The sequence below is a fragment of the Paenibacillus sp. JT22N7 genome (assembly GCF_059383875.1).
The window spans coordinates 346,030-461,372 of sequence record NZ_JBXENY010000006.1 but is presented as its reverse complement, the minus strand read 5'-3'; the positions used below and the strand labels follow the sequence as shown (position 1 = coordinate 461,372).

The 115,343-nt window shown below is 45.6% G+C and carries 78 protein-coding genes and 1 pseudogene (2 of these 79 only partly in view); 66 read left to right on the top strand and 13 right to left on the bottom strand.

Annotation, left to right across the window (positions count from 1 at the left end; all coding sequences use genetic code 11):
• Positions 1–1,564, top strand: the 3' portion of a protein-coding gene (locus AC50Y5_RS18860; protein ID WP_494862863.1) for an ABC transporter substrate-binding protein. 80 nt of this gene lie to the left of the window's left edge; the window shows 1,564 of its 1,644 coding nt (coding positions 81–1,644); its start codon lies off the left edge, out of view; it ends in the stop codon at positions 1,562–1,564.
• Between the two features lie 125 nt (positions 1,565–1,689).
• Here AC50Y5_RS18860 and AC50Y5_RS18855 read toward each other — a convergent pair whose 3' ends face one another.
• Complete coding sequence (locus AC50Y5_RS18855) at positions 1,690–2,022, bottom strand: hypothetical protein (protein ID WP_056033147.1); 333 nt, start codon at positions 2,020–2,022, stop codon at positions 1,690–1,692.
• A 344-nt stretch (positions 2,023–2,366) separates the two neighbouring features.
• Between AC50Y5_RS18855 and ppc the strand changes: the two genes are divergently transcribed.
• The 10 genes from ppc to AC50Y5_RS18805 all read left to right on the top strand — a co-directional run bounded on the left by ppc (position 2,367) and on the right by AC50Y5_RS18805 (position 17,373).
• Positions 2,367–5,171 carry a phosphoenolpyruvate carboxylase gene (gene ppc / locus AC50Y5_RS18850; protein ID WP_056033150.1) on the top strand — a complete coding sequence of 935 codons (2,805 nt, stop codon included), beginning with the start codon at positions 2,367–2,369 and terminating at the stop codon, positions 5,169–5,171.
• A 351-nt stretch (positions 5,172–5,522) separates the two neighbouring features.
• Positions 5,523–6,962 carry a S1C family serine protease gene (locus tag AC50Y5_RS18845; protein WP_494862855.1) on the top strand — a complete coding sequence of 480 codons (1,440 nt, stop codon included), beginning with the start codon at positions 5,523–5,525 and terminating at the stop codon, positions 6,960–6,962.
• Between the two features lie 327 nt (positions 6,963–7,289).
• A complete protein-coding gene (sigW, locus tag AC50Y5_RS18840; RefSeq protein WP_056033156.1) occupies positions 7,290–7,856 on the top strand; it encodes an RNA polymerase sigma factor SigW in 567 nt (188 codons plus the stop codon).
• Between the two features lie 110 nt (positions 7,857–7,966).
• Positions 7,967–8,605, top strand: coding sequence for a zf-HC2 domain-containing protein (locus AC50Y5_RS18835; RefSeq protein WP_056033159.1), 639 nt, complete (start codon positions 7,967–7,969; stop codon positions 8,603–8,605).
• A gap of 522 nt (positions 8,606–9,127) precedes the next feature.
• Positions 9,128–9,967: a diadenylate cyclase CdaA gene (cdaA, locus tag AC50Y5_RS18830; protein ID WP_056033166.1), complete on the top strand. Its 840-nt coding sequence runs from the start codon at positions 9,128–9,130 to the stop codon at positions 9,965–9,967.
• Positions 9,960–11,405 carry a CdaR family protein gene (locus tag AC50Y5_RS18825; protein WP_494862852.1) on the top strand — a complete coding sequence of 482 codons (1,446 nt, stop codon included), beginning with the start codon at positions 9,960–9,962 and terminating at the stop codon, positions 11,403–11,405. Before cdaA ends, AC50Y5_RS18825 begins: the two co-directional genes overlap by 8 nt.
• A gap of 76 nt (positions 11,406–11,481) precedes the next feature.
• Entirely contained in the window at positions 11,482–12,822 is a 1,341-nt protein-coding gene (glmM, locus tag AC50Y5_RS18820; protein WP_494862850.1) for a phosphoglucosamine mutase, read from the top strand.
• An 895-nt stretch (positions 12,823–13,717) separates the two neighbouring features.
• Positions 13,718–15,550 carry a glutamine--fructose-6-phosphate transaminase (isomerizing) gene (glmS, locus tag AC50Y5_RS18815; protein WP_056033178.1) on the top strand — a complete coding sequence of 611 codons (1,833 nt, stop codon included), beginning with the start codon at positions 13,718–13,720 and terminating at the stop codon, positions 15,548–15,550.
• 181 nt (positions 15,551–15,731) lie between these two features.
• Complete coding sequence (locus AC50Y5_RS18810; RefSeq protein WP_494862848.1) at positions 15,732–16,079, top strand: helix-turn-helix domain-containing protein; 348 nt, start codon at positions 15,732–15,734, stop codon at positions 16,077–16,079.
• A gap of 985 nt (positions 16,080–17,064) precedes the next feature.
• On the top strand, positions 17,065–17,373 hold the full coding sequence (locus tag AC50Y5_RS18805; protein ID WP_494862846.1) for a hypothetical protein: 309 nt from the start codon (positions 17,065–17,067) through the stop codon (positions 17,371–17,373).
• Here AC50Y5_RS18805 and AC50Y5_RS18800 read toward each other — a convergent pair.
• Positions 17,365–17,859, bottom strand: a complete 495-nt coding sequence (locus AC50Y5_RS18800; protein ID WP_494862844.1) for a helix-turn-helix domain-containing protein — start codon at positions 17,857–17,859, stop codon at positions 17,365–17,367. The genes AC50Y5_RS18805 and AC50Y5_RS18800 overlap by 9 nt on opposite strands.
• A gap of 224 nt (positions 17,860–18,083) precedes the next feature.
• Here AC50Y5_RS18800 and AC50Y5_RS18795 point away from each other — a divergent pair, with 224 nt between their 5' ends.
• From AC50Y5_RS18795 to AC50Y5_RS18775, 5 genes are all read left to right on the top strand, one after another.
• Complete coding sequence (locus AC50Y5_RS18795) at positions 18,084–18,920, top strand: TnsA endonuclease C-terminal domain-containing protein (RefSeq protein ID WP_494862842.1); 837 nt, start codon at positions 18,084–18,086, stop codon at positions 18,918–18,920.
• Positions 18,917–21,082, top strand: coding sequence for a TnsB C-terminal domain-containing protein (locus AC50Y5_RS18790; RefSeq protein WP_494862840.1), 2,166 nt, complete (start codon positions 18,917–18,919; stop codon positions 21,080–21,082). Before AC50Y5_RS18795 ends, AC50Y5_RS18790 begins: the two co-directional genes overlap by 4 nt.
• The gene (locus tag AC50Y5_RS18785; protein ID WP_494862838.1) at positions 21,075–22,826 is read left to right on the top strand and encodes an ATP-binding protein; all 1,752 of its coding nucleotides are present in this window, start codon (positions 21,075–21,077) and stop codon (positions 22,824–22,826) included. The genes AC50Y5_RS18790 and AC50Y5_RS18785 overlap by 8 nt, the downstream gene beginning before the upstream one ends.
• A gap of 63 nt (positions 22,827–22,889) precedes the next feature.
• The gene (locus AC50Y5_RS18780) at positions 22,890–24,617 is read left to right on the top strand and encodes a TnsD family Tn7-like transposition protein (protein ID WP_494862836.1); all 1,728 of its coding nucleotides are present in this window, start codon (positions 22,890–22,892) and stop codon (positions 24,615–24,617) included.
• Positions 24,618–24,752: 135 nt separating this feature from the next.
• Positions 24,753–26,561 carry a TnsD family Tn7-like transposition protein gene (locus tag AC50Y5_RS18775; RefSeq protein ID WP_494862834.1) on the top strand — a complete coding sequence of 603 codons (1,809 nt, stop codon included), beginning with the start codon at positions 24,753–24,755 and terminating at the stop codon, positions 26,559–26,561.
• A gap of 588 nt (positions 26,562–27,149) precedes the next feature.
• Here the strand turns inward: AC50Y5_RS18775 and AC50Y5_RS18770 are convergent.
• On the bottom strand, positions 27,150–28,421 hold the full coding sequence (locus tag AC50Y5_RS18770; protein ID WP_494862832.1) for an IS110 family RNA-guided transposase: 1,272 nt from the start codon (positions 28,419–28,421) through the stop codon (positions 27,150–27,152).
• Between the two features lie 617 nt (positions 28,422–29,038).
• Here AC50Y5_RS18770 and AC50Y5_RS18765 point away from each other — a divergent pair.
• From AC50Y5_RS18765 to AC50Y5_RS18755, 3 genes are all read left to right on the top strand, one after another.
• The gene (locus tag AC50Y5_RS18765) at positions 29,039–34,024 is read left to right on the top strand and encodes an S-layer homology domain-containing protein (protein WP_494862830.1); all 4,986 of its coding nucleotides are present in this window, start codon (positions 29,039–29,041) and stop codon (positions 34,022–34,024) included.
• A 288-nt stretch (positions 34,025–34,312) separates the two neighbouring features.
• Positions 34,313–34,720, top strand: a complete 408-nt coding sequence (locus AC50Y5_RS18760; protein WP_494862828.1) for a GNAT family N-acetyltransferase — start codon at positions 34,313–34,315, stop codon at positions 34,718–34,720.
• Between the two features lie 13 nt (positions 34,721–34,733).
• Entirely contained in the window at positions 34,734–34,952 is a 219-nt protein-coding gene (locus AC50Y5_RS18755) for a DUF1572 family protein (RefSeq protein WP_494862826.1), read from the top strand.
• 527 nt (positions 34,953–35,479) lie between these two features.
• Here AC50Y5_RS18755 and AC50Y5_RS18750 read toward each other — a convergent pair.
• The gene (locus AC50Y5_RS18750; protein WP_494862824.1) at positions 35,480–35,758 is read right to left on the bottom strand and encodes a hypothetical protein; all 279 of its coding nucleotides are present in this window, start codon (positions 35,756–35,758) and stop codon (positions 35,480–35,482) included.
• A gap of 475 nt (positions 35,759–36,233) precedes the next feature.
• Here AC50Y5_RS18750 and AC50Y5_RS18745 point away from each other — a divergent pair, with 475 nt between their 5' ends.
• Together AC50Y5_RS18745 and AC50Y5_RS18740 are read left to right on the top strand one after the other, a co-directional pair.
• Entirely contained in the window at positions 36,234–40,586 is a 4,353-nt protein-coding gene (locus tag AC50Y5_RS18745; RefSeq protein WP_494862822.1) for an InlB B-repeat-containing protein, read from the top strand.
• Positions 40,587–40,703: 117 nt separating this feature from the next.
• Entirely contained in the window at positions 40,704–43,253 is a 2,550-nt protein-coding gene (locus AC50Y5_RS18740; RefSeq protein ID WP_494862820.1) for a winged helix-turn-helix domain-containing protein, read from the top strand.
• Positions 43,254–44,869: 1,616 nt separating this feature from the next.
• Here AC50Y5_RS18740 and AC50Y5_RS18735 read toward each other — a convergent pair.
• Positions 44,870–45,532, bottom strand: coding sequence for a TetR/AcrR family transcriptional regulator (locus AC50Y5_RS18735; RefSeq protein ID WP_056033181.1), 663 nt, complete (start codon positions 45,530–45,532; stop codon positions 44,870–44,872).
• 243 nt (positions 45,533–45,775) lie between these two features.
• On the opposite strand from AC50Y5_RS18735, the gene AC50Y5_RS18730 reads away from it, so the two are divergent.
• The 10 genes from AC50Y5_RS18730 (at position 45,776) to AC50Y5_RS18685 (ending at position 65,649) form a co-directional block, all read left to right on the top strand.
• A complete protein-coding gene (locus AC50Y5_RS18730; protein ID WP_494862818.1) occupies positions 45,776–46,765 on the top strand; it encodes an aldo/keto reductase in 990 nt (329 codons plus the stop codon).
• A 1,118-nt stretch (positions 46,766–47,883) separates the two neighbouring features.
• Positions 47,884–48,393 carry a MepB family protein gene (locus AC50Y5_RS18725; RefSeq protein ID WP_339208877.1) on the top strand — a complete coding sequence of 170 codons (510 nt, stop codon included), beginning with the start codon at positions 47,884–47,886 and terminating at the stop codon, positions 48,391–48,393.
• A 340-nt stretch (positions 48,394–48,733) separates the two neighbouring features.
• Entirely contained in the window at positions 48,734–49,702 is a 969-nt protein-coding gene (locus AC50Y5_RS18720; RefSeq protein WP_056033190.1) for a LacI family DNA-binding transcriptional regulator, read from the top strand.
• Positions 49,703–49,963: 261 nt separating this feature from the next.
• Positions 49,964–50,881: an ABC transporter permease gene (locus tag AC50Y5_RS18715; RefSeq protein ID WP_200931605.1), complete on the top strand. Its 918-nt coding sequence runs from the start codon at positions 49,964–49,966 to the stop codon at positions 50,879–50,881.
• A gap of 13 nt (positions 50,882–50,894) precedes the next feature.
• Positions 50,895–51,791 carry a carbohydrate ABC transporter permease gene (locus AC50Y5_RS18710; protein WP_056033197.1) on the top strand — a complete coding sequence of 299 codons (897 nt, stop codon included), beginning with the start codon at positions 50,895–50,897 and terminating at the stop codon, positions 51,789–51,791.
• A gap of 107 nt (positions 51,792–51,898) precedes the next feature.
• Positions 51,899–53,530 (top strand): ABC transporter substrate-binding protein, encoded by a 1,632-nt coding sequence (locus AC50Y5_RS18705; protein WP_056033200.1) that lies wholly within the window; start codon positions 51,899–51,901, stop codon positions 53,528–53,530.
• Between the two features lie 20 nt (positions 53,531–53,550).
• A complete protein-coding gene (locus tag AC50Y5_RS18700) occupies positions 53,551–56,019 on the top strand; it encodes a PfkB family carbohydrate kinase (RefSeq protein WP_494862814.1) in 2,469 nt (822 codons plus the stop codon).
• Positions 56,016–58,301, top strand: a complete 2,286-nt coding sequence (locus tag AC50Y5_RS18695; protein ID WP_494862812.1) for a GH32 C-terminal domain-containing protein — start codon at positions 56,016–56,018, stop codon at positions 58,299–58,301. The genes AC50Y5_RS18700 and AC50Y5_RS18695 overlap by 4 nt, the downstream gene beginning before the upstream one ends.
• Before the next feature lie 108 nt (positions 58,302–58,409).
• Positions 58,410–64,052 (top strand): S-layer homology domain-containing protein, encoded by a 5,643-nt coding sequence (locus AC50Y5_RS18690; RefSeq protein WP_494862811.1) that lies wholly within the window; start codon positions 58,410–58,412, stop codon positions 64,050–64,052.
• A 142-nt stretch (positions 64,053–64,194) separates the two neighbouring features.
• Positions 64,195–65,649: a GH32 C-terminal domain-containing protein gene (locus AC50Y5_RS18685; RefSeq protein WP_494862809.1), complete on the top strand. Its 1,455-nt coding sequence runs from the start codon at positions 64,195–64,197 to the stop codon at positions 65,647–65,649.
• 94 nt (positions 65,650–65,743) lie between these two features.
• On the opposite strand, the gene AC50Y5_RS18680 is transcribed toward AC50Y5_RS18685, so the two are convergent.
• Positions 65,744–66,625: an ROK family protein gene (locus AC50Y5_RS18680; RefSeq protein WP_494862807.1), complete on the bottom strand. Its 882-nt coding sequence runs from the start codon at positions 66,623–66,625 to the stop codon at positions 65,744–65,746.
• Between the two features lie 192 nt (positions 66,626–66,817).
• On the opposite strand from AC50Y5_RS18680, the gene AC50Y5_RS18675 reads away from it, so the two are divergent.
• The 6 genes from AC50Y5_RS18675 to AC50Y5_RS18650 all read left to right on the top strand — a co-directional run bounded on the left by AC50Y5_RS18675 (position 66,818) and on the right by AC50Y5_RS18650 (position 73,631).
• Complete coding sequence (locus AC50Y5_RS18675) at positions 66,818–68,281, top strand: GH32 C-terminal domain-containing protein (RefSeq protein ID WP_494862805.1); 1,464 nt, start codon at positions 66,818–66,820, stop codon at positions 68,279–68,281.
• Positions 68,282–68,337: 56 nt separating this feature from the next.
• Positions 68,338–69,672 (top strand): ABC transporter substrate-binding protein, encoded by a 1,335-nt coding sequence (locus AC50Y5_RS18670; RefSeq protein WP_056033218.1) that lies wholly within the window; start codon positions 68,338–68,340, stop codon positions 69,670–69,672.
• A gap of 104 nt (positions 69,673–69,776) precedes the next feature.
• Positions 69,777–70,652, top strand: coding sequence for a carbohydrate ABC transporter permease (locus tag AC50Y5_RS18665; RefSeq protein ID WP_494862802.1), 876 nt, complete (start codon positions 69,777–69,779; stop codon positions 70,650–70,652).
• Between the two features lies 1 nt (position 70,653).
• The gene (locus tag AC50Y5_RS18660; RefSeq protein WP_494862800.1) at positions 70,654–71,487 is read left to right on the top strand and encodes a carbohydrate ABC transporter permease; all 834 of its coding nucleotides are present in this window, start codon (positions 70,654–70,656) and stop codon (positions 71,485–71,487) included.
• A 14-nt stretch (positions 71,488–71,501) separates the two neighbouring features.
• Positions 71,502–72,590, top strand: coding sequence for a glycoside hydrolase family 172 protein (locus AC50Y5_RS18655; protein ID WP_056033227.1), 1,089 nt, complete (start codon positions 71,502–71,504; stop codon positions 72,588–72,590).
• 48 nt (positions 72,591–72,638) lie between these two features.
• Positions 72,639–73,631 carry a LacI family DNA-binding transcriptional regulator gene (locus AC50Y5_RS18650; protein ID WP_056033230.1) on the top strand — a complete coding sequence of 331 codons (993 nt, stop codon included), beginning with the start codon at positions 72,639–72,641 and terminating at the stop codon, positions 73,629–73,631.
• Between the two features lie 439 nt (positions 73,632–74,070).
• Here the strand turns inward: AC50Y5_RS18650 and AC50Y5_RS18645 are convergent, their stop codons facing one another.
• Complete coding sequence (locus AC50Y5_RS18645) at positions 74,071–74,424, bottom strand: winged helix-turn-helix transcriptional regulator (RefSeq protein ID WP_081418719.1); 354 nt, start codon at positions 74,422–74,424, stop codon at positions 74,071–74,073.
• Positions 74,425–74,615: 191 nt separating this feature from the next.
• Here AC50Y5_RS18645 and AC50Y5_RS18640 point away from each other — a divergent pair, with 191 nt between their 5' ends.
• From AC50Y5_RS18640 to AC50Y5_RS18620, 5 genes are all read left to right on the top strand, one after another.
• The gene (locus tag AC50Y5_RS18640) at positions 74,616–75,650 is read left to right on the top strand and encodes an LLM class flavin-dependent oxidoreductase (protein WP_046232312.1); all 1,035 of its coding nucleotides are present in this window, start codon (positions 74,616–74,618) and stop codon (positions 75,648–75,650) included.
• A gap of 26 nt (positions 75,651–75,676) precedes the next feature.
• The gene (locus tag AC50Y5_RS18635; RefSeq protein ID WP_494862785.1) at positions 75,677–76,801 is read left to right on the top strand and encodes an NtaA/DmoA family FMN-dependent monooxygenase; all 1,125 of its coding nucleotides are present in this window, start codon (positions 75,677–75,679) and stop codon (positions 76,799–76,801) included.
• Positions 76,802–76,923: 122 nt separating this feature from the next.
• Positions 76,924–77,067, top strand: coding sequence for an SDR family oxidoreductase (locus AC50Y5_RS18630; RefSeq protein WP_235533108.1), 144 nt, complete (start codon positions 76,924–76,926; stop codon positions 77,065–77,067).
• Between the two features lie 235 nt (positions 77,068–77,302).
• Positions 77,303–77,728, top strand: a complete 426-nt coding sequence (locus AC50Y5_RS18625; RefSeq protein ID WP_046232314.1) for a MarR family winged helix-turn-helix transcriptional regulator — start codon at positions 77,303–77,305, stop codon at positions 77,726–77,728.
• 367 nt (positions 77,729–78,095) lie between these two features.
• Positions 78,096–79,199 carry a Gfo/Idh/MocA family protein gene (locus AC50Y5_RS18620; RefSeq protein WP_494862782.1) on the top strand — a complete coding sequence of 368 codons (1,104 nt, stop codon included), beginning with the start codon at positions 78,096–78,098 and terminating at the stop codon, positions 79,197–79,199.
• A 21-nt stretch (positions 79,200–79,220) separates the two neighbouring features.
• Here the strand turns inward: AC50Y5_RS18620 and AC50Y5_RS18615 are convergent, their stop codons facing one another.
• Positions 79,221–79,766, bottom strand: a complete 546-nt coding sequence (locus tag AC50Y5_RS18615) for a TetR/AcrR family transcriptional regulator (protein ID WP_056033243.1) — start codon at positions 79,764–79,766, stop codon at positions 79,221–79,223.
• Between the two features lie 236 nt (positions 79,767–80,002).
• Between AC50Y5_RS18615 and AC50Y5_RS18610 the strand changes: the two genes are divergently transcribed.
• The 16 genes and pseudogenes from AC50Y5_RS18610 (at position 80,003) to AC50Y5_RS18535 (ending at position 100,883) form a co-directional block, all read left to right on the top strand.
• Positions 80,003–80,764 carry an SDR family oxidoreductase gene (locus AC50Y5_RS18610; RefSeq protein ID WP_494862780.1) on the top strand — a complete coding sequence of 254 codons (762 nt, stop codon included), beginning with the start codon at positions 80,003–80,005 and terminating at the stop codon, positions 80,762–80,764.
• Between the two features lie 698 nt (positions 80,765–81,462).
• Positions 81,463–81,840, top strand: a complete 378-nt coding sequence (locus tag AC50Y5_RS18605; RefSeq protein WP_494862905.1) for a Gfo/Idh/MocA family oxidoreductase — start codon at positions 81,463–81,465, stop codon at positions 81,838–81,840.
• Between the two features lie 273 nt (positions 81,841–82,113).
• Positions 82,114–83,460, top strand: a complete 1,347-nt coding sequence (locus AC50Y5_RS18600) for an NtaA/DmoA family FMN-dependent monooxygenase (RefSeq protein WP_494862778.1) — start codon at positions 82,114–82,116, stop codon at positions 83,458–83,460.
• A gap of 14 nt (positions 83,461–83,474) precedes the next feature.
• A complete protein-coding gene (gene nfsA / locus AC50Y5_RS18595) occupies positions 83,475–84,215 on the top strand; it encodes an oxygen-insensitive NADPH nitroreductase (RefSeq protein WP_494862776.1) in 741 nt (246 codons plus the stop codon).
• A 135-nt stretch (positions 84,216–84,350) separates the two neighbouring features.
• Positions 84,351–84,776 (top strand): MarR family winged helix-turn-helix transcriptional regulator, encoded by a 426-nt coding sequence (locus AC50Y5_RS18590; RefSeq protein ID WP_494862774.1) that lies wholly within the window; start codon positions 84,351–84,353, stop codon positions 84,774–84,776.
• A gap of 106 nt (positions 84,777–84,882) precedes the next feature.
• Entirely contained in the window at positions 84,883–85,119 is a 237-nt protein-coding gene (locus AC50Y5_RS18585; RefSeq protein WP_056033260.1) for a DUF896 domain-containing protein, read from the top strand.
• A 316-nt stretch (positions 85,120–85,435) separates the two neighbouring features.
• Complete coding sequence (locus tag AC50Y5_RS18580; protein WP_494862772.1) at positions 85,436–85,834, top strand: MarR family winged helix-turn-helix transcriptional regulator; 399 nt, start codon at positions 85,436–85,438, stop codon at positions 85,832–85,834.
• Between the two features lie 46 nt (positions 85,835–85,880).
• The gene (locus AC50Y5_RS18575) at positions 85,881–87,224 is read left to right on the top strand and encodes an SCP2 sterol-binding domain-containing protein (protein WP_494862770.1); all 1,344 of its coding nucleotides are present in this window, start codon (positions 85,881–85,883) and stop codon (positions 87,222–87,224) included.
• Between the two features lie 338 nt (positions 87,225–87,562).
• Positions 87,563–88,345 (top strand): SDR family oxidoreductase, encoded by a 783-nt coding sequence (locus tag AC50Y5_RS18570; protein WP_494862768.1) that lies wholly within the window; start codon positions 87,563–87,565, stop codon positions 88,343–88,345.
• A 488-nt stretch (positions 88,346–88,833) separates the two neighbouring features.
• Complete coding sequence (locus AC50Y5_RS18565) at positions 88,834–90,078, top strand: glutamate-5-semialdehyde dehydrogenase (RefSeq protein WP_494862766.1); 1,245 nt, start codon at positions 88,834–88,836, stop codon at positions 90,076–90,078.
• 461 nt (positions 90,079–90,539) lie between these two features.
• Positions 90,540–93,038: a GH39 family glycosyl hydrolase gene (locus AC50Y5_RS18560; protein WP_494862764.1), complete on the top strand. Its 2,499-nt coding sequence runs from the start codon at positions 90,540–90,542 to the stop codon at positions 93,036–93,038.
• A gap of 218 nt (positions 93,039–93,256) precedes the next feature.
• On the top strand, positions 93,257–94,495 hold the full coding sequence (locus tag AC50Y5_RS18555) for a PTS sugar transporter subunit IIC (protein ID WP_494862903.1): 1,239 nt from the start codon (positions 93,257–93,259) through the stop codon (positions 94,493–94,495).
• A 41-nt stretch (positions 94,496–94,536) separates the two neighbouring features.
• Positions 94,537–96,810, top strand: a complete 2,274-nt coding sequence (locus AC50Y5_RS18550; RefSeq protein ID WP_494862762.1) for a beta-glucosidase family protein — start codon at positions 94,537–94,539, stop codon at positions 96,808–96,810.
• Between the two features lie 458 nt (positions 96,811–97,268).
• Positions 97,269–98,168, top strand: a pseudogene (locus AC50Y5_RS18545) (NAD(P)-dependent oxidoreductase); the annotation flags it as partial.
• A 716-nt stretch (positions 98,169–98,884) separates the two neighbouring features.
• Positions 98,885–99,493, top strand: coding sequence for a TetR/AcrR family transcriptional regulator (locus tag AC50Y5_RS18540; RefSeq protein WP_494862760.1), 609 nt, complete (start codon positions 98,885–98,887; stop codon positions 99,491–99,493).
• Positions 99,494–99,572: 79 nt separating this feature from the next.
• Complete coding sequence (locus AC50Y5_RS18535) at positions 99,573–100,883, top strand: alpha/beta hydrolase (protein ID WP_494862758.1); 1,311 nt, start codon at positions 99,573–99,575, stop codon at positions 100,881–100,883.
• A gap of 156 nt (positions 100,884–101,039) precedes the next feature.
• Here the strand turns inward: AC50Y5_RS18535 and AC50Y5_RS18530 are convergent, their stop codons facing one another.
• The 4 genes from AC50Y5_RS18530 to AC50Y5_RS18515 all read right to left on the bottom strand — a co-directional run bounded on the left by AC50Y5_RS18530 (position 101,040) and on the right by AC50Y5_RS18515 (position 104,640).
• Entirely contained in the window at positions 101,040–102,266 is a 1,227-nt protein-coding gene (locus tag AC50Y5_RS18530) for an epoxide hydrolase family protein (RefSeq protein WP_056033289.1), read from the bottom strand.
• Positions 102,267–102,335: 69 nt separating this feature from the next.
• The gene (locus AC50Y5_RS18525) at positions 102,336–102,755 is read right to left on the bottom strand and encodes a MarR family winged helix-turn-helix transcriptional regulator (protein WP_235533113.1); all 420 of its coding nucleotides are present in this window, start codon (positions 102,753–102,755) and stop codon (positions 102,336–102,338) included.
• Between the two features lie 170 nt (positions 102,756–102,925).
• The gene (locus tag AC50Y5_RS18520; RefSeq protein ID WP_494862755.1) at positions 102,926–104,011 is read right to left on the bottom strand and encodes a DUF3626 domain-containing protein; all 1,086 of its coding nucleotides are present in this window, start codon (positions 104,009–104,011) and stop codon (positions 102,926–102,928) included.
• A 146-nt stretch (positions 104,012–104,157) separates the two neighbouring features.
• Positions 104,158–104,640, bottom strand: a complete 483-nt coding sequence (locus AC50Y5_RS18515; protein WP_235533114.1) for a TetR/AcrR family transcriptional regulator — start codon at positions 104,638–104,640, stop codon at positions 104,158–104,160.
• 693 nt (positions 104,641–105,333) lie between these two features.
• Between AC50Y5_RS18515 and cyoE the strand changes: the two genes are divergently transcribed.
• The 3 genes from cyoE to AC50Y5_RS18500 all read left to right on the top strand — a co-directional run bounded on the left by cyoE (position 105,334) and on the right by AC50Y5_RS18500 (position 108,094).
• Positions 105,334–106,254 carry a heme o synthase gene (gene cyoE, locus AC50Y5_RS18510; RefSeq protein ID WP_155972994.1) on the top strand — a complete coding sequence of 307 codons (921 nt, stop codon included), beginning with the start codon at positions 105,334–105,336 and terminating at the stop codon, positions 106,252–106,254.
• A 196-nt stretch (positions 106,255–106,450) separates the two neighbouring features.
• Entirely contained in the window at positions 106,451–107,122 is a 672-nt protein-coding gene (gene catA, locus AC50Y5_RS18505) for a type A chloramphenicol O-acetyltransferase (protein ID WP_056033301.1), read from the top strand.
• A 294-nt stretch (positions 107,123–107,416) separates the two neighbouring features.
• The gene (locus AC50Y5_RS18500; protein ID WP_056033303.1) at positions 107,417–108,094 is read left to right on the top strand and encodes a DUF6273 domain-containing protein; all 678 of its coding nucleotides are present in this window, start codon (positions 107,417–107,419) and stop codon (positions 108,092–108,094) included.
• Between the two features lie 163 nt (positions 108,095–108,257).
• On the opposite strand, the gene AC50Y5_RS18495 is transcribed toward AC50Y5_RS18500, so the two are convergent.
• Entirely contained in the window at positions 108,258–108,908 is a 651-nt protein-coding gene (locus AC50Y5_RS18495) for a nitroreductase family protein (protein WP_056033306.1), read from the bottom strand.
• Positions 108,909–109,024: 116 nt separating this feature from the next.
• On the opposite strand from AC50Y5_RS18495, the gene AC50Y5_RS18490 reads away from it, so the two are divergent.
• The 5 genes from AC50Y5_RS18490 to AC50Y5_RS18470 form a co-directional block, all read left to right on the top strand.
• Positions 109,025–109,390, top strand: coding sequence for a helix-turn-helix domain-containing protein (locus AC50Y5_RS18490; RefSeq protein WP_056033506.1), 366 nt, complete (start codon positions 109,025–109,027; stop codon positions 109,388–109,390).
• A 206-nt stretch (positions 109,391–109,596) separates the two neighbouring features.
• A complete protein-coding gene (locus tag AC50Y5_RS18485) occupies positions 109,597–111,333 on the top strand; it encodes a cache domain-containing sensor histidine kinase (RefSeq protein WP_056033309.1) in 1,737 nt (578 codons plus the stop codon).
• A gap of 18 nt (positions 111,334–111,351) precedes the next feature.
• Entirely contained in the window at positions 111,352–112,953 is a 1,602-nt protein-coding gene (locus tag AC50Y5_RS18480) for a response regulator transcription factor (protein WP_056033311.1), read from the top strand.
• Between the two features lie 29 nt (positions 112,954–112,982).
• The gene (locus AC50Y5_RS18475; RefSeq protein ID WP_056033314.1) at positions 112,983–114,698 is read left to right on the top strand and encodes a type 2 periplasmic-binding domain-containing protein; all 1,716 of its coding nucleotides are present in this window, start codon (positions 112,983–112,985) and stop codon (positions 114,696–114,698) included.
• A 276-nt stretch (positions 114,699–114,974) separates the two neighbouring features.
• Positions 114,975–115,343, top strand: partial view of a glycoside hydrolase family 9 protein gene (locus tag AC50Y5_RS18470; RefSeq protein ID WP_494862750.1) — the beginning only. The gene runs 2,979 nt beyond the window's last position; 369 of the gene's 3,348 nt are visible here — the first part of the coding sequence; its start codon is at positions 114,975–114,977; the stop codon falls past the right edge of the window.

Genomic DNA, 115,343 nt, shown 5'->3' with positions numbered 1-115,343 from the left:
CAGCGGTCCAGCTACAGCCGGAGAAAGCGGCGGCAGCGAAGCGAAGCCAGCGGGGGAAAGTAAGGTCGTAAACATTGGGATTACGAATGCGCCGCTTATGTTTAATCCCATTGACCAGACGGATAATACGTCGATTATTGTGACGTCGATTTTGTTCCAGCCGCTCATGGAGCTGGATGAAAATTTGAAGTTCGTTCCGATGCTGGCCGACAGCATTGAAACCGAAGATAATCAGGTTTACACCGTAAAGCTGAATGAAAAGGCCAAATGGAGCGACGGTGAGTCCGTCACAGCGGATGATGTCGTATTTACGGTGAAGCTGATTGGCGATCCGAAGTCGATTGTATCGCTGTCCACTCGTTATGCACTGCTGGAAGGCTTCGATGAGCTAGGCAAGCTGCCGGAAGGGGCAAGCGATGTAGCGGGCGTGAAAAAAATCGACGACCACACCGTCGAATTCCGCACGAAGCAGCCAGTGGACCCTAACCTGTTCATGGAAAGCTTCGGCAAAAACCTTAAGCCGCTGCCGGAGCATGTATTGAAAGACGCGAGTCCAGAGACGCTGGCGCAAAATCCATTTTTCCAAAAGCCGACCGTCGTCAATGGACCATTCACCTTCGTTACTTACGCCAAGGATCAATATATTGAGCTGCAAGCCAACAAAGATTTTTTCAAAGGCGCGCCCAAGCTGGACAAGCTGAATTTTAAAATTATGCCTTCGAGCAATTTGGTTGCCCAGCTGCAAAGCGGCGAGATTGATATGAACTTCCCGGGTATCGGCACGATTTCGGTACAGGATTTTGAGAAAGTGAAAAACATGTCCAACGTTAATGCGGTGTCCGGCAAGCCGTTCAACTACCAAAATCTTTATTTCAATAATGAGACGATAACCGACGCTCGCGTGCGCCACGCTATCGCTTATGCGATTAATCGCGAGATGATGATCGACAATCTGCTTAAAGGCGAAGGCGAGAGCATGGATGTGCAATATACGCCGATTCACCCGTACTATAACAAAAACCTGACGCCTATTACGTATAATCCGGAAAAAGCGAAGGATCTGCTCAAGGAAGCAGGCTGGGATTCGAGCAAGACGCTGAGGCTGGTCGTGCCTTCGGGCAATAAGACGAGGGAGCAGGCTGCCGACATTATTGTCGAAAATTTGAAGGCGGTAGGCATCAACGCCCAAGTGCAAAAGTTTGATCTTGCCACGTCGGTGCAGAAGCTGATCAAAGGCGAATACGATTTGGATATTTTGGGCCTCATCTTTATTCTTGATCCCGATTTGACGACCGTATTTGGTACGGGAAGCAAAACAAACTATGCCCGCTATTCCAGTATAGAAATGGACAAGCTGCTGCTGGAAGGCACGAAGGAGACGGATTCGGACAAACGCCGCGTCATCTATGACAAGGTGCAGGAGCTAATCATGGAGGATCTGCCGCAAATTGCTTTGTTCGCCGACTACCGCCTGCTGGCAACGAACAAACGCGTGCTGGTCGGTGGGCCGAAGGATTTGGGCGCGTTCATCAATGTGTATGAGTGGGATGTGGAGTCGAAATAAGCGGCTTGAAAAGTAGCAAGCAGATTTAGTAATTCTTTAGCCAAATAAAAGCCAACCAACTAGCGAGCGCTGTTTGGTTGGCTTTTGTTATTTTCTATAAATTTCGGTTTTCGGAAAATTTTCCATTAATATATTTTCAGAAGGACGGACACGATTCCCGAAGCGCAAGCAGCAGCAAGAGAGAGGTAGGCCCAACTATTTTTTCTGAAATAGGTGAGGAAAATTGCGAGCAGGGACAAGGCGGTGGACAGCAGCGAGGATGCCAATGCGCCGCCCCTAAACGTAACATTCTGGTAAGGGATAAATGACTGCACGAGCATAAGCAGCAAGCTGAAGGCGATAACGGCGATTTGATAAGGGGCAAGCATCTGGTAGCTGCCCTTTTTGTCTGTAAGTTTAACTGTCACATAAACAATAGCTGCGATAAACAAAAGCAATGGCAAGTATAGCTGGAGCATAGAAGTTCCCTCCTTTTCACCTTAAATTCCTTTTTATACCATACCTGATGGTTTACGAGAATCGCAACTACTCTTTTTTCTGGATAAGAAAACGATTACATTTATTCAAAAATAGTGATTTAGATAGAAATGAAGCAGATAGGGGTAATGTAGGGAGTTGGCGGAAATGCAGAAGATCATCGCCTTATTTTATGAGAAATACCCCCTTTTTAGTTGCGAGCATGATAGACATCCTCCCATACATCTTGGTAAATGGCGGGGCTTCAACCATGAAGGATTTTGTAGTATGATGTATGATAGTTAAAATGAGTCCGTTATAGGGCACGCTACAGGAGGATTTCAGTATGTCGGAACAAGCTGCAACGAATTTATCGGCAAGCCGCCAGCAAGCGAACAATTTGCTGCGTAGGGATGTTCGGTTTCTAGGCAACATACTCGGCGAAGTGCTCGTCCACCAGGGCGGCAAGGAATTGCTTGAAATTGTGGAGCAAATCCGCGAAACAAGCAAATCGTTGCGAGCGGAATATATTCCGGAGCTATTCGCGCAATTCAAGACGACCGTGTCGTCATTGAGCCCGGAAATTAGGCACCAGGTCATTCGTGCCTTCGCGATTTATTTTCAACTGGTTAACATTGCTGAACAAAATCACCGTATTCGCCGCAAGCGCGATTATGAGCGTTCTACTGGGGAAGGCGTTCAACGCGGCTCCATTGAGAGCGCTGTAGCGGATCTGAAGGAACGTCAAATCGCAGTGGAAGATGTACAGCAAATGCTGAGCGGTATTTCGCTGGAGCTTGTCATGACCGCACATCCTACGGAAGCGACACGCAGAGCGGTACTGGATATCCACAAGCGGATTGCCGAAGATGTGATGGAGCTTGATAATCCGACGCTGACTTACCGTGAGCGCGAGAAGCTTCGCGAGAAGCTATTGAATGAAGTGCTTATTTTGTGGCAAAGCGATGAGCTTCGCGACCGTAAGCCTACGGTTATCGACGAAGTTCGCAACGGCTTGTATTATTTTGATGAAACGTTATTCGAGGTGCTGCCTGCTGTTTACGAGGAGCTAGAGCGCTGCCTTGAAAAATATTATCCAGGTGAAAAATGGCATGCGCCAGACTTTCTCCGTTTTGGCTCGTGGATCGGCGGCGACCGTGACGGCAACCCTTCCGTAACCGCGAAGGTGACGTGGGAAGCGCTGACGATGCACCGCCTGCTGGCGATTCGCAAGTATGAAGAAACGCTGAATGAGCTGATGGGCCAACTGAGCTTCAGCACGAACATTGTGGAAGTTTCGGATGAATTGATTGAATCGATTCGCCGCGACCGCGAGCAGGTTGAGCTGAAATGCGTAGAGCTGTGGCGCAATACGAAGGAGCCTTACCGCATCAAGCTTGGCTTTATGCTGGAGAAGCTCGCCAATACGCGCAATGAGGCGCTTAAAGGCTCCGCTATGCGCTATAACAACCCGGAAGAGCTGCTGGAGGATTTGAAAATTATTGACCGCAGCCTGCGCAATCACTTCGCGGATTATGTCGCAGATACGCATATCGGCAAGCTGGTACGCCAGGTTGAGCTGTTCGGCTTCCACCTGATGACGCTCGATATTCGCCAGCACAGCAAAGAGCATGAAAATGCGATGACGGAAATTTTGGCGAAAATGAACATTACGCCGAATTATGCGGCTTTGAATGAGGATGAAAAGGTTGAGCTGCTGCATCGCCTGCTGAATGACCCGCGTCCGTTGACGTCGAGCCATTTGGACTATACAGATGCAACGCGTGAATGCCTCGATGTCTACCATACGGCTTACCGTGCGAAGCAAGAGTTTGGCCCGAACTGCATTTCGAGCTACCTGATCAGTATGACGCAGGGCGCCAGCGACATGCTGGAAGTCATGGTCTTCTCGAAGGAAGTCGGCTTGTTCCGCCAAGATCGCGACGGTACCGTTCACTGCTCCGTTCAATCGGTGCCGCTGTTCGAGACGATCGACGACCTTCATGCGGCTCCAGCTATTATGAAGCAGCTGTTCGAGCTGCCGATTTACCGTCAAGCCATTGCGGCTCGCGGCGATCTGCATGAAATCATGCTGGGCTACTCCGACAGCAATAAAGATGGCGGAGCGGTTACAGCTAACTGGGAGCTGCGTGTAGCGCTTAAGGAAATTACAGCAGCGGCGAACGAATACGACGTTAAGCTGAAGTTTTTCCACGGACGCGGCGGCGCGCTCGGTCGCGGCGGCATGCCGCTGAACCGCAGCATTTTGGCACAGCCTCCGCATACAGTAGGCGGCGGCATCAAAATTACCGAGCAAGGCGAAGTGCTTTCCTCGCGTTATTCGATGCAGGGTATCGCATACCGCAGCTTGGAGCAGGCCACTTGGGCGCTGATTACAGCTGCGCGCTTGGCCAAATATCCGGAGCAAGGCCAGACAGCCGAGCCGGAGTGGGAAGAGATTGCCCGTTCGATTTCCGAGACGGCGCTGGAGAAATATCAGGATTTGATTTTCCGCGATCCGGATTTCCTCACATACTTCAAGGAGTCGACACCGCTGCCTGAGGTTGGCGAGCTGAACATTGGCTCCCGTCCGTCCAAACGGAAAAACAGCGACCGCTTTGAAGATTTGCGTGCCATTCCATGGGTATTCGCATGGACGCAAAGCCGTTATTTGCTGCCAGCCTGGTATGCAGCCGGCACAGCGCTCCAACAATATGTGGATGGAAGCGAAGAGCGTCTGCAAACGTTGAAAACGATGTATGAGCAATTCCCATTTTTCCGCTCTTTGATCGACAATTTGCAGATGGCACTGGCGAAAGCCGATCTTATTATTGCGAAGGAATACGCGGGCATGATTTCCGACGAGGCGATCCGCAACCGTATTTTCCAGCAAATCGAGTCGGAATACGCGCTGACGTCGCAAATGATTTTAAGCATTACGGGCCAAACGGAAATTTTGGATAACGTACCGGTTATTCAAGAGTCGATTCGCCTCCGTAATCCATACGTCGATCCGCTCAGCTATATGCAGGTACAGCTTCTGACTGAGCTCCGCGGACTGCGGGCGAAGGACGAGGATGATCCAGAGCTGCTTCGTGAAGTATTGCTTACGATTAACGGAATTGCCGCCGGCCTGAGAAACACGGGCTAATAAGGCGCTTGAACAAATAAATAAACGCCAGAAAACGCTGGCGTAAACAGGAAAGCCAAGCAGGGCAGCCATTGCCCAGCTTGGCTTTTTTTTGCGTTGAAAAGGTGGGTTGAGCGGCAGCGAGGGGACTTGTTATGCGCTTGTACAGCTTTTTAGTACGCAAATAGGGCTGCCCCGAAAGGTTTTATGTTGCTTTAAATATCGCTTAAGTTTGGTTTAAGGTGCATCCTGCATGATGTATACATAGAAGGCAAACGAAATGACCGAATACACACTGACTAATTCTTATTATCTCGATACTTAGCTTACGTGATGAAATATACTCGGTAAAACTTGAAGGAGGCAATCAAGATGAGCGAGGACAACCAATATAGAGGAACAAATAACAGCTTGAATGGACAGGGAGATGAGCGTATGGCGGATCAAGTAAATGGTGGCGAACAAGCGAAAGAACAGGCGGAGATGAACGCCGCAGGGGCAAGCGATAGCAAAATCGAGCAATCGAGTACAGTTGGCAAGCCGGAGGGCAAGCCAAAGGGCGAGCAAGTTTTCAAAACCGTTTATGGTTATGAAGATGCGGCTGAACCGGGGCATGAGGCTTCGGCGTCAGCGGATCCGGATAGCAGCCAGACAACGCCGGAGCAAGCAGATCCATCCGCAGCGCAGCAGGAAACAGCTGCAGGGCAAGAGGCATCAAAACAGTCGGCCCCGATTGTTGCTACCTACATCTACGAGTCGGAGCGTTCTCCCTCGAACTTGCGCCATTCGTATGAGAAGCAGCTTAGTGAGCTGCGGACGATGACGGATAGAGGACAGAGCGGCGCAGACAGAGGCGACGATGGGGCTTCACAGAAGCCAGCGAAGCGTACGCCGTTGAAGTCCATTTTCGCAGCATTTTTAGCAGGGGCTGTCGTCATTGGCGGCTTTATGTATACGGCGGATCGCAGCAATTTGTTCACTGGCGGCGTGGCTACGGTGAATACGACCAATGGCAGTGTAGTTAGCAATGGCAGTGAGAACAGCGCGGGCGTGACAACAGCGGCGAATTCGGTGGACAGCCAAATTTCCAACATTTATGCCGCAGCTTCCCCGGCGGTCGTCAAAATTGAAAATTACGGTCAGGCGACACGCGCAAGCGGACGCGGTTCGGACTACTGGCAGTTTTTCGGGCAGCTGGCGCCACAGAGCGGCCAGCAGCAGCCGAGTGCAGGCTCTAATGACCAGAGTGGAACAGACGATTCCAATTTGCAGCTTACAGGCTCGGGAACGGGATTTATATTTCAGTCCGATGGCTACATTTTAACGAATGAGCATGTCATTAGCGGGGCTTCTCAAGTGAAGGTAACCGTAGAAGGTTATGATGAGCCGTTTGTGGCTAAGGTGGTGGGCTCCAGCGCCGATCTGGATTTGGCGGTTCTGAAAATTACCGGTACGACGGCGTTCCCGACGCTGTCGCTTGGCGACTCGGACAGCACAGCAATCGGCGACTGGGTTATTGCAATCGGCAATCCGTATGGCTTTGACCACACGATGACAGTGGGCGTGCTAAGCGCGAAAGAACGTCCGATTTCCGTCCAAGACGAAGCTGGCGGCACGAAGGATTACAAGCATTTGCTGCAAACGGATGCCTCCATTAACCCGGGCAACTCGGGCGGTCCGCTGCTCAATACGAGCGGTCAGGTCATTGGCATTAATACGGCGGTAAGCGCCGAGGCGCAGGGCATTGGTTTTGCCATTCCATCAAGCGAAATTCAAAGCGTGCTTCAAAAACTGATGACCAATTCCTTATAATATCTTTCATAAAAAAGGCTGGGAAAGAAGTGCGGTACGCAGCGCATCCGTAAAAGGCCCGGCAAGAGCAGCATCAAGCGATAAGCTTGAGAGCTGCTTTTTTGCCATAAAGAGTGGAAAACGTATATAATAGTTCAAATAAGGTAGCAGTAGCCGTTTCATCTTACGCAATTATCTTGCTTTTTAAGTCCATGTGGATTACGATTTTCTATAGAGTTTAAGGGCAGAGGACGCGGCAGGAGTTATATTTGTTTTAGTAGGCATTGCTGATTCATAATAGCACTCGCGGCAACAATCCGTTCAAACGGAAAGTTTGGAGGAGTAGAAGTGAATGTATTGGAAGCCCGCCTTGCAAAATTATCGTTAAAAGGCGACCAGCGGGCATTTGCTGAGCTCGTAGGGCTCTATCAGGACAAGCTTTTTCACATGGCGTACCGCATGCTGAGCAACCGTCAAGAGGCGGAAGATGTCGTGCAGGAAGCGTTCATGCGAGTGTATAGAAATTTAGAGCGTTACGATGAAACCTTGAAATTTTCCACCTGGATTTATCGGATCGCGACGAATCTTTGCATCGACAAGCTGCGCAAGCGCAAGCCTGTATATTCGCTAGATGCGGAATCGACGGATCATGAAGGTTTGGATGGTTATTCGATGATTCCAAGCGACAATCGAACGCCGGAGTCGGAGACGCTGCTGTCTGAGACACAGCGGATTATTCATCAGGCGATTGCCTCGCTTCCGCCGAAATACAAGACGGTAATGATGCTGCGCTATATTGAGGATTTGTCTCTTCAAGAAATTAGCGAGGTCATGGATATCCCTGTCACGACGATTAAGACGAGGGTACACCGGGGACGGGAGTTTCTGCGCAAGAAGCTGGAATACAAGCTGTAAAATTGGCCGAAAGCTTGTCGCGAAATTTTGAAACACTTTCGGATTTGATACGTATCCTATAGTTGTAGTAGGGCGTTAACGTAAGCAAAAGAAAGAAAGGACTGGCTGCTATGGAATGCAAAGTCGCCATCGGAATGATGCACGACTATTTTGACGGTGATCTGACCAGACAAGGTACGATGGATTTGAAGGGGCATATGAGTACTTGTCCCGCTTGCCTCGCTCGGTTCGAACAGCTGGAGAAGACGGAAGCGATGACTTTTTCCGCCTTAGAGCATGCCGCAGTGGTCCCGCATTACGATATACAGGCTTCCGAGAAGCTGACGCAGCTTATTTTGGACCAAATACCGAAACCGCAGGCGAAGACTCGTCCGCAGTATTTGCGTTTGCTCTACAAGTACCCAGGCGTAACGGTCGCAGCGATTTTTGTACTCGTTATGCTGGGCAGCTTTGTCTCCATGTGGGGACACGATACGAAGCTGGTGGTGTCGGGCGAGGATCTGCATCAGGTCGTTATTGACGGCAACACGGTTACAATTCCAGAAGGTGTGCATATTAAAGGAAATTTGATCGTTGAAAATGGCATGGCCGACGTTAGAGGCGAAATCGATGGCAATGTAACGGTCATTGACGGTTCCCTCAATTTGGCCTCGACCGGTTTTATTGCCGGGCAAAGCCGGACCATTGATCAGGCACTGGATTGGTTCTGGTATAAGGTAACGACAACTTTCAGCGGATTGGCTTCTTAGGTGAGCTGCCTTCCTGACGGGAAGGCAGCTTTTTTTTCGAAAATATAGGGAAGGATATGATTGTTCCATCCTTTCTCTATATTTCTCGGAATGAAACGCGCTGCACCGCCAAAGGACGGCGACAGCCGTTTCACCTTGAAATATAGGAAAGGATATGATGTGTCCATCCTTTCTCTATATTTCTCGGAATGAAACGTGCTGCACCGCCAAAGGATGGCGACAGCTGTTTCACCTTGAAATATAGGAAAGGATATGATGCTTCCATCCTTTCTCTATATTTCTCAGAATGAAACGCGCTGCACCGCCAAAGGACGGCGACAGCCGTTTCACCTTGAAATATAGGAAAGGATATGATGCTTCCATCCTTTCTCTATATTTCTCGGAATGAAACGTGCTGCACCGCCAAAGGAAGGCGACAGCTGTTTCACCTTGAATAAAGGAGTTTCCGCACCGAATATAGAAAATAATAAGTTGAAATTCAAAATACATGCGATACGTGCTCGGTTGTTTGGGGGTTCATACATGAGTTACTTTGCAGATTTGACTTGGCAGAACGGCATCAAGGACGTCATTGATATCGGGATCGTCAGCTATATTATTTACAAAATCATTTTGCTTGTACAAGGAACCAGAGCGGTTCAGCTCTTGAAGGGAATCCTTGTGCTTATTGCTGTATGGGCGATTAGCACATGGTTTAATTTATATACGCTCAAATGGGTAATGAACCAAATGTTCACCTTTGGCGTCGTGTCTGTCCTCATCATTTTTCAGCCGGAGCTGAGGCGGGTGCTGGAGCAGGTGGGACGAGGAAAGCTGTTCGTCAGCTCCTCCTTCATGGATAAGGATGTCGTCAATGAGCAGATTGATGAAGTGATGAAGGCTGTTCAGTTTATGGCGAAAAGAAAAATTGGCGCGCTAATTGTATTTGAACGGACAACCGGCGTCAATGAACTGATTGAATCAGGTGTACAGATGGAGTCGCGGATTACCTCCGAGCTGCTGAACAATATTTTCACGCCAAATACGCCGCTGCATGATGGAGCGGTCATTATTCGGGGTAATCAAATTATGGCGGCGGGCTGTTATTTGCCGCTGTCTGAAAATCCTTTTATAAGCAAGGAGCTTGGGACGCGCCATCGTGCGGCCATCGGCGTCAGCGAGGTTAGTGACGCGGTGTCGGTCGTCGTATCGGAAGAAACGGGACAAGTTTCCTTGGCGCTCAACGGCATGATCGTTCGTGATATTAAAGAAGAATCGCTAATCTCGAAGCTGTTCGAGGAGCTGACTCCGAAGACGAATGGACGCACGAAGGAACGTCAGTCGTTCGCGTTCTGGAAGCGGAAAGGAGGCCAGGATGGATAAATGGCTTAGTCATCCGACAGCGATCAAAATTATTTCTATCGTCATTGCGCTGCTGCTGTGGGCAGTCGTGCATTTCGATCCGGAATCGACTCCTGCTGCGGTGACCTCCAATACAGATAAAAAAATTATCGAGGCCGCGCAAATTATTCCAACCGGGCTGGATGAAGCTAAATATTCGCTCGTGCAGATGGAGCCGACCGTTGTCAGGATTATGGTAGAAGGCCGCCGCTCCAAGCTGCTCACTGCCAAAGACGAGGATTATATTATTACAGCTGATTTAACCGGACTTGGGGAAGGCGAGCATGTTGTGCCGTTAACGTATACGATGCCGAGCGGCGTCAACCTGCTGGAAATTTCACAGCGTACGATAAAGGTAGATATCGAAGAAATTCAGACGAAGTCCTTTGATTTGGGGCTGAAGACGTCTGGTACGCCTTCAAGCGGCTATATTGTTGGAACGCCATCACTGGTCGGCAAGGAAACAGCTCCGTCCGTTAAAGTGACGCTTCCGAAGGATGAAATGGAATATGTCGGTTCGGTAAGCGCGACCGTTAGTGTGGAAGGCGCGAAATCGACAGTTGAGGATAAAAAAGCGGGTGTTGTCGTTTATGATACGGAAGGCAAAGTGATGGAGCATGCCATTACCGATCCGAAGATCGTCGATGTGGAGGTTCCCGTCACTCCTCCAATCAAGATGGTTCCGCTCCAGATCAGCTATACGGGCAGCTTGCCGGAAGGTTTAAGCATCGCTTCGATTAAACCGGAAATCGACAAAGTTGCCGTTTATGCGGATCAAAAAACGCTTGATGCTCTCGAAGTATATAATGGGGTGACGATTGATCTCGGAGCTGTCGAGCAGTCGGGCACGGTGAAGGCGAAGGTCACGAAGCTGGATGGCATAGTGATGGTTGAGCCTGCTGAAATTAATGTTGAGGTGAATGTCGTTTCATGGGAAGCGCTGACCTTGACGAGAGCGATTCAATTAACAAATGTTGGCGAAGGGCTTTTTGCTGAAATCAGCAAGCCGCAGAGCGGCGAGGCGAGCCTCACCATTCATGGCGCACCAGATGTGCTATCGGCAATTAGCGACAAGGATTTGCAGCTGACAGCTGATTTGCAGGGACTGAAGGCTGGAACGCATACGATTAAGCTGTCGACAACGGTGCCGCGTTTCGTGAACTTGACGAACGAAGAAGCGGCATTAACCGCTACGGTAGTTATTGGCGAGAAGTCTGATCCGGTGACGGCAGATCCGGAAGAAAGCGGCGGTACGACCAAGCCGGAGTCGACTCCAACGCCTGAGCCATCGGCAACGCCGGATGAGGAAGAAAGTACGCCTAGTCCTGGCTCGGGAAACGATGGCGGCAATGATGGCAATGGTGCTACGAATGCGGGCGGCGAGCCTAGCAATGGCAGCTCCGCAAACGCAAATGGTTAGTTGATTAATGAGCAGCAGCATAGGATTGGCTGGTTTTTCAGTCAATATCGATATAATAAAAGGGGCTAGAACGACAATGGGGAAATATTTTGGTACAGATGGCGTGCGCGGTGTCGCGAATCAGGAATTGACGCCAGAGCTTGCTTATAAAATTGGCCGCTGCGGCGGATTTGTATTAACGGGAGAGGCAGATAAGCCGGTAGTTGTTATTGGACGGGATACGCGTATCTCCGGTCCAATGCTGGAATCAGCGCTTATCGCTGGCTTGCTGTCTATCGGCGCAAGCGTAGTGCGCCTAGGTGTCGTGTCGACGCCGGCAGTCGCTTATATTACACGCGAGCTGAAGGCGGATGCGGGCGTTATGATTTCCGCTTCGCATAATCCGGTTGAGGATAATGGCATTAAGTTTTTCGCTGGCGACGGCTTCAAGCTGTCGGATGAGACGGAAATTCGCATTGAGCAGCTGATTGATGCGGAGCAGGATGAATTGCCGCGCCCTGTAGGCGGCGATATTGGCACTGTAACCGATGACGATTCCGCGAAGAAGCGTTATCTGGACTTTTTGAAAACGACGATTAGAGGCGGGTTCAGCGGCCTTAAAATCGTGCTCGACTGCGCGAACGGCTCTGCTTATGAGCTGGCGCCAGCTGTATTCCGCGAGCTTGGTGCGGAAATTATTACGGTAGGAGCGGAGCCGGATGGCCGCAACATCAATGCGGGCGTCGGATCGACGCATCCGGAATATTTGCGTGAGCAGGTGCTGGCGCATAAAGCGGATTTGGGACTATCCTTTGACGGCGACGCCGATCGTCTGATTGCGATTGATGACCAGGGCGAAGAGGTCGATGGCGATTATATTTTGTGCATCATTGGCGACGCTATGAAACAGGCTGGAAAGCTGAAGCATGACACCGTCGTTACGACGGTTATGGCGAACATTGGTTTCTTCAAGGCGGCGGGGCAGCTTGGCCTGCAAACCGCGCAAACGGCTGTTGGCGACCGCTACGTGATGGAAGAAATGCGTCGCGGCGGCTTCAACTTGGGCGGCGAGCAGTCCGGCCATGTTATTTTTCTAGATTATATTACGACGGGTGACGGCATTCTGACCGCTTTGCAGCTGGTCGATACGATTAAAGCTTCCGGCCGCAAGCTCAGCGAGCTGAAAACCATTATGCGCAAGTTCCCGCAAGTGCTTGTTAACGTGCGCGTAGAAGACAAGAGCAAATACCTGGGCAACCAGGCGATTGAAGCAGCAGCGGAAGAAGTGTCTCGTGAGCTTGGCGACAACGGCCGCGTGCTCGTTCGTCCTTCCGGTACGGAATCGCTCATTCGCGTCATGGCAGAAGGGCCAGACAAGGCTCAGGTTGAAGCATACGTGGCAAAAATCGTTGATGTGGTGAAAAAAGAACTCGGTTAAAGATTAATGGGCTGAGTTTTCAGCGGCGATAATCGTTAACGATAGGAAACTTCAACCATAATCTTCAATGTCCGTAAGGGTTGGCGCCTATATACTTTAATGGCAGTAATATTATACGTGACTTATTTTTAATGGGAGCAATAGTAAACGATAGTAATGTTAAGCGGCATAAATGACAATAATCAGTGCCTTTAATGATTAAGGCCGCTTGCCTCCGGTGATTGAACCGAAGCATATGCGTTGAAGCTTGAGCGCATGCTAAGGTGATTTGCGGGAGGCAGGCGGCTAGGCACCGATAATTTGTTGAGACATAGAATGAATGAGGCAATGGAGACAATCGGTGGGTATAGCTGCTTATGAATGGGCACGAGCCCGATGCTGTTGCATATTTGCCTGATAATGAATACAATAGAGAGTAATGATTTCATTCCAGAAGGAAAGCGAGGATCGAGGTTACACTGCAATATAAGCGCCAGAGCTTGCGTGATGATTCGTTTTGATGCTCGACGTAACCGATATGGACTGCATGATGGATGTGCGGACAGTGGTTATGGGGAAGCACTCGGGGCGATCATACGGGAAGCTGACGAGGTGGAGGTGTTCGAAATGTTCGGCGGGGGCCTCCCGGTTATAGCATGCCAACCGAAAGCTGAGACGCAAAATGATTGGGCGACCATTCATACAAACGTTCAGCAGGCATCAACAGACGAAATAATTGAACTTTTATTCCCGTATGTCTATGGTGCCGCCTGTGGGGCTGGTATGGGCAGAGGGTTACACAACTTCTTTGGACAAAAGCAGAACTGAATTTGTGACAACCGAATAGCGCCTGTGCCGCATATAGGCAGGCATCCGTCATAAGGGCATTATACCTAAAACGGAGGTCTATTAAATTATGTGTGGAATTGTAGGATATATTGGTAAACGTGACTCGCAGGCGATTTTGATCGAAGGGCTGAAAAAGCTGGAATACCGCGGCTATGACTCGGCAGGTATTGCTGTATTCACAGACAACGGTCTTGAAGTTTCGAAAGCTAAAGGACGCCTTGCTAATCTTGAAGGCAAGCTGCAAGGTGAGCCATTGCATGGTTCCGTCGGCATTGGGCATACGCGCTGGGCAACACACGGCAAGCCATCCGATGTGAACTCTCATCCGCATACGGACAATTCCGCTAAATTTTCGGTAGTTCACAATGGTATCATTGAGAACTATCTGGATCTGAAAGATGAATTGACTGCGAAAGGCCATGTATTTGTATCGGAGACGGATACAGAAGTGATCTCGCATCTCGTAGCTGATGAGTATGACGGCAACATCATTGAAGCGGTGCAGCGTGCCGTTAAACGTATGCGCGGAGCATTCGCTCTGGGCGTTTTGACAGAGTTTGAACCGGAGAAGCTGGTTGCAGTTCGTTTTGCAAGCCCTCTCGTCATCGGCGTAGGCAAAGGCGAAAACTTCATCGGATCGGATATTCCGGCGATTTTGGAGCATACGCGTGACGTTTATATTTTGGACGACGGCGAAATGGCTATTTTGACACGTGATAGTGTCGAATTGATGACGACAGAAGGCGCAGCTATTTCCAAGGAAATATTCCATGTCGATTGGGATCTGGTAACCGCAGAAAAAGCCGGATTTGATCATTTTATGCTGAAAGAAATTTATGAGCAGCCGAAAGCATACCGCGACACGATGCTGGGCCGCGTTGCTGACGACGGCAAATCGGTACAGCTGTCTGAACTGGCGATGACGAAGGATTATATTAAATCGATTCGTAAAGTGCATATCGTAGCTTGCGGAACAGCATATCATGCTGGCCTTGTTGGTAAAACGGTTATTGAGTCCATTGCCCGCATTCCGGTTGAAACGGATGTCGCTTCGGAATATCGTTACCGCTCGCCGATCATTACGCCAGACACGCTCGTAATTGTAGTCAGCCAATCCGGTGAAACAGCGGATACGCTTGCTGCACTTCGTGAAGCGAAGCGCAATGGCGCTCGCGTATTGGCGATTACGAACGTAGTGGGCAGCTCGATTGCCCGCGAAGCGGATGATGTGCTGGTAACGTTGGCAGGACCGGAAATTGCGGTTGCTTCGACGAAAGCTTATACGTCGCAGCTCGTAGTATTCTACCTGCTCAGCTTGTATTTCGCGGATACGCTGGGAACGAAAAATACAGCGGAGGTAAGCGAAATTCTTGCTGCGATGCAAGAGCTTCCTGAGCAAGTGGAAAGCATTTTGGAGCAAGCGCCGGTATTGCGCGATATTGCTGAATCGATCTCCTCGCATCCGAGCCTATTCTTTATTGGCCGCGGCATTGACTATCCAGTAGCGCTGGAAGGCTCGCTGAAGCTGAAAGAAATTTCGTATATTCACTCGGAAGCTTACCCAGCTGGCGAGCTGAAGCATGGCACGCTGGCGCTGATCGAAGAAGGCGTTCCGGTTATCGCTTTGGTCACGCAGGAAGAGTTGTATGAGAAAACATTGAGCAATATTAAAGAAGTAAAAGCGCGCGGCGCGAATGTGCTCGGTATTGGTAATGTTGGCTATGAAGAGGAAGCGAACAAGTCGGTTGATACACTGTTCTCGATCCCTCGCACACTGCCGATCCTGACGCCAGCACTGTCCGTTGTACCACTGCAATTGATCTCCTACTATGCTTCGCTTGCGCTCGGGCATGATGTTGATAAACCGAGAAATTTGGCGAAGAGTGTTACGGTGGAGTAGGGGAGAGTAATAAATTCCCCCCTGTTGTCCAGTGATAAAAAAGTGTGGAACCAGTAAAAAAAGTCTGGAACCTATGTTAAAAGTGTGGAACCAGTGACAAAAGTGTGGAACCGCTAGAACAGTCCCGATGATGCTTTGTTTAGATCATCGGGATATTTTTATTTAGAAGGGATTGTAGCTAATGCTTGGGGAACGAGTTCGTATAATTAGAAAAAAAAATCAGATGAATCAAATGGAGTTTTCGAACCGAGTTGGTGTGTCTCAAGGAACTTTAAGTGAACTGGAGCAGAGCAAATACAATCCGTCACTGGAGACAATATTGGCAATTATAAAGGAGTTTAACGTAAACCCCACATGGCTTTTGTTCGGAGATATGGCAAGTGAGGATGAACTTAAGGAAGTGGTAGGGGAGCTTAATCATGTGGAGAACAGCCTAATCATCAGCTTCAGGAAGTTGTCTGCTCGAGACCAGAGGGAGATTGTAGACATTGTTGAATTAAAGAATGATCGAAGGATAGAAAAACTTTAAAATTTCTGATCCATTAAAGGAAATTGTTTAGTCGCATTCCACAACTCACCACTTAAAGTTAACACCTCATCATTTTATATTTATTGCTGAGTCGACGAATTTCAGGTATCCATTTTTGATTTTAGTTTGGCAGCTGCTCAATCATTGTTTGGGCTAATTAGCAAAATAATTGACGATATTAGCTGAACTTTTCATTGTGGACACGAAACTTTTGTTGGGCAAAAAAGTAGACAAGGAGAACCTATAAGCGGATAAAATAGACCCATCCAAATTCGATGTTGAAAAATTAAAAAAAACCAAGATCAAGAGTTTAAATGCGTTAGAAAGTAAATCCGAGAGTTTTAGAGGAAACGTTATTAGGTTGAATTTAAATAAAGAGGTATCAAAATGTACGTCGATCTCTGTCTTTTAAAGGGATTCGACCATTCCTTAACGCTGTGAAATGCTGATAGAGCATAAAGAAACGAATTTCTCAATTGCTAGAAAAGACTGCCTATATCAGACCATTATGGAGCATTGAGCTCCGGCACGGCCATTCCGTTAAATCAACTATGACGTACTTTATTCGTCGTCTGTTTGGAATGTGAGTGTGACATTTAATCAGTTTTCTTGCGCATATGTAACAATGAACCTTTACAATAATCGAGCCAAAACCAGATGGTATATATTTTTAAAAAAATTTTGCTAATATCTTTCGGTTTTACTATCGTGAACTAATCCCTCGTCTTCTATACTTACTCTCCTCTTTGATACCGCGAATGTTATAGTCATCAACGTAATCACCCAGTTTCATTAAACGTTCTATCATGTAATAAGCCAAGTTCTATTCTCAAAGCTCCAGTTTGAAAACTTAAATTTTAAACGGACAGTTAAAGGTAGCAATATTATTGTTGTAGTCTGTTAAGCGGTTGAGCCAAGACTTGAAATGTTTAAAATATCGATAAACGGATAATAATTATAGTAAAACGGTTATTGGAGTGATTGAATGCAACAATATCATAAAAGATACGCAAAAGTAACAGGACAGGGGATTAGGGTTAATGAAAAACTATATTCGTGCTCTTTAGCTATTAGAAATGGGTGGTTTGAAAGGGCAATGATGGAAGGGGAATGGAGAGTAGTAGCCTTCCAATACCCGTTGTGTAGTGAATATTTTTTTATCCAACATGAAAATGAAATGATTACCTGCCGTCCTATTGAAATTAAGTCGGTTAATAGCGAAGATCTTGAAGCATATTACGAAATTATTCGAGCATTAAAAGAGTATCGAAGGCATCATGGGAAACTAAAATAATGAGTTGTCCGAGGTAGGCTCATCCGAAATTTGTGCATTAAGCAATGTTTTCGTTCTTTCCTCGGTTTCTCTAGTGACCTCTTGAAGTCTATTGAAGATTGATGAAATTATTTCATTAAGAAGGCGTTTATCATGACTATTAATCACCTTGTTGTCTACAATCAATACTATTCCAGAATCAATGAGTTTTAACAGATCCCATGAAGCTTCCTTGACAAATGAGTAATCGACTTGAGGTAATAAGCTCAATTGACCAAACGAACCCTGATAATACGGAGCTGCTACTTCTATAATTCCGAGTAAATAATCAGCGGACACATTTAGGGAGTTGCATAAAAGAACAATTTGTTTGTGATCTGGACTTGCTATCCCTCGTTCCCAGTTAGATATTACGTATTTTGAAGTGCCGATCTTTTGAGCGAGAAAATCTTGTGTCCACTCCAGCTTTATTCTCAAATCCCTAATTCTTTCTCCGATTTCAGACATACACACAACCTCCAACTTTTCTATTCATATGAAGAGATCATAGAATTATTATGAAAACTATTCAGAAAACTGAATAGTTACGATCCCATATTGGGATCGTAACACAGTAGAATATAAATTTACAACAGCTATTGACAAGTTGAATATTATTCGTTTATTATTTTTGTTAATTAAAAATTAACAAAATTTAAATTTAGTAAAATAATAATTTACAAGGAGGCGCAATGGCTAAAACTAGAACAAGAACTACTAAAGCATCGATAGCAAGAAGACTAAGGGAGGGACGAGGATCGGGACACTTCGCTGATTATAAGCCATGGCTCACGATTCATGATGTCCCGTCAACAGGTATTGTAACAAGAATAATGGGATGGAAGAGTGGGCGACTTCATCATTATTTGTCAGAGCATTTTGAACTAGCGCATCATTATCAGATGGAATGGTCGGAAGCAATTATTGATATAAGGGAACAATTCCCATTATTACCATTAGAAAAGACCTTGTTTATTGCAGAGAAACTAGGCATACGTCATCCAATTGATCCTAAAACTAAGTACCCTATCGTAATGACAACAGATATGTTACTTACAGTCAGAAAAGAAGAGGATATAGGTTTTATTGCACACTCGATCAAGCCAATCAATAAATTGAACAGACGAACACTTGAAAAATTGCAAATAGAGAAACATTTCTTTAAGGACGTGGGGATTGAATGGTCATTAATCACTGAGCAACAAATTAATTATGATTTGGTCAAAAATGTCGAATGGCTTCATACCGCTAAGTCACTTAGTTGTTTAGGTCATATTAACAGAGATATGGTGAATAAAATGCAATCAGTTCTTTATCAAGCGCTCAAACAGAGTGATGTCCCTCTGGCCAAAGTAACCTTGGCTTTTGATGCGCAGTACGCTCTGCCCAAGGGAACTTGTATTCAAATTGTGAAGCACCTAATTGCAAATCGTTTTTGGATCATTGATATGAAGCAGCGGGTAAAAGCAACCTTGGAACCTTTAATAATCAAAGAAAATAATTTTATGATTCGAGGTGGGCTTGATTGAGTTTATTTGTTAATAACATTCTGAAAAGAGAATCTCTAGATGGGAAGTTACAGGATTGTGAGAGAATCCTTTGGATGGATAATAAACAAGATGCTGTTATCACGATTTCCATTATTGACAAGAACGGACTTCCCAAATGGGGTTATCTTTCAGAACTCCAAAATGAACTCGATGCAGGCAAGATTATGAAGTTATCCTATGATCCCTATGCTAAGTTCATGATACCGGAGGAGAAATTAACCCCCAAAGAAATCGAAGTTAGGGAGCACGCCTGGTCTTGTATTAATGACATCGTAGAACGAGAGCCAAATATCTTTGATAAGAGTGAACGTTTTCAAATGATTAAGGATGTTTGTGAACGAAAAAATAAAGGGAAAAAGTTTATTTATAAGTACCTACGATATTACTGGATGGGAGGAAAAAAGATAAATGCTCTGCTTCCCCGCTTTAGAAATTGTGGCGGACCCAATAAGAAAAAAAATCCTACCCAAAAGATGGGGCGGAAGAGGATTACAACTATTATTGCGCCAGAGTTAAATGGTGTTTTAGTAAATGAGGAAACAAGAAAGAATTTCGACAAATACATTAGAACAATCTACTTAAAAGTGAATAGAAGGGATTCCGTTAAGCATACGTACATTGAAATGTTAAAAGGATGCTACGGCATAGAAACCAAAATAGAGCATGGCGTGGAGGTTCCCATTATTCCGCCTGATCATAAGATGCCTAGCATTGCTCAATTACGCTACCATATTCGTACTAGATATACCCGGGAAAAGAGATTAGTTGCTCGAGAGGGGAAAGTTAATTTTGATCGCGATTTTAGACCCTTATTAGGATCGGAGACTCTCAAAGCAACGGGACCGGGGCAAATATTCGAGATCGATGCTACAGTTGCAGATGTGTATTTAGTCAGCAGTGATGATTCGAATCAAATTATTGGCAGACCTGTAGTCTATATTGTTGTCGACGTTTGGACGCACATAGTTGCAGGGATGTATGTTGGTTTAGAAGGTCCATCTTGGCAGGGTATTATGATGGCTATTGAGAACACGTGCATGAACAAGGTAGAGTTCTGTGCACAGTATGATCTTGAAATAACAGAAGACGAATGGCCTTGCCACCATATGCCACAGCATTTTTTTTCAGACAGAGGGGAGATGGAGAGCAAAAATGCTGATTCATTAGGCAAGGCTTTGGGGATTAAGCTGAAAAATGCACCGCCATATCGGGCAGATCTTAAGGGTATTGTAGAGCAACAGTTCAGAACATTAAATTTAACGTTGCAACCATGGATGCCTGGTGCCGTGAAAAAGGAGTACATGAAGCGTGGAGGGCCAGACTATGTGTTGGATGCCAAATTAACGCTAAAAGACTTTACAAAGATGATGATTGAATTAATATTGCATCGAAACAATTTTCACTATATGAAGCACTATCCATTAGATAAAGCACTATCGAAAGATAAAATTAGGCCGATTCCCAGAGAATTGTGGAACTGGGGCATCGCGCATGATCATTTCCTTCAGGAGGTACCTCTTGATATTGTACGGCTGAATGTTTTGCCCGAAGCCGAGGTGACAGCAAGTTCTGAAGGCATCTATTTTAAGGGGATGTTTTTCGGTTGTGAAGAACTCAGTAGACAAGGCTGGTTCGTACAAGGGAAATCGATAAAAACAGTAATAGCCTACGACAGGCGGTGTATGGACTATGTCTATGTGAAGGTTCAGGATGGACGTAGCTTTATAAAGTGTCATTTGTTAGATAAGTCTTCTCGTTTCGCTGATTTGAGTTTGGAGGAGATTGAAATGAAAAGTTTTGAGGAAAAGTTACAGAAAAATTTATATAACTCTACCTTACTTCAACAAGAAGTCAGTTTAAGCGCAAGGCTGGAAAATATCAAAGCTCAAGCGGAAAAAAGGGCAGAAAATCAACGTGATAATTCATTGACTAAAACGGAGAAGAAAGCGAATATTCAGCCTGGAAGGAAAATAGAGCGGGATAAGTTGAGAAAAGAGCAGAGCTTTGAACTAGATAGATCCGTAGGGGCTGAGATGGAAGAAAATGAAGCAAATACAAATAATCAACTGTTAGAGACTTACAGACCCAAGTCCAAATTGGATATTTTATCTACTGCAAGGAGGAAGAAAGAAAATGACTAAGAAAGTAAATGCGGAGTTTATGTATCACTACACTCCGAGTTTAATCGGTAAACATGAAGAAGCTAATTATAAACCACAAGTAATCGGCAGCTACAAGAATAATCCATTTATTGAAGCATTGCCTCCCATTTTTGAGGAGGAGCACGTTGCAATTCATGTTGGTAAATACCCTGATTATAATGAAGAGCAAAGAAAGTTAGGAAATCAAACAAGACTCCATCTAGTTCAGCAAATCTGTGATTACGTAGAGCCATTGCCTACGCATTTATTAGTAGAGCAACGTCTTTCTAGATTAATGCGACATGGCTATAAAGCAAGGAATCCTTTTTTGCCTGAAACAATGAGGCAGTTCCATATTGGTTTCAAGGAAATATTGAATGCGGGAGTTGGAATTGATGGTGCAAATATAGCGGGAGTACGTTCTACAGCAACTGGATTTGCCATTTTAGGAGTAAGCGGTCAAGGGAAAACTACGGCTATTGAAAGCTCTTTGTTGTTATACCCTCAGGTGATTCATCACTCCGTCTATAATGGGCAGCCCTTTATTCGTAAGCAATTAGTTTGGTTAAAATTGAATTGCCCATTTGATGGCTCATTAAAAGGATTATGTTTAAATTTTTTTCAAGCGGTTGATTCTCACCTAGCTACGGATTATTTTCGGAAGTTTGCTTCTAAAGGCTCATCCGTGGATATATTGATTCCAATCATGGCCCATATTTCAACCTTACATGGGCTCGGCGTGTTGGTCATCGACGAAATACAAAATCTAAGCTTTATGAAGAGTGGCGGAGCCGAGCGAATGTTAAACTATTTTACCCAATTAATTAATACGATAGGTGTTCCAGTAATTCTTATTGGCACTTTTAAAGCAATGAAGCTGCTATCAGGTTCTTTCAGCCAAGCACGCAGAAGTACTGGCCAAGGTGACTTGATTATGGATCGATTAACAGATGGAGAGGAGTGGGAGTACTTCATTGAGCGGCTTTGGCGCTTTCAATGGACATCAAATCCGACAAAGCTTAGTGAGCCGCTTAAGAAGACAATGTATGAACTATCACAGGGTATTGTGGATATTGCAGTGAAATTGTATATGCTCTCTCAATGGGAAGTTATTATGTACGGAGATGAAAAGGAACGAATTTCAGTAAGCGTTCTTAAGGATGTTGCAAATCGGCATATGCGGCTCATTCAACCATTGTTAAAGGTACTGAAGCGGAATGATCCATCAGCAATGATGCTTATAGATGATCTGCGGCCTACATGGGATACACTAGATGAATTTCTTCAAAAGGCAACAGAGAAGGTGTGTCTACAAGGTGAAATACGTACGTTGGAAAAACGAAACGATAAAACAGCGATTAATCAAGAAATTTTCTTGGAACTGGTTAAAACAGCAATTGATTTTGGTGCCACTGCAGATGTCTCGGAAGTGATCTCTGAGCGTGTGCTACAACGAAATGAGTCTGAAAAGAATATTGTTGTTTTGAGGAAAGAGCTTCTTAAGGAATTGGAGCTCCAAGAAACAGCATCTGACATAGTCAATCCAGACGTAACAATGAAAACGAGCAGCGGTACAGGTACTAAGAGCAGGAAATCTAGAAAGAAGGAACAGCCTGTTCTAGAAGTGGATGATCTCAGGAATGCAACAAAGAGTACTAACATAAAAGAGGAAGAAATTTACGAGAAGTTAGTGGAACAGGGAATTGTTCCTTCGGAAGAAGAATTATCCAAACTAATTTTTTAAGAGTAATAGATTACGAGGAAGAAGGGAACACTAGCAATATAAACTCCGAAAAGGGTGATTATATTGTTAGCGTATTTCCCTTCTTTATACCCGGATGAAATTATATACAGTGGAATTGCTAGATATCATCTGATGTCAGGCAACAGAACGCAAAAACAAACGGTTCATGATTTATTTGGTAGCCGATTGGTGTGTGCAACTGTAGATTTACCTAGTCACTTGAGTGCTTTGGCTGCTAGGAGCGGAACTGCCTATACCACAGAGGAACTTATCAAAAATCACACACTTTATCCGTATTATACGTCCTATGTTTCAAAAGATAAGACAAAGGAATTGTATCGCTTAATGGCAGAAGGGAGTAGCAGGGGAGAATCTCATGTATTAATGGGAATTCCTGCATGCAGAATCAAACTGCCGACCAATTTAAAATATTGCAGTAGTTGCTATCAGGATGACACCAAGAAATATGGTGAGCCTTATTGGCATCGTTGTCATCAGTTGCCCGGTGTAAATATATGTCCGTTGCATAAGTCCATCTTAAAGGTCAGTACGATAGAATATTCAACGATTCATCACAAATTTTCATTTGTTTCTTTAACAATTTATAATGAAGCGGATTATACCGAACCTGTTATTGACTCCAGTTGGTTGGATCATCTAACATTCATTGCTGTTCAATCGAATTTTCTTCTACACTCTTCCCAAATAGCTAAAGAGGAAACCGCATCTTATAGAAAGCTACCATCAATGGAAGGCTACCGAACAGTAGGCGGTCGGGTAAGGATTAATCGCCTTATACAGAATTTTCGGAATAGCTACACGGATAAACTGCTGGAATATCTAGACTGTGGTATCGACTCAAATAGCTCTGATACATGGTTACATAAAATAATCAGGAATCAAGAAGAAATTACGCATCCACTAAGGCATTTATTAATTTTCGGCTTTCTTGAAAAATCTGTTGCTGGTTTTTCTGTCACCACCAATAATTTTCCATTTGGTAACGGCCCTTGGCCATGTCTCAATAAAGCGGCTGATCATTACAATCAAATGGTTATTGATAAATGTGTCGTTACTCGCTGCTCAACAACTACAAAGCCAGTTGGGACCTTTCATTGCAATTGCGGATTTATATATTCAAGAAGAGGTCCAGATACTTGCGATGAGGATATGAACCGAATAGGTAGAATTAAAAATTTTGGTTCGATTTGGTTAGATAAATTAAAGTGTCTTAATGAGAGCATTATAACTCTTCGTCAGAAGGCGAAAATTCTCGGTGTTGATCCAGGGACTGTAAAGAATCAAACGGAGATTCTAAATAATAATAAAGCAGCCTTATGTGCATCGAATAATCAAAAATATCTTTGCAAGTCGAGAAGAAACAACGAGAAAGGAGACTCGCTAACGAAGGTTAAAAGAAAAGTGGATTGGAATTCGCGAGATGACATTTTGTACGGCGTAGTGTTAAAGACAGTTGAGCAGATGAAGCAGTTACCTAATCCACAAAGAATAACGTTGAACTCAATAGCTAGATATACGGATTTAGGCCAACTGAAACATAAACTTATAAAGAATCTAAACAAGCTCCCTAAAACCAATGAATTTATTAATAAGCATGTCGATTCTACAGAGACATATCAAATACGTAGGTTAATTTGGGCTGCAAACAAGCTTCATGAGGTGGAAGGTAGGCTATCAGGGTGGAAACTACTGAAGTTAGCTGGCTTAAACCGTCCACTGAGGAAAGAAGTGGAAATAAAATTCATGGAATTGCTCAACTATTATTTTTGATTTGCACAGAAACAATTTAATAGAAGGTTAGTCGTTGTCTCCATATCATATATCTGCTTGAGAATAGGATTTCGAACAAATCGGAAATTTTATTAGAACTTAAATAGATGAATCATTGAAAAAGGAAGTATCATAATGTCGAGTTTAGCATTTTTTCCACAACTGTATCCGGACGAAGATATCAGAAGTATTATCTACAGATACCATCTTATGTCCCCCAATATTAAATTGTCAGATACCAAGGAGGAGCTATTTGAAATAAAGTCTTTCAAAATCCCAATGTTTCCTACCAATTTAATTAAGTTATACGAAAAATTACCGGATGGGCACCCGTTTGAATTTGATTATTTTATTAACCATCACACTTGGGCAAGACTTATTGGCTGTTTTCTAAAGAAGAGCGATCGAAACAAAGAAAATGAACTTATGCATATTCCAAATGAGAAGAATAAGGCCAATATATTTAATGGCACAAATCTATTTTCAAAACAGGTAAAGTATTGTTCTAAATGCCTACATGAAGATTATGAAAAATACGGTGAATGTTACGTTCATCGCGCACATCAATTCGGTTTTATTGCTTGCTGTCATCTGCATAAAGTTGAACTGATAGATTGTTGCCCTAATTGTATGTGCTCTCTTAGTGAGGATTATGCAAAAAGACTGTTGTCAACTCCCAAATGCCGTAGATGCTTAAGTGATATTGAAGTAAATAGAACTCGCAATGAATGTTCCATTCTTGACTACCAGAATACTCTACTTGAAGACCTCTATACATTGAACTCTCTCTCGGACATCATTCATGCTGATCATATACAAAGCAAAATCATGATGAAAATGTGGGAGCTTAATTTTATCCATTATGGAGGTCGGTTTATGCGCCGCGAGTTATTGAAAAACATAGTAGATAACCATAGTCCTGCACAACTAGAGGTTACAGGATTAAATGTTAGTACATTACTATCGCAACATTTTGCCAATGTTTTTTTGCATCCTTTTCATATGAGGACGCATATCCTTTTTTATGTCCTGTTAATAAGATATTTTTTCGGTTCAGTAACAAACTTTTTGAAGTATGAGCATCCTATTGCAAATCCAATTCCATTTGGTAATGGTCCATGGGAATGTCTAAACCCAATATGTATTCAGTATGGAAAGAAGACAATTCAAAGATGTGACCGTAAATTGAAAATCTCAGGAGGGATTTCAATTACAACAACATTTCAATGTATAGTATGCGGGTATACTTATTCGAAAAGATGGATGCGTGGCAGAAAAGAATCCCAAAAGCCACTTACTGTTTCAATGGGGCATTTATGGTATGAAAGAGTAGTAACATTATATTTAGAGGGATTCACGCCATATCAAATCCAAAAGGAAACAGGGTATTCTGAAACAGCCATAAATAATTGTATTCGAAGGTTAAAAAAATCTAGGTCTACACATTATGAAAAAAGTCCACTACTAATTACTCGAGACATTGTACAGGTCATTGAGCAGACGGGCGCTATAACTATTAATGAAAAAAAAGATTTATATCGGTTGACTCTGTTGCAAACTTCTCAGTCTAATAAAACAAATAAGCGAATTTTTCTGCTGCGTATGCATCCTCGAGAATACAATTGGCTGCAAAGAAACGATAGTGTTTGGATGGATGAACATTTCCCGAGAGAAAAATTAGGAATAGAAAAGCTTGCTCTTCAATCCTTTGATGAAATATTATCACAAAAGATATGTGCAATAGCCTCAGAAATAAAAGAGGATTCAAATTCTCGATTACTGAAATTTAATATAATGAATAAACTATCTCCGTTGGAAAAGTCACGGCTGCTAACATTTAATCAAGATCGGTTGCCGGCTAGTAACAAAGCACTTATTGAATCTATTGAGGATATTGATTCCTATAGAATCAGAAAAGTAGGTGGAGTTGCTAAAAAGCTATAAAGGAGATTTGGTAATCAAAATATATCCTTTGATACATTAATCAGTTATTCAAAATTATATGAGTCATGTAGTCTGAAATTGAAAATAAAAACAAAGGATTTACTAAGACAATACCATGAGGATATGAGTGATCTTTGAAATCATGGATACATGGTCGGCTGTCCTTCAATTGGGTCATCGGAGATTATATGCAGATAGGACAAGTATTGAACTCCCTCGGTAAAATGTAGTTTTCTCACAAATGCTCGCTTATTCGCAGGATATCTCCAATAGATAAATCGCTATTCGGATAGAAGAGGGGGTGTACCGTCAAATTCGGCAACGGAAGCGCATGCGGGAACAGAAGGGGCGAGTTTTCGCTCCTTTTTTACTGTTCTGTTGCACGCTTCTCCACGTATTTCCGGAGGCTTTCACTCCCATTTCTGGACGGGTCGATGCCCTTTCATTCCTTCGTTTCGCCTATCCGGTTGGTGGAGGCCGGTTATCCTAACGGTACGGGTCTGTGCCCTTTTGCTCAATGCAATCCGGTACTCCGTGCAGTCTTGAGATCCTGCGAATAAGCCAATTTTCGTGCTAACTGAGAAGCGGTTAAGCAGTTTGTTTCATAGAATGAGCTCGATCCGGTTCGTAAGCTTCACCGCTATGTGCCATAGCAACTAGGAGGCGAGCCAACTTGCCGCAAAGCTTCATCACGGAGCGCATTGGCTTCATGCTTTTCATCTTAACATTCACTTCGTGCTGTCGTTTAAACGATACATCGTTCATGATGAGGGCCATGGTTGCCATGAACAGAGCATGCCGAAGCCTTGGTCGGCCACGTTTGCTGATGGACATCTGGCCCTTCCATTTGCCTGAACTCGCTTCAGCCAGGTTAAGGCCGGCATGCCGTAGCAACGCGTTACCATGTGCATAGCCGCTGAGGTCCCCAGCTTCACCGAGAATGCCGGCGACTGACAGGATGCTCATACCCTTAATGGCTAGCAGCGGTTCGGCTAGCGGAATCCGGACCAGTGCAGCCGCGACTTCATCCTCGATTACCTGCAGCTGCTCCGTAGCCAGATCGTATTCGGCGAGCAGCTGTTGCAGATGAAGTTTGTAGGCTCTCTCGGCATGCTTGGCGCCGACTGAGCGTGCTGCTAGAGCCAGCAGTTCACCAGCTCTTCGTTCACCGCTGTGCCGCTTCATGACCGTTTTCCAGCCGTCGATTACCTGGCGAACGGTGAGTTTTTGAAGATCGGCGGGCGTAGGAAAGAGACGCAGTGTAGCAAGCGATCCGGAGCCAATGAGGTGCTTGTATACCTGCCGCAGCTCAGGGAACACAATGTCGACCCAGCGGTGGATCTGGTTCTTGACGCTGACGAGACGATGGACAATTGTCTCCCGGTTCGCCATGAGAACGCGGAGTTCCATGAACACTTCACTGGTTTCTTTGATAAAGGTGTAGTAGCCGTTTTTCACCATGTCGGCGATAACAAAGGCATCTTTGATGTCGCTTTTAGATGGTGTATTGTCGCGGTTTTCCTTGTTCTTTTTGACGAGATGAGGATTCACCAACACAACCTCGAGTTTGCGGTCTTTGAGCCAAGCAGCAAGGCTAAGCCAGTAGTGGCCGGTTGGTTCCATGCCGATGATGGTGTCGTTTAGTTGGTGCGTTTCCTGCAAACCTCTCATCCACTGCAACAATAGGCCGAAGCCAGTGTCGTCGTTAGAGAAATGAAGCGGAGTGCCTAGCAGAATTCCACGGAAGTTGACGGCGCGCGCAACGTGGGTTTGCTGGGCGATGTCGATACCGACGACAAGGTGCTGAGTTGAAATACGTTCGAGCAGTTGATTTTGTTTGGTTTGAGCTTTAAACTTCAAGATAGAGCGACCTCCTTATGATGGCTAAAGGGCTATGACCCGTGACTACCCCATCTTACTGGAGGCGCTCGTTTTTATGCAAAACGCAAAATTAACGCTCTACAGGAATCCTAAGGGGTAACGTTAGCTCAATAAAACAGCGTCAGTCTAGGACTTTATTTTCTTTCTACATTTGAAATGAAATTATAGAACGCCTACGTGTACCTACCCCTTTTCCTCGTTGACCTACCCGTCTGGGTAGGTCATTTTTTGTTTTTCAACCATTATACTTAATTTAGATTTGCCTTACGGAAAGCGAGTATTTAGATCTTTTTAAATGTGGCTTTTTCCAACATCTAATTGCTGCTAATCAAGATGCCTCTGAGTCAATACATACTTTTAGGCACATAATGTCCCCGGGCTCTTCTCCATTCCTCAGCATAAGGTAACGCAAGTGGTCCACCATCTTTGCTGCCAGCATGACTCGATCAAACCCACACAGAAATACTCTGACAAAAAATACAGGAATCGCATCGTAAGCTTTGACGGGAGGGAGAGAATTTACAGGCAGGGTAGTCGAGTATGGTTATTATTTTTTTAAAAATAGAAATGGGATTACAGGGAGGAACAAGATACTTATGAAGCTTTTGAAACGCAGATCGCTGATTTATCTATTAATAGTAAGTATGATGCTGACGTTGATAGCTGGGCCTGAAACGGTTAAGGCGGCAGCCTCTAATTGGATTATGGTGGATGGCGGCGGGGCTACTGGCCTGAATGTGAACACTTCGAGTCATGCACCGCAAGCTATGCGTACGGCTGTACACGATAATATTCTTTATGCAGCCTGGATTGAAAGGGCATCGGCAGTTAATCAGGTGCGAGTAAAAAGCTTTAATGGAACAACCTGGAGAAGCGTAGACGGAGGCGGTGCGACCGGTCTGAATATAAATCCGGCAGATCGAGCGCTTAACCCTTCCTTAATTGTATATGACGATATTTTGTACTTGCTTTGGGAGGAAACAGGTAAGATTCGCGCAAAAAAATACGATGGAACCAGTTGGATCAGTGTGGATGAAGGCGGTTTAAATGGAAGCGCTTCGGCAACATCGTCTACTCCACGCATGGCCGTCATGAACAACATCCTTTACGTAGCTTGGCATGAGAAGGTAGACGGCGGAGTTAATCAGATTCGAGTCATGAGCTTTGACGGTACCAATTGGACCAGTGTCGATGGCGGAGGCTCTACAGGTTTGAACGCAAATCCATTGAGCTCTGGAACCTATCCGACGATGGCTGTATTCAACAACGCTTTATACATTTCTTGGTATGAATATAATAGTAGTGCTGCACAAGTGAGAGTAAAGAAATATGATGGCTCCAGTTGGATTAGTGTCGATGGTGGAGGAAGCGACGGTATAAACGTAAATCCTTCTTCCAGCGCATTAGCGCCCGAATTAATCGAATTTAATAATGCTCTGTATGCAACATGGTATGAGAGTAGTCAGATTAGAGTCAAGAAGTATGATGGAGCAAGCTGGGCGAGCGTCGATGGCGGGGGTTCAATTGGCTTGAATGTAAATATTAACAGGGAAGCATCTTTTCCTAAACCGATGGTGTTCAATAATGATTTATACGTTACATGGCTTGAAGATAATGGAACTACTAGAGCTCAAATTCGGGTTAAAAAGTATGATAGAACAAGTTGGTCATCTGTAGATGATGGAGGTCCAAATGGTATTAATGCCGGCTTTGCCGATACAGCTTGGGAACCTTCCCTGCAACAATTCAATGGTGATTTATATGCTTTTTGGGCTGAAGCCAATGGTTATTCCGGTCAAGTTAGGGCAGCTAGGATGTTGATTAACGCTGATTTTCCGACCATCAGTACACAGCCAGCGAATCAGGTGGTAAATGTGGGAGGAACGGCTACGCTTAGAGTGACGGCATACACCATCGACGGCGGGACGTTAAGCTATCAGTGGTACAGCAATACCAGCAGCAGCACCTCCGGTGGTACGCCTGTGACTGGAGCGATTGGCGCAAGCTATAACGCGCCGACTGCCACTGAAGGGACTCTGTACTATTACGTCGAGGTAACGAATACAAATTCGCGCGCTGTGGGAACAAAATCGGCGAGCGTTACGAGCAATGTTGTATCGGTGACAGCGAACGCGCTCGTGAACGCGGCTACGCCGAGCATTGGGACGCAGCCAGCGGATGAGACGGTGGAGGTTGGAGGAATGGCTACGCTTAGCGTAGCGGCGAGCGTGAGTGATGGAGGTGTATTGAGCTACCAGTGGTATAGCAACGGCAGCAACAGCACGAGCGGAGGTACGTTCGTGAATGGAGCGAGAAGCGCTAGCTATAATGTACCGACGGCAACGACCGGCACAAGGTATTATTTCGTCGTAGTGACGAACACGAATGCGAGCGTGAGCGGAACGAAGACGGCTAGCGTGATAAGTGGAGTAGCTCAAGTGACGGTGGATACGTTCGTGAACGCGGCTACGCCAAGCATTGGGACGCAGCCAGCGGATGAGACGGTGAGCGTTGGAGGAACGGCGACGCTTAGCGTAGCGGCAAGCGTGAGCGATGGAGGTATATTGAGCTATCAGTGGTATAGCCATGGCAGCAACAGCACGAGCGGAGGCATGTTGGTGAATGGAGCGACAAGCGCGAGCTACAACGCGCCGACAGCAACAGCCGACACGAGGTATTATTACGTCGTAGTGACGAATACGAATGCGAGCGTTAATGGAACGAAGACGGCGAACGTGACGAGTGGAACCGCATTGGTGACGGTGAACGCGCTCGTAAATGCAGCTACGCCAAGCATTGGGACGCAGCCAGCGGATGAGACGGTGAGCGTTGGAGGAACAGCAACGCTTAGCGTAGCGGCGAGCGTGAGCGATGGAGGTATATTGAGCTATCAGTGGTATAGCCATGGCAGCAACAGCACGAGCGGAGGTACGTTGGTGAACGGAGCGACAAGCGCGAGCTACAACGCACCGACAGCAACGGCCGGCACGAGGTATTATTACGTCGTAGTGACGAACACGAATGCGAGCGTTAATGGAACGAAGACGGCGAGCGTGACGAGTGGAACCGCATTGGTGACGGTGAACGCGCTCGTAAATGCAGCTACGCCGAGCATCGGGACGCAGCCGACCGATGAGACGGTGAGCGTTGGAGGAACGGCAACGCTTAATGTAACGGCGAGTGTGAGTGATGGAGGTATATTGAGCTACCAGTGGTATAGCAATGGTAGCAACAGTACGAGCGGAGGAACGTTGGTGAATGGAGCGACAAACGCGAGCTACAACGCACCGACAGCAACAGCCGGCACTGGGTATTATTACGTCGTAGTGACGAACACGAATGCGAGCGTTAATGGAACGAAGACGGCGAGCGTAACAAGCAATGTCGTTTCCGTCACCGCAACCGAGGTTCTTACCTACGAAATAGAAGCGATAGATCATCAGACTGCATCTGCCTTGACGCAAGGGTATGGACCCGGTACTCAGCAAACGCTGGTGATCTCCGTCACGAATACCGGTACGGGACATTTAACAGGCTTATCCGTAGCTAAGGGGGGAGCAGACGCCGAAGCTTTTGAAATCTCGCAGCCGGCCTCCACCTTAAGTAGCGGTGCGCCGTCCACCAGCTTTACAGTCAAAGTCAAGGATGGTCTCGCAGCCGGGAGTTATACCACAACGGTTACCGTATCCGCTGCCCTTATGAGCGATCGGACCTTTACCGTTACGCAGAACATTACCCTGCCTGGCGTGCCTGCAAGCCCGACTTCGCTACAAGCTATAGCCGGAGATCGAAGCGTTGCTTTGCATTGGGAGGCGGTGGAGCATGCCGATACATATGAGATCTATGTAGCGACGGCTTCGGGCGAATTCAGTGATTCCATCGCTACGGTGAGGGATGCTACCTACGAAGTGACAGGGTTAACCAATGGAGTTACCTATTATTTAGCGGTCAAGGCTAGCAATTCGGGCGGCTCAAGCCCTTTCTCGGAAGAAGCCAGTGCGATACCTGCAACGGTGCCATTAGCTCCGACGAACGTGCGAGCGAGCGCGGGCGACACGATAGCCACCGTTCGTTTCGATGCTCCGGCTGACCATGGGGGGAGCGCCATTCTTCGGTATGAGGTGATGGCTAGCCCGAGCGGAATTACGGTAGTCGGAACGACAACGCAAATTGAAGTCACAGGGCTGACCAACGGGACGGACTACACGTTTACAGTTCGGGCAATCAATAGCGTCGGACCTGGTGCCTTATCTGCTGAATCTCATTCCGTTAGGCCGACGGCGAGCGTCACAACGTCACCACTGCAGACTTCGTCCCCGACGATGGAATGGGTGAAATTTTTGGTGAACGGGCAGCAGGTAGAACAGCTTGGTCCTGTCATCGTAACGACCCTAGCGGGGCGAACGGTCATCACGGCCGAGCTGGATTCAGCTAAGCTAACGGCCAGGTTAGGACAAGAAAAGCCAGGAGCTGTCCTGTCCGTTGTCGCGGCTAATGGCTCTGACACGGTAAACATCAAGCTAAACGGCCAACTGCTTCACAACCTGAAGCAGAAAGCGACGACCTTGGTCATTCAGACGGAGAAGATGGTTTTCACGCTGCCTGCTCAATCAATCTATAGCGACGCGAGCGTCACGGATCGTTTGGCTAGCCAAATGCTGCTGCAAGACGTAAAGGTATGGCTCTCCGTCGGCCATGCAACGAGTGAAACATCCAAGCGCTTGCAGGATTCAGCTGAGCGGTTAGATGCGGAGATCATCTCGCCAGCTATCACGTTTGCCATCAAGGTGGAGCATGGCGATAAGACGGAGGACGAGGTCCGATATTCGAAGTACCCAGATAGACTGCTTGCGGTTGCACCGGAGGTGGATGTGAATCTGATCACGACAGCAGTCGCTCTTGAACCGAATGGAACGATTCGTCATGTTCCGAGCAAAATCGTGGAGGTCGACGGCAAACGCTATGTGAAAATCAGCGACCTGTCGAATGGCACCTATGCTGTTATTCATCATTCGCAACGCTTCACCGACGTGGAGAAGCATTGGTCCGAACCAGCCGTAAACGACTTGGGGTCGCGTCTGATTCTGAGTGCTCCGGTAAACGGAATCTTCCATCCCAATCGCGACATAACCCGAGCCGAGTTTGCGGGAATCCTCGTGCGGAGCCTTGGGCTGAGCAGTGTGAAGGGGCCGATGCGTTTTGTGGACGTGAAGGAGGAGGAGTGGTATAGCGGCGCCGTGCAAACGGCCTATGCATATGGCTTAATTTCAGGATTCGGCGACAACACGTTCCGACCGAACGATAATATAACGCGCGAACAGGCGTTTATCATGCTTGCCAAAGCCATGATGCTGATTCTTACGGATAAAAGCCAGCAGACGGCTAATCCCTCTGCTCCGCTCCTCCGTTTTGTAGATTCGGATAGCCTATCGGAATGGGCGAGAAGCGGTACGGCGATGGTAGTGGAGGCTGGTCTGGTATCGGGCCGCGGAGGAAACACGCTATCGCCGAAAGCGTATATCACCCGGGCGGAAGTAGCTATGATCGTATGGAAGCTTTTACAGCAAACCAAACTTATCTAATGTAATGTGTGATTAATTTTTTTAGAGATTGGTAATAGCTGAACAATACTTAGTTTCTTTCAACCAAGGGACCCCGATCTCCGCTTTCAGTGGAAGTCGAGGTTCTTTTGTATGCACTGTTGGCTGAATCTGCACTCTATGAACTCGATAAGGACTTGCTCACTGATGGTGGCGGAGAACTGCGTTTCATTCATTCCAAAGTTGTTCTTAAATGATTCTTTACCTAGGAGAGCGTAAATCTTATATGCTATAGTTAGTGTTAACGGATTGACATTAGGGAGTGAAAACATGGCTATTGAATGGGCGACAGCGGCAGATGAGGCATTTATTGCTGAGCGGGATCATCATATTTTGGCGAGTCTTATAGGCAGGAAGATTGAGAATCGAGAATATTATGTGTTTCGGAACGAGCTAGGCGATAGAATCGGCTGGATGAGGTACGGCTATTTTTGGGACAATACACCGTTTTTGAACATGATTTGGCTGGATGAGCAGGAGCGGGGCAAGGGCTTCGGCAAAACTGCGATGCTGCTTTGGGAGCAGCATATGCGGGAGCAAGGCTGCAAGCTCGTCATGACCTCAACGCAGGCGGATGAGGATGCGCAGCATTTTTATCGGAAACTCGGATACAAGGACTCGGGCTGTTTGATGTGGGAAAATCAGGCTTTGGAAATTATTCTGACTAAAGCAATTTAAGGAGTGATTTGCGATGAGCTACGATTTTAATCGGGTTTGGTTAACAAAGAAGTTCGAGGAGATTCGCATACGATTGCTGCTCGCCATAAGTCAGTTAGATGCCCAACAGTTAAATTGGAGACCGGATGGCACAAACCATAGCATTGCCAGTCTAATTAAGCATATCGAAGGAAATATACTTGAGCGCATCCGCATGAGCCAATTCAGCGTGATCGAGACCCGGAGTTTGTAACGCCTCCTATTGGCAAAGAAGAGCTTGAGGCTATTGTGAACAAGCGGTTTCAATTGATGAAATTGAATATCTTCATGTTGATTAAATAAGATATCATTAAGCTCCCTCGGTAGGATAATACAAATCATTTGATTGAATTAAAGGTGATGAAATATATTCTGCGGGGTGAGTGCATTTAGTAAAAAAGAGCATTGGCATCGACATTTAGGTGCATACTTGTCCGGTGATAAAGATGTGCGAAATCGATTTAAAGAGAGTCGAGCAGTTCTAGGGTAACTCCTAGGATTTGCTCGATTTTTTGTTTTTCTCGTGTCATTTTCCTGCTTTCAATTCAAATTTTTAGATTTTTAACGTGATAAAGAAAATAGGAGGAAAGGGGCTGAAAAGCCTTGTGCGGCGTGAAGTTTCGGCGATTGAGAAGGGGGGAACTGAAACTTATCGAAGTGCGACATCCTGTAATCCTACATACAGTTATCGTCGATGATCAGAATCCCGGGGGCATGCCGTTGTCGAGATTCGGTTTCGGCTTATCGAATGATTTTCACTTGCGTCGGTTCATGGAACATTTCGATCCATGTGCAGTGCTGCGGAGCTAGAGAAGCAAGCGAGTCGGGCGGGATGTACGATGGCCGGAATTGATCGTTGCCGGTATGAAGATAGGAAGCCGCGACTCTGGACGGATGCAATCTGTTCCAGACGTTCCGATATATCATGTTGCCTTTGGTAAAATCCGCGTTGGTCGTGATCGTCATCATCATCATCCAACTTCTATGATCCTGAAACGAATTGCGATGGTCTCTTATCATCAACAGCTCGCCTGATAAACGAAGGCGTGGTCTTCAGCGCTTATAAAGGTTGACCGGAACGCCAAGAGGACGCTAAGCTCTGGATCTCATCCGGCTTGGCGTTGTTTATTGACTTGAACGCGGACACCTCTAGACTCAGGGGTCTCCTTTCCTTTTTATAACCAAGGGGCAGCTGAATCTTTAAACATGAACCTAGCTACCCGATTTAGCTTATAAAACTACCCTCTCGGGTAGGTCAATTCAGACCTGCTATCTCTTATAGTAGAGAGTATGGCTTATGCAGCTCGAGAGTGACAAATGGACTATCTACACTACGATAAGAGGAGAGTAGAAACTAATGATTAGGCGTGGTATTTCATTGTTTATGGCTTTGATAATAGTAATGGGGTTATTTCCCTCGTATTCTTCTGCAGGAAGCGGGGTCACGAGTCTAACCACTTTAACTTTGTCTAGCGGCAAGGCTGTGGAGGACCTCATGGACACTTGGAAATTCTATGCGGACGTTGCGAACGACGTGAGCGAGATAACGGTTACGCCGACGGCGGTAGACGCTGATTCCAAGATTGAGGTAAATGGCTTAGAAGTAGCTAGCGGCAGTCCGTCGGGAGCAATTGCCCTGAATGTTGGAGTTAACACGATAGAGATTCTGGTGACACCAGCCCCGCCTCTAGATAGGTATAAGAAAATTACGACTTTAACGGTAACTCGAGCGGGTGGACCGGGTAGCAACACCATATTGAATTTTCTAGGCCTATTTCTGAAAAGCGAAATACCGGGGGATTTACCCGTCGGCTTCGGCTTCAATAAGAGCTTGCCGTTCTATGATTCGATATCTTTCATCGGCCAGAACAAGGTTCTGATCGATCCCCAACCCGAGGATAGCGGGGCGACCGTCACGGTAAACGGGATCGAAGCGACAAGAGGCGTCAAAGTACCCGTTGGCTTACTAATGGGAGATAACACGATAACGGTCGTCGTGACGGCGAGAGACGGGGTGACAACCCGGACCTATACGTTGCTTATTAATCGCCTTCCGGGCGCGGACACTTCACTTATCGAACTGGGGCTGAACAACGGCATACCCGTTGTCGATCCGGGTGATAACAAGAAATACTCCGTTAACTTCGCTTACGGCACGAAGAGCACTAGAGTATATCCGGTGGCTAAAATGGATTATGCAACGATTACGGTAAATGGAAAAAGTGTAGTGAACGGCGGGTTATCCGAGGCGATTCCCTTGGAGGTTGGGAGCAATACGATTGCGGTCGTGGTGACGTCGGAGGATGGGTTGGCTACGGCTAACTACACCCTGACGGTAACTCGGGCAGCCGCGCCGGCGGGCTACAAGGTAACCTTCGTCGAGAATAATGGCGGTGTCGATCCAGTCGAGGACCTCAATGAAGTTAGTCCTGGATCGACAATTGCAAGGCCGGAGGTAACCCGTGATGGCTATCTCTTCGCGGGTTGGTATAAGGAAGAGAATTATATTACCTTATGGGATTTCGATACGGATACGGTAAATGCGAATACGACGCTGTACGCGAAGTGGACGCCGACGTACACGGTGGTGTTCGACTCGCAAGGAGGAAGTTCGGTTGAGAGCGCGCCGGGTCTTCTCTCCGGAGCGACCGTCCCGAAGCCATCCGATCCAACAAGAGCAGGCTACACGTTCTCGGGCTGGTATGTGGATGAAAACTTCTCGTTGGCATGGAACTTCGCGACGGATACGGTAATCTTGGATGCGTGGAGCGTGAATAGGACTCTATATGCGAAGTGGACGGCAGTTCCGGCGGCGACGTACACGGTGACGTTTGATTCGAAAGAAGGCAGCGCGGTAGCGAGCTTGACTGGCATCGCTGCGGGAGCGACAATCACGAAGCCGACGGACCCGACGAGAGCGGGCTACACGTTCTCGGGCTGGTATAAGGATGAGGGCTACACCTCCGTCTGGAACTTCTTAACGGATACGGTAAGCGCGAATACGACGCTGTATGCGAAGTGGACGGCGATTCCGGTGACGACGTACACGGTGACGTTCGACTCGAAGGAAGGCAGCGCGGTAGTGAGCTTGACTGGCATCGCTGCGGGAGCGACAATCACGAAGCCGACGGACCCAACAAGAGCAGGCTACACGTTCTCGGGCTGGTATAAGGAAGAGGGCTACGCCTCGGCGTGGAACTTCACGACGGATACGGTAAGCGCGAATACGACGCTTTATGCGAAGTGGACGGCGATTCCGGTGACGACGTACACGGTGACGTTTGACTCCAAGGAAGGCAGCGCGGTAGCGAGCGTGGCGGGCATTCTCTCCGGCGCGACTGTGACGAAGCCGGCCGATCCAACGAGAGCGGACTACACGTTCTCGGGCTGGTATAAGGAAGAGGGCTACGCCTCGGCGTGGAACTTCTTAACGGATATGGTAAGCGCGAATACGACGTTGTATGCGAAGTGGACGGCAGTTCCGGCGGCGACGTACACGGTGACGTTCGACTCGAAAGAAGGCAGCGCGGTAGCGAGCTTGACTGGCATCGCTGCGGGAGCGACGATCACGAAGCCATCCGATCCAACAAGAGCAGGCTACACGTTCTCGGGCTGGTATAAGGAAGAGGGCTACGCCTCGGCGTGGAACTTCTTAACGGATACGGTAAGCGCGAATACGACGTTGTATGCGAAGTGGACGGCGATTCCGGCGGCGACGTACACGGTGACGTTTGACTCCAAGGAAGGCAGCGCGGTAGCGAGCGTGGCGGGCATTCTCTCCGGCGCGACTGTGACGAAGCCGGCCGATCCAACGAGAGCGGACTACACGTTTGAGGGCTGGTATAAGGAAGAGGGCTACGCCTCGGCGTGGAACTTCTTAACGGATACAGTAAGCGCGAATACGACGTTGTACGCGAAGTGGACGGCGATTCTGGTGACGACGTACACGGTGACGTTCGACTCGAAGGAAGGCAGCGCGGTAGCGAGCGTGGCGGGCATCCTCTCCGGCGCGACTGTGACGAAGCCGGCCGATCCAATGAGAGCGGGCTACACGTTCTCGGGCTGGTATAAGGAAGAGGGCTACGCCTCGGCGTGGAACTTCTTAACGGATACGGTAAGCGCGAATACGACGTTGTATGCGAAGTGGACGGCGATTTCGGCGGCGACGTACACGGTGACGTTTGATTCGAAAGAAGGCAGCGCGGTAGCGAGCTTGACTGGCATCGCTGCGGGAGCGACGATCGCTAGGCCGGCCGATCCGACGAGAGCGGGCTATACGTTCTCGGGCTGGTATAAGGATGAGGGCTACGCCTCGGCGTGGAACTTCTTAACGGATACAGTAAGCGCGAATACGACGTTGTACGCGAAGTGGACGGCGATTCCGGTGACGACGTACACGGTGACGTTCGACTCGAAGGAAGGCAGCGCGGTAGCGAGCGTGGAGGGCATCCTCTCCGGCGCGACTGTGACGAAGCCGGCCGATCCAACGAGAGCGGGCTACACGTTCTCGGGCTGGTATAAGGATGAGGGCTACGCCTCGGTATGGAACTTCACGACGGATACGGTAAGCGCGAATACGACGCTTTATGCGAAGTGGACGGCGATTCCGGCGGCGATGTACACGGTGACGTTTGACTCGAAGGAAGGCAGTGCGGTAGTGAGCTTGACTGGCATCGCTGCGGGAGCGACGATCGCGAAGCCGACGGACCCGACGAGAGCAGGCTACACGTTCTCGGGCTGGTATAAGGAAGAGGGCTACGCCTCGGCGTGGAGCTTCACGACGGATACGGTAAGCGCGAATACGGCGCTGTATGCGAAGTGGACTAAAGCTTCAAGCGGCGGCGACAGTGGTGGAGGCGTAAGCGTTCCGGCTAACAGCCCAGTCATCTCCGACAATGGAGAGTTGACGCTTCCTGTTGGTCGACCGGGAACGGTTAGCTTGAGCGATGAAGAGATTACCATCGAGATCCCAGCCGACGCGATGGACGCGAGTTTGCGAGTGACAATCGAGACCTTGTTGGACACGGATGAATTGTTGAAGAATAACGAAGTACTGGTAAGCGAGGTCTTCGAAGTGTTGAAGAATGTCCCAGGTACCTTCAAGAAAAACATTACGTTGAAGCTGGCCTTCGATCCGACGAAGCTAGGCGATGGCGAGCGTGCTTCCATCTTCTATTATGATGAAGAGAAGAAAGAATGGATGGAGGTTGGCGGTGTCGTAAGCGGCGCCTTCATTACCGCAGAGGTCAATCACTTCACGAAATTCGCCGTGTTAGCTGTAGGAGATAAGGCAAAGCCGGTAATCGAATTCGGCGACATCGTCGGTCACTGGGCGGAGGAAGCGATTCGCCAAGGAGCTAGCCTAGGGATCATGACTGGTTATCCGGACGGAACGTTCAAGCCTAATCTCACGGTTACGCGAGCTCAATTCGCCGTGATGCTAATGAATGCGATTAAGCCTGCAGGAGCAACGGAGGAATTGGTCTTCGAGGATGCATCACAAATTCCTGCATGGGCTAAGAATGCCGTGGCGGAGGCCAAACAAGCTGGCATCATCAACGGTTATGACGATGGTACCTTCCGTCCGAACGCTGAGATTACGCGAGCCGAGATGGCGGCGATGATCGTTAAGGCGCTAGATCTGACAGTCGAAGCGAATACCGCGACCGGCTTCGCGGATAACAGCGAGATTCCGGCGTGGGCGAAGGGAGCAGTTGCCGCTCTCAAGGAGACCGGTCTGATGCAAGGAACGGGAGACAATCGTTTCGATTCCGAAGTCAAAGCAAGTCGAGCGGAAGCGGTGACGGTTCTCCTGCGAATGCTAGAGCAGCAGAAGACAAAAGAGTAAAACAGATTGACGAGAGACCCCTGTGCCCTATAGCACAGGGGTTTTGCAATTGTCCAATTTAATCGAATATAATCGATTATATGGAATTTTTAATTTAGGCGTTTGGAGGCCTTGAATATGATTCGCAGTACCAAATATCTCATTCCCCCAGCGCGCAAATCTTTGGTGACTAGGCCGCAACTGACGCGTAAGCTTGAGGAAGGCATGGAGACCAAGCTGACTTTGCTATCGGCCCAAGCGGGCTACGGCAAAACGACAGCTTTAAGTGAATGGGCGAGACAATGCCGAGCTTCGGTTGCCTGGGTCTCCCTGGATAAATACGATAACGATTGGGGCGCATTCTGGAGCTGTGTCTTAACTTCCATACGAGAAAGACTGCCGCTGTTCGGGGAATCGATCGAATTCCTGCTCGAGCAAGAGTCTGCGGCTTCTATCGATTTCGCGGTATCGGCGTTTCTGAACGAGCTAAGCTCGATTCGCGGCGATTTTGTACTCATTCTGGACGACTATCACGTCATTGAGAATGCGTTCGTTAACGAGTCGATCCGATATATGCTTGAGCATCTGCCTCCGTACTTCCATCTCTATATCGCAAGCCGCACCGAGCTGTCTTTTCCCACGACCAGACTTCTTGCCAAGGGAGAGATCAACGTTATTCGAATAGAAGACATGCGATTCGAGTTTGAGGAGGGAGTTATTTTCTTCCGAGAGATGACGAACTTATCGCTATCGATAAGGCAAATCTCTACGTTGTTTGAGCAGACGGAAGGTTGGGTAAGCGGACTTCAGCTTGCGGCTATCACACTCAAACGAAGCGGCAATATCGCCGATACGATTCGCCAGTTCAGCGGCCAGCAGCGCCAAATCTCCGATTATCTATTGGAAGAAGTGTTCGGGCATCTGTCGGAATCCTTGCAGGAATTTCTGCTGGCTACCTCCGTTCTGAGCCGCATGAACGGGGAGCTGTGCGCGGCGGTGACGGGACAAGCCGACAGCCAGGTCCAATTGGAGCGGTTGGAGCAACTAAATTTGTTCATTATTCCGCTGGATGAGCAGCGCGATTGGTTCCGCTATCATCATCTGTTGTCCGAGTTCTTACAGCAGTTGTGCGCTAGGGACTACCCGGAACTGTGGAGACTTTCCCATCATCGGGCTGCGGCCTGGCATGAGAACGAGGGGCTCTATGAAGAAGCGGTGGAGCATTATATTAGGACGGAACAGGCAGAGGATGCCGTTCGGATTATCGACCGCATCATGCCGGAACTCTTACAATCGAGGAGCCACGTGGTTCGAAGATGGATTAATGCCTTGCCGGAGAGCAACTTTGAACACAAGCCGATGTTTCAGCTGTACCGCATCTCGCAATTCCTGATGGATCGGGATTGGGAGCAAGGACTGCGCAAGGCCGAGCAAGCGGAGAGACGGTTCGAAGCCATGAAGGAGTCCATCCCTGAGCCGGAATGGAAGCAACTGATGGGCAATCTCTATTACTTAAATGCACTCTTCTTCCGATTTCAGCAGAATATGCCGCGATCCCTCCATTATTTTGAACGGTTGGAGCATTATTTGCCAGAAGGAAGCAGCCTCCAGAAAGCCTCGACCAAAAGGTACTTAGGTCACGAGGGATTCGGGGATCCCCTTTCGCTGACCGTCAATCTGCACGAGATGGAACAATTCCAGCTTAAGCTGATAACGATGTGGGGGAAGAAACCGAACTATCCCTTTGTCGGCTACGCGTATCTATCCTATAGTTCGCTTATGCACGAGTGGAATCGGTTGGACGAAGCGGAGTCGTATATTGGACAAGCGCTCAGCCGAAAGGATCTTCGTTCCAACGTATGGACTTGGATTCATTTGGGCTTGGTGTCATCCCGACTCAAGCAGGCTCTCGGAAGAGAGGAGGAAGCAATCGAATGGCTTTCCCATCTCGGTTCGAGCGTCGACTCGCCAGATCAGCCTATTATTTGGAAAAGAATAAAGGCGGAGCAAGCCTGGCTGTATCTGCTTCAAGGGCAGCGTCAGAAAGCAATCGATTGGCTCGAACAGAGTGGATTGTCGCATTCGGACGAGGTTTCGGCTCAGTATTTCGATGAGTATCTAATAATGGTCAGGGTGATTGCAGGGAATGGACGGATTGAGGATGCGCTGCAATTGTTCGAGAAGCTGGAGAGCCTTGCGGAAAAGGAAAATCGTCTGCGAGAACGGATCAGGCTGAAGATCTTGCATAGTATGGTGCTTCGGCAATCCGAGGAGCCCCAAGCAGCCCTTGCGCCGCTGGCTATTGCCTTGAGACTCTCGGAACCGTTGGGCTACATCCGCAGCTATCTTGATGAAGGCCCTCAGATGGTCGAGATGCTAGCCGATCTTCTGAGTCAGCAGCAAAAGTCAGCATTGACATTGTTGCCCTCGAACTATATCCGTCTGCTTCTCGACGCTGTGAGCAGCAATCCGTCTCCTAAATCTTTGTCTAACGAGGCTCTGACCGAGAAGGAAGAGAAGGTGTTTGAATTGCTTGCGGAGGGATTCATCTATAAGGAGATTGCCGATCAATTGAATGTCACTCAAGATACGGTGAAGTTCCACTTGAAGAATATTTATCGCAAGTTAAGGGTAAATAACCGGGCTGAGGCAATCATGCGAACCAAGGAATATAGAAAAAGAGTTTGAGCGATTGGTGTGAAAGCTTGAGAGCGGCGAATTTTAATGGATAAGTTTCGAATAGTAACTTACAATATCGACAATTGGAACGGTGATTGGACTCCTAACAGCTATAAAGTCACGACAAGTAGAAGCAATCATAACCCTGGAAGCTTAAAAACATTCAAAACGACCCTGAATCAAAATCTTATATTCAGATTGATTATATTCTTAACCAAACAGCGGTTACGGTTGGGCGTGCACTAGCGAAGTTTATGGTAGCTTTTAATAAAGTTTAACCTTGTTAGGAGCTTATGTAACGAGGAAGTTTGGTTTCCAACTTTTATTTAATGGTAATTTGCGGTAGTTCCAGACTTTTATTTTTCCATGCTTATCACGTAACGTTAAAAACCGCATAAAATCAACATAATTGGTTCCATAGTTTTATTCCACCTGACACCCTTGTCCAGATACATTAAAGTTATTGTCTAGACAATATAGTTGTTTCTTTAACAATATAGTGTGTGATTTTTCAAAATAGTTTATGTCCATGATTCATTACAATAAAGTCTTGTTCTCTTTCTTAATAGGAAGTGACGAAACGAAAGTTTAAAACTTTTTTAATCATTAAGGGTAGTCCTAAGTTATTTTATAGGACTGCCCTTGTTTTTTCGTCGTGAGATTTTTAAATGACTTTTAATAATGAATTTTTTAGACTAGCTATTAGTAGCTCAAATAAATGAATGAGCGGTGAAACCAAATGAATGAGATAGGTGTAGACTTCCATTGAAGTCTGCAACTCTCCACACTATGTTTGCCGCTCTCCACTTAAAGTTTGCTCACGAGTCGACTGTCGAAAGAAAATTAAGTTGTAGACTAGCATGGTTGATGTTACGCGCTTTACAGCTGTTAGAATTGTCAGCCCAGCGAAATAGGTATTAGACTGAAAAACTAACTGTATCACGCTGGAAGACTGGAGCGACCGGCGGTGAAAGATCGTGCCGAACAGGAACTTCTGAAAGAACAAACTGGAAGCATGATCCGCAGCTCGCCGCTGCCGGCACCAGCATACCGATCCAGGAAGAACAAGCAGGCGCACGGCTACAGCTTCGCCGTCCTCTTAGTCCACAACTTTGTTTTCTTTCGTCACCGACGAACTTCAGGTATCCACCCCTGATTTTCGCTCGGCATTTTTCTCACTCTTTTCCCCAGGAAGCAGGCTTTTCCCAGCATCCACAGCCTTGGAATTCCGTATCACGCCTGCGTTCTCAAGCTATTTTCTCAGGTGTTTCCTCGACTGCTTTACCTGATTGATCACTTCCTAAGCTCAGCTCAAACTTATTATGCTTTAGGGGTTAGGGAGAAGGGAGGAGAAAGGGCTGGGCTGGGAAGCCTTGTGGGGAGGAGGGGCAGGATTGAATAGATGGGGACACTTATTTAAAACTTTTGTCTGTTCCTCTTCACTACCCCCGTTCCTTTAAAGCGGCAGCGCAAATACTATGCTTGGGGAGCGCTTGTTTTGGGTAATGAAAACAAGGGTTTTGTTTTGATCAAAGGTGTAATCAAAAGAGCCCTTAGTAGGGCTTCTTTGATCAATAGGGAGAGGGGAATACTTATAGTTGGTATAGTCCTAAGTGTGGATATTATTAAAAAAGATTTTTGGTTATTTTAGCAGCCATATATTCGATTTTCGGAGTCATTGCCTTGTCATCGACGGTATGCAGTTTATCGGGTATAAATAGTAATATTTTTTTTATCGTATAATAGTCGGAAATCGCATTATATACTGTAAGATTATTTTCCATTAGATACTTTGCATCCAAGATATCTCTTAAAATCTCATCCTGCTTAATGGTAATCTTCACGTTAATTTTGTTGAAAATCCCCTGTTTTATTCCCGCATTATAAAAATCTAATATTTGTTGCTCGCGTGTTTTTAGCGCCTCGCCGAGTTGATCAAATTTCTCTGGGTAATGGACCTCAAGATCCTTCAAGAATACATCTGTAATGTATTGCATTAATAAAACGGTTTGCTCGAAAATTTGTTGAAAACGATCCCCCATTTTCTCCCCACTTGTTTCATCAACGATTTCATGAATATATTGAACAAAACTATCTACTATAAATTCCACAATATCTTCTTTTGTAGAGTAGTACTTATATAATGTGGCTCGACTAATGCCCATTATTCTAGATATTTCGTCCATTGTAAGCAACTGAAACCCATTTTTCCTCACGTAAGGAAGTAATTTCGCCATGAGTTTGCTTCTTGTTTCATTGTGCTTATCGGTGACAATCTTGTTATTCATTTCATTCCCTCCTTTCAATATTATAACCGCTCCTCTACATGAAATACATAATACATTTTATGAGCAGAATATACAATTTTAATCTTTTTTGTTTACTTTGTAATTTCAATTTGGTATGATTACTTCGACGATATGATACTAACCCTGAAGTGTAGACCACTTCAATTAGGTTGATGATCGCTAGGGAGTAAAGATAATTATTTACAAGGCTTTCATTAGCCTTAAACGAAGGGAGAATAAAATATGCAGTATCGTTCTTTAGGACAACAGGGGTTGCGTGTTTCTTCACTTGGTTTTGGTTGCATGGGCATTTCAGTAGCGTATGGTCCTTCTAATGAGAATGAGGGCATTGAGACGATACGACAAGCTTATGACCTCGGTATCAATTTCTTTGATACAGCAGAGTTATACGGTAATGGTCATAATGAGCAAGTGCTTGGCAGAGCCGTTAAAGATTTTCGTGATAAAGTTGTGCTCGCAACAAAATTTGGTTTTGATATGAAAGCAGAGCAGGTTGGTGCAGGTTTCAACAGCCATCCAGACAATATTCGTAAAGTGGCTGAGAATAGCTTGCGCTACTTACAAACAGATTATATTGATGTCTTTTATCAACACATTCCAGATCCAAATGTCCCAATTGAGGAAGTTGCTGGTGCAGTAGGTGACCTCATTCAACAAGGAAAAGTGAAATATTTTGGGTTAAGTAATGCTGGCCCAGATACCATTCGCCGTGCACATGCTGTGACACCAGTATCGGTATTGCAGAGTGAGTATTCTATTTTTGAGAGGGAGCTTGAAGATAGAAACATAATTACAGTGTTAAGGGAATTAGGCATTGGTTTAGTCCCTTATGCACCGTTAGGCAGAGGATTTCTAACTAATGATGTTAAACCAGCTGAGGAGTATCCTGAAGATGATTTTCGTCGTATAGATGAGCGCTGGAAGGGAGAGAATTTTACCTATAATTTGAAGGCCGTTCAACAACTTAAAGAATTGGCATCAAACAAAGGGATCACAGTTGCACAATTGGCGCTCTCTTGGTTACTAGCACAGGATGAGAGTATTGTTCCGATTCCTGGAACGCGAAGTGTTGGTCGCCTTAAAGAGAACGTTGGGGCTGCGGATATTGAACTAACTGATAATGACCTTGCACGTATTGCAGAAATCATTCCTAATGGATCAGCAGGTAGTCGATATCCTGCGGGGATGTTGGAGAATTTCACAAGAGAGTAACGACTCGCCAAGAGCAAGGTGAACATTCTATTTTACTTGCAAGTAAATAAAAGAATGAACAATACAAAGTCCTTATTGTATTGCAGGAGCATTAATACTTCAGACTAACAACGGCAATCTAGGACTGAACTGCACCACGTCAAGTAGGTAGTACAATTAGAAAAATAGACGGTCTTTTTCCTGTATTCCATAGGACTGAGGCTGTTTATTTTTTGTTGCTGTTATGAATTTATTTTTACACGTTCAGCTCCAACATTGTGGTGTTCAGCTTTACATGGCAAAGGGCTAACTCTGATCAATCTACTGGCAAGAACTTGGGCGGATGTAGCTCATGACGGATTCTCATGTCCGGAGGAGTGTGGTAACTGATTCATTACTGTCAGAAGAAAATAAAATGTTAGACTCGGCAAATAAAGTATTAGACTGACTATGCTTCATTAAGCCCCCTTGGTACGATGCAGTTTTCTCACTAATGCTCGCTTATTCGCAGGATTTCACCAGAAGATAAATCGTAACCCGGATTGAATGGGACGAGAGCCGTCAAAATGGGCAACCGGCAAGCATGCGGGAACAGAAGGGGCGAGTTTTGCTCCTTTTTTGTTGATCTGCTGCACGCTGCTCCACGCACCTCTGGAGTCTTTCACTCCCATTTCTCGACGGGTCTATGCCCTTTTGTTTAATGCAATCTGATTCATTACAATAAAGTGTTGTTCTCTTCCAAATAGGAAGTGACGAAACGGGAATTTAAAACTTAATAATTTATCAAGGGTAGCCCTAAGTCATTTATAGGGCTACCCTTATTTTTTTCATTACGTGATTGTTAAAGTGACATTGTTTTGCTAGTGTCACCGTTAAATTGGCTTTATGAAATTCAAATAATTTAAAAGGTAGTGAAATTATATGAATGAGATAAAATTATGCGTCTAAAAAAGCGATTATAATTGAACTTTTTTCCTGATACATTATTTAGTGACAATACTTCGAATCGACTGGGTTAAGTTGTGGCTTTGGAATAAAGTTCGATAATTTATAATAAAGTTTGATACAATTACGTCGACAGGATGGATTATGACAATTCAGTAATCGGGCCATTTTGTGTGAATTTTAGGAGTGAAGAAATGAATAATTTTTTTACAGCATTAACTTATGTAAATAAAAAGATTTATGAGTCGAATCACTTAACTGTAAAGTCAGTTCAAGAAGAAAAGCAAAATTCTAAGTATGGTGCTGGTACATTTCAATTATCTTCTAAAACAGTGCGATTCAGAGTTTCGAATATAACCCCTACCAAAGTAGGGCAGTTTGTTGCATTTTGGGAAAAGGACGAAAATAATCAAAATCAACCTTACTTATATGAGGAAGCCCCTGATTTATTAGTTATAACTACCTTTAAAAATGAAAATGAGTTTGGGCAATTTATTTTTCCAAAAGAAATTCTTTTAAAACAGAACATTCTTAGGTCTACTTCAACAAAGGGCAAAATGGCAATAAGAGTTTATCCTAGCTGGGATAGTCCGAGTAGTAAACAAGCGATGAAAACTCAAAAATGGCAGTTGCCCTATTTTGTTGATATGTGTATTCCAAATCAATTTCCCTTAGAAAAAGTAATAGAACTGTATTCTCTTTAATCCTCCGCAATCGGGCGCGATTGTTGAAGATCATAGCCAGAAAATGATCAAACTTTATTCCAAGGCTACATAAGTAGCACCAAACCGTATTGATTTAGGTATCAGAAGGACTCCTGTCTGCATGATAAGAGAGTTAGGGAGAACTATGGTAAACATACCGCATGAAAATTTCATGCCGCCAGAAGCGCTCTTCACTTAGAGGCTTAGCGGTCAGACAATTCTTCAAGGACAACTACATTCCGCAGGAAGTGAACTCTGATGGAAACGTTCAAAAAAATATTGAAACGTTTCCAATTTGGTGATATTATAATTTTTATCGAGGGTTTAAGTGGGGGGTTAGATGTCGAGTATTAAAGATGTAGCCATCTTAGCTGGCGTAGCAGTAGGAACCGTGTCCCGTGTCATTAATAAATCAGGTGCTGTAAAACCCGCTACACGCAGAAAAGTTGAAGAAGCCATACAAGAGCTGAATTATGTCCCTAATGAAATTGCCCGAAATTTCAAAATGCGTAAATCCAAGATGGTAGCACTGATGTTACCAAGCATCTGGCACCCATTTTTTTCTGAACTGGCGTATTACATTGAGGATGAGTTGGACCTTGAGGGTTATAAGCTCATGCTCTGTAATAGCGGAGGCAAGCCTGAAAAAGAACTTTATTATTTGGAAATGCTTCAGCAAAACAAAGTGGCTGGTATCGTCGGCATTACTTACAACGATATAGAGAACAACGTGAGAAACGACATTCCGATTGTAAGTATCGACAGGCATTTTAACAAGAAAATTACCTGCGTAACTTCGGATAATTACGAAGGCGGGCGTTTGGCCTTAAGGGAGCTAGTAAAAGCGGGTGCTAGAAAACCGGCATTTATAGGAAGCGTCACTTCAGTTTACAGTGAAACCATGAATCGTAGAGAAGGCTTCATTCAAGAGGCGAAAACAATGGGTGTTGAGTACGTTGTATACGAGAAGCCAGACCCCGTTGAGGATGACGACGCTTATTTTGATGAGTTACTAAAAGAGCATCACGATGTGGACGGCGTTTTTGCCATTACCGATATATTTGCCGCCAAATATATTGAAAGAGCAGGCAGGCAGGGTATTCGGGTCCCAGAAGATGTAAAGGTCATTGGATACGATGGCATCCAGGATCATCCCTATTTCCATCCTTTGTTGTCAACAATCAGACAACCGGTGGAGGAAATGGCACGCATGACCATCAGACTGCTTTATGAGAAGATTGAAGGCAAGGATTTAGAACAGCAAGTGTATCGACTCCCGGTTACTTTTAGGCAAGGCGAAACTACGTGATTATGATTGGTAGGAAAAGCATCAGCTCATGGTCGATTTAACAGTGTGAATTGACCCTCTGGCGTTTTTCTTACCCATAATTGGAAACGTTTCAAATTATGATCAGGTTGGAAAGTATTCGTTTATTCGGTCGGTTTATGATGTCGATTTATCTATAAATCCCTTCGCACACACTGAATTGGAAACGTTTCAAAACGGAGAATACTTTACTGGAAAGGGTGTACAAGAGTGAATTCAAAAATTAGTAGCCTGGATCATTCCATGATCAAACCAAAACGAAAGAGATGGAGCCGAGTCAAACGCGACTATGAACTGTATCTGTTCTTACTGCCGATCATTATTCTTTATCTCGTATTCAAGTATTATCCGATGTACGGGGTGCAAATTGCTTTTAAGGACTTTTCACCAAGTCAGGGGATATGGGGTAGTGAATGGGTGGGATTTCAGCACTTTATAGATTTTTTCAATTCCTATAACTTCTGGACTATCATTACGAATACGCTTACACTCAGTTTTCTATCCCTGCTGTTTGGCTTCCCGGCTCCCATCATTATCGCAATCATGCTGAATCAGATGCTTGGGAAGACCTATAAGAAATTTGTTCAGACCGTAATTTACGCGCCGCACTTTATCTCTACCGTTGTACTTGTCGGTATGCTTAATGTTTTTTTATCTCCGAACAGCGGGATCGTGAATCACATCATCACCTGGTTTGGAGGGGACCCCGTGCTCTTTATGGCCGATGAGGGCTGGTTCCGTCCCTTGTATATCTTATCAGGGATATGGCAGGAGACCGGATTTGCCACGATTATTTATCTTGCTGCCCTTGCGGGAGTCAATCCCGAACTGCATGAAGCTGCAACTATGGATGGAGCGAGCAAAAGGAAGCGTGTGTGGCACGTGGACATTCCGAGCATTCTGCCGACGATCGTCATTCTGCTGATTCTCGCACTCGGCAACATAATGAGCATTGGTTTTGAAAAAGCGTTTCTAATGCAGAGCGATCTGAACTACGCCACCTCCAATATTATTCCCACCTACGTGTATGAAATGGGGATTCAGAAGGCGCAATACAGCTTTTCCACGGCGATTGGCCTGTTCAACTCTCTAATCAATATCATCCTAATTTTCACCGTTAACCGGATCGCCAAAAAAGTAACTGAAACTAGCCTGTGGTAAGGAGGAGTTCATTTTGAATCAATTATTGAAGAGAAAGAGCACAGGGGATGCATGGTTTGACTTAGTCAACTACTTCTTGTTAACCATCATCATGCTGCTCGTATTATTTCCGTTGTACTTTGTGCTGATAGCATCATTCAGTGACCCCAATTATATATACTCAGGTGAAGTTTGGTTGTTTCCGAAAGGCTTTACGTTAGATGGATACGAACGAATTTTCAATGATTCATCTATATGGATTGGGTATGCCAACTCAATTTTATACGCGACACTTGGAACATTTATTGGAGTCGCCGTGACTGTTTGTGCAGCCTACCCTTTAGCACGCAAAAATCTGGCAGGTAAGTCTGTGATTATGTGGTTTTTGTTGGTTACCATGTTTTTTAGCGGAGGACTGATTCCAACCTATTTGCTGATTAAGGATCTTCACATGCTAAATACAATATGGGCACTCGTGATTCCCGGAGCGGGCGGTGTATTCAATGTTATTATCGTGAGGACTTTTTTTCAGTCGTCCATACCGGATGAAATGTGGGAAGCCGCATCTATTGACGGATGTTCCAACACCAGATTTTTTTGGAGCATCGTTCTGCCTTTGTCCAAATCGATCCTAGCCGTAATGGTGCTGTATCATGTCGTTGGTTTCTGGAATGGTTTTTTTGACTCCTTGATCTACCTTAGCGATGAAAGCAAATACCCGCTGCAATTGGTGCTTCGCAACATTCTTGTTCAGAATCAGGTTAACTCCGGCATGATGATAGATGTTGAATCTTACGCGGCGAAGATGCGCGTCACAGAACTAATCAAATACGGTGTTATTATTGTATCCAGTCTGCCACTGTTGATTTTGTATCCATTCCTGCAAAAGTACTTTGTTAAAGGCGTGATGATCGGATCAATCAAGGGGTGATGTGGACGTAATGCTTGAAAGGGGGGATGTACAAGCAGTATTCAGATGAAGCATGTAAGAAAGTGATTTTCAGCATGTTGGATGACAACTAAGGGAGGTTATGTACAATGAAATCTTTATTTAAAAATGTGGGGATTCTTGTGTTGGCCGGAGCGTTTGTGGTTAGTGGATGTTCGGGAAACAGTAACGGATCAAAGAATCAGGCAGAAAATACAAATCTAGAAGCCAATTTCAATAAAACCGGTCTTCCGATTGTTCAAGAAGCAGTATCGTTGAGAATGGTGTCCCCGAAAGCTGCCTTGGCTCCGAAATACTCGGAGATGGAAATTTTCAAGAGGCTGGAAGAGCAAACAAACGTAAAGATAGAATGGGAAAACATCCCTGATACTGATTTTGCTGAAAAGAAAAATTTGTTATTGGCAAGCGGAGATCTGCCGGATGCATTTTACGGAGCTGGATTCACCGATTACGAGCTGATCAATTACGGTAAAGACGGAACCATTATTCCACTGGAAGATTTGATTGATCAATATGCGCCAAATTTGAAAGCGCTTCTTGATGGCCGACCCGACATCAAATCATCGATTACAGCACCGGATGGACATATTTATGGGCTGCCATCATTCGAAGAGAATAATCTCGGAACCAACCCCTTTTTCCATGTCATCAATAAAAAATGGCTAGATAAGCTGGGTCTAGAAGTGCCACAAACACTGGATGAATATACGGAAGCTCTGCTTGCCTTTAAAACAAAGGATCCAAATGGTAATGGTAAGCAAGATGAAATCCCGTTGAGTTTCATGCATATGCAGTGGTGCATGGATATTGCCGGAATTTTTGGAGCATTTGGTCTTCCTGATAATATGGAGCATCGAGTAGTCAGAGATGGAAAAGTTATTTTTACTGCTACTCAGCCTGAATATAAGGAAGCCCTGAATTACTTCCATGAAAAATGGTATAAGCAGGGTCTGATTGACCCCGAATCTTTCACGCAAGATGCGGCACAGTATCTGGCAAAAGGAAAAACGACAGATGAGACACTTGGATCTTATATCTGGTGGGAAATTGAAGAGGTTGTAGGAACTGAACGTGGTAAGGATTATGTTCTACTATCTCCACTTAAAGGACCAAATGGGGATCAAACAATCGGACGCGGCAATGGCGGTGGTCCAGGGCGTGGGGCCTTTGTGATTACAAAAGAGAACAGTAATCCGGAAATCACGATGCGTTGGATCGATGAACAGTATGAACCGTACATGGCTGCTCAGATTCATTGGGGTCCACTAGATATTGTATACAAGAAAGACGAAAATGGTAAATTGGTGAACCTGCCGCTTCCTGAGGGAGCTTCTGCAGGTGAATTCCGTCAAAAAGTTGCTCCAGGCGCAGGCGGACCTGGCGTCATTACCATACAGGACTTGGGGAAAGTTGTTGATCTGGAACCACGAGCTCAACAGCGTGTTGAAGATTTAAAGCAATATTACGATCCATACATGGAAAAGGAAAACTATCCGAGTATTTTCTTTGAACCAGACGAACTGGACAAAATCAACAAGATCGAGCCTGAATTGATTAAGTATGTAAATACCCAAAGGGGAAAATTCATTGTTAATGGCGGCGCGGATGAGGAGTGGGAAAGCTATGTGAAAACACTGGAAAAGATGGGCCTAAACGAATTAATGGAGATTTATCAAAACGGACTGGATCGCTATAACGCAAATCTAAAAATAAATAAATAGATGACAGGTGGGGAGAAACTGTGCTTGATGTTATTACTATTGGAGAAGCATTGATTGACTTTACTCCAGCAGGCCATACAACTGGGGGGAACGAGCAGTTTGAATGCAATCCAGGAGGTGCTCCGGCTAACGTAGCCGTTGTGCTATCCCGATTAGGAGCCAGAACTGCATTGATTAGCAAGGTTGGGGAGGACCAATTCGGTTCCCTGCTGCACAACACACTGCTAAGTAGTGGTGTTGATGTGTCTGAAGTTTCATTCACAAATGAAGCGAGTACAACGCTTGCCTTTGTCCATCTGGATGATAAGGGAGACAGATCGTTCAGCTTCTTCCGAAAGCCGGGAGCAGATACCTTCTTACACTCGAAGGATGTCCCGCTCGATCGGATTGAAACCTGCCAAGCCCTGCATTTTGGCTCATTGTCCATGACCCATGAACCGGCCCGTACCGCAACCAGGACGGCAGTTCTCAGAGCCAAGGAAGCAGGAGTGTTGCTCTCGTTCGATCCGAATATCCGGTTTGCTTTATGGGAGAGCAAGGAGGAAGCAAAACATAATATCCTTTGGGGTATGAAGTACGCCGATATCTTGAAAATATCGGAAGAAGAGCTCTTTTTTATAACTGGGACTAGCGATATGGAACAGGGCTCGCTAGAGTTGCAACAACAATTCGGTATCGTGTTGGTCGTCGTCACTTTAGCGGAACAAGGCTGTTATTACCGGTTGGCTGGTCAGGATGGATATGTGTCTGGATTTCAGGTGAATGCCATCGACACAACAGGAGCTGGCGATGCTTTTCTGGGCTGCTTGTTATATAAGATCCTGGAAGGCGGAAGTTCATTGGAAGATCTAACCAAACAGCAAATCATTAGCATGCTGACTTTTGCTAATGCCGGCGGCGCGTTAGTAACAACACGAAAGGGGGCTCTTGGGTCCATGCCGACGACAGATGAGATTAATCAGATGATAGAGTCCAGCAAACCGTACAATGAAGAGCGTTTCAGACCGGGGTATCATTTTTCACCACCCTCCAATTGGGCGAATGATCCAAACGGATTAGTCTATTATGAGGGAAGCTATCATTTATTCTATCAATATCATCCTTACAGTAATAAATGGGGGCCGATGCATTGGGGCCATGCTATAAGTGAAGACCTGGTTCACTGGGAGCACGCACCTGTTGCTCTATTCCCGGATGAGCATGGAGCGATATTTTCTGGCTGCTGTGTAGTGGATTGGAATAATAGCAGCGGCTTATTTAAAGATTCCCATGGACTCGTTGCAATCTTTACGCATGCGGATATCCATCCGGAGACGAGACAGCCACGCCAGCGTCAGAGCCTGGCTTACAGCAGTGATAAAGGCCAAACCTGGCACAAGTATGACGGGAATCCAGTGCTTGTCGAGGATAATTTGATAGACTTCCGTGACCCGAAGGTGTTCTGGCATGCGCAAAGTGAGCGGTGGATTATGACTATTGTTGCGGGAGACCACGCCCGGTTCTATGCATCCGATAATTTGCGTGAATGGTCACTGACGGGTGAATTCGGCAGAGAAGAAGGCTCACATGATGGTGTTTGGGAATGCCCGGATCTGTTTGAGTTGCCGGTGGATGACACCGGACGTTCCAAATGGGTACTGATCATAAGCATCGGAGACAATCCCAATTGTCCGGAAGGTTCGCGTACACAATATTTTGTTGGAGAGTTCGACGGAAATACCTTCATTAATGATAATCCGGCTGATCATATCATGTGGCTGGATTATGGCAGAGACAACTATGCAGGAGTTACCTGGTCAGATATCCCTGAGCAGGACGGACGCCGTGTGATCATTGGTTGGATGAGCAACTGGAAGTATGCCAATGAGACGCCTACCGGTTCCTGGAGAGGAGCAATGACCTTGCCGCGCACCTTGTCACTCACCAGCAAGGATGGCAGTATAGTGCTGACCCAAATGCCTGTCAGGGAAATCGGGCAGCTACGCAAAGAATCCATGAGCTGGAATGATATCACCGTTACGCCAGTGACCTCTTTTATGCAGAAGTCGAATAATGATCTGCTAGAGATTGAAGCGGAGATGGATTTCCGGTTAGGGGACGAAGTGCGTTTCCATCTGAAATCCTCTGGACAGAGCGAGATTGTTATCGGGTACGACTCTGCTATGGAGTGGCTGTTCACCGACCGCTCGAAATCAGGTGAGACCAATTTCCACCCGGCGTTTGCATGCCAGCACGGAGCCAGCCTGGCTGCGGTAAATGGACAGCTGAAGTTGCATATCTGGTTGGACCGCAATGCGGTAGAAGTGTACGCGGATAATGGTTTGGTTGTGCTGACCGATCAGATTTTCCCTGATGCACCGATAGAGAATATTGAGGTAAGCGCAAAATCAGGACAGGTTGTCCTCAAATCGCTTCAAATCCATTCGCTTAAATCTATTCATGCTTCAGATGAAAGCACAGAGGTGATATTAGGGAGGAATGATGTATGAGCAATACAACGGATAACCGGGGATTAATTATGCATTGGGCGTTTGATGAAGGAACCGGGGCAAGCACTTTGGAGAGCGTATCGAAATCCATAAATAATATCCAGTACGTATTTAACCAAGCGGAGTTTACCGAACCATCTACTCCGCCGTGGAGACACGGGGTTAAAGGAAGCGGGCTCCTGTTCGATGGCTACTCATCATACATTGCCCATTGCGTTCATAGGGAAGAGCGTAATGGCGAACCGGAATACCTCTCGGCTCTCAGTATCGGAGTATGGGTTGCCCCGCGAACCCATGAATGGGGTCATGAAGGCAAGCTGGCTGCCATCGTGAACCGCCACAATAGGGATAACAAACAGGGGTATCTACTTGGCATGTTCCGCCACGGGTCATGGTCCTTTCAAGTAGGGCTGGAAGGAGGAGAGTGGAAGGAAATCTGGTCGCCGGATGGCTACGAATTGCCAAAGAATGATTGGTCCTACGTGAGCGCTGTGTTCAATGGGCACGAGGGTGAAATCAAGCTGTATTTGAATGGCAGAGAAATCGCTTCGGAAGCTTTACCTCGCGATTCGCGTATAACTGAGGCAGTAGGCACAGATTTATTCATCGCTAAAAATAATCATAGTAGCAAGCTGGCAAAAGTATTCAGCCTTCATATGTTTAGCGGCATCATTGATGAACTTAAAATCTACAGCCGGGTACTGAGTGCGGAAGAGGTGGCCACTTCTTATCAAGAAGTGCTGGATTTAGAACATGGAGGCGTCCATCCACAATTACAATATGATGATATCAAGCTGGATCGTACCCTTTTGCTAACAGATCGGCACAGACCACAGTATCATGTTAGCCCGCCGGCTCATTGGATGAACGAACCTCACGCACCGATCTACTTTGAGGGGCAATACCACTTGTTCTATCAACATAATCCTCAAGGGCCCTACTTTCATCATATTCATTGGGGACATTGGGTGAGTGAGGATATGGTGCATTGGCGTGATCTACCTATTGCTCTAGCGCCTGAGAAGGATCAGCTTGCACCGGATGGAATATGGTCTGGGAGCGCGACTTATGATGCTGATAGCCTTCCTGTCTTGTTTTTTACAGCAGGTAATGATAGTGCCTCACCAAATCAAAGCGTCGCGCTTGCTAGAAGCACCTACTCCGAAGACAAAGATATTGATTTGGTCCGATGGGTCAAACATCCCGAGCCGCTTATTGTACAAAAAAATGGAATGGGGGTATTCGGAGATTTCCGTGACCCGTTTGTATGGAAGGATGAGGACGGCTGGTATGCCCTGGTTGGTTCGGGTTCCGGAATTGAAGGGGAGGGCGGAGCAGCGCTGGCATTTGTATCAGAAGATATGTTGAATTGGACATACAAAGGATCTTTCTATCAAGCAGATATTCGTAAATTCCCTTATCTTGGTCCTATATGGGAATTGCCTGTCCTTCTCCCTCTTGGAACTGACAAGCAGGGAGATTACAAGCATCTTCTGCTGGTCAGCCCTGTTGGAGCAGGGGCAGATGTAGAGGTCTTCTACTGGATCGGACAGCTGGACAAAGACAATCTATCGTTCAAACCCGATCAAGAGGAACCTCAATTAATTGATGTCGGCGATTTCCATTTTACAGGTCCAAGTGGAATGGTTGATCCTGTGACGGGCAGAAAAATTATTTTTACTATTGCTCAAGGTGACCGTACATCTGAATTGGAGTATCAATCGGGCTGGGCCCATAACGGCGGCCTGCCGATAAGTGTGTATTTGAGAGAGGATGGGCGCTTGGGTATCGAGCCGATTGAGGAGCTTCAATCGCTGCGCGACAAGAAGAGGCTATCGCTCAGGGACAAGTCATTAAGTGAAGCAAATAGCCTTCTCAAGGATGTTCAAGGAGACATGCTTGAGATTCAATTAGAGCTGGAGCCTGGTAGTGCCAAACAACTTGGAATCAAAATCCGGCGATCGCCGGATGGAGAGGAAGAAACGCTGCTGTATTATGACATAAATGAATCCATGCTCTTCGCTGACCGGACCAAAACGACACTGCATTCCGGTGAGAAATGTAAAGGAGTACAAGGAGGTAAGCTGGAGCTGTCAGGGGAGAATCTTAAGCTGCATATTTATCTGGACCGCTCTATGGTTGAAACTTACGCCAACGGCTTGAAAAGTCTGACGACCCGGGTATATCCGAGCCGTAAGGATGCCTTGGGTCTTGAGCTCTGGGGAGATGGTGAACCGCTGGTAAAATCGATGGAAATATGGAATATGCATTCTATATGGTAATGTGAGCGCCTTGGCGCTCCTTACCCTATAAATGCGGGCAATACTCAAGCAAAAAAACCTTGTTGGAAGCGTTTTATTTTACAAATTAATAACATAGGAGGCTTATTCGTGATAGACAAACAAAGAAGCAAATCATGGATCTCCAATTTGATTATAGGGGTTTTGTTTCTTCAGCTAGTGACTCCGGGGATTACGGCCTCAGCCGCAGCAGAAACAGATACTTCTGCTCCAATGGTGGATATGGGATCGTCTGTTACAGATGCGGTCAATCAGAGTCCAAGTAGTAGTTTGAGAACATCTGTCACGGATACGGTCTATCAAATTCAGAACCCAGGGTTTGAAACTGGGGACATGTCAGGCTGGACAGTTATTAGAGGTCAAGCCTTCGGTCAGAACAGCGTATCGGAAGAGGGTACTTGGTGGTCGGAACAAATTCCTTATAACCAAGAGGGGAATTATCATTTAAACGGCTGGAAATATAATGAGGCTGAGACAGGTGTGCTCCGTTCTAGCACTTTCGAGCTGGGAGGCAGCGGTTGGATCAGCTTTAAGCTTGGCGGTGCAAAAAATCCTGACAAGGCATATGTAAATATCGTGGAAGCAGATACGGGCCAAGTGATTGCCAGGTATGGCAATAGCGTATTCGCTGACGTAGGCTTTCCGAATCCCGCTCAGGGTATGCGGCTTGCCAATATGGAGCAGTATAAGGCAAATCTATCCGATTATTTAGGCAAGAAGCTGTACGTAGAGATTGTAGATAATGCAACCTCAGACTGGGGATTGATTTTTGCAGATGCATTCTTTATGTATCATGAATCCGAGCCTGCCGAGGGCATCATTGCCAAGGATATCAAGCCAGATTTCACGCGCTACCGGATAGACAATCCAAGCTTTGAAACTGGGGATTTGACCGGATGGACCGTTGTAGAAGGCGAAGCATTCGGGCCAAACAGCGTTTCCGATGAAACTACCTGGTGGGATGAACAAATCCCGTACAACCAGGAAGGCGCTTATCATTTAAATGGCTGGAAGTATCCCGAAGCTGCAACTGGCGTGCTTCGTTCCAGTACCTTTGAATTGGGGGGAACTGGATGGATTACTTTCAGACTAGGCGGCGGCAAGCATATGGATCAAGTATATGTGAGCGTCATCGAAGCGGACACTGGCGAATTGATTGCCAGGTACGGAAATACAGAGTTTAACGAGTCGGGTTTCCCAGAACCGGCACAGGGCTTGAGACTTGCGAATATGGAGCAATATAAAGCCGATCTCTCCAAGCATATCGGAAAAAAACTGTATCTTGAAGTCGTTGATCATGCAGCTTCGGATTGGGGAGTGATCTTTGCGGATGCCTTCAACACCTTCAATGAACTCGTACCAGAAGATGGAATCATGGTGGATAACATTATCCCGACCGAAATCGCAAACCGCAGTTTTGAAAACGGAAACTTCGAGGGCTGGACGATTGATGGTGATGCTTTTCAAGTGACTGATGAAGCCGGGGCTGGCAAAGAAGGCAGCTTTTTTGCCAAGTCCATCTTGGAAGAAGTCGGCTCTATAATCTCCAGTACCTTCATGCTTCAGGGAACCGGAACGATTACCTTCACCGTTTTAGGCATCGACAATCCAGAAGATGCTTACGTCGCGCTATATGATGCCAGCACTAATGCGCTACTTGAGAAGACCGGGGATGTCAGTGCGAATGAGAAGATTTCCTGGAAAATGCAGAAACACTACAATAAGAAGTTTTATATCAAGGTTGTCGATCAATCCAGTCAAGCCCGTATTTCCGTGGATGCTTTTCAAGCCAATAATACGGGCACTATTTTTTACATGAATCTTGATGAAGGCGCAGGGAAAAAGGCGCTTGAGGAAGTAAGCGGTCTAGAGCATGATGTGAACTATGTATTTAACAACGCCAGATATATGGACTCCAAAGATCCAAGATGGACTCCGCGCGGAGTAAAAGGCGGCGCATTGCTGTTTGACGGCTACTCGAATGATATTGAGGTCAATGCTAAGGATACCATTCCAGTAGGCGATGCGTTAACGATTGAAGCCTGGGTTGCTCCACGCAGCTATGAATGGGGAGACGGCAACAAGCTGTCTGCAATTGTAAATCAGTCCGACCAGGATAAGGCGGAAGGCTTCGCGCTTGGCATGTACCGGCACGGCACATGGTCGATGCAGGTGGGAATTGGCGGCCAGTGGATTCAGGTATGGGTTAAAGATCACCCGCTTGAAAAATACAAGTGGAATTATGTAGCTGCCACCTTCGACAAAGAAACCGGAATGATTAAGCTCTATCTGAACGGTCAGGAAGTAGCTTCTCAAGCAACCTCTGTCAACATTCCGATCACACCTTCTACGGAAAACCTGATTATCGGAAAAAATAACAGACCTGCAGAGTTTGCAGGATTATTCTCCTACAATATGTTCAGCGGACTTATCGATGAAGTGAAGCTGCAGAACAAAGCGCTCACGGGTCAAGAGATCCTTGCCGAGTATGAGAGTGTAAAGACGCTTCACGGCGGCACGGTTCCGGAAATTCCAAATGGGGATATTGATGAGGACCCCAGTGTGTTCGACGGTGATCAGCACCGTCCGCAGTACCATGCGATGCCTCCACAAAACTGGATGAATGAAGCGCATGCACCGATTTATTATAACGGCAAATATCATTTGTTTTATCAGCATAACCCGCAAGGTCCATACTGGCATCAAATCCACTGGGGACATTGGGTGAGCGACGATATGGTGCATTGGGAAAATGTGAGACCTGCTCTTGCGCCTGAAGCGGGTACCCTTGACCCGGATGGTGCATGGTCAGGCAGTGCAGCATATGACCGCGACGGCAATCCTGTTCTGTTTTACACCGCTGGTAATGACTCGCTGTCTCCGAACCAAAGAACAGGGATAGCAACTCCGGCTGATTTATCGGACACTAATTTAGAAAAATGGGATAAATATCCTGAACCGGTTACAGAACAAAATGGAAACGGTATTCACAATGAATTCAGGGACCCGTTTGTATGGTATGACCAAGAGACGGATAAGTGGTATCAGTTAGTAACATCCGGTCTTCAAGACTTCAGCAGCGGCACAGCTTTGGTGTATGTATCCGACGATATGTACAACTGGGAGTATAAGGGGCCTTTATACGTCAGTGACAGAAGCCTATATCCGGAGCTTGGGACGGTGTGGGAACTGCCGGTACTACTACCGTTAGGAAAGGATAGCACGGGCAAGCAAAAGCATATCTTCATAGTCAATCCTCATGAAAAGCCGGAGCATGTTCCTCCGGCAAACGATGTGCAAAGAGATGTTGAAGTGTTTTACTGGATTGGCACCTGGGACCGGGATAACTTTAAATTTATACCCGATCAGGAGGCGCCTTCCAAAATGGATGTGGGTGACGGTTATTTAACCGCAGAGAGCGGTATGGTTACCCCAGACGGAAGAACGGTTATTTATTCCATGGTGCAGAATGTAAGAACACCGCAGGCTGAATATCAAGCTGGATGGGCCCATAATTTGGCACTGCCGGTTTCACTAAGCTTGGATGAGCAAGATAAATTGCGAATAGAGCCGATTCAAGAATTACAGGGGCTACGAGATGCTAAATTGGTTGATTTTGCAGATAAAAATTTGCAGGCTGCCAATCAATTGATCCAAAATGTCAAAGGGGACATGCTGGAGATCGTGATGGAAATTGATCCGGGCGAAGCTCAAAAATTCGGTCTTAAGGTACGGCGATCCGATAATGGCCAAGAAGAAACAATGATTTACTATGACAAGATGAACGGGACCTTCAATGTAGACCGGACCAAGAGCAGCATTGATCCAGATGTTCGTGTGGATGGCATCCAAGGCGGATATGTGGATCTGAACGGAGAGAACCTGAAGTTGCATATCTTCTTGGATCGCTCCGTTATCGAAGCTTTTGCCAATTACAAGAAAAAATTGACCACACGCGTCTATGTAGGAAGATACGATTCCTTGGGCTTACAGGTATGGGCCGACAAAGATATTACGGTCAAGTCGATGGAAGTATGGAATATGAATGCTTTGACGGGTGAACAAGCAGTTCCGGTCGATGTACCTGATAACTGGGACAATTCCGTGTACACCGATACTACGGAGCTACCTAACCATGATTTTGCTACAGGGGACTTAACAGGCTGGATTTCAGAAGGAGACGCTTTCCAGGATGTCCATGTGACCGATGCTCAGTTTTTCTGGGACACGATCTACTTCAATCCGTCGCATAAAATTCCGGGCGGCTATCATTTGTGGGGCTTCAACGAGGAAGCTGGGGGTGACAGCTTAACGGGAACGCTGAAATCGCAGAATTTCTTCCTTGGCGGGAACGGCAAGATCAACTTCCTGGTCAGCGGCGGGAATGATATTGATAAGCTGTATGTTGCGTTGGTTCGAGTCTCGGACGGCAAAGAACTGTTTAAAGAGACTGCTACAAATTATGAGGAGTACCAACGTAAGACTTGGGATGCGTCGCAATATATCGGCCAGGAGCTTTACATCAAGGTAGTTGACCAATCCACAGGCGGTTTCGGACATATTAATGTCGATGATTTCAATGTACCGGTTAAGGTGGAGAATCCGGTTAATCCAACCCCTCCTCCAAGTCAGCCTATAATTTCGGTAAACAAACCGGAGAATCAGAGCAACTTGTCATTTGAGATAGCAAAGGGGGAGCGGCAGGTGCTGTTTCCAACCACCATACCGGCAAATGACGGGAAAAATGCTTTAAAGGTTACAAACACAGATGTGGAAATCGAAATCCCCGCAGCCGTATTAAAGGAATTACAGGCGTTGGTCACGGACAGCGAGCTTGCACATGCAAAAATCTCTTTTGAAATGGAACCTTTGTCTTCCGAGCAGAGCAAGGAACTACTTGCTCGGGCAGGACAGAAAAACCACGCAGACATCTCTGCAACCGGGGAGATTTATGAATTTAAATTATCTATCGTGAAGGCCGACGGTACCGCGCTTACGCTTAATAAATTCTCTACATTCGTCACAATCAGGATGAGTGCGAAGGCGAATTCGCTCCAGCACCTGACAGGCATTTATTCCATCGCCGATGAAGGGAACCTGGAGTATAGGGGCGGAAGCTATTCAAGGGATAAATGGACTTCAAAAGTGAATCATTTCAGTAAATTTGGCGTCCTTATCTATGACAAGTCATTTGAAGATGTTGATGCATCGTATTGGGCCCATGAGGTGATTCAAAAGATGGCTGCCAAACAATTTGTCTTTGGTGTAAGCGATACGGCATTTGCACCAAAACAAAACGTGACACGGGCTGAGTTTGCTTCCTTGATCGCTCGTGCACTCGGAATAACACCGGCTCACTCAGTCATATTCAAGGATGTGGAACCAACGAAATGGTACGCTGCTTCAATAGCTGCAACATATGAAGCGGGAATTGTCACCGGAAGAAGCATAAACACCTTTGCACCGGAGCAAAGCATAAGCCGTGAAGAAATGGCGGCTATGCTTTACAAAGCATATCTATTCCATACAAAACAGAGCAACGCCGTTAATCGCTTAAGTAATTTTAAGGATGCCGGTACAATCAGCAATTGGGCTGCAAATTCTGTTGCTGCCCTACAGGAGCTTGGATTAATCAGCGGCCGCGGGAACCAATTATTTATGCCGCATGAAAAAGTAAGCCGTGCAGAAAGTGCACAAGTCACATCACTGTTGCTTGAAAAAGTCAATCAATAACTGCTAAAGGAAATCAGTGGGGCATTAATAACCAGTGTTTATATGCCGCAACCGTATATTGGTATCAGGAGCGGGATACAAGAGATGCTTATATGCCGGTTTCGTTGAATGAACGCTTAGCCACTTAGAGGAGGGTTATAATATGAAGGAATTTTTTTATCGTCCAGATAATGCTTGGGTAGGAGACGTTATTCCCTATTATGAAGATGGAGAGTTTAAGCTATTCTATCTGCATGGGTGGAGAGATAACCACAAGGAAGGCCTTGATCATGGCTGGCATTTGCTTGGAACGAAAGATTTCGTGCATTACAGAGAAGATGGTGCTTGCAAGATTGAAGGCGGGACCGGCCATATTCTAAAAGTTGACGATGTCTATCATATGTTCTACTGTATTTTTCCTGAAGGAAAGCAGTTTGCTTGTCATGCCGTCAGCAAGGATTTAAAAACATGGGAGCCCATTCCTGAAGATACTTTTGGTCCGGATGGCGAGATTTATGAGCTGGCAGACTGGCGTGATCCCTTTGTTTTCTGGAATGAAGAAGAAGGTCAATACTGGATGTTAATTGCTGCTCTGGCCAAAGGACCGACAAACCGAAAAGGCTGTACGGGTCTACTCTCTTCCAAAGATCTCAAGCATTGGGAGTACCGCGAGCCGTTGTATGCTCCGAACCTGCATGTAGGCGCGCATGAGTGCCCGGACTTGTTCCGTATCGGAGATTGGTGGTATTTGATCTATTCTTCTTATACGGGGCGTTTCGGGACCTTTTATCGGATGAGTCAATCTTTAAATGGCCCTTGGATAACTCCAGAAGAAGAGGCTTTTGATGGACGCGCTTATTATGCGGCCAAGTCGGCGTCCGATGGTCAGAAACGCTATTTGTTCGGCTGGAATCCAACAAAAAATGACGATCTGTTCGGCTGGAACCCGCCAAAAGCTTCAGGCAAAGATTATGACACTTGGGATTGGGGGGGGAATATGATTGTGCACGAAATTATTCAGCGTCCGGATGGAACGCTTGGCGTCAACGTACCCGAAACGGTTGACTCAGCCTTTACCAAACAGTTAACCGTGAATTTTGAGGGAATCACTGGAGATTGGTCGATCACGGACGATGCACTACTCTGCGTATCTCCTTATAACTTTGCCGGTTGTATCACAAAGGAGGAACTCCCCGATTTGTGCAAGATTTCTGCAGCAGTTCGTTTCTCGGAGTCGACCCAGGGTCTCGGGTTCATGGTTCGGGCAGGCGAAAGTCTGGATTTTGCCTATTACATCACGCTTGAGCCCCAACGTAGCCGAATTACCTTCCGCGGGCCAATTATGCAATCTGAAGAAGGGGGCAAAACCTTCCCCTACGAGGTTGAGCTGGAACGTCCGTTCAAGCTGCTGCCGGAACATGAATATGAGCTAAAGGTATTTATTGATGGCACGATTTGCGAAATTTATGTTGGCGGAGAAGTAGCAATGAGTGCCAGAATGTACGACATTCAACATGGAAAGCTGGCCATGTTCGTCAGCCAGGGCACAGCGGAATTTAACCGGGTTAAGATTGAAACTCCCCAGAATGATAAAATACACGCCAAGGAGGAAAGCTGATTCGAATAGGCTTTCTGATTCAAGCGAGAGGCTGTCCGTATCTAATAACGGGCAGCCTCCGGTTTTGTACACCTGCACTCATATAATTTACCTCTTAAGCCCATCCCTTTATAGCCTTGATCCCTAGCGCCAGAGCGCCGCTTAAGCCAGCATTGTCACCTAGACCAGGAGGTACTATATAAGTATCCATTGGCTCCAGGATTTCAGGCGCAGCAACATAGCCGTTCAGCGCCTGACGGACTTCGCTTCGGATCAGTGGAAACAATTGTTTCTGGTGCATGACGCCTCCGCCCAGGATCACACGCTTCGGAGACATCAGAAGAATCACGCCTGCGATGGCTTGGCCCAAATAATAAGCTTCCATTTTCCATGCCTGATGCTCCGCTGGCAACATAGTACCTTTGACGCCCCAACGCTTCTCGATTGCCGATCCAGAGGCCAATCCTTCCAGGCAGTCGCCATGATATGGACATAGGCCTTCGAAGCGATCCTCTGGATGCCGCCGAGTCAGGACATGACCGCCTTCGGGATGAACAAGTCCGTGGATCAGCCTGCCTTCTGCATATACGCCCACTCCAACACCTGTCCCGATTGTATAGTAGACGCAGTTGTCCAACCCCTGGGCCGCGCCCCATTGGACTTCACCAAGGGCGGCAGCATTCACATCCGTATCGAACCCAATCGGCACTGGAAAATGCTGTTTCATAACCCCCACGAAGTCAAAACCTCCCCAGCCCGGCTTGGGTGTAGTGGTCACATGCCCGTACAAGGGGCTGGATAGATCCATATTAATCGGCCCGAATGACCCGATACCAATAGCCTGAACCCCTCTATCTTTAAAATAATCAACCGCCTGTTGCAATGTCTTATCCGGAGTCTCCGTCTTAAAGCTGATCCGGTCCAGAATTTCACCTTCCTCATTGCCTACTCCGCAGATGAATTTTGTTCCGCCTGCTTCAATTGCCCCAATAATCATGTTACGTCTCCTTTGTCTAGGAAAGGATGGACTTTCCAATTTTTATTTTTGGTAAACGTTTTACTATAATATAATTACAAAAATGTTTTCCACATCATTAATACTAATATACAAACAAATGAAACCGTTGACAAGACTAAAAATTGTGTTACTATATGTTTGTAAAACGTTTTACTAATGGAGATGATGAGAATGAGGAAAGTGTTCTACAGGCCTGCGAATGGCTGGGTTGGTGATGTGATTCCGTTTTATGACAATGGGGAGTACAAGCTCTACTATCTTCACGACGAGAGAGAGGGGGGAGACTATGGCAACCATACCTCATGGAATTTGCTCGCCACCAGAAATGGACTTGACTTTAAGGATTATGGAGAGGTTCTGCCGAACGGAAATGAAACCGCTCTTGACCGGAATGCGTATACCGGCTCTGTGATCAAGGACAAGGAAGGTATGTACCATCTTTTCTACACGGGACATAATCCCAACCCTGCGTTTTGCAAGGATGGTAAGCCCTTACAAGTTGTGCTGCGGGCTACGGGTACCGACGGCATTCATTGGACGAAGGATAGCGGTTTTAAACTGTACGGGGATGAAGTGATTTATGAGCAATTTGATTGGCGTGATCCCTTTGTATTCTTCAACGAAGAGAAGCAGGAATATTGGATGCTGGTCACCACCAGGGAAATGAACTCTTCCGAGAAAAGAGGAGGGTGCATCGCACTTCTGACTTCTGATGACCTTGTGAACTGGAAATATGGTGAACCCTTCTACAGCCCGGATAAATACATTACGATGGAATGTCCCGATTATTTCAAGATGGGGGAATGGCACTACCTGATCTACTCCACCTTCAGTGAGAAGTTCGTCACCCATTATAAAAAGAGCAAAACAATCGATGGCTTATACACATCACCGACGCTGGACACCTTTGATGGCAGAGGATTTTATGCAGCCAAAACAGCTTCCGACGGCTTGAAGCGGTACGCCTTTGGCTGGGTTCCATCGAAGAAGGGCTCGAATGATTTTGGGGATTGGGAGTGGGCGGGCACTCTGGTTGCCCATGAGCTGCACCAGAACGAACACGGAGAACTTCTTGTGAGAATGCCGTCTTCCATCTATGGACATTTTAACAAGGAAGAGCGAATTCTGCTGCAAGAGGAGAAAAATTGCATTCAGCAGGATAACTGGCTGCAGCTTTCTTCTCCGGATGGGCTAGCTTATAGCGTGCTTAACTCTTTGCCTTCTCAGGTCATGCTTGAGGCTTCCTTTACGGATTGGCAGCGTGTGAAGGACTTTGGCATCGCAGTTCGCACGGACAAGGCGCTGGACAATGGTTACTTCATCAAATTTGATCCTTTTCATAACCGGATTGCCTTTGATATGTGGCCAAGAACAGAACCGGGATTCTTTCAATGGCAAATTGCCGGGGACAAGCCGCAAATGATTGAGCTGGAGCGTCCATTTGATTTTGCGAGTCACAGCCAGATTCATTTTCAGTTGATTCTCGAAGAAGATATCCTATGCCTGTATGTAAATGATGAAGTCGCCATGACAACGCGAATTTATAACTTCAAGGACGGTCATTTTGGTTTTTTCGTAAATGAAGGAGCTGTAAAGGTTCAGGACATCACCATGAAGACAAATGTTGAGCTTTAACTGGCAAAAAGGCTTCACGGCAATTATAGGGATTAATTTATTGGAGGGGTTTTAATATGACAAAAAAATTGTCAAAGGTTATCACTGGTCTTGCAGTTTTCTCCTTGGCAGCAACTGTTCTGGCAGGCTGCGGTAGCTCCGCAGACAACAATAGCTCAGATAATGCTGGTTCCTCGAATTCACCTAAGGAGCAAACGCTGACCTGGCTCTCGGCCAGACCGGAGAATGGGGCTATTGTTCAGACGGTTCGTGAGCTTGCTGACCGATTCGCCGCCGATCATCCGGGCTTTAAGCTGGATATTCAGGTAACAGCGGACAGACCTTCTTACCTGACCAAACTGAGAACGCTGGTTGCTTCAGGAAATATGCCGGACTTCATTGATAGTGATGCCGATCCTTTCGCTCAGGAACTTGTAAACGCAGGCTACCTGGTGGACATGGAGAAATTCCTGAAGGAGGAGGGAGTGTACGACCAGTTCTATGAGCCTGCGCTAAAATATCAGGAGTTGCCGGATGGAAGCCTGTATCTTCTGCCGATGGAATACCATATGGAAATGACATGGTATAACAAAAAAATATTTGCTGACAACAACCTTGAAGTGCCCAAAACCCTCGACGATCTGCTTGCGGTCAGCGATGCGCTTAAAGACAAGGGAATTACACCTATCGCTGTTGACGGCGTTGATGTATGGCCAGTATTGCGTTATGCGGCTATGTACCCGTTCCGGACCACAGGCAATCAGTTCATCCGGGATTTGAGTCAAGGCAAAGCCAAAATGTCCGATGCGACAGGCATGCAGGCGGCGAACTTTGCTTCTCAAATCGGAAAATACTTTCAGGATGGATTCGCTACCACCGATTATACGACAGCCAGAAATCTGTTTCTGAACGGCCAGGCTGCCATGTACAACATGGGAACTTGGGAAATACCATCCTTTGTGGAAGACAGCCTGCCGGAAGGACTCAAGGGCAATGTGGATTATTTCTATCTGCCAACCACCAGCAATGCGGTCACACCGAACAATGAATTTTTCGGCAACAGCGGCATCGGACTTGGAGCTTCCGCGAAAACATTCGATGGACTGCCTAAGGAATTCCTGAGCTATGTGCTGAAAAATTACAGTGATGTCTATGTGGCCAAACAACAAATGTCACCGCTAAAATTCACCATTGATGACGAGTCCAAATTCTCCGAACTGTTCCTGCGGATTAAAAAGGATATGGACAACTACGGCTCAGAGTTTGCCAAGCCTTGGGATACTCTGCTTGATCCGAACACCAACTCGGTGATGAGCGACCTGATTACCAAACTGACCATGGGCTTTATGACTCCAGAGGATTTTGCCAAGCAGATTGATGATGCCATTGCCAAGAATACAGCCAGCAAATAAGAATATTAGTTCTTCTTATACCATGATAATTCTCCGCCTGGACGATAGGCCGGGCGGAGATCTTTATCAACAGTAACGTGATTACAGAAGCGGGGTGACCCTATATGAATGTGCTTAAAGACAAAAAAGCATGGTTAATTTTTATATTGCCGGCTTTGATATTTTATTTAGGAACGGTCTTTGTCCCCATTATCCAGTCTCTTAAATACGGTTTTCAGCAATGGAATGGCATTCAGGAGCCGCGTTACATCGGCTTTGATAATTATATTGCAATGTTCAAAGATTCGTATTTCTGGAATGCTGTGCAAAACAATCTGGTATATGTGGTAATTGTGGTATTTATGCAAGTGTTTATCGGCTTGTTTTTTGCCCTGTTGCTCTCCTATGTTAACAAAGGTGCAGGAATCTTCAGAACACTGTATTACCTGCCAGCAGTTGTTGTAACCATAGCTATTGCGCAAATGTTCCGAAATTTTTATTCCCTTCAGCCTCTTGGTCTATTGAATATGTTTCTAGATTGGGTGGGCCTGAGCCATCTTCAGTCCGCCTGGCTCTCCAATCCCGATACTGCATTAATCGCTGTATCCATCCCTGAGGGATGGCGATTTATCGGGATGTATATGGTTATCTTTTATGCGGCGCTAATTGCAATTCCCAAAGAAATTGAAGAAGCGGCTAAGATTGACGGTGTAAACGGCTGGCAACTTATTCGTTATATTAAGCTTCCGAGCATCATGCATGTGCTAGGCCTATCTTTGATTATGTGTACTACAGGGGCTCTGAGGGGCTTCGATATTCCTTACATTATCGGTGTGCCAGGGTCTTCAACAGAGTTGGTTACCACCTATATGTATAAACAAGCGTTCTCCACCATCCAGTATGGATACGGAAGTTCGATTGCTGTGTTCATCGTTATCGAAAGTCTGCTTGCAGTATTGCTCATACGGGCTATTTTTAATTCAAGAAAAGGAGATGCCTGACATGTCCAAGAAGAAAAAGCTCTCCTATTCTCTTTTGTATATTCTGGTCATTGCGATTCTGCTGATTCAAATTTATCCGGTAGTCTGGCTGATGCTATCCAGCTTTAAGTCGAGCATCGAGTTGACTACACAGCCGTTTGCAATGCCTTCGTCCTGGTCGTTCGAAAACTATGCGAGTGTATTCCGGGAGAGCAGCCTGCTGCTATATATCAAGAACACCGCTATTGTGACGTTTACCTGTCTCGCACTGATTGTGTTTCTGAGCGCGACGGCAGGCTTTGCCCTTGTCAAAATGATCAACCGACTGAATTCGAAGCTGCTGTTGTTCTTCACGATAGGCATTATGATTCCGATTCAGGTTACGCTGATTCCTCTGTTTATTATGTACAAAGATTATGGTTTGCTCAATTCGTATGCGGCGCTGATCCTGCCTCAGGTTGGTTTTGCCTTGCCATTGTCTATTCTGATCTTCACCAGCTTCTACAGATATGTGCCGGGTGAACTCCTAGAGGCTGCAGTAATCGACGGATGCAACATTTTTCAGGTGTTTTTCCGAATTGTTTCGCCGCTTACGGTTAATACCACCATTACGGTGGCATCTATTAACTTTATTTTCATCTGGAATGATTTCGTGTTCTCTAATACGTTCACGAATGATAAGGCATACAAGACGATTGCCGTTGGGCTGCAGGAATTTATTGGTGCCTTTGGGGCTACAGACTGGGGCCAGACTTTTGCAGCAATCAGCATCAGCATTATTCCCATTATTGTTACGTACTTGTTCTTGAATAAATATGTGATGGCCGGTGTATCTGATGGCGCAGTTAAAGGATAAGGAGACGATTAACCATGCAATCCATGAATCAGCTGTTTGGTAGAATGAAAGGTAGGAGCAGAGCGATTACGGCGGAGAATCCACAGGGCCTCAAAGGGGAGGGCGGTAAAGCGGAAGGTCCCCTTGGCGTTGCCCGCAAAGGCAAAGCGTTCATCTCGCTCGCGCAGGGAGAAACCGCAACGCTTGTTGATATTGAAGGACCCGGAATCATTCAGCATATCTGGATGACCGTTACCGATAAGACCGAATCGGGCTGGTTCGTCCTGCGTGATCTTGTGCTGCGCATGTACTGGGACAATGAAGAACATCCATCCGTTGAAGTACCGCTGGGCGATTTCTTCTGCAATGGCTTTGGGGCACGTACGGTTGTCAATTCACTGCCGATTGTCGTTAATCCGGTCGGCGGTATGAACAGCTACTTTGCCATGCCCTTCCGCCAAGCTGCGAAAGTAACGATTACGAATGAGCATCCGCAGAGTATTGAGGCGTTTTTCTATCAATTCGACTATATGCTGGTTGATGAATTGGATGAGGATATCGAGTATTTTCACGCCCAATTTCGCAGAGAAAATCCTACTGTGCTGAGGCAGGATTACACCCTTATTGATGGAATTAAAGGAAGAGGCAAATTTATCGGTACCTATATGTCCTGGACTTCTCTATCCCGTTACTGGTATGGTGAAGGAGAAGTGAAATTCTATATCGACGGCGACCAAGATTGGCCGACGATTTGCGGTACCGGGGCCGAGGACTATTTCGGCGGTGCATGGGGGTTTGTAAAGTATGATAACGGAAACCCGGTACATGAGCAAACCTACTCGACTCCCTTTATGGGTTTTCCTTATTTTGAGACGAGAGACAATACACGGTCACATATTTATGATGGGGCGGCTTGCCCGATGCGGGGCTTCTATCGTTGGCATATCCTTGATCCAATACTGTTCGAAGAAGATCTGAGGGTGACCGTACAGCAAATTGGACATGATGGCCAAGCTTTATTTGAACGAAGTGACGATATTAGTTCGGTAAGCTACTGGTATCAGACTGAACCGCATCAGTCGTTCCCAGAATTTCCGGCAGTAATGGACAGGCGTCCGCGATAACTGCGGAGGTGCAGGCGTTGTCCAAGTAAATTCGCAGAGGTGCATCAAATGGCAAAAAAAAGAGTTACGGTAGTTCAGGTCGCCAAAGACGCGGGCGTATCGCCTGCAACGGTCTCTCATTTCATGAACGGCAATTTTCACCGGATGCGTCAGGAGACACGAGATAAAATAAGCGACTCGATCACCAAGCTCGGATATCAGGTAAATCCCGTTGCCAAAAGCCTGATTACCGGCAAAATGCATACCATCGGACTGGTTCTGTCAAACAGTACATACGATGGTTATTTTGAAGATTTGTATTTCTTGCATTTTGCCAAGGTGTTGAAGCAACAACTGAAGACTATGGGCTACAAGCTGATCCTCCTGGACTTTGATGAGATATTTATGAATATCCAAATGGTCGATGGAATTATCGTAAAGGCCACCTCGGAGACAGAAAAATTCATGCCCAGACTTATGGAACTCAACGTTCCGGTAATTACCATTGGCAGGCATAATCTATCCTACGGCGCCCATATTGTCCGAGTGAATGACTATCAATGCGGCCAAACGGGAGTGGACCATTTAATGTCTCAGGGATATCAGAAAATTATCATTCTGACCTATCCACATGGTGAGGTTCCTGGTTTCGACGATAGGTTGAATGGTGCTTCCCGCTCTCTTCAGGAGAAAGGGAATCTGACGACGGTCATTACAGGAGATATGACAGAAAGCTTCGGGTACGAAACTGTGATGCAGTTGGTCAAGAATGGCCAGCTACCGCAGGCGTTGTTCTGCCTCAATGATATCACTGCCATTGGGGTGTTGAAGGCTTGTAAGGATCTGAATCTGTCCATACCGGAGAAGCTTGCGGTATTGGGTGTGGATGATATGCCGACTGTATCCGAGTTGCTCAGTCTGTCCACGATCCGGCATCCGATTAACGATCTGGCTAAGAATGCCTCTGAGCTAATAATTCAATCTATTGAAACGAAGGGGGAATCTGCTCATCCTGTCGACAGGATGTTCCCCATTGAACTAATGGCAAGACTTACCAGTTGAGCAAGCATACCAGGAACACGCGAAGGTTAGAGAGGATACGGGCTGTCGAGAAATTTTCGGCAGCCTTTTTCTAAATAGTATGACTAGCGAAGCTAGGCACAACTAGCCGGTGAGAGTTCGGTCGAGGTAGGAGCTAAGTCACAAAGTGCACCGTGACGATATCATCTGGCAAGCATGTAGGCGAGTGAAAGCAAGGGGCGGAGCGGTGGTTTGGATGGGATAAGCATCACTTATATCGTCAAAGACGACTACGGGGAAGAAGGATTTGTAAACGAAGTCCAAAACAGTCTGAAAGTAGGGAAGTAACATTCCTTATCAGCAAGGAAGGAAATACCGAAGTCGGACGGCAAGATGCTCATGACTTTTTTGACGCTGCATTCCATTCGTTTATGGCCTAAATAAGTTTGCGTATACGCCTTAGTTTGGAACTCTATCGAGCTTAAGGTTTTTCACCGTATTCTTTACCGAAGTCCTCCATTTTTTCAAGGATCGGTAGTAATTTGTTTCCCTTGTCTGTTAACGAATACTCTACTCGCGGAGGAACTTCTGGATAAACATCACGTTTTATAACTCCATCGTTCTCCAACTCTTTAAGCTGCTTTGTGAGAGAGCCTTGTGATAAATCTCCAAGAAATTTTTTTATATCCGTGTAACGGCGTGTTTCTCCTTTTAGATACCATAATATAAAATATTTCCAACGTCCTGAAAGGACATTTTGAGTTAAGGCTATCGCATACATGTCTCTATTTTCATCCATAAATTCTTGCTCAAATCCTTCATTACAAACCTTCATTATTGTCACTCCCACTCTAAAGGTACAAAAAGTTGTACTAGGTTCATCTATATTGCCCTCTTTGCAAATGAACCTAATGACTTTATGATTATGTCATCAAACACAAGTAAACAGTTAGTAAGCTAAATGAAATTTCGAATTTATATTTAGTAAGCTAATTAAAATATAACACAGAAAGGAGTAATTGATAAGTGAATACAGCCAATAGACTAAAACTTTCGATTTTGGACTTTGTTCATATTTATAAAGGAACTGCGGCTACGAAAAGTCTTCAAGACATGACGGAAATGGTTCAATTCGCAGAACAGTGGGGATTCAACAGGTATTGGTTCACTGAACACCATAACACAACAACTTTGATGGGTACTTCACCAGACTTGCTGAGCCTGCATGCAGCAGCTCACACCAAAAGCATTCGAGTAGGTTCCGGGGGGATCATGTTGCCTAACCACAGCCCCTTGAAAGTGATGGAGAACTTTACTCTTCTCGAAGGATTATATCCAGGGCGTATTGACCTCGGGATTGGCAGGGCTTCGGGTACTGATGGCAGAACCATGTTGGCATTGTTAAGATCACGAGAATTAATGGAGGTTAATGATTTTCCTGAGCAATTAGATAACCTGCTTTCCTTTTTTGAACGTAACTTTAAAGAAAACCACCCGTTTAGTCACATCAATCCTCCTGGTGATAAATCAATGGTTCCAGATATGTTTATGTTGGGATCTAGCGAGGGTGGATTGCATTTTGCCTTGGAAAAAGGATTAGGGTTTGTATTTGCTGCTCATTTGGCCCCTCAACTAGCTATTCCCATGTTAAGAGCTTATCATTCGGGTTTTAAACCTTCGTCGTATTTAAGTGAACCCCAAAGTATGTTAACGACGATCGTTATTACAGCTGAGACGGAAGAAGAGGCTAAATATATAGCAGGACCGGCGGAGTTAATGTGGGCACAGATGAGTACAGGGACGAGAAATCTTACGTTTCCTACACCTGAAGAAGCCAAAAATCACACATACACTCCTCATGAAGAGCTGGCGAGGGAACGAAATAAAGAACGTTTTGTGATTGGAAGCGTTGGACAGGTTGCTGAGCAACTTCAACAAATTGCGAAAGCAAGTTTAGTGGATGAAATCATGATTGCAGACTTTTATCCTAATCAAGAAAGCCGAAAGAAAGGGCATGAATTATTGGCGAAGGAATTAAATTTATCGCAGGGGGAGCAATGAACTCGCGTAAAGGAGACCACCCAACAATGGAAAGAAGAAAACTTAAATTAGGTGGTATCATTGATGGCGTTGGTTGGAATCACACGGGTTGGCGCCACCCCGATATTCCTGCAGATGCCAGTGAAAATGTTGATTATTACGTTCAAAAAGCCATACAGCTTGAGCAGGGTAAGTTTGATCTCATTTTTTTAGCTGACGTCAGCCATATTGGACCTGGCATGATACCACACTATCTAAGCATGTTTGAGGGCGTATCTATATTGTCTGCATTAAGTATGGTGACTCACTCCATTGGCTTGGCCGCAACAATAGCTACTTCGTATGCTGATCCATTTACGGTTGCCAGGCAGATAGCCTCGCTGGACAAGATTAGCAAAGGCCGAGCAGGATGGAATGCGATCACCTCCAATCCAGGAGGATTAGCCAATTACAGTCGGTCCCATTTAAGTAAAGCAGATCTTTATCCCATGAAAAAAGAGTTTTTAGAGATCGTTGAAGGCCTATGGGATTCGTACGAGGACGATGCTTTCATACGTGATAAAGGAAGCGGGATATTTTTTGATCCTAGTAAAATGCATCCGATAAATTACAGCGGGAATTACTTTTCAGTGGAGGGGCCATTAAATGTTAGTCGATCTCGACAAGGAAGACCGGTCGTCTTTCAAGCCGGCACCTCCTTGGACTTCATGAATGTAGCTGCAAAGCATGCCGAAGTCATCATGGCGCCAGATGATTTTGATTATCTTAAAGGATTCGTTTTTGAACTCAAAAAAAGAGTGCAAAATCAAGGACGTTCACCAAACGATCTACTGATTATGCCTTCACATAGCCCCATAGTTGGCGAAACGGAAAAAGAAGCATTAGAAAAGCTAAGGGAAATGGAATCATGGATGCCTAAAGGTTATCGCATGCCAAAACCTACATTGATGGGATCCGCTGAGAATGTTGCAGAAAAAATAGAACATTGGTATAGAGCAGGCGTTATGGATATATTGCTGATTAGACAAGACTATCCGGCAGGATTTGAGGATTTTATTCAATTAGTTGTACCTATTTTGCAAGATAAGGGCATATTCCGAAAGGAATATGAGGACAACACACTACGAGGTAATTTAGAACTGCCATACCCTGAAAACAGGTATAAGAAGTAATAAATTGTTAGAAAAGAGGAGAAATGAACCGGTCAAACGGAAAAATCAACGAGTGCAGAAGACATGGCTAATCGACTGATGTATCTTCCGAGAACGATTGGAATGAGGTAGTCAGAAAAATCGTGGAAATTTATGGGAAAGTTGATATTTTAGTCAACAATGCTGGAATTGCAGCTACGAAGTCCTACAAGGATACAACCATTGATTATTGGAACTTGGCACTAGATATCAATGCATTGCTATTCAAGCTTTATCCAAGGCTCTGAGCAAAGACCAAATTACAGAACGCGCGCAAGAAATACCCATCAAAAGATTAGGGCAGTCTCAAGAGGTTGCAAATCTAAAGTTAGTATATGAGGCCAGCTATAATCAAAGCCTCATATACTATCACTTTTATTTATGTTAATAAAATTTGAAGGAAGTTCATCATACGTTAATTTTCACATCCATCTCCCTCGATATAGCCAGCCCGCTAAATAAAATGAGAGTGAGGATGAATGAATGACAGATCAAGTGGATTGTGATATTCGTCAGTCGTTAGACCGAGTTTCCTCTCAAATGCGTCGACATTATAGCGACTCTCTAAGAGAACTAAACCTTTACGCGGGTCAAGATAATTTACTGTGTCGCTTGTGGTTAGATGATGGAATCACACAAATGCAACTCAGTGAACATCTAAAATGCGAACCTCCTACGGTAACCAATATGGTTAAATCATTAGAGCAAAATGGGTTTATAACCCGGAAACGTGATGAACAAGATGCAAGAGTCATGCGAATTTATCTCACCGACAAAGGAAAAGAATTAGAGGTTCCTGTTAAGATCAAATGGAAAGCACAACAGGAAAAATTGCTACAGGCCGTTACTATAGAAGAGCGTTTGAACCTTCGACAATTAATTCAGAAATTGGAGAGGAATTTATCATGAGCTCTCCATCTTCTTTATGTATGTAACAGGCTAAATATTTTTGATTTAATATCAGAATGAGCAAAGAGATTATTTGGAGTTGCTATTCCAATTGTGTAATTACCCAAAGAAGAGAGGTTACTTTTTGAAAACAATGGCTATAATCGGCGCTGGGCCCGGCCTAGGTTTCTCACTGGCCTAAACTTTTGGAAAACATGGTTTTCGCATCGCTCTGGTATCCAGAAGCCAGGACAAGCTTAATCAATACGCAGAACAGTTGAATGAGATGAACAGTAGAACATATCAAGATTTTTTCATAAGTGATTGATCTGATTAAGAACAGGATACAGCTGAATTAGTACATTTAAAAATAAGGGAGATGTTTTCATTGGATAAAAAAATTCGTACAGGAATCATAGGTGCTTCAATTAATAATGGTTGGGCGAGTGGTACACATATTCCAGCCATTGAGCATTTGGATGAGTTTGAGCTTACTGCAGTGGGGACAAGTAATATGGCGAGTGCGAAGAAGAGCGCAGAAGCTTTCCATGCAGATCACGGCTTTGATAACATGGAGGATCTGGCTCAACATCCTGATGTGGACATGGTCGTCGTCAGTATTAACGTCAAGGAACATTATAATGCGGTTAAAGCCATTGTGCCTGCTGGAAAACCGATCTATTGCGAATGGCCACTGGGATCAAATACGAATGAAGCACTTGAAATGCAAGAATGGGTAGCTTCCTCAAAATTGCCAAATGCGATTGGATTACAGGCCAGACAAGCCCCAGCCATTCAGTATGTGAAAGATTTATTGGCAGAAGGTTATGTTGGAAAAGTATTGTCTGCCAATCTAAAGATCTCCATTGATGGCATGGGTGGCGTGGGTGACAAGTCCAGTGCGTACTTGTTTGATCGGAAGATTGGAGGGAACTTGCTAACAATTGTAGGTGGACATAATCTGGATGCATTTACCTACATGCTCGGGGACTTTACCGAACTTTCTGCCCTTACAGCACAGCAGTTTCCTGAAGTCGAATTGGTGGATATTCAGAAAGTCATCAAGAAGACGACAGATGATCAAATACTGATTACTGGAAAATTAACGAGTGGTGCCGCGGCCAGTGTTCATATTCAAGGAGGAGTCAAACATCAAACAGGACTAACACTTGAAATTTTTGGAGATAAGGGCACAATCGTGCTGAGTGCGCCTGCATCCATTCAATTCGGATCACACCAATTACGCGGTGCAGGACCTACTGATAACGAGCTTCGTGAACTAACCATTCCGGATTCCTATTACTGGGCCCCGCAATCTCTAAAGAATGACTCAGGGTTTGTTCTGAATATGGCTCAAGCTTATCGTAAGTTCGCCCAAGATATTCAAGAGGGAACATCCTTAGCTCCTACTTTCGCGGATGCGGTGAAGCTTCATCAGTTACTTGATGCCGTTGAAAAATCAGCACAGACCGGTGAACGTCAATACTTTTAATGCTTAGTTCGATGTTTTCGATTAGTCAATTTGTATCATTTGAACAATATGCTCAGCTATACTTTGTTCTGTTAGTTTAGTTTGTTCAGCAGTATGCAGAGTAACTGCTTCATTAATCATGTTGGCATAGATTTGTACGTACAAAGTACGTTCATCAGAGTATATTTCCTGCATACAAAGATTCAAATAATGCTTTAGTGCAATGACTAATTTTGAAGAGAGTAGAGGAATAATTTTGTTATAGTTCCGGCGACATTTCTTTTTGACTTGTTGATGATACTCAAATGCTGCGAATACTAATTGCATCATATTGTCTTTTGTAAATGTACACACACCATTAGTATGTTGTTGAATAAGTTCTTCCGCTGATTTTCGGATAATCTCATTCAACAATTCATATTTATCTTGGAAATGAGCATAAAAAGTTGCTCTATTGATTTGGGCCCGTTCCGTTAAATTTTGTATTGTTATTTTATCAAAATCTTTTTCTTCCATCAGTTCAAAAAGTGACTCAAAAATGGATTCTCTTGTTCGAGTTGTACGAATATTTCTTACTTTAAGTCCCATGGATATAGCTCCTTTTTTAAAACCAACAAATGGCTCGCATTGTTGGTTGTTCCTCAATGATGTTCCGGATACAATTGAACTACTAAAGCAACTATTGTTGTAATAGTATAATACTAAGAAGGTGGTTAGTCCATTCAGAAACTTTAAAGTGCAAGGTTAATTGTAAGTACAGATTTCATCTAACAATGTAATAAAATTTCAAAGTAATTAAAAATCAAATATTGGAGGAATTTTAAATGAAACTTACAGGAAACACGATCTTCATTACAGGTGGCGGTTCAGGAATTGGACGTGCATTGGCAGAAGCTTTACACAACCTTGGAAACAAAGTAATCATCTCAGGTAGAAGAAAAGAGCGTCTGGAGGAAGTAATAAGTGCTAATCCCGGAATGTCTTCAGTTGAACTGGACATACAGGATCTTTCCAGTATTGAGGCAACCGCTAAGCAACTTATTCGGGACTTCCCTGATTTGAATGTCTTATTTAATAACGCTGGCATCATGCTTTTCGATGAGGCTGCGGGTGTGATTAATGAAGAGGTTCTGGTTTCAACGGTCTCAACAAACTTGCTTGGACCAATTCGAATGACGTCTTCATTAATCGAACATTTGAAGTCTAAAGAAGAAGCTGTGATCATTAATACGACTTCTGCGGTCGGGTTTGTTCCGTACGCAGCGACTGCGGTGTATTCGGCGACCAAAGCAGCGCTCCATTCCTATACCTTATCACAACGTTATTTGTTTAAAGATACAACAGTAAAAGTATTAGAAATCATACCACCTGGGGTTCAAACGGAACTCATGACAGATCTTAGTGACAGTCCGCATGCGATGCCACTTGAAGCATTCATTGAAGAAACAATAAGATTACTCGGTACGGATGCTGAAGAGGTTCTAGTGGAACAAGCGAAAATGATTCGTGATAATCAAGGCCCGAATGAAGGAGCTTTTGTAATGCAACTTAACGATATGGCGACCAAAGCAGCAACAGACCATTAATTTCATCCTTCTATGACTGTCGGTTTCATTGTTACCAAGCTATGCCTCAATTAAAGCTGATAGCAAATAAAAATTATCGTTGGGAGAGAGTCAATATGCTGATCAGCAATAATTATCAAAAGACTCCACAGGCACTTAATGTCGGGCTTTGGTGCAAGAACGGCTTCTCTTGAAGTCGTTGATCCGTTTGAGCTTGATGGTAAACGTACTTTTTCGTTACAAGTTCTTGTCCCGAGCCAAGGGCAAGAACTTGTAACGATTATCGATTAGTCATCTATCTACTTAATTTCTGCTCGCCAATTTAACTTAATATGATATGTAGCAATCCAGACATTGTGTGTAATCAGAACTTATCAAACTAGAAATCTCTACCAGTAAATAAACTGATAGAGTAAAATGTCTCTTATTATCATAATTTAGAGTTAGTCAGAACCAAATGTAGAAGTTGCAGAATAAATAACAGTATCGGTTGCCAATGTTCCTCTTACAACGGTAATAGTAATTCCTACAAGGGCTAAGGGGAGTTGTACAGAAACAGTTCCCTTAAATTGAACTCTGAGATTTGTGCCTGCGCCTGCAGTTTGCAGACCGATTTGACCAAAGAGTTGAGGGGGATTAAGGACAGTAATTGGAATAGTAATTGAGTTGGCCAGAGGCTGGTACGACCTATACGAGCGTAGAATACAAGCAGAAGAGACATTCCCTATGGATATCATGCAGTTATTGAGCTAATTCATCAAACAGGACTAACACTTGAAATTTTTGGAGATAAGGGCACAATCGTGCTGAGTGCGCCTGCATCCATTCAATTCGGATCACACCAATTACGTGGTGCAGGACCTACTGATAACGAGCTTCGTGAACTAACCATTCCGGATTCCTATTACTGGGCCCCGCAATCTCTAAAGAATGACTCAGGGTTTGTTCTGAATATGGCTCAAGCTTATCGTAAGTTCGCCCAAGATATTCAAGAGGGAACATCCTTAGCTCCTACTTTCGCGGATGCGGTGAAACTTCATCAGTTACTGGATGCTATCGAAAAATCAGCACAGACCGGTGAACGCCAATACTTTTAATGTTTAAAAACTCGAATCCGCAGCGAACAAGCAAGCACATTGCAGCTGCGGATTTTTTACCGTTTGCAAACACTCCTAATCTAAAGGTACAAAAAGTTGTACTATGTTCATTCAAATTGCCCTCTTTGCAGATGTAACAAATAAATTTATGATGGTGTCAATGTCACTGAACAGAACAAAATCATTTAATATTTATTTAGCAGGCTAATTATTATGGCGCTACAAAAGGGTGATTCCACTCTTGGCCCATCCGTAATGAAGGAGAAGAACGTTATGGAAAAAAGAAGTAAGATGCAACTGGCACTACAGATGGTTTCTGGATATGGTGCTGAATTCAGCGCATGGAGGATGCCTGGCACGGACCCTGCAGCTTACACCAATATGGATAGTTATGTGGAGCGGGCTAAATTAGCTGAACAAGGAAAATTTCAAATGATCTTCATTGCCGATACTCCCGTATTATCCAACAACTTAGGTTCTCAGACGCCTATGTTCCCTATGGATCCTATGTTGGCACTGATGGCTGTAGCAAGAGAGACGAAACACATTGGGCTTGTTGCTACTCTCTCTACGACATTTAATTACCCATACAACATCGCACGTCAGTTCAAAGCACTGGATGTAATCAGTCATGGACGTGTGGGATGGAATGCGGTTACCACATCCGACCCCTTAGCGGCAGCAAATTTCGGTGCCCGGGTTACCGAACGCAAAGAACGATATGACAAGGCACATGAGAGCATACAAATTGTTCAGGCCTTGTGGGGGAGTTGGGAATCAGACGCATGGACGTTAGATGTAGAAGGAGGGAAATTTGCCGATATGGACAAAATCCAGCCTATAAACCTTCAGGGTCAATATTATGCATCTCGTGGTCCTCTGCCCATTCCCCCTTCCGAGCAAGGACAGCCTGTTATTTTCCAGGCAGGTGGAGGAAGAGAAGGACTAGAATTGGCGGGGAAATATGCTTCGGGTGTCTACGCCAATCCTTATGATATAGCGTCTGCTCGTGAACACAGACAAGCAATCCGACAAAGTGCTGTCCGTTTCGGTCGAAACCCTGATGATATCAAGATGTTTGCAGGTTTTATGTTTTCTCTGGCTTCAACGGAAGAAGAAGCTCTGAATCGTCGGAAACAGCTTATGAACTTCAATCCCCAGGAAATCCCCAATAGGGTAAGTTATCTCGGTTCCATGATTGGTGTACCCTTATCGGTAAACTTGGTTGATATCGATAAGCCAATACCGGCTGACTTGTTGAAAAATGCATATGCCAACCCAAGGGACCCACGTTCTCCAATAGCCTTGAAATTGTTGTTGCAAGGTCTATCCGTTCGGGATGTTCTCGCTCACGGGGTAATCAACTATCATCCCGTCGTTGCAGGCACACCCACACAGGTTGCTGACTTTTTAGAAGAATGGTTTTTGGCTGAAGCATGTGACGGATTCTCAGTCGTACCCGATGTATCTTTTGATGGTGTTGCGGATTTTGTAAATCAGGTTATACCCATCTTGCAGGAGCGTGGTTTGTTCCATAAGGAATATGAAGGAAAAACACTACGCGAGAATATGAGCATTCCTTACGAATATGGAATGCGGGAATATGGAATAAACGAATAGAGGAGAGAATTTTAATGAATCATACACTTCAATTGCTTCATAACCATACATCATTTCGTTCTTACACATCTCAACCCCTAACTCAGGAACAAATCGATGCGATCTTTCAGGCAGCGAATCAAACTTCATCGTTCAGTCTCCTGCAGGCCGTGTCCATTATTCGAATCACCGATCCGATTCTTCGAAAAAAAGTCAGACACCTTTCTGTCAATCAACCTTATGTTGAAGAAGCGGCTGAGTTTTGGATTTTCTGTGCAGATTTCAACCGGAATCATCAAATTGCTCCGGAAGTGGATATCGAATATATTGAATTTCTGTTAATCGGTTCATTCGACGCCGGACTGGTAGCACAAAATGCGTTGACTGCTGCCGAATCCATGGGGCTAGGCGGGGTATATATTGGTGGGATCAGAGCAAATATTAACGAACTATCTGACGTATTGGGTTTACCGAAGTATGTGATTCCTTTAGTGGGGCTATGCATCGGTCATCCAGCTGAAAAAAAGCCTGAGCTGAAACCTCGGCTGCCTCAATCCATGGTTTTACTTGAAAATCAGTATCAATCTCTTGATCAAGAAAAATTAGCTATCTATGATGAAACCATGTTGAAGTATTATGAAAATCGTCCGACGAGAGCCCCTTTCACCGTGAAAAAAGTAAAAGGATGGAGTGACCACATCCAAGATCATCTCCAGAGAAGTATTCAGCCTCAAATGATGGAGTATTTGAACAAACAAGGATTTGCCAAAAAATAAGTTTCGAACAAAGTCCTTTTGAACCTTAGAGCTGCCCCCCAATAGGCGGTAGCTCTAAGGTAAATTGACACCTGTAGTTCACCGTGATACATTTAGTCTGCTAAATATCAATTGGATGACTCGGAGGGATAGTTCATGACAGATGCAGTAGATTGTGATATTCGACAGTCGTTGGATAGGATTTCCTTCCAAATGCGTCGAAATTATAGTGAATCTCTTAGGGAACTTAATCTCTATGTAGGACAAGATAATTTGTTGTATCGTCTGTGGTTGGGTGATGGGGTAACACAGATGCAACTATGTGAACACTTGAAGTGCGAACCGCCTACGGTAACGAACATGGTTAAATCACTGGAGCAGAACGGATTTATATATCGTAAACGTGATGTACAAGATGCAAGAATCATGCGTATTTTTCTAACGGACAAAGGAAAAGAATTAGAAATACCGGTTGAGATGAAATGGAGGGAGCAGCAGGAGAAATTGCTTCAATTCATTTCTACGGAAGATCGGTTGATATTAAGAAAACTAATGCAACAAATGGAGAGGAATATAGTATGACTCTCTATTTCTTCGATATATACTTAGCTTGCTAAATATGTATGATCAAATTTGCTAAGTTTAATCAAGCTTGGTTCCACAAATAAAAACAGAGGAGCGTGTGAACATGCTTATCCCATATCTGGACAGAATTAATGAATTAAGCAGGAAACAAAGTAATAGTGGTCTGACCGACCAGGAGAGATCAGAACAGAAGGAGCTTCGGCAAAATTACTTGAAAATGATTCGAGGGCAAGTTCAAACAACGATGCTTGCGGTATCCGTGGTAGATTCTAAAGGTAATGATGTCACCCCATCCAAATTGGTTGATGAAAAGAAAATCTTTTTCGATCAAAATCGCTAAATTAGCGGATTTTTTTTAGGAACCAAGTTCTTGTACGGAAATGAGGACAGGAACTTGGATATTACCAATCGGACCTGCAGTAGGTTTTTTTGTTTCGATAATGGGATTGTAGATAAAATGAAATGGAAATAAGAAGGCTTGTGCCCTCCAATGAAATTTCAGTTCTCTACTCTGCTTAAAAATGATCCGTCCAGGTTTAAGATGATTATCAAGATTGACATCGACACAATATGTGTATATACTCGCATTTATGAGAAAACATAATTCAACTTCAGATTTTTCAGGGACGACCAATTATATGTCAGAGTGCGCTTGCTTGAATTTAAGAAAAGCGTCCCGGTTCATTACCAGTGTATATGATGAATATTTAAGACCAGTCGGGCTTCGGGCAACCCAATTGTCTGTCCTTATGGCACTTGAACAGGCCGGGTCTGTCACCATTACATCTCTCTCCGAAATACTTCTGATGGATAGGACCACATTGCCACGGGATCTCAAGCCGCTTGAGAGACAGGGGTGGGTTTCGATCACGGAAGGGGAGGATCGCAGGAAACGATTTATTGCTCTGACACCCGATGGACAGGACCTTCTTAAGCGTACGCTGCCGTTATGGGAACAGGCGCAAACCCGTATTCGAGACTATATGGGTGAGGACCCTTACAAAGCTTTGCTTGGTCAATTATCTGATGTCGTTAAGCTGAACAAGCGAGATTAATTTTTTTCGTCAAATAGGTGTATATACACGTAATTAGAAAGGATAGATGAAAGTGGCCGATATGAAAAAACATCCCACAGTTGTGCGTTACTACGAGTCCTCAGCGCAATCCGCCACTCTTGACAACGAAACGCTTGATTATGAGTGGATACGTGAATTGTGTCTTAAGGCCGGAGCTGACGATGTCGGTGTTATATCCATTGAACGCTCCGAATTGGATGATCAGCGTAATGACATTCTGTCCGCATTTCCGCATGCTAAGACGATGATCAGTTTCGTTGCCAAAATGAATCGAGAACCGATCCGCACACCGGCACGATCCCTTGCCAATATTGAATTTCATCATACCGGCGATAAGGTAGCGGAGACAGCCCATCACATCGTGTCCGCATTGGAAGCGCGAGGGATACGGGCATTAAATTCAGTTATGGGTTTCCCGATGGAGATGGATAAGTTTCCCGGCAAGACCTGGGTCGTTTCTCTTAAGCCTGTTGCCGTTGCGGCAGGGTTAGGCCATATGGGCATCCATCGCAACGTGATTCATCCGAAATTCGGAAACTTTATTCTGCTTGGCGCCGTTATGATCGATGCCCGGGTCAACAAGGAAGACCGACCGATTGACTACAACCCGTGTCTGGAATGCAAGCTTTGCGTATCTGCCTGCCCTGTGGGCGCAATCGGTGCGGACGGACAATTTAATTTTTCTTCATGCGCTACGCACAATTATCGTGAGTTTATGGGCGGTTTTAGCGACTTTGTGGAAACGATCGTGGACAGTAAGAACTTCAAAGAGTATCGGAATGAAGTACCGATAACCGAAACGACTTCCTGGTGGCAAAGTTTGAGTTTCGGGGCTAACTATAAAGCGGCTTATTGCTTATCGGTTTGTCCGGCGGGCGATGATGTGATTGGGCCGTTTCTGAAAGACCGTAAAGGGTTCTTGAATGATATATTAAAGCCGTTGCAGGCCAAAGAGGAGACGATCTATGTAACCCCGGGCTCCGATGCGGAAGCGTATGTCATGAAACGTTTTCCCCATAAAACGGTAAAGCGCGTCGGGAATGGACTCAGGCCGAACACGATCCGCCTATTGATCACCCTGATGCCTCATGCATTCCAGCCGAAGCAGGCAACAGGTTTAAACAGCACCTATCATTTTACATTCACTGGAGATGAAAGGAGACAAACGACATTCGACATTCGTGACAATAAGCTCCAGATTCGGGACGGTTTTCACGGCAAGCCGGATATTCGGATTACGGTGGATAGCAGAACGTGGCTTAAGATCGTGGGGAAGGAAAAAAATGTGGCTGCGGCATTGCTGACAAGAAAACTGCGAATCAAAGGGAATCCCAAATTGTTGATGAACTTTGAGAAATGCTTTGCTTAATGGCAGTGTGTATACACTATTGTGCGTAGGGGGTTGAACCCGATGCATAATTGGAGAAACACGGCAATCATTGGTGGTTCAATGAGCGCATGAAAAAACATTCAAAACCGAAGGCGGCGATCGATATGATTTAAGTTGAAGGTTGTCGATCGACGCTTTGAACAACGCCTGGCACATACGTTCGAGCGGATCAAGCAAACGGAAGCTTTCATTATGAATGGATGGAAACGAACGAAGTAAAGCATGTTCGATGAGATTCTCAGTTTTGGCAATAAGCTTGCACAATAAAGCATGCAAAGCCACTATATAAATCATTCAAAGAGAAAGGATTGATTTTTATGAAAATGGATTCCAACACAATTCTTATAACGGGTGGAACATCCGGGATTGGATTCGAGCTTGCTACTCAGCTCATTCAGCTTGGGAACACCGTAATTATTACCGGGCGGGATCAGTCCAAGCTGGATCTAGCAAAAAAGAAACTTCCATTCATTTACACATTTCAGTGTGATGTAAGCAATCCGAAGGCCATTTCCGACCTTTTTGAAAAAGTAACCAGTCAATTTCCAGAACTGAATTTTCTGATCAATAACGCTGGGGTTATGCGTAAATTGAACTTTCATACCAAAGAGGTTGACTTAGAGGATATTAGTAGCGAGATTGAAATTAACCTCAGCGGTTCGATCCGCATGGTGAACCAATTCTTATCGCATTTAAAGGCGAAGAAATCCTCTGCGATTATGAATGTCTCATCCGCACTTGCATTTGTTCCTTATCCAGTATTCCCGGTATATTGTGCGACGAAAGCCGGTATTCACTCATTTACACAATCACTGCGAATGCAGCTAAAAAATACTAATATTAAAGTGTTTGAATCGGCGCCTCCAACTATTCAGACCCCTTTAATTAAAGCTCTTGAAGGTTACGAGATCAAAGGCGTAAAGCCAATGGAGGCCGATAAACTGGTTAGGTACGCAATCAAGGGTTTGGAAAAGGATCGCTTTGAAATCCTACCGGGCCAGAGCAGTGCGCTGAAGTTCATGAGTCGTGTTGCACCTCAGTTTATTTTAAATCAGATGAGCAAACCCGTTGATAAAATGCTGGCTCAAACCAAGAGTTAAATATACGGAACAGTGGTTGGCGGATCGTTTCGCCAAGGGCGGAAATGATTTGGTGCTGGTGGCGCGTATCTTTATTCGCCATGTGTATCCGGAGACGCTCTGCGTATCGAGTATGAGCTGACAGAAAAGGGAAAGGGAATGGAAGCGACGATACGGGAGCTGCACAAAAGAGTAGATTGTTTCGGCTGAACATATAATAATTTTATAAATCCGCCGTCAGGAAATTTGCTGAAAATGATGGTAATGACCTTCAGAGGTGATGATCAATTCTTTACTGAACATTCCAACATGGCGAGAACTTCCACTTATAAGGAAAAACTTCATCGAACAGTAAAATTAACGATGAAAATATTACAAAGATAATGATTTTATTTTTTTGTTTTTAGTAGAATGAACGTTCCTGTATGCACAGATTTCTCATTCATCTATTGAAACGATAGAATGAGCTTATTAACTTGCAGGAACAATATCCCAATTGGAGGTGCTCTATGTCTGAAGTGATTCTTAAAGCAACTCTGGCGCGGGGAGCGAATCCACTGCTTGCGAATGTATCCGCCAAACGCAAGAATGAGGCGCTTAATCGCATGGCCGACGCACTGCTGCGGAATACGATAAACATCATCGAGGCCAATGCGGCTGATCTGGCGCGAGGCGGCGAAAAACTTAGCGCATCCCTGCTCGACCGTCTCACGCTGAATGAGAAGAGGATCGAAGCGATGGCCGAAGGGCTACGACTAATCGCCGGGTTGCCGGATCCGATCGGCGAGACGCTGCAGGAATTTTCGCGCCCAAACGGGCTGCGCATCAAGAAGGTGCGTGTGCCGCTCGGAGTCATCGGCATTATTTATGAAGCCCGGCCAAACGTCACTGTCGACGCTGTCGGCCTTTGTTTTAAGACAGGAAATGCAGTCTTACTTCGTGGCGGCTCGGCGGCAATCAATACGAACAAAAGAATCGTGGAGATTTTGGTTGAAGTACTTGCCTCCTTTGGACTCCCTGCCGGTACCATTCAATTGATTGAAAACTCAGATCGTGCATCCATCGACGAAATGCTAAAGCTGAAAGGCTATATCGATGTGCTGATTCCGCGCGGAGGTGCTTCCCTGATTCAGAATGTCCTTAAGAACTCCAGCGTGCCCGTCATTGAAACAGGTACCGGCATTTGTCATACTTTTATCGACGACAGTGCCGAACCATCAATGGCTCGAGCCATCGCCCTCAACGCCAAGGTACAGCGGCCATCCGCATGCAATTCAATTGAGACTCTTCTTATTCATGAGGAATTTGCAGTCCGAGAACTGCCTGATCTTGCTACCGCGTTCCGCGAAGCGAACGTGGAGCTGCGAGGTGACCGCCGATCAATCGAACTCGTACCTGATATGTATCCCGCTTCTTCCGAAGACTGGGACACGGAGTATAATGACTATATTTTGAACGTACGTGTGGTCAGCGGACTTGAGGAAGCGCTCGCTCATATCCGTGCACATAGTACGAAGCATTCCGAATGCATCATAACCGAAGATGACCGGAACGCTTTACTTTTCTTGAATGAAGTCGACGCATCTGCCGTTTATCATAACGCTTCGACGAGGTTTACCGACGGTTTCGAGTTTGGCTTCGGCGCGGAGATCGGCATCAGCACTCAGAAGTTGCATGCCCGTGGTCCTTTGGGACTCCCAGAGCTTACTTCTCACAAGTACAAAATCACTGGCAGCGGGCAAATCCGGCCTTGAAGATATAATCATTGTCATTTCGCACGACAAGAATGATACAAGATTTCGATTATGTCTGATGAGTGACCATGGGAGGGAAGTTCTTGTGTCATATAACAGTTTAAGTATTCGTTTGGAATGAACCAGTTGTAATGGCTGTGCAGACGATAAAAGTAACGAGTAGCATTATGGGTTACAGTTTTGTTCTCAGAACTACCAGGAAAAGTTTGTTAAATGGTTAGGGCTGTTGACTAAATGGGTTGAGGACATTACCCTCAACCCATTTTTGTATTTATAGATTCTTGGCTTTATTTGAAATGCCAGTTCATCCCTTACGCTATCGGTTGGATCATACTAGAAATGGTGGTGAGTTCAGCATGTACTATCACCTAGGTGAGTTGCAAACTAAGGTATAAGTGACTTCATATTGTATCTTCCTCTCTTTCAGTACATACTATGTGTACGGAAAGGGAGGTCACCCCATGCGATACCTATACGAATTTATCAAACATCAGGATGACATGCCTATGCACTTGTTCGTGAATAGTGTTGCGCATGTTCCTTACCATTGGCACAAAGAAGTTGAGATCATTTATGTCCTGCAAGGAGCGGTAACGCTCCTGGTGGATCAGCAACAGTATGAGCTAGAACAAGACGATATTCTTGTAGTAAATAGCATGTCCGTACACAAGGTAGAACGCACCCAGCAAGACAATGTGCTTCTTACGCTACAATTCAGCCCTACATTATTGGAGGAAGAAACTTATATTGCCTGCAATTCTTCCCGTCAAACGGTGGAAGATCGGGGATACTATAACCAAATCCGTCGATATTTAGCCCAGCTTGTTTGGGAATCGACCAAAACTGCGCCAGGTTTTCGCAGCTTCTCGTTAGGTCTGTTGCATCAATTGACAGGGTATCTTACCCGAAAATTTTCCGCCGGCAAGAACGAAGCGCTGCAGACCGATGGCAAGCCGCAAGATTATACCCGACTTAACCGGGTTTTAAAATATATTGATGGTCATTATAGAGAGAAACTCACCCTTCAATCGATCGCCGATCAAGAGTATTTAAGCTTGCATTATTTCGCTCATTTTTTCAGCGGCAAAATCGGCATGCCATTTCAAAAATATTTGACGTCGGTTCGCCTGGAGAAGGCGGTGGCCGAGATGACGGAAGCAAGCAGCAAAAGCATAACCCAGATTGCCTTAGACTGCGGCTTCGCTAACGTCAAGTTGTTTAATAAGTACTTTAAGGAAAAGTACGATATGACGCCAACGTCTTTCAGGGAATCGCTGAAAACCGTTGTAACGCGTAATCGTGATCAATTGGCATCTCTTACCAAAGAGTCACCGAATAGCGATTACTATGTGATCGACACCATACAAGCGATGGAGACTTTATTCCGCTATCTAGAGGAGGATAAAGGAGACACCCATATATCTTCCTTGAAAAGATTGAATCAGGAACCCAGCCGTATTCATGTGGGGTCAAATGTTAACGTAGAACCTTGCGTAAAGCCATGGAAGCAAATCATTGGTGCCGGAAGGGCGCTTGAAGGACTACGTTCGGACTGGCAGGAGCAGTTTCGCGACCTGCAGCGAAACTTAAGATTTTCACACATTCGTTTCCACGGCATTTTCAATGACGAAATGATGGTGTATCAAGAGACCGAAGACGGGAACGCCATTTATAATTGGGCCTATATCGATGAGCTGTATGACTTTTTGCTGGAGTCTGGCATACGGCCATTTGTGGAGCTGAGCTTCATGCCGACTTTGCTTCGGCGCTCGGATGAGACGATATTTTGGTGGAAGGGGAATATTGCTCCTCCGGCTGATCAGAGCAAATGGGATGCCCTAGTCGGCAATTTTGTGCGTCACTGTTTGAATCGCTATGGGCGGGACGAGGTTGCAACGTGGTACTTTGAAGTATGGAACGAGCCTGACCTCACAGGTTTATGTTGGGCCGGAACGAAGGAAGAGTTTTTTAGCTTCTATAAGTCAACGGCCGATACCATTAAAGCGATTGCTCCGGAGCTTAAAGTAGGGGGACCCGCACTCGGTTACGGATCGATTTGGAATGATAGCTGGGCGGGGGATTTTATGGCCTTTTGTCAACAGGAAAGAGCACCGCTGGACTTTTTCTCTTTTCATGTCTATTCCGAGTATCCCAATAAGAAGGAAGAGGCGGAGAAGCTCACTACGATTATGCCGCCTTCCTTCTATATAGACACTATTCATCGTTTAATAGATCAGATCGGGACAGAAGCAAATGCATCGCTTGAGCTGTTTATTACCGAATGGAATTTTTCGCTTTATGATCGAAACTACCTCCACGATACCATGTTTATGGCGCCATTCGTTATTCATCATGCCTTGCACATCAGAGGACTGGTGGAGGGAATCGCTTATTGGTCTTTTACAGATGTATTCGAAGAAAGCCGCGTTCTGCCTTCCCTGTTTTACGGCGGATTCGGACTTATGAATCGGTTAGGGCTGAAAAAACCTAGCTATTATGCGCTTGAACTGCTGGGGAAGCTCGGCGATTGTGTAATGGCAGAAGGCGAGGGTTTTATCGTAACAGGCAACAGCGATGGCAGCATACAGGTGTTGATGTACAATTACGTGCACGTCGATCAGCTCTTTGCAAGCGGGGATTGGTCAGGCCTTACAGAAACGAGCCGGTATACAGTATTCGAAGAAAAAGGGGACAAGGCCTTCCAGGTTAGGCTGGAGGAGTTACAGGGGAGCTACAAAGTAACAAAGTATCAGCTGAACCGTGAGGAAGGCTCTGTGTATGACGAATGGATTCGGTTAGGCGCACCAGTTTACCTGAGCGTAGAGGAAGAAAGTTATTTGCGCAGCAGATGTGGCCCGACCATGAAGACATTTCATCTTCAGAATACAGAGCATTATGAGGATACCTGCATTCTCCCGCCTCACGGCGTGGTACTGATCACCTTGTCGAAACAATACTAAAGGATCTTTTTTGTGTACGATAGCACCCTTGCTCTTAGGCAGGGGTGTTATTTGCTGTATAACCTTAATTTATTAAAGGCAAAGCTAGGATAGGAATACCGTTTAAACAAAAAAGAACCCTGATCTGCGCAAGGAAGGACAAGAAAGCGTTATCACATCGATATATACTGAGTTTGTAGATGTTTAGGAGAGATATACATTTGGAGGGGATTAATATGATGGATCGTCTGATGAAGTGGATGACAGAGCGGTTTGCCCCGCGTCTTGAAGCCTTTACCAAGAACGTATGGGTAGATTCGATTCAGGAAGCAATTATGGTTACGCTTCCAATGATTTTTATCGGTTCCTTAATTACGCTGGTGTCTATTCTAAAGGATTATATTCCGGGTATGCCGGATTTGACGCCGATCACAACGTTCAGTTTTGGACTTCTCGGCATTTTCATTGCCTTTTTGACACCGTATATGGTCATGCAGAAAAAAGAACGCCACAAAATCAAGCTCATTTCAGGCGCGACGGGACTTTCGCTGTACTTGATGCTGTTAAAGCCAACATTTGGCGATGATGGTACCATTCAATTCGTGCTGGAACGGTTCGGTCCGTCGGGTATGATTACAGCTTTGCTTGTCGGAATTGCCGTTGCTGCCATCATGAATGCGTTCAATAAGTTTTCCTGGTTCAAAAAAGATACGAAGCTGCCCGAGTTCATCGTCGATTGGTTCGACTTTCTCGTTCCCATTGCGCTGATTCTTACCTTGGGGTGGATATTGATCTATCAGCTGCATTTCGACATTTTCGGCTTGATCGTCAGTATCTTTAAACCCCTGCATACTATTAGCCAAACACTTGTCGGATTCACCTTATTTAATATTATCGGGGTCGTGCTCTATTCGTTCGGAGTTAGCCCATGGGTCATTACGCCAATTCTGTATTCGATCTGGATTCCAGCGATTGAAGAGAACGCGAAATTAGTCGCGCAAGGTCTGGATCCGATTAACATTAATACGTTCGAAACGTTCTTCAGCGGCTGGCTCGGTGTAGGAGGCATGGGGGCAACACTACCACTGGTCATCTGGTTTCTTTTTGCAAAGTCGACAAAGCTGAAGACGATTGGCAAAGCGACGATTGTTCCTTCGTTGTTCAATATTAATGAGCCGGTCATTTACGGCGCGCCGGTCGCGTTTAATCCGATTCTTATGATTCCGATGTGGATTAATGGTATCGTTACACCAATTATCGTTTATCTCGCCCTAGATTGGGGGCTGGCGGCAATTCCGAGTAAAGTGTTCCAGTTATGGTATACCCCAATTGGGATTTCGACGTATTTGATGTCGGGGCTTAACGGGCTTCTGCTGCTGGCCGTTGTGCTACTTATTATGTTCGCAGTTTGGTACCCGTTCTACAAAATTTACGATATGCAAGAGTTAAAGAAAGAACAGCAAGAAGTACATCACTAACAGCAAGCTGAGGATTATGAGGAAAGAGGAGCTGACAACTAATGAAACAAAAGACAGAGATACTACTGCAAGCATTGACGCTGGAGGAAAAAGCGGGCCTATGCGCAGGTTTAAATATGTGGATGACAAAGGGCGTTGAGCGATTGGATATTCCACCGCTTCATATGTACGACGGCACCAACGGTATTCGTAAAACGAATAGTGACGATGAAATGGGAATCACTGGTGAAAATATGCCGGCAACCTGTTATCCAACGGGTTCGGCGATCGGTTCCTCATGGAATATCGACCTGCTGCACGAGGTTGGTGTTGCGCTGGGCATCGAGGGCAAGCAAATGGGCGTAGAGCTCTTGCTAGGTCCTGGGATTAATATGAAACGTACGCCGCTTGGAGGGCGGAATTTCGAATATTATTCGGAGGATCCTTGCCTCAGCGGCGAGCTTGGCGCCGCGTTCGTGAATGGGCTGCAGAGCCAAGGGGTTGGCGCTTCAGTGAAGCATTTTGCCGGCAACAATCAGGAGTATGAGAAGCTCGTCACAAGCTCGGAGGTGGACGAGCGTACACTGCGAGAAATTTACTTGAGTGCCTTTGAACGAATTATCAAGAAGGCCAATCCTTGGACGATTATGTGCTCGTATAATCTGCTGAACGGTTCGTACACCAGTGAAAATGAGCATTTGCTCCAAGACATTCTCCGTGATGAGTGGGGTTATGAGGGTGTAGTGCTATCTGATTGGACAGCGGTGAATGACCGAATCCGTGGTTTGAAGGCTGGATTGGATATCGAAATGCCGGGGCCTGCCCACTACAATACGAAAGCCATTATTGAGGCAGTTACAAGCGACAAGTTGAACGAGGCTGACCTAGACCGTGTCGTTTACCGTATTCTGGAGCTGGTTCGTAAAACAATGGATCCTGTAGACCTGGTGGAGAAATCAGAATTGGACTTCCATCAACTTGCAAGAAAAGCCGCGGCAGAAAGTATCGTGCTACTGAAAAACGATAATCAAATTTTACCGATCCTTCCGGAGAAGACCTCATCGATCGCTGTGATCGGCAGCTTTGCCAAACGGCCGAGAATGCAAGGTGCAGGGAGTGCCAAGGTTACCGCATCTCGGGTTGATGTGCCGTGGGAAGAGATTCGTGAGCTTGCGGGGGAATCGATTACGCTTTCCTATGCTGACGGATATCCACAGGATGATCAAGTGGACGATGCGCTGATTCAAGAGAGCGTTCAACTAGCGGCGCGTAGCGATATCGCGATTTTGTTCGTAGGACAGCCAGAATATGCCGAATCAGAAATGCGTGATCTAGAGGGAATCAATCTGCCGCCGCATCAAGTGAAGTTGATTGAACAAGTATGCGCAGCTCAACCGAGATGCATCGTTGTGACGAGCAGCGGTACAGCGCTTGCGATGCGACCTTGGGCGCAGCACGTTCCTGGCATTCTCCATGCATGGCTCACAGGCCAGGGTGGAGGCAGAGCGATAGCTGAAATTTTGTTTGGTAAGGTGAATCCCTCGGGCAAGCTTTCAGAGAGCTTCCCTGTCAAGCTTTCCGACAATCCATCCCATAAGCGGATTCGCGGAGAGAACGGCAAGCTGTATTATCGCGAGGGTCTTTTCGTAGGGTATCGGTATTATGATAGTAAGGAGATTGCACCGCAATTCCCATTTGGACATGGCTTGTCATACACGAGCTTTGTTTACACGGATTTAAAAGCCGTGCAGCAGGGAGACCAGGTGTCCGTTACCTTCCGATTGAAGAATACGGGGAGTGTACCAGGCAAAGAAGTTGTCCAACTATATGTGCACGATGAGGATTGCAAGTGGGTACGTCCCGACAAGGAATTGAAAGCTTTCGCGAAGGTGGAACTGCTGCCAGGGGAAAGCAAGGATATTCACTTCGTCCTGGAAGAACGGGATTTCGCGTATTATAACACCAAGTATAATAAATGGGTCGCTGAAACAGGTTATTTCCAGCTTGTTATTGGCAGTTCATCCCGAGACATTCGAATCAGGGAAAGAATACACTGCCAGTTCAAAAGCGAGGAAATGACGCTGCATAAATTTAGCTTGCTCAGCGATTGGCTCAGCGATTCGACCGCGAAATCGATTCTCTTGGACAATCTTACGGAGATGAACCAGCATGTGTTCGACAAAGTAGAGTTGACGGATGAGTTTGTCGGTTTCTGGAGTGACTTTCCGACGATTAAAGTGTTTCAAATGTTCGGTCAAAACTGGCTAATCGATCGTTCACCGGATCAGCTGATTGAGGAAATGATTCAAAATTTTGTGATGATGCGAAGAAAATAAGCTTAGTCCAAAAGCAGCCTGTAAGGGATAGTAACAGCAATAAGACTGTTGTAACAAAAATACTGGTGCTTAACGTTAACTTGAGCTGTTAATGTTAAGCACCTTTTCTGTATGTCGAAGCGTTTCATTAAACAGCATTCATTAATGATTCATCTAAAGAATCCAGATGATTTTGTAAACAGAGTAGTACCCAAAATGGCGATCAACCATCGTTTGATGGTTCTTCTTTTTCAACCGCTGTAACGCTAACAATACGAATATCTGCTAAGGGTATAAGAAGCATAATCGGCAGCGGGCAAAGCTAGATTTAGAACGATTAATCGAAGAGTATGAGCGCATCAAGAGTAGGGGGAAGGTGGTGAAACACCAATGAAATTGAAAAGATGATACTATTCCTTGATTGATAAAGTATACCAAATGAAAAATTTGCACGAAGCATGGCTGTCAGTAAAGAAGAGAATCAAGAAAGCGGCGGAATTATTGATGAGCTTGCACTGGTCGATGCCGTTAACGAAGGCATCGTCGCAGGAGCTGCGTTCGACGTATTTGAAGTGGAGCCTCCGCAGGCGGATCATCCTTTCTTGAACAATCCGCGCATTATCGTCACGCCACATCTTGGCGCTTCTACAATTGAAGCCCAGGAAAATGTAGCTTTTGATGTATCTGAGGAAGTACTGCATATCTTAAGAGGTCAGCCGTTCAAGAACGCAGTCAACATTCCTACGATACCGGCCAACGTGCTGAGCAAGCTACAGCCTTATTTCAACCTTGCGGAAAAAATTGGTGCGATTCTCGGACAAATTGCCCTAGGCGCTGTGCATGAGATTGTGGTTAACTATGCGGGAGATCTGGTTGATGTAGATACGAGTCCGCTCACGCGTCACATTGTAAAGGGTATATTTATGCATCAGTTGGAATCCATTAATATTGTTAATGCGATGCACTTAGCCAAAATCCGTGATGTGAACATCGTAGTTCAGAAATCAAATACCTCGAGCAGTTTCACCAACCTTTTAACTGTCACTATAAAAACAAAGCAGGAGGAAAAGACGCTGGCAGGAACGCTCCTGACCGGGATAGGGGAGCGTATAGTCCTGATTGATCAATATCCGGTAGATGTCTCGCCTTCCGGCAATCTGCTGCTGGTATCGCATAACGATAAACCGGGCATTATCGGCAGAGTGGGGACCTTGCTCGGCGACAATGATGTCAATATTGCAACGATGCAGGTAGGCCGGAAGGTCGTTGGCGGCTCTGCGATCTTGGTGCTGACCATCGATAAACAGACTTCGAAAGAGGTTTTACTCTCGCTTGAGAGCTTACCGGAAATCGTGAACGTACGTGAGCTAGTGATTTAATGTTTTGAATCTGTTCATCTTTGTTTTATGGGTAAAACGATTAAGGGATATCATCCTCCTAAGGGGTAGTGTGGAACCGCTAGAAAAGTCCCGATGATGCTTAGTTAGGTCATCGGGACTTTTTTATTTAGAAGGTAATGTAGACAATGCTTGGGATTTCAAAGACACATAGCTAGTTTTCAGAAGAAAAAATTTCTTGATTATTTCATGATTGAAAATGGAGTGATTACTGGATTTCTAGAGGAAGAATTAAGGGAGCAACTACAAAATTCTAAATAAGTACAAGAGTATGAAGAAATATCCGAGACACTAGGCTGGGGGAATGTGATTTCGAGAGACAGTTTTAATTGATATAATGAACAAGTTTTATGTACTAAAGCGTCTCAAGAAGCATGCTTTTTGAGACGTATTTTTTTGCCCATTTCTACCGCTTCAAAAGAAGTGAAAAAGCGTTTACGGCTACAGCGGCCTTGCATCGGAGTGGACTATCAAAATCAACTTTCTACCGACGTGTTAAAGAGTTTCCTAAAAGACACCGATGAAATTCAGTGCGCTCTTTACCAAATTCTCATGGTCTTGCTGCCTTGGGCACTGCCCAGTAGAAAATTGCATTTGTTCAGCAGGCATTAAATTAGTGAAAATTGACTTGATTTGACTTGATAATATTTTATCATTATAATATGAATTAATTCACAACTATTTGAGAGGTGATTCACATGTTCCAAAAGGCATTTCTTAATTTGGATAAAGAGAAGCAGGATGAGCTGCTGAATAAGGCCATGCAACTTTTTATCGATCACAAGTACGAAGACGTCACGATAAAGCTGATTCTTGAAACATTGTCTCTGCATCCGGCAACATTTTACAGGTATTTTAAGGATAAGGATGATCTTTATTATGTAATGTTATGTAATGTTTCGCAGAAAAAAAAGGATTTTTTAAAAAACGATGGTCAAGAGTACGTTTACGAACTTATGGTTCGTGACAACACGGCTGAGCCATTGAATGAATTGGAAGTCAAGTTTGTTAAAACAGTAATAAATCTTCCCGTGGATGTCTTGCTTCACTTATACCTGGATCTGTTCAAAGACGAATCCATCGCCATATTCAAGGACAGTTTGCGCCGGTTGAGGTACGACGGCAAGCTCCGGCCCGACATTGACGACGACCTGATTTCCTTTATATATGCGACTGTACAGTTTAATCTGATTTTATTTTACAGAGAGGCCGGCATTGAGGAAGAAGATATGCAACTCAAGGTTCGCAAATATTTTGATAAATTTTTCCTTCATGGATTAATAAAAGACTCTGAATATGAAGAGTAGTGAGTCGAATGCTCTTCGGTGAATGCTTCTTCACAGGACAAGTTAACACGATTCAATAACTTAAATTGGAGGAGAAATTATGAAAAAAATACTGACAGCGACACTGGCAATTGTTCTCGCACTGACCATGCTCTCCGCCTGCGGCAAAAATAGCGGCACTTCCGCACATGAGGAATTTCCGAAACCGGAAAATAGCGGTACTTCCGCACATGAGGAATCTCCGAAACCGGAAAATAGCGGCATTTCTGCACAGGATGAATTTCCAAAACCGGTCGGAAGTTATACGGTCGGGCGTACACAGATGGACTTCAAGTACAAAGCGTCAGACAATTCAGAAAGGGAACTGACGGCGTTATTTTTCTATCCGTCCGACAGCAGTGAAGGCAAGCCAACGGCAGAATATGCATTTCCGGAGTTTCATTCATTGAGGGATGAGCTTCTGGTTAGATTAGGGGCTACAGCGGGTGGTGAGCAGCTTTTTGACTCCAATTTTAAGACATGGTCTTACGACGATCTGGCCTTGTCTGAAAAGGAAAAGCAATATCCGGTTTTATTCTTTGTTCATGGCGCAGGCGCTTACCCGCAGCAAGGCACTTTGTTCTCTCAAGACCTGGCAAGCTCCGGCTATATTGTGGTATCAATCGGTCATGCCGAAAGTGGTGTGTACAAACTCAAGGATGGACGAACTGTTGGTATGACAGAGGAATTTATGGACGAATTAACGAAATACGGAATGGAAGCGGCCTCCCTAACTCCCCCTGAAATTGTGACAGAGAAGCTCGAGGAAGAAGAAGCGATTGAGATTGCTCGCAAATTGACTTCGGCGCCTGAAGCAGTGAAGTTTGCAAAATATGCCGTTTTACAGAGCGAGGATATTAGATATGTCGCAGATAGTCTGTACAAAATGAATACAGGTGACATTGAATCCATGTTTAAAGGCAAATTGCAGCTTGAAATCGGTATGGGTGTGTTTGGACATTCTTTTGGAGGAACGACAGCGGCAATTGTTAGCCGTGACGATGACCGATTTGTCGGCGCTGTAAATCTTGACGGTAATATGTTAGGTGCCCTGGATAGCGACCTTAAGAAACCCTTCATGCAGCTCGGCACCGTGCTTGCGTATAATACGAATGCATTTCTTCTTGAATCCAACAGCCAGGAAACCTACTTTGCCATTATTGATAATGTGACTCATGGTGACTTCTCCGATTCCTTGTTTACTACTACAAATGAAGCCTCCAGAGGAACCCGAGATGCCATGGAACAGCGCAATATTATTACCTCTTATACAAAGGCGTTTTTTGATAGATATATGTTGAAAAAGGAAACGGAAATTGAAAGCCTTACCTTTGACGGCGTAGAAATGATTAAGAAGCCTCAAAAGAATTAGACTAAGATTTATCAAGACCTAAACTTAATAAAATCAAATAACAAAAAGGGTTCTACCTATTATGCATGACTAATAGGAGGTTCCCTTTTTGTTTAATTATCCTAAACGACCAAAGAACCGCAAACCTTTTTTGAAAGCTCGATTCGGTTGAATCCTTTATCGACGTCCTCGGAAGGTGCGGCGCAAATCCTCAACCCACTTGTCCGGAACTTCCCAGGGGATGAAGTGTCCACCATGCTCGTGGGCTGTGATGTTGACATGTTTATACCAAGGAGCCCGATCGCTTTCGAGAAAATTCGGTACGCGATTTTCGGTCGTGATACCCGGCGGATTTTCGTAGCCCACAAAGGTAATACCGGTTGGTGCCTCAATGACAGGCGAGCGACTATGATCGGGTGTCCATGGATAGCGGTTATTGTTTGCATAGATGCGCATTGAGGTTTCAATGGCGTTGTTGACCCAGAAGATGGTTGCGTGTGTAAGGATGTCGTCCTTAGTAAAGACATTCTCGACATTGCCGTTATTGTCACTCCATTTGGTCCATCGTTCCAAAATCCATGCGAGCATTCCAACTGGCGAGTCGCTCAGACTGTAGGCGAGTGTGCTGGGATCAAGAACGTGTACGGCGAGATGCGATGCGAAACGGCGATCAAACTCCAAAATTTGCGATTTGATTTTCTCAGGGATGTTGTCGGGAATGGGACGGCCTCCGGCGAAATCCCAACCGCGATCTCCGTTAAAGAAGTTCAGTTTTAGAGCAGACCCGATGTGTATGGCGTAGAGCTCGTCACTATATTTGTGTCCCAGTTGACCGGTCACGAGAGCACCTACATCGCATCCCCCTGCCGCGTATTTCGCATAGCCGAGAGTATCGGTCATGAGCGTATGCCAGAGATCGGCAATTTTCCAAAAGTTCATGTCTGGATGGCTCGGCAGTGGCGTCGAGAATCCAAAGCCAGGAAGGGAGGGCACGATTACGTCGAATGCTTCAGCCGGATCGCCCCCGAATGCGCCAGGGTCCGCTAGTGGATCAATGACCTTGGACCAATGCCAGAACGTCCAAGGCCAGCCATGGGACAGGATCAAGGGTATAGGGTTAGGCCCCACGCCAGGTTTACGCATAAAGTGCACAGGAACTCCGTCAACATTTACTTTATAGTGTTCGTAGGCGTTGATCGCCTTCTCGGATTTGCGCCAGTCAAACTCGTTAATCCAGTAGTCGACGAGTTTCTCAAGGTAGTTCCGACTAACACCGTAAAACCAGTCATCATTACCGGCATCGAGAGGCCATCTGGTGGCCTTTAAACGATTTTGAAGATCAGCAAGTAAATCATCTGATACGTGGATCGGACTCGGTTCAAGCACGAAAGGAGCTGTTGTCATAAGTGTTCCTCCTTGTATTCGTTTGTTTCGTCCGTCACTCGGGTATGAACAACGGAAATGCAACCGCGACTACGAATCGGTTCCCAGTTCGACCAGACGCTTCAATGCGGGAATGGCGGAGGCAATTGCCTGTTTTTCCTCCTCAGTGAGTCCTTCACTGAATTTCGAGAGCTTCGTTATGCGATTCAAACGACGAGAATCAATAACATTTGCCCCCAGCGCGGTAATGTGCACTTGAACGACTCGGCCATCATTTGGATCTGGCCGGCGCTCGACGAGCCCGTCTCGTTCAAGTCGGGTCACCAATTGTGTGATTCCCGACTGCGTAACTTGCTCATTAACGGTCAGCTCAGTAAGCCGCATGGGACTCTTGAGGGACAACGTGTGCAGGACGGAAAGGGTAGTGAAGCTTAGTTTTTCAATGGACGGCATCCGAATGAAAATCCTCGTTAAATCTTCGAACACCATAGCGAAGTCGCTAACGTTCAACTCAGTCAGGTTATTTTTAGGTTTCATGTATAAAACTATATCATGAACTTATATAAGTGTCTAATGTAAATTGGGTTGGCCAAGACTCCAAACTAGAGGATCCTCCAGAAACTTGCCAACAATTCAAACTCCTTGTGACTGAAGGAGAAGGGTACAGAATTGCTCCATCTTCACTTTTCCATTGGCTTTCCATATCTCACTAAAACATGCCAGAGTAATTTTAATTGTTGCAGAACTTCATTATAGGTTCCTCTATCGCTCCAATTGCTTGGATTTCGTTTCAAGTCCATAGCTGCAGAGCCAATCATATTTGCATCAATAAAATGACTTTGCGCAATTCTTTTGGCTAGTGAAGGCATCGAAGGACCTCTAAAATTCATAGGAACCTCATCAACCAAAAGTGTAAAGCCCATGTGCCAGTAAAGATCGATTGAATACTTTAAACATATCTGTTCTAAGATTCGTCCTGTATGGGTGCCCTTAAATGATGGATCGGCAACAAGCATCTTTACGTCTTCTTTAAGAAAAATGTCACCATGAACCTGAGCTTCGATATAGTGGTTAAGATTTCGGTTTGGCTCTTTATTTGATGGATTTTGGAATGGTTTCTCAAGATTAACGAGCATATGGTCGATTAACTTTTGAACCGTCAGGTTTTTTTCACCAATGGCAAAATCACTATAGAACGCATCCCTCATGAGAGCGGCCAAAATGAGGTCAAATTCCTCATACGTCCCTTTTTCCTTGGGGTCTTGGTGAGAATCCAAATAAGTATAAGTGCAACGATGAGAGACCTCAGTGGATAAAAGGAAATAGCATGATCCAAAACGTGGAGCAGGTCCATCGGGATGTAACATGACATTGAGTGCCCCATACTTGGGCCGTTCGCTATTGGTTGAGCCATTTATTTGGTACGCTCCGCCAAACATTTTCTTCTCCCAAACGTCACGTTCACCACCTGAAAATGCTGATACACTTCCATTCGATAGGAAAGTCTCAAACTGGCTTTTATAAATTCCCTGCTCAAGTAGTGCTTCAGCAACGCTTTTCATGGTCGGGTCTAATCTATCTGGGTGAAAGTGTAGCGCGACATTTGCGTGAGATTTTAGTTTAGTGATAGCCTCTTCAAATGTCTTCGGCTCGATGTTGGACATTCGAAGAATTTCCCTAATGGTTTGCTCCACCTCATTTTTGCGGCTTCTTGCGTAATTTGTTATATGATCTTGAGCTAATTGCTGAGACCTCGTTAATTTCATGGGCAGAGGAGTCACTTCCCTTTTTATAGAATCATAATTCATTATGGACAGTAAGGGAAATTGACCCTTTAGGAATCGCCTTGTGTGGGCTGTATAAATAAACCTGGTCTTATTACCGATTTGATTAATGACGAATGTATAGCTTCCTACTCACAAATTCTTTCCAATAAAGCCCCTAATTGCTCTGCTAATACGATATAAGTTACCGGTCTCTCGTTCATAAACCACCATTCGATTACGCCTACATAGGAAGATGCCACGAATTGCACGACAAGCTCTTTATTCAACCCTTCATTCTTGCCGTGGTTGTTATCGACTTCGTCTTGGAATTCTTCAATAAGAAATTCGAGAAATCGGCTGCGGAAGAGGGAGGCTCCTTTGCTAGCCAGCATGGTGGAGAAAAATGCGTAATTAGTTTCAAAATACTCCGTCCATATTACGGACCCCGTTACAAAATCCAAATCTGCTGATGCTTCGCATCTTTCCCGGAGCTCGTCAATATGCTTCTCGATGAGCTTATCCAGCAAATCGTATTTATCCATATAGTGAAGATATATCGTTCCACGGCTGACGTTTGCTTGATCCGAAAGATCCTGAATGGTAATATCGTCAAAACTTTTCTCAGACATAAGTTCAATAACTGCTGTTTTTAAGGCTTCCTGGGTTTTAAGGATTCTTCTATCAACCAACACGTGCATACATGGAAGAATTATTGCCGGACATTCTGGACGGAACCCTCGAACCAGGACGCGTGTTTGACGTAACGGTTGATTTGATGGCGTACCGGAGGGGTATCAAGCCATGGACAACCGTAAAGCGCTCAAAGTATTGATTAGACCTTAAAATTTGGTCACTACAATGATTGTTGATTCATCAAGGGTAGCCCTAAGTTATTTATAGGGCTACCCTTATTTGATCTATTTCATCCCAACATTTCTGCGGTAAAGTTAATGAAATTTTTCGATTTTTTCCTATTGGCTTGCAGCCTGCCCCTTTTCTCTTACCTCCTCTTTATCCAGTTGAACGATCCTCTTTTTCTATGCTTATTAGCTTCCTCAACTCATTTTTTATTTGTGAATAAATCCAATTTATAGGAGTAAACTGAATTTAGTTCATAAATTTCAAGAGTCAGTCTAAAGCTTGATTACAGTGCCGTCTTGGACATGCAAACGGGTTGTTCACGAAAGCGACAAGGGTTTTTGACAGAATCATGAGGGTTGATGGAATAATGGCACATCTAATGAAGCTTTATGGTAACCTATAGAAGTAACCTAAAGAAATAACCTATAGAAATGAAAACACATACAGGGAGTGTTATTCTCATGCTGATGCAAAGCAATACAAATAGTATCGAACGAATGCCGATCTCCATTACGAAGGTGCTCTTTGAAACGATAAAGTTTGGTATTATCAAGTCGAATCTCATTGCGATGATCGCAGGGCTTAGCATGGCGCTGTACGTTCATCACTTATCGTTCTTCGATAAGATCGGCAACATTGTGCTGGCTTTGATCGGATCTGCCTTGGTGATCGGAGCGGCCGGCATCTTCAATAATTTATACGATCGCGATATCGACGCCATTATGGAACGGACGAAAAATCGGCCGACTGTATCCGGAATCGTTGACGTCGGGAGCGGGCTGATCATGGGGATCTGGATCGCGGCAGGCGGCCTTGTCGCATTGTATATTTCATCTCCGCTTGCCGCTTACTGCGGCTTTCTGGGGCTGTTCCTCTATGTCGTGCCTTATACCATGTGGACGAAGCGCAGAACCATCTATAATACGGAGGTGGGCAGCTTGTCAGGTGCAATGCCTCCGCTGATCGGTTGGGCCGCAATCTCGCCTGACATTTTTCACCCTGGTGCAATGGCGTTGTTCCTGTTAATGGTGATTTGGCAGATGCCACATTTTTATGCCATCGGGATTCGTCGTATGGAGGAATACCGGGCGGCTAACATCCCGATGCTGCCGGTCGTCAAGGGCATTCGGAGAACGTACGTGCAGATGAATGTATATCTGGTTGCATTGTTCCTGAGCAGCTTCATGTTCTGGTCCTTTAATCCGTACATCGCTGTGGCGAATGCGCTCCTGAGCTTGGCCTGGTTAATTCTGAGCGTCGACGGATATCGTCGGAAGCCGGAGGAAAAGTGGGCGCGTTCGATGTTCATTTTTTCGCTGAACCACATCACGGTGCTGCTGCTAATGATCGTCGGCTACTCCTTGGGTGCTCCTTTGTTATAATGGCAATCCCTCTCGGTCGGGATTTTAGGTGAATAGACCTAAGATTTCGGATAACATAAATGAAAAAAGTCGCAAAGAGAGCGGCTTTTTTTTCTCCGCATTAAAATAATAAAAGGGATTGTGAAGAGGATATGGTTAAAGCAGTGGATCAAACCTCCTAAAACGAAAAAACAATCATTTTAGGAGGTTATTATAAATGAACTTCAATCCGATTATTATGGATAACTGGAGTAGGAAACCATACTTTGAGCATTATTTAAACAAGGTCAGATGCACCTTTAGCATGACGGCAAATATGGATATTACCCGGCTGCTGAAAGAACTCAAGAGTCAGGAAATAAAGCTTTATCCCGCACTCATCCATATGATAGCTACTGTGGTAAACCGCCATCATGAATTTCGCACATGCTTTAATTCGGAGGGGACATTAGGCTATTGGGATCGTTTGTCTCCTAGCTTTACCATTTTCCATGATGATGATAAGACTTTTTCAAGCATGTGGACTTTGTACGGCGAAGATTTTAATGATTTCTACAGTCGTTATCTTGATGATATGAAAAATTACGGAAAGGTTAAACAATTTGCCTCTAAACCAAACGAACCGCCCAATACTTTCCCTATTTCCAGCATTCCTTGGGTTAGCTTCACAGGCTTTAATTTGAACATATATAACGAGGGGACCTTTTTGCTCCCCATCCTTACAATGGGGAAATACTTTCAGCAGGAAGACAAAATACTGCTGCCACTATCCGGGCAATTCCACCATGCTATATGCGACGGTTACCATGCCGGGATGCTGTATAATGAGCTGCAATTACGTGCTGATAATTGCAAGGAATGGCTGCCCAACTATACTCCATTCCGCTAATGGACACGTTAATGGAATAAGGAAGCGATAACCCGATGATGCCTTTCTAGATCATCGGGTCTTCTTTATGTGTAAAAGCCAGCCCACTCCTAACTTCGTGCAGTGAGCCGGTTTTGGCTATGAATAGCTTGCCGACTTTCTCGAACTGCCGTCTTTACTTAAAGTAAAACATTAAAGTACGTATGTTAAGTTTTTTGAAATAGATAGTGCGGTAAATCAAGGGTTTGAGGAAGCCAGCTTAGTTATTGCATCAATGTTGTACAATTGAATTAAAAACGAAAGTTGGAGATTTTTTTGGAAAATGTTAATTTTGCCTGCACGCCGTTTCGAAGCGCAGAGCCCGGCGCAATCATTACTTTCGGCATTTATCCTCAGACTGCGGGCGGCGCAGACAGAACGCCGATCAGGTGGCGGGTGCTGCAAAATTCAGGCAGCGAGCTGTTCCTGTTGAGCGAATACATTTTGGACTGCAGGCGGTATCATGGTGAATTTGTCGATATCTCATGGCGTGATTCTGATATGCGAAAATGGCTGAACGATGAATTTTATATCACTGCATTCAATGATTCCGAGAAGCGGTTCATCAAGACTGCATATTGCACGGACAACGGAGAGGCGAGCGCTGACACGGATGACAAGGTTTTTCTGCTCAGTGTTTCGGAGGTGAAAGAACTGACCTCTAAACATGATGAAGTCGCTTTAAGCGTGAAACGTCGGACAATAGGAACGGAATTTTCCAAACTAAAAAAGGAAGATGGCTGTCACCTGTATGTGTATGATAAAACCGTCAAAGCTGACTATATCATCGAGAAGGGTGAGGAATTAGGCTGCTCTTGGTGGTGGCTGAGAACCCAGCCGGTTAGTTGTTCACGTGCTTATTTTATTGGCCCACGCAGCAGTATACGCAGTTATGGCCGTGTTAACTTAGCTCGTGACGGCGTGCGCCCCGCTATCAAAGTGGCATTTCCTTAGTTTTGATCAACGGATGTCCGCTGCTTCACATATCTATCGCTTAAAACAAAAAAAGCTCGGTTTTGGATCACTTGGACGTGACCCGAAACCGAGCTTTACTCTCGAATGATATTGATGAATAACAACATCCATCGTTAGGTTAGTCTCCAAGTGTAACGGTTGATTAGGCCCAGGTCGTAATCGTTTCAACCGGGAGGCGGTAGGAGGGATAGCCCTCCTTGGCTGCTTTTCCTATAGAAATCAACATGACCGGTTGGAACCGATCCTTGTCCAGGCCAAAGGCTTCAGCGATCTGCTCCTTATCATAACCGGCCATCGGGTTGGTGTCATATCCGTGAGCACGGGCTACAAGCATCAGCTGCATCGAAATGAGGCCCGAGTCAATCAGGTTCATGTCACGCAGATCGGATGCAGCCATACTCGCATAATAAGGCTTCGCTTGTTGCAATTGCATATCCATAATATCCTGAGGCATGTATCCAAGCTCCACGGCTTTGCCGAAAATTTCGTCCATATATTCAATATTGCTTGCATCGTAAAATACCGCAATGACAGCCGAGGAGGTTAGAGCTTGCGTCTGGTTGAAGGAGGCCAGCGGTGCAAGCTTTTCTTTGCCTTCAGCACTGTCGATGACAAGGAAACGCCATGGCTGCATGTTAATGGCAGAAGGGGCGCGGGAAGCTTTCGCCAACATTTCGGTCATTTCCTCCCGGCTGATTTTCACTTCAGGATCGTAAACTTTAACGGATTGGCGCTCCAAGACGATTTGATTAAAATCGTTTGTTTTGTGGAATTTGCTGGTGATTTTGCTCATGTGAATTTCTCTCCTTTATCTATTGTTTTCAAAATTGTACTGCAACTTATCTGCACTATGAGGATTGTAAACTATGAAGTATACTTTATAGCAAGAGCAAAAACGGGGTGTTTAAGTTGAAAATTAGTGAAGTAGCAAAAATGGTTGATCTTCCGATATCAACGATCCGTTACTATGAGAAAATAGGCATTATTACGGATGAATATATATTGAGAGAACAGAATAACTATCGGAATTACGCTTTAGAAATTGTTAATCATCTAAACACTGTTAAAAATTGTTTGGCTGTTGGATTTTCGATTCACGATATAAAATCCATGATTTCGAAAAAAGGAATATCAAAAGAGGAACAAATACGCATCATTAAAGGGAAAATTTCGGAAATTGAAGAAGCTCAAAATAAATTAGAAAATTCCAAACAAGATCTATACGATATTCTTGAATTGGATATTACGTGTGAAGATGGATTTGGGAAATACTAATAGTAGGTCTGCCAGAACCATTTGGCAGGCTTTTTTTTGCTTAGGTGTCATAGGAGGGCGGCAGCTTTAAAATTAGCGAGTGTAATTATAAAGATAGCGTCTATCATGATTGAGGTATTCTAAGCAAAGAATTGATATAGTAAACGCTTTCAATATATTGTAATATATCGGGTGAAGTGCAATTTCGAAGCAAGGATGGAAATGACATGCGATTCAAATTCAACATCTTTCAGAAATTGCTTGTGTTGCTGCTGATTTTGCTGACGCCTGTCGTGGCGCTTTACTATTATTCAACGTACAAGAGCATCAATGTCATACAGGAGGAGCTCATCAAGGCGAGTCTAAACCAGATGGAGCTTTTCATGGCACAGCTGGATGCCAGCATAGAGAAATTCGATCTGGTCTCCGCCCCCATGCTCGTTGACACGAATGTACTGGAATACCGGTACAGCCTCAACATGAGCGATTATTCCCTCATGAAAACCCGGCTGCTGATTCAGGAGAAGCTGTCGCTGGCCAGCGCGTCGGGCAACTGGCGCAATGATATGACGATCTTTTTTCCGCAAAAAGGCGATAGCATATCTTCTTCTCCCTCCTATGAATATGATCTTGAAGAGTTTGAGGGCCGATTCTCGCTGGGGTGGAGCTACAGTGAAGATTTGGGGATAGGCTCCGGTTTTACTCGAACCTATGTCACTACGGGTTACAAACCGGCTCGTCCGAACGAGCTAGATGTTGCCGTTCGCATTAATCTGTACAAGTGGAGCTTCGAGAATCTGCTCGACACCTACAAGGCTGGCCACTCCAACAATCCGTTTTTTTACAAAGAGGGACATGCCATCATCGCCAGCCGGTCCGCAGAAGGACTTAAGATGGATGGAATCGTCGCAGAGCTGGGAGACAGGGTCAATAGCCGTACTTCCGGTTTCTTGATTCATTCGTTCGATGGCAGGCCTTATCTGATCACCTATCATTATTCTAACCTTCTTGACTGGCAGCTCATCGATTCCGTTCCGCTCGACCAAATAATCGGGCCAATTAAGCAGCAGAGGGTGCTGTTTGGAGCGTCATCTTTCATTTTGCTTCTATCCGGTATCGCCGCCGCGACTGCCTTGTACTGGAACGTACAGAGGCCGATCTTACGGCTCGTGCACGCGGTGCAGCAGATCAAGCGAGGCGATTACGCCTACCGTCTGCCGAAAAAATCAAACAATGAATTCGCGTTCCTCATGCAAAACTTCAATGAGATGGCGACGCAGATCCAAGATCTAATCGAGCATGACTTGCAATCGCGTATCCTTGCTCGCGATGCAACGCTGAAGCAATTACAGGCGCAGATTCATCCTCATTTTTTGTACAACTGCCTGGGTTTCATCATTAACATGACCAAGATGGGGAAGGATCGGGCAGTCATCGACATGGCCTATCACTTGGCCGACTATTACCGGTATACAACACGTATGGACAATCAGGGAGTCAGCATGGGCGAAGAGCTTGCGTTCGTACGCATTCACTTGGAAATTCTCAGGCTTCGCAATGAGACGCTGACCTACAGCATCGAGCTGCCGGAGGAGCTTGCACAGCTCCGCGTCCCCCGGCTTCTCATCCAGCCGATCGTGGAGAATGCGCTGGTGCATGGACTTGAGAACGTCGAATACCCGGGCCGGGTGGAAATCAGGGTCTACGTCAAGGATAGCTGGGTGCACTTGGAAGTGGAGGATAACGGCAAAGGATTGAATATGGAGCAGATCAACCAGCTGCACAAGGAGCTTCGTGTCCCGGCTGGTGAATATGCCGGCTGCGGCCTATGGAATGTGTATCAGCGACTGCAGGGCAACTATGGCGCAGACGCCAAAATTACATTTATTCCATCCAGGCTGGGCGGGCTAGCCGTCAGCTTAGTCTGGAGACTGAAGAATGAAGAATGCAGATTGGAGACGTAACGATAAGGAGGAAAAGCCATGAATAGCCTGCTTGTGGTTGATGACGAGAAACACTATGCAGACAGTCTGGCAGATACGATTCCATGGACGAAGCTCGGCATCTCCCCGGTTTTGAAAGCTTACAGCGCAAGCGAGGCGCTTGCACTGATGGAAGCTTTTCCTGTCGACATCCTCATGACGGATATCCGTATGCCGCGCATGAATGGCCTAGAACTGATCGAGCAGGCCAGGAGGCGCATTCCCCAATTGAAATGCTTGCTGCACACAGGTTATGCGGACTTCGATTATGCTCGCAAAGCGATTGAGCTTCAAGCGCTCGATTACTTGATGAAGCCGGCTAAGGACGAGCAGCTATTGGAGGCAATGGGCCGAATCGTTAAGCAGCTTGAGCAGGAGCGAGCGATCGAACAGGGCTTCCGTATATATCAGGACAACAGCGCCGAGCTGAAGGCAGGCTTGCTGCTCAAGGCGCTCAGCGGCAGCCTAAACGGCGAGGCGCTTGCGGAAAAGTTGAAGCTGTTCGACCTCCCGCTGCTGATATCAGGTCACGTCTCACTGTGCCTCGTTCGGTTAGGTCCCCCTTTCGACGGACAGGATCTTTACTCGCAGTCTCTGATCCGGTTCGCGGTAACGAACATGCTGGAAGAACTGCTGATGGAGCGGTATGATTGCTGGTCGGCTGCGGACGATGAAGGGACCCTGCTAGTCCTCGTGTACGATCTATCGGGTGCTCCGCCGGATCAGGATTGGGTGCACGAGCGGATAGACCAGTTAAAGCGGGAAGTACAGAACTTGCTCAAAGGTGAAATATCCGTGGGTGAGGCTGACTGTCTCTTCCCGGAAGGGCTGCAAGCCAGTTACATGGCGGTCATAACGCGCCTGGACAGTGCTGGGCGTTCGCCCGGGCAGGTGACTGAGCGCAACGAGGAGGAAGCGCGCCTCATGCGAAAGCTCTACGAGACGCCGCTTCTGACGCATCTTTTAGAGTCTGAGAAGTGGGAAGAGGCGGAGCTTAAAATCCGCGCGTTCGTGTCGCCATTGCTGCACACGGGTTCGCCGGATCTCATGCGCGACGTTTTTTTCTTTCTATCCAATGCATTCCAGTATATTGCGAATCGCAGCGGCAGGACGCTGGCGCAGATGCTCACTCCCGGACAGTCCGCTTATGTAAAGGGGAAAGCGATGCTGCACGCGTCGCAGCTGGAAGGCTGGGCACTGGACTCGCTGCGCACGCTTCGCGATAAGCTGGGGGAGGAATCCGAGGACCATAGCCAGGCGATCGTCCGCAAGACGCAGTCTTACATCCGGCAGGAAATTGACAAGGACTTGTCGCTTACGATGTTGGCTAGACGCGTCTTCGTACATCCTAACCATCTCTCTAAACTCTTTAAGCAATGTACGGATACGACCGTTTCCCAATATATTTACGAGCAGCGCATGCTCAAGGCCTGCGAGCTGCTGAAGCATACGGATTATAAAATTTACCATATTGGAGAAAGCATCGGTTACCCGAATACGAACTGGTTTATTCGTAAATTCCGTGACTATTATCAGGTGACACCGCAGGAATTCAGGGACAGATACCGGTCAGGAATGGAGCGGGGAGAGTCGGGCTGGTGAAGAGGCAAAGGAGGTGGAGAAGCTTTCTATTGGCAGTTCTGATAGGGAGTCTGCTGCTTGCCGTTGCCGACTGTTTGAATAGCGGTGGGGAGTCGACCAAGACCAGTCCCGTGAGTGATGAAATGAAGCCGATATGGGACTTTCAATATGCTCCGCCGATTACAATTACGACGGCAATCGTGGATGAGAATCGGCCTAACGCCTTCAAGCCAGGCGAGAGCCTTACGAACAATGTGCATACCCGCTGGATGGAAGAAAACCTGGGTATGATCACGAAATTTGACTGGATCGTCAGCAAGTTCGAGGACATAGATACAAAAATCCGGCTGGCGCTGGCCGTGAACGGCAAACTGCCGGACACCTTCGGTGCAGATGGAGACATCCTGAAGGATCTGCTTAAAGCGGGTAAACTGCTTCCGTTGAACGATGCCATTGAGAAGTTCGCGCATCCTAAGCTAAAGGAAGCGCTGGAGAAGTACGCTTATACGATGACGGAGGTAACCAAAGACGGCAAGATTTACGGACTTCCTCGCTTCAACGTGGGGGATGAAGGAACGGTCATGTGGATCCGTGAGGATTGGCTCGAGAAGCTTTCGTTGAAACCGCCGACGACGATCACCGAGTTGGAGAACGTACTGCAGGCATTTTCCGAGCAAGACCCTAACGGGAATGGCAATGACGACGAAGTCGGCCTGGCAGTTCCGCTGAAGGAAGGCCCATGGAACTGGATGGGGCAGACTGACGCAATAGCTGGGGCTTTCTCCAAACAGATGCTTAGCACCTCCAACATCAATATGTTCTGGAATGAGGACAAAAATGGCAGCCTGATCTATGGCGCCGTTCACCCAGATGCCAAGAAATATTTGGAGACGATGGCGTCCTGGATGGCAAAGGGCTACATGGACAAAAATGCAGGCATGAAGGACTCGAGCCAAGCGTCCGAGCTAGCGGTCAAAGGAATGGCAGGCGTCATGTTCGGTCCGTTCTGGATGGGGGCCTGGCCGCTCGGCGACACGGTGAAGGTTGATCCAAAAGCAAATTGGCAGGCGTATCCCCTTCCTGCCGGACCGGACGGACTAAAGGGCAAGGCGCAGAAGCCATTGTACGGCATCTACACGGTTTTCAGCAAAGACTTTAATCATATTGAAGCCTGGTTTGCCTATTATAATAAGCTGCTTGCTAAAAATTTTGGCCCGGAGGATCCATACTTCGATCCTCGTTTCGAACAAGGGTTTCACGAGGGCTACGATTATGTGATCAAGGACGGCAAGGTCATCACCGTCGATTTCGAAGCCGAAGGCGTGCCGAATAACGAATGGCCGCTTGCAGACGGTTCATCCTTGGATATGCGCTGGATGCTTTATCCGCTGACCGGCGGCGCACCGGCGCTGCCGTATATGAACGCAGATGCGCTAAAAAAATTATTGAACAATTCGGACGCCGAGGTGCTGACGCCGATCGAACAGGGCATCAAAGGGCTGAATTCGGCCCAACTGCTGGCAGCCGGGATCGCAATTTCTGAGCAGGAGCTCGAAATCCCGAACCGGTACCACGGGCCGTTAACAGACGGGATGGAGAAGCACGGGGTGTTCCTGCAGAAGCTCGCAACGGAGAGCTATCTGAGCATCATTTATGGCGAGAAGCCACTCTCTTACTTTGATGAGTTCGTGGCCCAATTTTACAAAAATGGCGGCGACGTGATTACGAAGGAAGTTAATGATTGGTATAAGGACAACAAGCAATAACAGCGTTTCGATCACCAAATCGAAGGGAGGCCGCATTCGGATCATCGGATACGGCCTCCTTCTTTTTTTTAGGATGATGAGCACAATTGCTTGTTTTCTTCTATAATTGTTTATTTCTTCTATATACCAGGGTCCCTTCAGGAATTAAAATAATTTCATTAGAAAGCGTTTTCATGAAAAAGAGGTGATGGCGCGCAGATACCGATAAGAAGTCGCAGCGAATTCGGTTTCGATTCAATGGGAGCAAATTTTCACAAATTTAAAGGAGGAGAGTTAATGAGGAAAAAAGTCAGTTTAATCCTTGCGTTTACGATGTTCGTTACCATCTTATTTTCCAATCCAATCGAGACGAACGCCGCTACCCCCGAAGCGACTGCAGGGTGGAGAAACTTGCTGGATTACCAAATATTCAGCAATACAACGGACGGCTGGGCAGGAGATAGCGGATTCGGCTTGGAAACGGAAAATAGCAAGCTGCCGATTGATTGGACAGTTACGTACAATGGATTGCCTTCCTTATTATTAAATACGAAGACGCCCACCAGTCCGTCCTGGTTCAACGCGCTGGTCGCGGTTGCCGGGTGGAAAGCGTATAATTTTACGCCTTATTATGCAAACGGTTTTCTTGAGTTCAATATCAAGGGG

Coding starts and splice junctions, on each gene's coding strand:
- AC50Y5_RS18855 (WP_056033147.1), bottom strand. CDS start 2,022: ATGCTCCAGCTATACTTGCCATTGCTTTTGTTTATCGCAGCTATTGTT.
- ppc (WP_056033150.1), top strand. CDS start 2,367: ATGTCGGAACAAGCTGCAACGAATTTATCGGCAAGCCGCCAGCAAGCG.
- AC50Y5_RS18845 (WP_494862855.1), top strand. CDS start 5,523: ATGAGCGAGGACAACCAATATAGAGGAACAAATAACAGCTTGAATGGA.
- AC50Y5_RS18835 (WP_056033159.1), top strand. CDS start 7,967: ATGGAATGCAAAGTCGCCATCGGAATGATGCACGACTATTTTGACGGT.
- cdaA (WP_056033166.1), top strand. CDS start 9,128: ATGAGTTACTTTGCAGATTTGACTTGGCAGAACGGCATCAAGGACGTC.
- AC50Y5_RS18825 (WP_494862852.1), top strand. CDS start 9,960: ATGGATAAATGGCTTAGTCATCCGACAGCGATCAAAATTATTTCTATC.
- glmM (WP_494862850.1), top strand. CDS start 11,482: ATGGGGAAATATTTTGGTACAGATGGCGTGCGCGGTGTCGCGAATCAG.
- glmS (WP_056033178.1), top strand. CDS start 13,718: ATGTGTGGAATTGTAGGATATATTGGTAAACGTGACTCGCAGGCGATT.
- AC50Y5_RS18810 (WP_494862848.1), top strand. CDS start 15,732: ATGCTTGGGGAACGAGTTCGTATAATTAGAAAAAAAAATCAGATGAAT.
- AC50Y5_RS18805 (WP_494862846.1), top strand. CDS start 17,065: ATGCAACAATATCATAAAAGATACGCAAAAGTAACAGGACAGGGGATT.
- AC50Y5_RS18800 (WP_494862844.1), bottom strand. CDS start 17,859: ATGTCTGAAATCGGAGAAAGAATTAGGGATTTGAGAATAAAGCTGGAG.
- AC50Y5_RS18795 (WP_494862842.1), top strand. CDS start 18,084: ATGGCTAAAACTAGAACAAGAACTACTAAAGCATCGATAGCAAGAAGA.
- AC50Y5_RS18785 (WP_494862838.1), top strand. CDS start 21,075: ATGACTAAGAAAGTAAATGCGGAGTTTATGTATCACTACACTCCGAGT.
- AC50Y5_RS18775 (WP_494862834.1), top strand. CDS start 24,753: ATGTCGAGTTTAGCATTTTTTCCACAACTGTATCCGGACGAAGATATC.
- AC50Y5_RS18765 (WP_494862830.1), top strand. CDS start 29,039: ATGAAGCTTTTGAAACGCAGATCGCTGATTTATCTATTAATAGTAAGT.
- AC50Y5_RS18760 (WP_494862828.1), top strand. CDS start 34,313: ATGGCTATTGAATGGGCGACAGCGGCAGATGAGGCATTTATTGCTGAG.
- AC50Y5_RS18755 (WP_494862826.1), top strand. CDS start 34,734: ATGAGCTACGATTTTAATCGGGTTTGGTTAACAAAGAAGTTCGAGGAG.
- AC50Y5_RS18750 (WP_494862824.1), bottom strand. CDS start 35,758: ATGATAAGAGACCATCGCAATTCGTTTCAGGATCATAGAAGTTGGATG.
- AC50Y5_RS18745 (WP_494862822.1), top strand. CDS start 36,234: ATGGACACTTGGAAATTCTATGCGGACGTTGCGAACGACGTGAGCGAG.
- AC50Y5_RS18740 (WP_494862820.1), top strand. CDS start 40,704: ATGATTCGCAGTACCAAATATCTCATTCCCCCAGCGCGCAAATCTTTG.
- AC50Y5_RS18735 (WP_056033181.1), bottom strand. CDS start 45,532: ATGAATAACAAGATTGTCACCGATAAGCACAATGAAACAAGAAGCAAA.
- AC50Y5_RS18730 (WP_494862818.1), top strand. CDS start 45,776: ATGCAGTATCGTTCTTTAGGACAACAGGGGTTGCGTGTTTCTTCACTT.
- AC50Y5_RS18725 (WP_339208877.1), top strand. CDS start 47,884: ATGAATAATTTTTTTACAGCATTAACTTATGTAAATAAAAAGATTTAT.
- AC50Y5_RS18720 (WP_056033190.1), top strand. CDS start 48,734: ATGTCGAGTATTAAAGATGTAGCCATCTTAGCTGGCGTAGCAGTAGGA.
- AC50Y5_RS18715 (WP_200931605.1), top strand. CDS start 49,964: ATGATCAAACCAAAACGAAAGAGATGGAGCCGAGTCAAACGCGACTAT.
- AC50Y5_RS18705 (WP_056033200.1), top strand. CDS start 51,899: ATGAAATCTTTATTTAAAAATGTGGGGATTCTTGTGTTGGCCGGAGCG.
- AC50Y5_RS18695 (WP_494862812.1), top strand. CDS start 56,016: ATGAGCAATACAACGGATAACCGGGGATTAATTATGCATTGGGCGTTT.
- AC50Y5_RS18685 (WP_494862809.1), top strand. CDS start 64,195: ATGAAGGAATTTTTTTATCGTCCAGATAATGCTTGGGTAGGAGACGTT.
- AC50Y5_RS18680 (WP_494862807.1), bottom strand. CDS start 66,625: ATGATTATTGGGGCAATTGAAGCAGGCGGAACAAAATTCATCTGCGGA.
- AC50Y5_RS18675 (WP_494862805.1), top strand. CDS start 66,818: ATGAGGAAAGTGTTCTACAGGCCTGCGAATGGCTGGGTTGGTGATGTG.
- AC50Y5_RS18670 (WP_056033218.1), top strand. CDS start 68,338: ATGACAAAAAAATTGTCAAAGGTTATCACTGGTCTTGCAGTTTTCTCC.
- AC50Y5_RS18665 (WP_494862802.1), top strand. CDS start 69,777: ATGAATGTGCTTAAAGACAAAAAAGCATGGTTAATTTTTATATTGCCG.
- AC50Y5_RS18660 (WP_494862800.1), top strand. CDS start 70,654: ATGTCCAAGAAGAAAAAGCTCTCCTATTCTCTTTTGTATATTCTGGTC.
- AC50Y5_RS18655 (WP_056033227.1), top strand. CDS start 71,502: ATGCAATCCATGAATCAGCTGTTTGGTAGAATGAAAGGTAGGAGCAGA.
- AC50Y5_RS18650 (WP_056033230.1), top strand. CDS start 72,639: ATGGCAAAAAAAAGAGTTACGGTAGTTCAGGTCGCCAAAGACGCGGGC.
- AC50Y5_RS18645 (WP_081418719.1), bottom strand. CDS start 74,424: ATGAAGGTTTGTAATGAAGGATTTGAGCAAGAATTTATGGATGAAAAT.
- AC50Y5_RS18635 (WP_494862785.1), top strand. CDS start 75,677: ATGGAAAGAAGAAAACTTAAATTAGGTGGTATCATTGATGGCGTTGGT.
- AC50Y5_RS18625 (WP_046232314.1), top strand. CDS start 77,303: ATGACAGATCAAGTGGATTGTGATATTCGTCAGTCGTTAGACCGAGTT.
- AC50Y5_RS18615 (WP_056033243.1), bottom strand. CDS start 79,766: ATGGGACTTAAAGTAAGAAATATTCGTACAACTCGAACAAGAGAATCC.
- AC50Y5_RS18610 (WP_494862780.1), top strand. CDS start 80,003: ATGAAACTTACAGGAAACACGATCTTCATTACAGGTGGCGGTTCAGGA.
- AC50Y5_RS18600 (WP_494862778.1), top strand. CDS start 82,114: ATGGAAAAAAGAAGTAAGATGCAACTGGCACTACAGATGGTTTCTGGA.
- nfsA (WP_494862776.1), top strand. CDS start 83,475: ATGAATCATACACTTCAATTGCTTCATAACCATACATCATTTCGTTCT.
- AC50Y5_RS18590 (WP_494862774.1), top strand. CDS start 84,351: ATGACAGATGCAGTAGATTGTGATATTCGACAGTCGTTGGATAGGATT.
- AC50Y5_RS18585 (WP_056033260.1), top strand. CDS start 84,883: ATGCTTATCCCATATCTGGACAGAATTAATGAATTAAGCAGGAAACAA.
- AC50Y5_RS18575 (WP_494862770.1), top strand. CDS start 85,881: ATGAAAGTGGCCGATATGAAAAAACATCCCACAGTTGTGCGTTACTAC.
- AC50Y5_RS18570 (WP_494862768.1), top strand. CDS start 87,563: ATGAAAATGGATTCCAACACAATTCTTATAACGGGTGGAACATCCGGG.
- AC50Y5_RS18565 (WP_494862766.1), top strand. CDS start 88,834: ATGTCTGAAGTGATTCTTAAAGCAACTCTGGCGCGGGGAGCGAATCCA.
- AC50Y5_RS18560 (WP_494862764.1), top strand. CDS start 90,540: ATGCGATACCTATACGAATTTATCAAACATCAGGATGACATGCCTATG.
- AC50Y5_RS18555 (WP_494862903.1), top strand. CDS start 93,257: ATGGATCGTCTGATGAAGTGGATGACAGAGCGGTTTGCCCCGCGTCTT.
- AC50Y5_RS18550 (WP_494862762.1), top strand. CDS start 94,537: ATGAAACAAAAGACAGAGATACTACTGCAAGCATTGACGCTGGAGGAA.
- AC50Y5_RS18540 (WP_494862760.1), top strand. CDS start 98,885: ATGTTCCAAAAGGCATTTCTTAATTTGGATAAAGAGAAGCAGGATGAG.
- AC50Y5_RS18535 (WP_494862758.1), top strand. CDS start 99,573: ATGAAAAAAATACTGACAGCGACACTGGCAATTGTTCTCGCACTGACC.
- AC50Y5_RS18530 (WP_056033289.1), bottom strand. CDS start 102,266: ATGACAACAGCTCCTTTCGTGCTTGAACCGAGTCCGATCCACGTATCA.
- AC50Y5_RS18520 (WP_494862755.1), bottom strand. CDS start 104,011: ATGAAATTAACGAGGTCTCAGCAATTAGCTCAAGATCATATAACAAAT.
- AC50Y5_RS18515 (WP_235533114.1), bottom strand. CDS start 104,640: ATGTCTGAGAAAAGTTTTGACGATATTACCATTCAGGATCTTTCGGAT.
- cyoE (WP_155972994.1), top strand. CDS start 105,334: ATGCTGATGCAAAGCAATACAAATAGTATCGAACGAATGCCGATCTCC.
- catA (WP_056033301.1), top strand. CDS start 106,451: ATGAACTTCAATCCGATTATTATGGATAACTGGAGTAGGAAACCATAC.
- AC50Y5_RS18495 (WP_056033306.1), bottom strand. CDS start 108,908: ATGAGCAAAATCACCAGCAAATTCCACAAAACAAACGATTTTAATCAA.
- AC50Y5_RS18485 (WP_056033309.1), top strand. CDS start 109,597: ATGCGATTCAAATTCAACATCTTTCAGAAATTGCTTGTGTTGCTGCTG.
- AC50Y5_RS18480 (WP_056033311.1), top strand. CDS start 111,352: ATGAATAGCCTGCTTGTGGTTGATGACGAGAAACACTATGCAGACAGT.